This is a genomic window from Pseudoxanthomonas sp. PXM04 (genome assembly GCF_014851695.1).
GTDB classification, from domain to species: Bacteria; Pseudomonadota; Gammaproteobacteria; order Xanthomonadales; family Xanthomonadaceae; genus Pseudoxanthomonas_A; species Pseudoxanthomonas_A beigongshangi.
Genome location: NZ_JACVAG010000004.1, coordinates 1 through 110,766 on the forward strand (window position 1 = coordinate 1; position 110,766 = coordinate 110,766).

Annotated in this window: 120 protein-coding genes and 1 riboswitch (1 of these 121 only partly in view); of the genes, 53 read left to right on the forward strand and 67 right to left on the reverse strand. The window is 65.5% G+C overall.

All coding sequences use genetic code 11. The features are described 5' to 3' along the window. From IB228_RS10785 to IB228_RS10860, 16 genes are all read left to right on the forward strand, one after another. Nucleotides 1-126, forward strand: a complete 126-nt coding sequence (locus IB228_RS10785; protein WP_225562230.1) for a putative porin — start codon at nt 1-3, stop codon at nt 124-126. A gap of 110 nt (nt 127-236) precedes the next feature. Beyond that, nucleotides 237-527, forward strand: a complete 291-nt coding sequence (locus IB228_RS10790) for a hypothetical protein (RefSeq protein ID WP_183636172.1) — start codon at nt 237-239, stop codon at nt 525-527. 49 nt (nt 528-576) lie between these two features. Next, on the forward strand, nt 577-1,332 hold the full coding sequence (locus tag IB228_RS10795) for a SapC family protein (RefSeq protein WP_183636174.1): 756 nt from the start codon (nt 577-579) through the stop codon (nt 1,330-1,332). Between the two features lie 42 nt (nt 1,333-1,374). Next, complete coding sequence (locus tag IB228_RS10800) at nt 1,375-2,001, forward strand: OmpH family outer membrane protein (protein ID WP_192198413.1); 627 nt, start codon at nt 1,375-1,377, stop codon at nt 1,999-2,001. Between the two features lie 62 nt (nt 2,002-2,063). Continuing rightward, nucleotides 2,064-2,299: riboswitch (cobalamin riboswitch) on the forward strand. A 111-nt stretch (nt 2,300-2,410) separates the two neighbouring features. Further along, on the forward strand, nt 2,411-4,270 hold the full coding sequence (gene btuB / locus IB228_RS10805) for a TonB-dependent vitamin B12 receptor (RefSeq protein ID WP_343227067.1): 1,860 nt from the start codon (nt 2,411-2,413) through the stop codon (nt 4,268-4,270). A 12-nt stretch (nt 4,271-4,282) separates the two neighbouring features. Next, entirely contained in the window at nt 4,283-4,855 is a 573-nt protein-coding gene (locus IB228_RS10810; protein ID WP_192198417.1) for a hypothetical protein, read from the forward strand. Nucleotides 4,856-4,965: 110 nt separating this feature from the next. Further along, nucleotides 4,966-5,490 (forward strand): hypothetical protein, encoded by a 525-nt coding sequence (locus tag IB228_RS10815; protein ID WP_183641002.1) that lies wholly within the window; start codon nt 4,966-4,968, stop codon nt 5,488-5,490. Next, the gene (cobO, locus tag IB228_RS10820; RefSeq protein WP_192198419.1) at nt 5,487-6,113 is read left to right on the forward strand and encodes a cob(I)yrinic acid a,c-diamide adenosyltransferase; all 627 of its coding nucleotides are present in this window, start codon (nt 5,487-5,489) and stop codon (nt 6,111-6,113) included. Before IB228_RS10815 ends, cobO begins: the two co-directional genes overlap by 4 nt. A gap of 3 nt (nt 6,114-6,116) precedes the next feature. Then, the gene (locus tag IB228_RS10825) at nt 6,117-7,415 is read left to right on the forward strand and encodes a cobyrinate a,c-diamide synthase (RefSeq protein WP_192198421.1); all 1,299 of its coding nucleotides are present in this window, start codon (nt 6,117-6,119) and stop codon (nt 7,413-7,415) included. Then, on the forward strand, nt 7,412-8,338 hold the full coding sequence (gene cbiB / locus IB228_RS10830; protein ID WP_192198422.1) for an adenosylcobinamide-phosphate synthase CbiB: 927 nt from the start codon (nt 7,412-7,414) through the stop codon (nt 8,336-8,338). Before IB228_RS10825 ends, cbiB begins: the two co-directional genes overlap by 4 nt. Then, nucleotides 8,331-9,326, forward strand: coding sequence for a threonine-phosphate decarboxylase CobD (cobD, locus tag IB228_RS10835; protein WP_192198424.1), 996 nt, complete (start codon nt 8,331-8,333; stop codon nt 9,324-9,326). Before cbiB ends, cobD begins: the two co-directional genes overlap by 8 nt. Continuing rightward, nucleotides 9,323-10,795, forward strand: coding sequence for a cobyric acid synthase (locus IB228_RS10840; RefSeq protein WP_192198426.1), 1,473 nt, complete (start codon nt 9,323-9,325; stop codon nt 10,793-10,795). The genes cobD and IB228_RS10840 overlap by 4 nt, the downstream gene beginning before the upstream one ends. Continuing rightward, nucleotides 10,792-11,325, forward strand: coding sequence for a bifunctional adenosylcobinamide kinase/adenosylcobinamide-phosphate guanylyltransferase (gene cobU / locus IB228_RS10845; RefSeq protein ID WP_192198428.1), 534 nt, complete (start codon nt 10,792-10,794; stop codon nt 11,323-11,325). The genes IB228_RS10840 and cobU overlap by 4 nt, the downstream gene beginning before the upstream one ends. Nucleotides 11,326-11,357: 32 nt before the next feature. Next, complete coding sequence (locus IB228_RS10850; protein ID WP_192198770.1) at nt 11,358-11,891, forward strand: histidine phosphatase family protein; 534 nt, start codon at nt 11,358-11,360, stop codon at nt 11,889-11,891. Between the two features lie 302 nt (nt 11,892-12,193). Continuing rightward, nucleotides 12,194-15,280 (forward strand): TonB-dependent receptor, encoded by a 3,087-nt coding sequence (locus tag IB228_RS10855; protein WP_192198430.1) that lies wholly within the window; start codon nt 12,194-12,196, stop codon nt 15,278-15,280. 85 nt (nt 15,281-15,365) lie between these two features. Further along, complete coding sequence (locus IB228_RS10860; protein WP_192198431.1) at nt 15,366-16,886, forward strand: tryptophan halogenase family protein; 1,521 nt, start codon at nt 15,366-15,368, stop codon at nt 16,884-16,886. A 21-nt stretch (nt 16,887-16,907) separates the two neighbouring features. On the opposite strand, the gene IB228_RS10865 is transcribed toward IB228_RS10860, so the two are convergent. Continuing rightward, nucleotides 16,908-17,792 (reverse strand): LysR substrate-binding domain-containing protein, encoded by an 885-nt coding sequence (locus tag IB228_RS10865; RefSeq protein WP_192198433.1) that lies wholly within the window; start codon nt 17,790-17,792, stop codon nt 16,908-16,910. 168 nt (nt 17,793-17,960) lie between these two features. Here IB228_RS10865 and IB228_RS10870 point away from each other — a divergent pair, with 168 nt between their 5' ends. Further along, nucleotides 17,961-18,578 (forward strand): ankyrin repeat domain-containing protein, encoded by a 618-nt coding sequence (locus tag IB228_RS10870; protein WP_343227077.1) that lies wholly within the window; start codon nt 17,961-17,963, stop codon nt 18,576-18,578. Nucleotides 18,579-18,715: 137 nt separating this feature from the next. Further along, nucleotides 18,716-20,164: an amidohydrolase family protein gene (locus IB228_RS10875; protein WP_192198437.1), complete on the forward strand. Its 1,449-nt coding sequence runs from the start codon at nt 18,716-18,718 to the stop codon at nt 20,162-20,164. Nucleotides 20,165-20,206: 42 nt separating this feature from the next. Here the strand turns inward: IB228_RS10875 and IB228_RS10880 are convergent, their stop codons facing one another. The 7 genes from IB228_RS10880 to IB228_RS10910 all read right to left on the reverse strand — a co-directional run bounded on the left by IB228_RS10880 (nt 20,207) and on the right by IB228_RS10910 (nt 24,533). After that, complete coding sequence (locus IB228_RS10880) at nt 20,207-20,908, reverse strand: gamma-glutamyl-gamma-aminobutyrate hydrolase family protein (protein ID WP_192198439.1); 702 nt, start codon at nt 20,906-20,908, stop codon at nt 20,207-20,209. Next, nucleotides 20,905-21,474 carry a redoxin domain-containing protein gene (locus IB228_RS10885; RefSeq protein ID WP_192198441.1) on the reverse strand — a complete coding sequence of 190 codons (570 nt, stop codon included), beginning with the start codon at nt 21,472-21,474 and terminating at the stop codon, nt 20,905-20,907. Before IB228_RS10885 ends, IB228_RS10880 begins: the two co-directional genes overlap by 4 nt. Nucleotides 21,475-21,548: 74 nt before the next feature. After that, nucleotides 21,549-21,785 carry a thioredoxin family protein gene (locus tag IB228_RS10890; protein ID WP_183636212.1) on the reverse strand — a complete coding sequence of 79 codons (237 nt, stop codon included), beginning with the start codon at nt 21,783-21,785 and terminating at the stop codon, nt 21,549-21,551. 24 nt (nt 21,786-21,809) lie between these two features. Then, on the reverse strand, nt 21,810-22,520 hold the full coding sequence (locus IB228_RS10895) for a MarR family transcriptional regulator (RefSeq protein ID WP_192198443.1): 711 nt from the start codon (nt 22,518-22,520) through the stop codon (nt 21,810-21,812). 54 nt (nt 22,521-22,574) lie between these two features. Beyond that, nucleotides 22,575-22,808: a cytoplasmic protein gene (locus tag IB228_RS10900; RefSeq protein ID WP_192198445.1), complete on the reverse strand. Its 234-nt coding sequence runs from the start codon at nt 22,806-22,808 to the stop codon at nt 22,575-22,577. 7 nt (nt 22,809-22,815) lie between these two features. After that, on the reverse strand, nt 22,816-23,718 hold the full coding sequence (pdxK, locus tag IB228_RS10905) for a pyridoxine/pyridoxal/pyridoxamine kinase (RefSeq protein WP_192198448.1): 903 nt from the start codon (nt 23,716-23,718) through the stop codon (nt 22,816-22,818). After that, a complete protein-coding gene (locus IB228_RS10910) occupies nt 23,715-24,533 on the reverse strand; it encodes a YggS family pyridoxal phosphate-dependent enzyme (protein ID WP_192198449.1) in 819 nt (272 codons plus the stop codon). Before IB228_RS10910 ends, pdxK begins: the two co-directional genes overlap by 4 nt. Before the next feature lie 83 nt (nt 24,534-24,616). Between IB228_RS10910 and ptsJ the strand changes: the two genes are divergently transcribed. Continuing rightward, nucleotides 24,617-25,915 carry a transcriptional regulator PtsJ gene (gene ptsJ, locus IB228_RS10915; RefSeq protein ID WP_192198451.1) on the forward strand — a complete coding sequence of 433 codons (1,299 nt, stop codon included), beginning with the start codon at nt 24,617-24,619 and terminating at the stop codon, nt 25,913-25,915. 15 nt (nt 25,916-25,930) lie between these two features. Here ptsJ and IB228_RS10920 read toward each other — a convergent pair whose 3' ends face one another. From IB228_RS10920 to IB228_RS10945, 6 genes are all read right to left on the reverse strand, one after another. Next, a complete protein-coding gene (locus IB228_RS10920; RefSeq protein ID WP_343227078.1) occupies nt 25,931-27,568 on the reverse strand; it encodes an alkaline phosphatase D family protein in 1,638 nt (545 codons plus the stop codon). Between the two features lie 2 nt (nt 27,569-27,570). Then, nucleotides 27,571-28,692 (reverse strand): hypothetical protein, encoded by a 1,122-nt coding sequence (locus tag IB228_RS10925; RefSeq protein WP_343227068.1) that lies wholly within the window; start codon nt 28,690-28,692, stop codon nt 27,571-27,573. Between the two features lie 215 nt (nt 28,693-28,907). Further along, a complete protein-coding gene (locus IB228_RS10930) occupies nt 28,908-32,177 on the reverse strand; it encodes an outer membrane beta-barrel protein (protein WP_192198455.1) in 3,270 nt (1,089 codons plus the stop codon). Nucleotides 32,178-32,268: 91 nt separating this feature from the next. Next, nucleotides 32,269-33,261 (reverse strand): FecR domain-containing protein, encoded by a 993-nt coding sequence (locus IB228_RS10935; protein WP_343227069.1) that lies wholly within the window; start codon nt 33,259-33,261, stop codon nt 32,269-32,271. After that, the gene (locus IB228_RS10940) at nt 33,224-33,784 is read right to left on the reverse strand and encodes a sigma-70 family RNA polymerase sigma factor (RefSeq protein ID WP_203323023.1); all 561 of its coding nucleotides are present in this window, start codon (nt 33,782-33,784) and stop codon (nt 33,224-33,226) included. Before IB228_RS10940 ends, IB228_RS10935 begins: the two co-directional genes overlap by 38 nt. Nucleotides 33,785-34,018: 234 nt before the next feature. Further along, nucleotides 34,019-34,855, reverse strand: a complete 837-nt coding sequence (locus tag IB228_RS10945) for a hypothetical protein (protein WP_192198457.1) — start codon at nt 34,853-34,855, stop codon at nt 34,019-34,021. Between the two features lie 411 nt (nt 34,856-35,266). Between IB228_RS10945 and IB228_RS10950 the strand changes: the two genes are divergently transcribed. Next, the gene (locus tag IB228_RS10950) at nt 35,267-38,536 is read left to right on the forward strand and encodes an autotransporter outer membrane beta-barrel domain-containing protein (protein ID WP_192198459.1); all 3,270 of its coding nucleotides are present in this window, start codon (nt 35,267-35,269) and stop codon (nt 38,534-38,536) included. Nucleotides 38,537-38,620: 84 nt separating this feature from the next. Here IB228_RS10950 and IB228_RS10955 read toward each other — a convergent pair whose 3' ends face one another. After that, on the reverse strand, nt 38,621-38,881 hold the full coding sequence (locus IB228_RS10955; protein ID WP_183636234.1) for a heavy-metal-associated domain-containing protein: 261 nt from the start codon (nt 38,879-38,881) through the stop codon (nt 38,621-38,623). Nucleotides 38,882-39,037: 156 nt separating this feature from the next. Between IB228_RS10955 and IB228_RS10960 the strand changes: the two genes are divergently transcribed. Both IB228_RS10960 and cueR read left to right on the forward strand, forming a co-directional pair. Next, nucleotides 39,038-41,458 carry a heavy metal translocating P-type ATPase gene (locus IB228_RS10960; RefSeq protein WP_183636237.1) on the forward strand — a complete coding sequence of 807 codons (2,421 nt, stop codon included), beginning with the start codon at nt 39,038-39,040 and terminating at the stop codon, nt 41,456-41,458. Between the two features lie 12 nt (nt 41,459-41,470). Then, complete coding sequence (cueR, locus tag IB228_RS10965; protein ID WP_141452908.1) at nt 41,471-41,926, forward strand: Cu(I)-responsive transcriptional regulator; 456 nt, start codon at nt 41,471-41,473, stop codon at nt 41,924-41,926. 125 nt (nt 41,927-42,051) lie between these two features. On the opposite strand, the gene IB228_RS10970 is transcribed toward cueR, so the two are convergent. The 4 genes from IB228_RS10970 to IB228_RS10985 all read right to left on the reverse strand — a co-directional run bounded on the left by IB228_RS10970 (nt 42,052) and on the right by IB228_RS10985 (nt 51,885). Then, complete coding sequence (locus IB228_RS10970; RefSeq protein ID WP_225562398.1) at nt 42,052-43,980, reverse strand: CocE/NonD family hydrolase; 1,929 nt, start codon at nt 43,978-43,980, stop codon at nt 42,052-42,054. Between the two features lie 146 nt (nt 43,981-44,126). Further along, nucleotides 44,127-46,469 carry a GH92 family glycosyl hydrolase gene (locus IB228_RS10975; protein ID WP_183636239.1) on the reverse strand — a complete coding sequence of 781 codons (2,343 nt, stop codon included), beginning with the start codon at nt 46,467-46,469 and terminating at the stop codon, nt 44,127-44,129. Between the two features lie 52 nt (nt 46,470-46,521). Continuing rightward, entirely contained in the window at nt 46,522-49,116 is a 2,595-nt protein-coding gene (locus IB228_RS10980; RefSeq protein ID WP_225562423.1) for a glycoside hydrolase family 3 protein, read from the reverse strand. A 222-nt stretch (nt 49,117-49,338) separates the two neighbouring features. Then, nucleotides 49,339-51,885 (reverse strand): TonB-dependent receptor, encoded by a 2,547-nt coding sequence (locus tag IB228_RS10985; RefSeq protein WP_183636243.1) that lies wholly within the window; start codon nt 51,883-51,885, stop codon nt 49,339-49,341. 1,116 nt (nt 51,886-53,001) lie between these two features. Here IB228_RS10985 and IB228_RS10990 point away from each other — a divergent pair. The 3 genes from IB228_RS10990 to IB228_RS11000 all read left to right on the forward strand — a co-directional run bounded on the left by IB228_RS10990 (nt 53,002) and on the right by IB228_RS11000 (nt 55,276). After that, entirely contained in the window at nt 53,002-53,964 is a 963-nt protein-coding gene (locus IB228_RS10990) for an alpha/beta hydrolase (RefSeq protein ID WP_192198463.1), read from the forward strand. A 69-nt stretch (nt 53,965-54,033) separates the two neighbouring features. Next, complete coding sequence (locus IB228_RS10995) at nt 54,034-54,570, forward strand: DUF6151 family protein (RefSeq protein WP_192198465.1); 537 nt, start codon at nt 54,034-54,036, stop codon at nt 54,568-54,570. A gap of 274 nt (nt 54,571-54,844) precedes the next feature. Continuing rightward, the gene (locus IB228_RS11000) at nt 54,845-55,276 is read left to right on the forward strand and encodes a CBS domain-containing protein (protein WP_192198467.1); all 432 of its coding nucleotides are present in this window, start codon (nt 54,845-54,847) and stop codon (nt 55,274-55,276) included. An 88-nt stretch (nt 55,277-55,364) separates the two neighbouring features. Here the strand turns inward: IB228_RS11000 and IB228_RS11005 are convergent, their stop codons facing one another. From IB228_RS11005 to IB228_RS11020, 4 genes are all read right to left on the reverse strand, one after another. After that, a complete protein-coding gene (locus IB228_RS11005; RefSeq protein ID WP_192198469.1) occupies nt 55,365-58,034 on the reverse strand; it encodes a TonB-dependent receptor in 2,670 nt (889 codons plus the stop codon). 67 nt (nt 58,035-58,101) lie between these two features. Further along, nucleotides 58,102-59,319, reverse strand: coding sequence for an MFS transporter (locus tag IB228_RS11010; protein WP_183636252.1), 1,218 nt, complete (start codon nt 59,317-59,319; stop codon nt 58,102-58,104). Nucleotides 59,320-59,335: 16 nt separating this feature from the next. Further along, on the reverse strand, nt 59,336-60,283 hold the full coding sequence (locus tag IB228_RS11015) for a carbohydrate kinase family protein (protein ID WP_183636254.1): 948 nt from the start codon (nt 60,281-60,283) through the stop codon (nt 59,336-59,338). Nucleotides 60,284-60,344: 61 nt separating this feature from the next. Beyond that, on the reverse strand, nt 60,345-61,595 hold the full coding sequence (locus IB228_RS11020; RefSeq protein ID WP_183636256.1) for an ROK family transcriptional regulator: 1,251 nt from the start codon (nt 61,593-61,595) through the stop codon (nt 60,345-60,347). Nucleotides 61,596-61,728: 133 nt separating this feature from the next. Between IB228_RS11020 and IB228_RS11025 the strand changes: the two genes are divergently transcribed. Beyond that, a complete protein-coding gene (locus IB228_RS11025) occupies nt 61,729-63,654 on the forward strand; it encodes a glycoside hydrolase family 9 protein (RefSeq protein WP_183636258.1) in 1,926 nt (641 codons plus the stop codon). A 110-nt stretch (nt 63,655-63,764) separates the two neighbouring features. Here IB228_RS11025 and IB228_RS11030 read toward each other — a convergent pair whose 3' ends face one another. The 4 genes from IB228_RS11030 to ompR are packed head-to-tail and all read right to left on the reverse strand — an operon-like array spanning nt 63,765 to nt 67,980. Then, nucleotides 63,765-65,030 carry a PQQ-binding-like beta-propeller repeat protein gene (locus IB228_RS11030; RefSeq protein WP_225562424.1) on the reverse strand — a complete coding sequence of 422 codons (1,266 nt, stop codon included), beginning with the start codon at nt 65,028-65,030 and terminating at the stop codon, nt 63,765-63,767. A 60-nt stretch (nt 65,031-65,090) separates the two neighbouring features. Then, nucleotides 65,091-65,954: an alpha/beta hydrolase gene (locus tag IB228_RS11035; protein ID WP_183636262.1), complete on the reverse strand. Its 864-nt coding sequence runs from the start codon at nt 65,952-65,954 to the stop codon at nt 65,091-65,093. A gap of 2 nt (nt 65,955-65,956) precedes the next feature. Then, nucleotides 65,957-67,261: an ATP-binding protein gene (locus IB228_RS11040; protein ID WP_183636264.1), complete on the reverse strand. Its 1,305-nt coding sequence runs from the start codon at nt 67,259-67,261 to the stop codon at nt 65,957-65,959. Further along, a complete protein-coding gene (ompR, locus tag IB228_RS11045) occupies nt 67,258-67,980 on the reverse strand; it encodes a two-component system response regulator OmpR (protein ID WP_183636272.1) in 723 nt (240 codons plus the stop codon). The genes IB228_RS11040 and ompR overlap by 4 nt, the downstream gene beginning before the upstream one ends. Before the next feature lie 183 nt (nt 67,981-68,163). Between ompR and IB228_RS11050 the strand changes: the two genes are divergently transcribed. Further along, a complete protein-coding gene (locus tag IB228_RS11050) occupies nt 68,164-68,682 on the forward strand; it encodes a hypothetical protein (RefSeq protein ID WP_192198471.1) in 519 nt (172 codons plus the stop codon). Between the two features lie 46 nt (nt 68,683-68,728). Beyond that, complete coding sequence (locus IB228_RS11055) at nt 68,729-69,016, forward strand: EF-hand domain-containing protein (RefSeq protein ID WP_192198773.1); 288 nt, start codon at nt 68,729-68,731, stop codon at nt 69,014-69,016. A gap of 76 nt (nt 69,017-69,092) precedes the next feature. On the opposite strand, the gene IB228_RS11060 is transcribed toward IB228_RS11055, so the two are convergent. From IB228_RS11060 to IB228_RS11070, 3 genes are read right to left on the reverse strand one after another with little or no spacing between them, the layout of a single operon-like run. Beyond that, nucleotides 69,093-69,815: a glutathione S-transferase N-terminal domain-containing protein gene (locus IB228_RS11060; protein WP_192198473.1), complete on the reverse strand. Its 723-nt coding sequence runs from the start codon at nt 69,813-69,815 to the stop codon at nt 69,093-69,095. A 27-nt stretch (nt 69,816-69,842) separates the two neighbouring features. After that, entirely contained in the window at nt 69,843-70,721 is an 879-nt protein-coding gene (locus IB228_RS11065; RefSeq protein WP_192198475.1) for an alpha/beta hydrolase, read from the reverse strand. A gap of 48 nt (nt 70,722-70,769) precedes the next feature. Then, entirely contained in the window at nt 70,770-71,210 is a 441-nt protein-coding gene (locus IB228_RS11070; protein WP_343227070.1) for a MarR family transcriptional regulator, read from the reverse strand. Between the two features lie 93 nt (nt 71,211-71,303). Between IB228_RS11070 and IB228_RS11075 the strand changes: the two genes are divergently transcribed. From IB228_RS11075 to IB228_RS11085, 3 genes are all read left to right on the forward strand, one after another. Beyond that, complete coding sequence (locus tag IB228_RS11075) at nt 71,304-72,233, forward strand: S41 family peptidase (RefSeq protein ID WP_192198479.1); 930 nt, start codon at nt 71,304-71,306, stop codon at nt 72,231-72,233. 25 nt (nt 72,234-72,258) lie between these two features. Next, nucleotides 72,259-72,792 carry a Gar/GrdA family gentamicin resistance ATP-binding protein gene (locus IB228_RS11080; RefSeq protein ID WP_192198481.1) on the forward strand — a complete coding sequence of 178 codons (534 nt, stop codon included), beginning with the start codon at nt 72,259-72,261 and terminating at the stop codon, nt 72,790-72,792. Nucleotides 72,793-72,885: 93 nt separating this feature from the next. Further along, nucleotides 72,886-73,425, forward strand: coding sequence for a hypothetical protein (locus tag IB228_RS11085; protein ID WP_192198483.1), 540 nt, complete (start codon nt 72,886-72,888; stop codon nt 73,423-73,425). A gap of 334 nt (nt 73,426-73,759) precedes the next feature. Here IB228_RS11085 and IB228_RS11090 read toward each other — a convergent pair whose 3' ends face one another. Beyond that, a complete protein-coding gene (locus IB228_RS11090; protein WP_192198485.1) occupies nt 73,760-74,143 on the reverse strand; it encodes a nuclear transport factor 2 family protein in 384 nt (127 codons plus the stop codon). Between the two features lie 1,012 nt (nt 74,144-75,155). Next, a complete protein-coding gene (locus IB228_RS11095; RefSeq protein WP_192198486.1) occupies nt 75,156-75,608 on the reverse strand; it encodes a fasciclin domain-containing protein in 453 nt (150 codons plus the stop codon). A gap of 318 nt (nt 75,609-75,926) precedes the next feature. Between IB228_RS11095 and IB228_RS11100 the strand changes: the two genes are divergently transcribed. The 5 genes from IB228_RS11100 to IB228_RS11120 all read left to right on the forward strand — a co-directional run bounded on the left by IB228_RS11100 (nt 75,927) and on the right by IB228_RS11120 (nt 78,301). After that, on the forward strand, nt 75,927-76,181 hold the full coding sequence (locus tag IB228_RS11100; RefSeq protein ID WP_192198488.1) for a hypothetical protein: 255 nt from the start codon (nt 75,927-75,929) through the stop codon (nt 76,179-76,181). A gap of 18 nt (nt 76,182-76,199) precedes the next feature. Beyond that, complete coding sequence (locus tag IB228_RS11105; RefSeq protein WP_192198490.1) at nt 76,200-76,550, forward strand: hypothetical protein; 351 nt, start codon at nt 76,200-76,202, stop codon at nt 76,548-76,550. A gap of 542 nt (nt 76,551-77,092) precedes the next feature. Next, nucleotides 77,093-77,248 (forward strand): hypothetical protein, encoded by a 156-nt coding sequence (locus IB228_RS11110; protein ID WP_183636291.1) that lies wholly within the window; start codon nt 77,093-77,095, stop codon nt 77,246-77,248. Nucleotides 77,249-77,458: 210 nt separating this feature from the next. Then, nucleotides 77,459-77,620: a hypothetical protein gene (locus IB228_RS11115; RefSeq protein WP_183636293.1), complete on the forward strand. Its 162-nt coding sequence runs from the start codon at nt 77,459-77,461 to the stop codon at nt 77,618-77,620. 375 nt (nt 77,621-77,995) lie between these two features. After that, nucleotides 77,996-78,301 carry a hypothetical protein gene (locus tag IB228_RS11120; protein ID WP_141452850.1) on the forward strand — a complete coding sequence of 102 codons (306 nt, stop codon included), beginning with the start codon at nt 77,996-77,998 and terminating at the stop codon, nt 78,299-78,301. Between the two features lie 957 nt (nt 78,302-79,258). Here IB228_RS11120 and IB228_RS11125 read toward each other — a convergent pair. Together IB228_RS11125 and IB228_RS11130 are read right to left on the reverse strand one after the other, a co-directional pair. Further along, entirely contained in the window at nt 79,259-80,011 is a 753-nt protein-coding gene (locus IB228_RS11125; protein ID WP_192198492.1) for a hypothetical protein, read from the reverse strand. After that, entirely contained in the window at nt 79,998-80,609 is a 612-nt protein-coding gene (locus IB228_RS11130; RefSeq protein WP_192198494.1) for a hypothetical protein, read from the reverse strand. The genes IB228_RS11125 and IB228_RS11130 overlap by 14 nt, the downstream gene beginning before the upstream one ends. 457 nt (nt 80,610-81,066) lie before the next feature. On the opposite strand from IB228_RS11130, the gene IB228_RS19940 reads away from it, so the two are divergent. Next, nucleotides 81,067-81,195: a hypothetical protein gene (locus IB228_RS19940; RefSeq protein WP_255431431.1), complete on the forward strand. Its 129-nt coding sequence runs from the start codon at nt 81,067-81,069 to the stop codon at nt 81,193-81,195. A gap of 171 nt (nt 81,196-81,366) precedes the next feature. On the opposite strand, the gene IB228_RS11140 is transcribed toward IB228_RS19940, so the two are convergent. Further along, nucleotides 81,367-81,810, reverse strand: a complete 444-nt coding sequence (locus IB228_RS11140) for a hypothetical protein (protein ID WP_192198496.1) — start codon at nt 81,808-81,810, stop codon at nt 81,367-81,369. Between the two features lie 103 nt (nt 81,811-81,913). Between IB228_RS11140 and IB228_RS11145 the strand changes: the two genes are divergently transcribed. The 10 genes from IB228_RS11145 (at nt 81,914) to IB228_RS11190 (ending at nt 88,277) form a co-directional block, all read left to right on the forward strand. Continuing rightward, nucleotides 81,914-82,333 carry a hypothetical protein gene (locus tag IB228_RS11145; RefSeq protein WP_192198498.1) on the forward strand — a complete coding sequence of 140 codons (420 nt, stop codon included), beginning with the start codon at nt 81,914-81,916 and terminating at the stop codon, nt 82,331-82,333. A gap of 288 nt (nt 82,334-82,621) precedes the next feature. Further along, nucleotides 82,622-83,464: an adhesin gene (locus IB228_RS11150; protein ID WP_343227071.1), complete on the forward strand. Its 843-nt coding sequence runs from the start codon at nt 82,622-82,624 to the stop codon at nt 83,462-83,464. A gap of 5 nt (nt 83,465-83,469) precedes the next feature. Further along, nucleotides 83,470-83,760 carry a single-stranded DNA-binding protein gene (locus IB228_RS11155; protein ID WP_192198502.1) on the forward strand — a complete coding sequence of 97 codons (291 nt, stop codon included), beginning with the start codon at nt 83,470-83,472 and terminating at the stop codon, nt 83,758-83,760. 14 nt (nt 83,761-83,774) lie between these two features. Beyond that, nucleotides 83,775-83,996 (forward strand): hypothetical protein, encoded by a 222-nt coding sequence (locus tag IB228_RS11160; RefSeq protein WP_192198503.1) that lies wholly within the window; start codon nt 83,775-83,777, stop codon nt 83,994-83,996. A 12-nt stretch (nt 83,997-84,008) separates the two neighbouring features. Continuing rightward, the gene (locus IB228_RS11165; protein ID WP_192198505.1) at nt 84,009-84,272 is read left to right on the forward strand and encodes a hypothetical protein; all 264 of its coding nucleotides are present in this window, start codon (nt 84,009-84,011) and stop codon (nt 84,270-84,272) included. A gap of 162 nt (nt 84,273-84,434) precedes the next feature. After that, nucleotides 84,435-85,859 (forward strand): hypothetical protein, encoded by a 1,425-nt coding sequence (locus IB228_RS11170; RefSeq protein ID WP_192198794.1) that lies wholly within the window; start codon nt 84,435-84,437, stop codon nt 85,857-85,859. 14 nt (nt 85,860-85,873) lie between these two features. Next, on the forward strand, nt 85,874-86,140 hold the full coding sequence (locus tag IB228_RS11175) for a DUF2523 family protein (RefSeq protein ID WP_225562399.1): 267 nt from the start codon (nt 85,874-85,876) through the stop codon (nt 86,138-86,140). A 20-nt stretch (nt 86,141-86,160) separates the two neighbouring features. Continuing rightward, nucleotides 86,161-87,366, forward strand: a complete 1,206-nt coding sequence (locus IB228_RS11180) for a zonular occludens toxin domain-containing protein (RefSeq protein WP_192198509.1) — start codon at nt 86,161-86,163, stop codon at nt 87,364-87,366. Beyond that, complete coding sequence (locus IB228_RS11185) at nt 87,351-87,602, forward strand: DUF3653 domain-containing protein (RefSeq protein ID WP_192198511.1); 252 nt, start codon at nt 87,351-87,353, stop codon at nt 87,600-87,602. Before IB228_RS11180 ends, IB228_RS11185 begins: the two co-directional genes overlap by 16 nt. A 288-nt stretch (nt 87,603-87,890) precedes the next feature. Beyond that, the gene (locus IB228_RS11190) at nt 87,891-88,277 is read left to right on the forward strand and encodes a hypothetical protein (RefSeq protein ID WP_192198513.1); all 387 of its coding nucleotides are present in this window, start codon (nt 87,891-87,893) and stop codon (nt 88,275-88,277) included. Nucleotides 88,278-88,280: 3 nt separating this feature from the next. Here IB228_RS11190 and IB228_RS11195 read toward each other — a convergent pair whose 3' ends face one another. The 10 genes from IB228_RS11195 to IB228_RS11240 form a co-directional block, all read right to left on the reverse strand. Next, on the reverse strand, nt 88,281-89,579 hold the full coding sequence (locus IB228_RS11195; RefSeq protein ID WP_192198515.1) for a zonular occludens toxin domain-containing protein: 1,299 nt from the start codon (nt 89,577-89,579) through the stop codon (nt 88,281-88,283). Beyond that, nucleotides 89,580-89,888 (reverse strand): phage coat protein, encoded by a 309-nt coding sequence (locus IB228_RS11200; protein ID WP_192198517.1) that lies wholly within the window; start codon nt 89,886-89,888, stop codon nt 89,580-89,582. Between the two features lies 1 nt (nt 89,889). Beyond that, nucleotides 89,890-91,146: a hypothetical protein gene (locus IB228_RS19790; RefSeq protein ID WP_225562400.1), complete on the reverse strand. Its 1,257-nt coding sequence runs from the start codon at nt 91,144-91,146 to the stop codon at nt 89,890-89,892. 80 nt (nt 91,147-91,226) lie between these two features. Beyond that, entirely contained in the window at nt 91,227-91,364 is a 138-nt protein-coding gene (locus IB228_RS11210) for a hypothetical protein (protein ID WP_192198519.1), read from the reverse strand. Between the two features lie 53 nt (nt 91,365-91,417). Further along, nucleotides 91,418-91,555 carry a capsid protein gene (locus tag IB228_RS11215; protein WP_192198521.1) on the reverse strand — a complete coding sequence of 46 codons (138 nt, stop codon included), beginning with the start codon at nt 91,553-91,555 and terminating at the stop codon, nt 91,418-91,420. Nucleotides 91,556-91,596: 41 nt separating this feature from the next. Further along, a complete protein-coding gene (locus IB228_RS11220) occupies nt 91,597-91,848 on the reverse strand; it encodes a hypothetical protein (RefSeq protein ID WP_192198523.1) in 252 nt (83 codons plus the stop codon). Then, the gene (locus IB228_RS11225) at nt 91,848-92,126 is read right to left on the reverse strand and encodes a hypothetical protein (RefSeq protein ID WP_192198525.1); all 279 of its coding nucleotides are present in this window, start codon (nt 92,124-92,126) and stop codon (nt 91,848-91,850) included. Before IB228_RS11225 ends, IB228_RS11220 begins: the two co-directional genes overlap by 1 nt. A 2-nt stretch (nt 92,127-92,128) precedes the next feature. Beyond that, the gene (locus tag IB228_RS11230; RefSeq protein WP_192198527.1) at nt 92,129-93,145 is read right to left on the reverse strand and encodes a replication initiation factor domain-containing protein; all 1,017 of its coding nucleotides are present in this window, start codon (nt 93,143-93,145) and stop codon (nt 92,129-92,131) included. Then, nucleotides 93,138-93,326: a hypothetical protein gene (locus IB228_RS11235; protein ID WP_192198529.1), complete on the reverse strand. Its 189-nt coding sequence runs from the start codon at nt 93,324-93,326 to the stop codon at nt 93,138-93,140. The genes IB228_RS11230 and IB228_RS11235 overlap by 8 nt, the downstream gene beginning before the upstream one ends. 88 nt (nt 93,327-93,414) lie before the next feature. Then, nucleotides 93,415-93,588 carry a hypothetical protein gene (locus IB228_RS11240; protein WP_192198531.1) on the reverse strand — a complete coding sequence of 58 codons (174 nt, stop codon included), beginning with the start codon at nt 93,586-93,588 and terminating at the stop codon, nt 93,415-93,417. Nucleotides 93,589-93,725: 137 nt separating this feature from the next. Here IB228_RS11240 and IB228_RS11245 point away from each other — a divergent pair, with 137 nt between their 5' ends. The 3 genes from IB228_RS11245 (at nt 93,726) to IB228_RS11255 (ending at nt 95,158) form a co-directional block, all read left to right on the forward strand. Further along, entirely contained in the window at nt 93,726-94,247 is a 522-nt protein-coding gene (locus IB228_RS11245; RefSeq protein ID WP_192198533.1) for a hypothetical protein, read from the forward strand. Continuing rightward, nucleotides 94,232-94,483 (forward strand): DUF3653 domain-containing protein, encoded by a 252-nt coding sequence (locus IB228_RS11250; RefSeq protein WP_192198511.1) that lies wholly within the window; start codon nt 94,232-94,234, stop codon nt 94,481-94,483. The genes IB228_RS11245 and IB228_RS11250 overlap by 16 nt, the downstream gene beginning before the upstream one ends. A gap of 288 nt (nt 94,484-94,771) precedes the next feature. Continuing rightward, on the forward strand, nt 94,772-95,158 hold the full coding sequence (locus IB228_RS11255) for a hypothetical protein (RefSeq protein WP_192198513.1): 387 nt from the start codon (nt 94,772-94,774) through the stop codon (nt 95,156-95,158). A 3-nt stretch (nt 95,159-95,161) separates the two neighbouring features. Here IB228_RS11255 and IB228_RS11260 read toward each other — a convergent pair whose 3' ends face one another. From IB228_RS11260 to IB228_RS11305, 10 genes are all read right to left on the reverse strand, one after another. Beyond that, entirely contained in the window at nt 95,162-96,460 is a 1,299-nt protein-coding gene (locus IB228_RS11260; protein ID WP_192198515.1) for a zonular occludens toxin domain-containing protein, read from the reverse strand. Next, the gene (locus IB228_RS11265; RefSeq protein ID WP_192198517.1) at nt 96,461-96,769 is read right to left on the reverse strand and encodes a phage coat protein; all 309 of its coding nucleotides are present in this window, start codon (nt 96,767-96,769) and stop codon (nt 96,461-96,463) included. A 1-nt stretch (nt 96,770) separates the two neighbouring features. Further along, the gene (locus IB228_RS19795; RefSeq protein ID WP_225562400.1) at nt 96,771-98,027 is read right to left on the reverse strand and encodes a hypothetical protein; all 1,257 of its coding nucleotides are present in this window, start codon (nt 98,025-98,027) and stop codon (nt 96,771-96,773) included. 80 nt (nt 98,028-98,107) lie between these two features. After that, nucleotides 98,108-98,245: a hypothetical protein gene (locus IB228_RS11275; protein ID WP_192198519.1), complete on the reverse strand. Its 138-nt coding sequence runs from the start codon at nt 98,243-98,245 to the stop codon at nt 98,108-98,110. A 53-nt stretch (nt 98,246-98,298) separates the two neighbouring features. Then, entirely contained in the window at nt 98,299-98,436 is a 138-nt protein-coding gene (locus IB228_RS11280; protein WP_192198521.1) for a capsid protein, read from the reverse strand. Between the two features lie 41 nt (nt 98,437-98,477). Continuing rightward, entirely contained in the window at nt 98,478-98,729 is a 252-nt protein-coding gene (locus tag IB228_RS11285) for a hypothetical protein (protein WP_192198523.1), read from the reverse strand. After that, complete coding sequence (locus IB228_RS11290) at nt 98,729-99,007, reverse strand: hypothetical protein (protein WP_192198525.1); 279 nt, start codon at nt 99,005-99,007, stop codon at nt 98,729-98,731. Before IB228_RS11290 ends, IB228_RS11285 begins: the two co-directional genes overlap by 1 nt. Nucleotides 99,008-99,009: 2 nt before the next feature. Continuing rightward, entirely contained in the window at nt 99,010-100,026 is a 1,017-nt protein-coding gene (locus IB228_RS11295; protein ID WP_192198527.1) for a replication initiation factor domain-containing protein, read from the reverse strand. Further along, nucleotides 100,019-100,207 carry a hypothetical protein gene (locus IB228_RS11300; RefSeq protein WP_192198535.1) on the reverse strand — a complete coding sequence of 63 codons (189 nt, stop codon included), beginning with the start codon at nt 100,205-100,207 and terminating at the stop codon, nt 100,019-100,021. Before IB228_RS11300 ends, IB228_RS11295 begins: the two co-directional genes overlap by 8 nt. An 88-nt stretch (nt 100,208-100,295) precedes the next feature. Next, a complete protein-coding gene (locus IB228_RS11305) occupies nt 100,296-100,469 on the reverse strand; it encodes a hypothetical protein (protein WP_192198531.1) in 174 nt (57 codons plus the stop codon). A 137-nt stretch (nt 100,470-100,606) separates the two neighbouring features. On the opposite strand from IB228_RS11305, the gene IB228_RS11310 reads away from it, so the two are divergent. Next, complete coding sequence (locus IB228_RS11310) at nt 100,607-100,993, forward strand: DUF3693 domain-containing protein (RefSeq protein WP_192198537.1); 387 nt, start codon at nt 100,607-100,609, stop codon at nt 100,991-100,993. 126 nt (nt 100,994-101,119) lie between these two features. Here the strand turns inward: IB228_RS11310 and IB228_RS11315 are convergent, their stop codons facing one another. The 3 genes from IB228_RS11315 to IB228_RS11325 all read right to left on the reverse strand — a co-directional run bounded on the left by IB228_RS11315 (nt 101,120) and on the right by IB228_RS11325 (nt 102,063). Then, nucleotides 101,120-101,260 carry a hypothetical protein gene (locus IB228_RS11315; protein WP_192198539.1) on the reverse strand — a complete coding sequence of 47 codons (141 nt, stop codon included), beginning with the start codon at nt 101,258-101,260 and terminating at the stop codon, nt 101,120-101,122. A 105-nt stretch (nt 101,261-101,365) separates the two neighbouring features. Continuing rightward, nucleotides 101,366-101,782 carry a hypothetical protein gene (locus tag IB228_RS11320; protein WP_192198541.1) on the reverse strand — a complete coding sequence of 139 codons (417 nt, stop codon included), beginning with the start codon at nt 101,780-101,782 and terminating at the stop codon, nt 101,366-101,368. Between the two features lie 80 nt (nt 101,783-101,862). Next, entirely contained in the window at nt 101,863-102,063 is a 201-nt protein-coding gene (locus IB228_RS11325; RefSeq protein WP_183636316.1) for a hypothetical protein, read from the reverse strand. A gap of 262 nt (nt 102,064-102,325) precedes the next feature. Between IB228_RS11325 and IB228_RS11330 the strand changes: the two genes are divergently transcribed. Next, complete coding sequence (locus tag IB228_RS11330) at nt 102,326-102,997, forward strand: DUF2306 domain-containing protein (RefSeq protein WP_225562401.1); 672 nt, start codon at nt 102,326-102,328, stop codon at nt 102,995-102,997. A gap of 24 nt (nt 102,998-103,021) precedes the next feature. Here IB228_RS11330 and arsN2 read toward each other — a convergent pair whose 3' ends face one another. The 4 genes from arsN2 to IB228_RS11350 are packed head-to-tail and all read right to left on the reverse strand — an operon-like array spanning nt 103,022 to nt 105,379. Beyond that, complete coding sequence (gene arsN2 / locus IB228_RS11335) at nt 103,022-103,459, reverse strand: arsenic resistance N-acetyltransferase ArsN2 (RefSeq protein ID WP_192198543.1); 438 nt, start codon at nt 103,457-103,459, stop codon at nt 103,022-103,024. Nucleotide 103,460: 1 nt separating this feature from the next. Further along, entirely contained in the window at nt 103,461-104,528 is a 1,068-nt protein-coding gene (gene arsB / locus IB228_RS11340) for an ACR3 family arsenite efflux transporter (RefSeq protein ID WP_225562402.1), read from the reverse strand. Beyond that, the gene (locus IB228_RS11345) at nt 104,521-105,039 is read right to left on the reverse strand and encodes an arsenate reductase ArsC (RefSeq protein ID WP_192198545.1); all 519 of its coding nucleotides are present in this window, start codon (nt 105,037-105,039) and stop codon (nt 104,521-104,523) included. The genes arsB and IB228_RS11345 overlap by 8 nt, the downstream gene beginning before the upstream one ends. Nucleotides 105,040-105,052: 13 nt before the next feature. Beyond that, nucleotides 105,053-105,379: a metalloregulator ArsR/SmtB family transcription factor gene (locus IB228_RS11350; protein ID WP_141452838.1), complete on the reverse strand. Its 327-nt coding sequence runs from the start codon at nt 105,377-105,379 to the stop codon at nt 105,053-105,055. A 23-nt stretch (nt 105,380-105,402) separates the two neighbouring features. Here IB228_RS11350 and arsH point away from each other — a divergent pair, with 23 nt between their 5' ends. Further along, a complete protein-coding gene (arsH, locus tag IB228_RS11355) occupies nt 105,403-106,119 on the forward strand; it encodes an arsenical resistance protein ArsH (RefSeq protein WP_192198547.1) in 717 nt (238 codons plus the stop codon). Between the two features lie 15 nt (nt 106,120-106,134). Here arsH and IB228_RS11360 read toward each other — a convergent pair whose 3' ends face one another. The 5 genes from IB228_RS11360 to adh form a co-directional block, all read right to left on the reverse strand. Then, the gene (locus tag IB228_RS11360; protein WP_225562403.1) at nt 106,135-107,442 is read right to left on the reverse strand and encodes a hypothetical protein; all 1,308 of its coding nucleotides are present in this window, start codon (nt 107,440-107,442) and stop codon (nt 106,135-106,137) included. Between the two features lie 160 nt (nt 107,443-107,602). Next, on the reverse strand, nt 107,603-107,884 hold the full coding sequence (locus tag IB228_RS11365; protein ID WP_225562404.1) for a hypothetical protein: 282 nt from the start codon (nt 107,882-107,884) through the stop codon (nt 107,603-107,605). A 140-nt stretch (nt 107,885-108,024) separates the two neighbouring features. Beyond that, nucleotides 108,025-108,378 (reverse strand): DUF779 domain-containing protein, encoded by a 354-nt coding sequence (locus IB228_RS11370; protein WP_192198779.1) that lies wholly within the window; start codon nt 108,376-108,378, stop codon nt 108,025-108,027. Nucleotides 108,379-108,447: 69 nt separating this feature from the next. Then, complete coding sequence (gene adhP, locus IB228_RS11375) at nt 108,448-109,476, reverse strand: alcohol dehydrogenase AdhP (RefSeq protein WP_192198549.1); 1,029 nt, start codon at nt 109,474-109,476, stop codon at nt 108,448-108,450. Nucleotides 109,477-109,597: 121 nt separating this feature from the next. Further along, a protein-coding gene (adh, locus tag IB228_RS11380; protein WP_183636326.1) for an aldehyde dehydrogenase crosses the window boundary here: on the reverse strand, nt 109,598-110,766 show its 3' portion. The gene runs 361 nt beyond the window's last position; only the last 1,169 of its 1,530 coding nucleotides appear in the window; its start codon lies off the right edge, out of view; the stop codon is at nt 109,598-109,600.

Here is a 110,766-nt window from a genome sequence, read left to right on the forward strand (position 1 = left end):
CTGGGCGCCTCCTACGCCTTCGACCGCAAGGTCTGGCTGACCGGCCGCTGGATGGCCGCCAAGGAAGTCAGCGGCGCCCCGCTGTCCATCGACGTCTTCCAGCTGGAGGTCAATGCCGGGTTCTGACGCCGCCCGCCGGGGCCGCTTCCGCAGCACGGAAGCGGCCGGCATCCGCACAGGCATCCGCCTTGATGGGGAGGGCATGGATCGTCTCCCCCGAACCAAGAAGTGAAAAAGTGAAAGAAGGCTTCATCTCGCTGAGAAAATTCACCGAAAAGTTCGCCGAGGTCGTACTGGTGGCGGACGGTCCCGTCCTGCTCACCCGCGGCAAGGTGCCGCTGGGTTTTTACCTGCCGATCAAGGTCTGGGGGGCGCAGCACGATTCGGACATCTGCCGGCATATGGTTGAAATGGTTTTGCGGCAATCTGGGCAGACACCGGAGGACATCGGCGAATGCATCGAGTCCTTCGTCGAGGGCAAGCAGATCCTGTACGCCATGCGCGGCCGGTTCGAGCCGCCCGGCTGAAGCAGGCATCCACCTCCGAACCCGATCACAGAAACGAATGGAAGATCCCATGACCACGCAGAACCCCGAATCCGCCACCGTCGCATCCAACGGCGCCGCCGAAGCCAATGCCTGGCCGCTGTTCTATCGCGAGCCGCGCGTACTGTCCTCGGTCGAACACGCCCAGTGGCGGGTGCGCCCGACCGGCGTCGGCTTCGCCGCCGCCAGCAATTCCGTACCGGTGGTGATCGGCGAGTTCGCCGCCGCCGCGCGCAACTATCCGCTGGTGTTCGCCGGCCCGGACAACACCCCGCTGGCGGTGCTGGGCGTGGAAGCCGGACGCAACCGCTTCGTCAACGGCGACACCTGGAGCGACGGCGCGTACGTGCCGGCCTACGTGCGCCGCTATCCGTTCGTGTTCGTGCAGACCCGGGATCCGGAAGGCTACGTGCTGGCCATCGATGCCGGCTCCGACGCGGTGATCCCGTCGGGCGAGGAGGGCAATCCGCTGTTCGAGAACGGCGAGCCGAGCGAGCTGACCAGGCAGGCGCTGCAGTTCTGCGACACCTTCACCCGCGAGGACCAGGCCACACGTACCTTCGCCGCCGCGCTGGCCGAGCAGGGGCTGCTGATCGAACGCAGCGCCAACATCGCCTTCGCGGATGGGCGCCGCAGCAGCGTCGATGGCTTCCAGGTGGTCGATGGCGAAAAATTCGCCGCGCTGCCGGACGCGGTGATCGTCGACTGGCATCGCAAGGGCTGGCTGGCGCTGGTGCACTTCCACCTGGCGTCGCTGGGCCGCTTCAACGACCTGCTGGCCCCCTGATTGAAACCCCACTTCCGTCAACCGGACGACGATAACATTCCCATGTGCAAGAATTCCTCCAACACACTCCGTTTCCTCACTCTCGCCGTGACGCTCACTGCGGCCAATGGCGTCTGCGCGCAGGCGGCTGGCGGCGCGACCGGCTCGCTCGAAGGCCCGGTCGTCGCCGGTGTCTGCTACCTCAGCCGCGAAGCGGTGTTCTCCAACGCGGCCGCCGGCAAGGACGCGGGCGTGCAGTTGCAGAAACTGGTGACCGACGCCCAGGCCGAGATCGAACGCGACAAGAGCCGCGCTGAGGCGGAACTGATCCGCGTGGGCGTGCGCGGCAACATTTCCGCTGACAAGTTCACCCCCGAGCAGAGCAAGGCGGTGCAGGAAGCGCAGGCCGTGCAGCAGCGCGCCAGCCAGCGCTCGCGCGAGATCGAGGCGACCCGCGCGTCGGTGCTGGAACGGATCTCCACCGCCGCCCAGCCGCTCATCGCCGAGGCCTACCAGCGCCACGGCTGCGGCGTGCTGCTGGATCGCGGCATGGTGCTGGCCGGCAACATGAGCCACGATCTGACCGCCGACGTGGTCAAGGCGCTGGATGCGCGGGTCAAGTCGATCCCGGTCACGCTGCAACGCGAGTCCGCCACGCCCGCCGCGACGCCCGCACCGGGCAAGCGCTGAGCCGCGACGCGCGGCCGCTCCGGCGCACGCCACGGCGCCGGGGCCACACTGCCATCAACTGCTATACTCGCGCCGCCTGAGGTGACCGCCGGCCTGGCCGGTGGTTGAAACGGGAATCCGGTGCGCCGGATCGTGTTCGCACGATCGGCAATTCCGGAGCTGCCCCCGCAACGGTAGGCGAGACAAGGTACCGCAACAGCCACTGTGCTTGATGCATGGGAAGGCGCGGACCGGAAGCACGGATCTTTCCCGGCTTCACTCGCGAGCCCGGAGACCGGCCTTTGAGCGGCGTGACATGCGGTGGGCGATGTCATGGAGGCCAGCTCGTTTCCGGTCGCCATAGCACTCTCTTTCCGCCTGTCCTTTTCCATCGCTTCCGCGCGGGCAGGCGCGGTCAAGGAGTGTGTCAGTGCATCCGCAGTCGTCGTTCCACCGCCAGATCCTGGCGGTTTCGTTGTTGCCTTCCCTTTGCTTCACCACCCCGGCCTTCGCCGGAGCGCCGGCCACCGATCTGGATGGCGTGATCGTCACCGCGACGCGCACCGCGCGGACCCAGGACCAGACCCTGGCCGCGGTCACCGTGATCGATCGCGAGGAGATCGAGCGCCTGCAGCCGGCCTCGCTGCCGGATCTGCTGACTGGCCGCGCGGGCCTGTCGCTGGCCAACAACGGCGGTCCGGGCAAGTCCACGTCGCTGTTCCTGCGCGGCACCGAATCCGATCACGTGCTGGTGTTGGTCGACGGCATCAAGCTGGGGTCGGCCACCAGTGGCGGCGCATCGCTGCAGGACATTCCCGTCGAGCAGATCGAGCGCATCGAAATCGTGCGCGGGCCATTCTCCAGCCTGTACGGATCCGAGGCGCTGGGCGGCGTGATCCAGATCTTCACCCGCCGGCCGCAGGGGCCGTTCCAGCCCAACTTCAGCGCCAGCATCGGCAGCGAAAGGACCCGACGCGCCTCCGCCGGCATCGGCGGGCGCAGCGGCGATGCCGAGCGGGGCGGCTGGTATGCAATCCAGGCCGCGCACCAGGACACCGACGGCATCAACGCCTATCGCGGCCGGCGCAACTTCGATCCGGATCGCGATGGCTACCGCAACGCCTCGCTGACCGTGCAGGGCGGCTATCGCTTCGACGAGCATTGGGACGCGGAACTGCGGTTGTTCCGCGCCGAAGGCCGCAACGAATACGACGGCAGCCTCAACAACGAGGCCGATACGGTCCAGCAGGTGGTTGGCGGGCGCGTGCGCTACGCGGCCAATGATCGGCTGCGCATCACTGCCAGCGCCGGCGCCAGCGCGGATCTGAGCGAGAACTTCCTCGATGGCGTGTATTCCTCCCACTTCGACACCCGCCGCAAGCTGGGTTCGCTGCAGGCCGACCTGGGGGTCGGCGCGGGCTTGTTGACCCTGGGCTACGACTGGTCCGGCGACGAGGTGGACAGCAATACCCGCTACGCGCGCGATCGCCGGATCAATCGCGGCGTGTTCGGCCAATGGCAGCAGGAATTCGGCCGGCAGTCGCTGCAGGCCAGTGCGCGCCGCGACGACGACAGCCAGTTCGGCGGCGAGACCACGGGCAGCCTGCAATGGGGTTGGGACTTCACCGAACAGCTGCGCCTGGGTGCCAGCTACGGAACCGGCTTCAAGGCGCCCACCTTCAACGAACTCTACTTCCCGGGCTACGGCAATCCGGAACTGGGTCCGGAAACCTCGCGCAGCGTCGAGCTGAGCCTGCGAGGCGATCACGGGCGTGCGCGTTGGGCGCTGCATGCCTACGAGACGCGCATCGACGACATGATCGCGTTCGATGCCTCGCTGGGAGACTCCGGCGGCCCCAACAACATTGATCGCGCGCGCATCCGCGGCATCGAGGCCGAAGGCGCGGTACGGCTGGCGGACTGGGATCTGCGCGCCAGCCTGACCCGGCTGGATCCGCGCAACGATGGCGACAATCCCAACCGCGACAACCTGCTGCCGCGACGAGCGCGAAGCAGCGCCCGCATCGATGCCGATCGCCGCTTCGGCGCGTTCAGCGTAGGCGCCAGCGCGATCGGCGTGGGCGAACGCTACGACAACCTCGCCAACACCACCCGCCTGGGCGGGTACGGGCTGGTCGACCTGCGCATGGGCTACACGCTGACGCCGGCGTGGCAATTGCAACTGGCGGCCTCCAACGTGTTCGACAAGCGCTACGAAACCGCCGCGCTCTACAACCAGCCGGGACGGACCTGGTTGTTGACTGTCCGCTACCAGCCCGTCACCCACTGACCGGAGCACAAGATGAAACCACTGTCACGGCCTTTCCATCTCGGTCTGCTCGCCACCTTCGCGGTGCTGATGATCGCCACCCGTTACCATCACTTCGGCGATGTCCTGCATCTGCCGGACGCGTCGATGGCGATCTTCTTCCTGGGCGGCCTGTACCTGCGCGGACACCTGCCGTTCCTGGGCTTGCTGGGGCTGGCGGTGGGCATCGACTGGGCGGCGGTGGAACTGGCCGGCGTCAGTGATTTCTGCGTGACACCTGCCTACGCCCTCCTGCTGCCGGCCTACGCGGTGCTCTGGTACGGCGGCCGCGCCTACGCGCCGAGGATGGCGCAAGACTGGCGCGGGCTGTGCGGCGCGCTGCTGGTGGCGCTGGCCTGCGCCTCGCTGTCGTTCCTGATTTCCAACGGCGCGTTCTACTGGCTGGGCGGGCGCTACCCGAATCCGGAATGGTCGCAGTACCTGGCGCGGATCTGGCAGTGGGGACCGCTGTTCGTGCGGACCACGCTGACCTACGTGGCCAGCGCATTGCTGGTGCATGGCCTGTTGCTGGCTACCCGTCGTCGTCCCGCCTCCCTCGGCACCTGATCAGGAGAACCGCGATGTCCGCAAAGCACCTGTCCGTCACATCCGAACCCGCGCTGCCGCTGACGTCCACGCGTGCGCAGCTCCTCACCGGCATCGCCCTGGCGCTGCTGATGATCGCCACCCGCGGCCAGCACTTCGCCAGCGTGGATGCGCTGCCCAGCGCATCGTGGGCGGTGTTCTTCCTGGCCGGCGCGCTGCTGCGGCCGATGTGGACGCTGCCGGCCTTCTTCGTGCTGTCGTCGCTGCTGGACTTCGGCAGCCTCGCCAACGGCACCATCACCGACTGGTGCCTGTCGCCGGCCTACTGGGCATTGGCGTTCGCCTACGCGGCGCTATGGCTGGGCGGCCATGCCTATCGCGGGCTGCACCGGGACCACGCGGGCACGGTACCCCGCCTGGCATTGACGCTGGCGGTGACGGCGAGCGTGGCCTACCTGTTGTCCAAGGGCGGTTTCTATTTCTTCTCCGGGCGCTATCCGGAGCCGACCCTGGACGGCTTTCTCGCTCGCATTCCGCACTACTATCCGCGCGCCCTGGGCACGCTGGCCGGTTACGTGGGCGTCGCTTTCCTGGTTCGCGCATGCCTGCGCGGGCTGGCCGCACGCGCCGCCTCCCGCCAGGGCAGCCCGGCATGAGCCGCGGTTCGGAACGCCGCGGGCTCAGCGAGGAGGAGCACTATCGCGAACGCGCCCAGCGCAAGAAGGAACTGGTCGATCGCCGGGTCGCCCGCGCCACCATCGACCGCGGCGTGCTGGTGGTGAACACCGGCAATGGCAAGGGCAAGAGTTCCTCCGGTTTCGGCATGCTGGCGCGCAGCCTGGGACACGGCTTCCATTGCGGGGTCGTGCAATTCATCAAAGGCAGCTTTTCCACCGGAGAGGAGGCGTTCTTCCGTCGCTTCGACGAGGACGTCGATTATCGTGTGATGGGCGAGGGCTTCACCTGGGAAACCCAGGATCGCGAGCGCGACATCGCCGCGGCCGGCGTGGCCTGGCAAGAGGCCGCGCGGATGCTGTCGGATCCGGCCTATGATTTTGTCCTGCTCGACGAACTCAACATCGCCCTGAACAAGGATTACGTCCCGCTGGACCAGGTGCTCGCCGCGCTGGCCGCGCGACCGCCGCGCCAGCACGTGGTCGTCACCGGACGCGGCGCGCCGCAGGCACTGATTGACGCGGCCGACACGGTCACCGAGATGCGCCTGATCAAGCATGCGTTCAAGGCGGGTATCAAGGCCCAGCACGGTATTGAACTGTAGACCATGGATTCCGAAACCTTCCGCTGTCCGGCATTGCTGGTCTCCGCGCCCGCTTCGGGGCAGGGCAAGACCAGCGTGACCGCCGCGCTGGCCCGCTGGCACCGTCGCCAGGGCCGTCGCGTGCGGGTGTTCAAGACCGGTCCGGACTTCCTGGATCCGATGGTGCTGGAACGCGCCAGCGGCGCGCCGGCCTACCAACTGGATCTATGGATGACCGGCGAGGCCGACGTGCGTGCGCGCCTGCATGCGGCGGCGGGCGAATCCGACCTGATCCTGATCGAAGGCGTCATGGGCCTGTTCGACGGATCGCCCTCCAGCGCGGATCTGGCGCAGGCGCTGGGCGTGCCGGTGCTGGCGGTCATCGACGGATCGGCGATGGCGCAGACCTTCGGCGCGTTGGCGACGGGGTTGGCGCGCTATCGCGAAGGTCTGGCCGTGCATGGCGTGGCCGCCAATCGCATCGGCAGCGCCCATCACGCCGATCTGCTGCGCGGCAGCCTGCCGGCGGATCTGCACTGGCTGGGCGCGTTGCCGCGCGATGCGCAACTGGCGTTGCCGGAGCGTCACCTCGGTCTGGTGTCGGCCGGTGAACTCGGCGACATCGACGCGCGGCTGGATGCGCTGGCCGATGCCTGGGGTGTTCATGCGGCCACGACCTTGCCGCCGCCGGTGGCGTTCGCGCCGATGGACGTCGAACCCGTGCCGCCGTTGCTGCGTGGCCTGCGCATCGCGATCGCCCGCGACGCGGCGTTCTGCTTCCTGTATCCGGCCAATCTGGATCTGCTGCGCGCGGCGGGCGCGGACCTGCGTTTCTTCTCGCCGCTGGCGGGCGAGTCCTTGCCCGAGTGCGACGCGGTCTGGCTGCCCGGTGGTTATCCGGAGCTGCATCTGGCGGTGCTTTCGCAACAGCATGAATTGCACGCAGCGCTGCGTGCGCATCGCGATGACGGCAAGCCGATGCTGGCCGAATGCGGCGGCATGCTGTTCGTCCTGGAGGCACTGACCGGCAAGGACGGCGAGCGTGCCGCGATGGCCGGACTCATGGCGGGCGAAGCGGCCATGCAGCCGCGACTGGCCGCGCTGGGCCTGCAATCGGTCGAACTGCCCGAAGGCGTGCTGCGCGGACACACGTTCCACTATGCCCGCGCGGAGTTGGCCTCCGTTCCGCTCGCCGTCGCCAGCAACCCGAATGGTGGTCCCAGCCGGGAAACCGTCCATCGGGATCGCCGCCTCACCGCCAGTTTCGTCCACTTCTATTTCCCGTCGAATCCGCAGGCCGCGCTGCGGTTGTTCCTGCCATGACGCCGGTGCTGGCGATGCTGGCCGGCGTCGGCCTGGACACTTTGCTGGGCGAACCCCGCCGTTGGCATCCGCTGGTGGGATTCGGCCGCTGGGCGGACTGGCTCGAACGTCGCCTGCATCGTGATGCGCGCGGCGCGGGAGCGCTCGCGTGGAGTGTGGCGGTGCTTCCGCCGGTGGCCGTGGTCGCAGGCGTGGACGTCTGGCTGCGACAGGAATTCCCGTGGCTCGCGACCGCGTTTGCGGCGGTCATGCTGTACCTGGCCATCGGCCGGCGCAGTCTGGGCGAGCACGCGCGTGCGGTGGAGGATGCATTGGCGGCCGCCGAGCTGGACGCCGCGCGCCAGGCGGTCGGACGCATGGTCAGCCGTGACACCGGCGGACTCGATGCCTCGCAGGTGGCCGCGGCGGCCACCGAATCGGTGCTGGAGAACGGCAGCGACGCGGTGTTCGGTGCGTTGTTCTGGTTTGCCGTGCTCGGCGCGCCCGGCGTAGTGCTGTATCGGCTGGCGAACACGCTCGACGCGATGTGGGGTTATCGAACCCCGCGCCATTTGCGCTTCGGCTGGGCCGCCGCGCGGCTGGACGACCTGCTGAATCTGCTGCCCGCGCGGCTGACCGCGTTGAGCTATGCCTTGCTGGGCCGGACCACCGGCGCGCTGCGTTGCTGGCGTGCGCAGGCGGGGCAATGGAAGAGTCCCAACGCCGGGCCGGTGATGGCGGCGGGTGCGGGCGCGCTGGGAGTCCGGTTGGGCGGACCGGCGCCATATCACGGTGTCTGGCAGCAACGTCCGCCGCTGGGCGAGGGTAGGGCGGCGGACCGGGCCGGCATCGCGGCGGCGCGACGATTGGTGAACCGCGGCGTGGTGCTGTGGTTGGCGATCGCGCTGATCATCGGACTCGGACGGGAGATGCTGCATGCTTGAACATGGCGGACGCCTGCTGCGCGCCGCGCGGCAATACGGAATCCCGGCGTCGGACTGGCTGGACCTGTCCACCGGCGTCAGCCCGTTTCCGTGGCCGGTGCCGGAATTGCCGGCATCGGTCTGGCACCGACTGCCGGAGGACGACGATGGCCTGATCGAAACCGCGCGTGCCTACTACGGTGCGCCGGATCTGCTGCCGGTCGCCGGGTCGCAGGCGGCGATCCAGGCCTTGCCGCAGTTGCGGGTTCCCTCGCGGGTGGGCGTCATCGCCCCCGGTTACGCCGAACACGCGCATGCATGGCGGCGCGCCTGGCACGAGGTGGCGACCCTGCCTGCCGGGGAACTGCTGGCGCAGGCGCATCGCTTCGACGTGGTGGTACTGATTCATCCCAACAATCCCGGCGGCGAGCGCTTCGGTTCCGCGCAGTTGCTCGAACTGCACGCGCGCCTGGCCGCGCGTGGCGGCTGGCTGGTGGTCGACGAAGCCTTCATCGATGTCGAGCCGGACGCCAGCCTGTGCGCCGAGACCGCGCGGGAAGGCCTGATCGTGCTGCGCTCGGTCGGCAAGTTCTTCGGCATGGCCGGCGCGCGGGCGGGATTCGTCTGCGCATCGCCCCTGCTGCTGGACGCATTGCGCGAACGGCTGGGACCCTGGACGTTGAGCGGTCCCAGCCGCCATGCGCTGCGGCTGGCGCTGGCCGACAAGGCCTGGCAGGCGTCGGCGCGTCCACGCTTGCGGGCCGCCGGCGAGCGGCTTTCCGGAATCCTGCGTGCGGCCGGGCTCGAACCGGCCGGCGGTTGCGCGCTGTTCCAGTGGTGCCGTCACGCCGATGCGCGCGCATTGCACAAGGCGCTGGCGCGGCGCGGCATCCTGACCCGGTTGTTCGACACGCCGGCCAGCCTGCGCTTCGGCCTGCCGGCGGATGAGGCGGGATTCCTGCGCCTGCGCGACGCACTCGCCGGCATCCACGCGGAAGCCATCGCATGAACGCGCGCGTGCTGATGGTGCAGGGCTGCACGTCCGATGCCGGCAAGAGCACGCTGGTCACCGCGCTGTGCCGCTGGCTGCAACGCCAGGGCGTGCGGGTGGCGCCGTTCAAGCCGCAGAACATGGCACTCAACTCGGCGGTCACGGCGGACGGTGGCGAAATCGGGCGCGCGCAGGCGGTACAGGCGCAGGCGTGCGGGCTGGCGCCGCATACGGATTTCAACCCCGTGCTGCTCAAGCCCGACAGCGACACCGGTGCGCAAGTCATCGTCCACGGACGCGCGGTCGCGCGCCTGGGAGCCAGCGCATATCACGACTACAAACGGGTGGCGCTGGAAGCGGTGCTCGCTTCGCACGCGCGGCTGTGCGCCGGCTATGACGCGGTGGTGGTGGAGGGCGCCGGCAGCCCGGCGGAAATCAACCTGCGCGCCAACGACATCGCCAACATGGGGTATGCGGAAGCCGTCGATTGCCCGGTGATCCTGGTGGCCGACATCGATCGCGGCGGCGTGTTCGCGCATCTGGTCGGCACCCTTGCATTGCTTTCGGAAAGCGAACGGCGGCGGGTGAAGGGTTTCGTCATCAACCGTTTCCGCGGCGACATTTCCCTGCTCGAACCGGGATTGGCCTGGCTGGAGCGCGAAACCGGCAAGCCGGTGCTCGGCGTGCTGCCTTACCTGCAGGGCCTGCATCTGGAAGCGGAGGATGCGCTGCCCGTCGCCGTCGCCGACAAGCCCGAAGCCCGCCTGCGGGTGGCGGTACCGGCATTGCCGCGCATCAGCAACCACACCGATCTGGACGCGCTGCGTGCGCATCCGCAGGTGGATTGCCGGTTCGTCGGCCCGGGGCAATCGCCGCCGCACTGCGACCTGATCGTCCTGCCGGGCAGCAAGTCCACCCGCGCCGATCTTGCCTGGCTGCGCGAACAGGGATGGGAGGTGGCACTGGCCCGGCACCTGCGCTACGGCGGCAAGGTGATCGGCATCTGCGGCGGCTTCCAGATGCTGGGCCGGCGCATCCACGATCCCGAGGGCATCGAGGGCGCGCCCGGTTCCAGCGCGGGGCTGGGCTGGCTGGATATCGAGACGACCCTGGAAGCCGGCAAGCAACTGCGGAACGTGCGCGGCATGCTCGCCCTGGCGGACGACGCGGCGCCTGTCAGTGGATACGAGATCCATTGCGGCGTCAGTCGCGGTGTCGCCCTGGCGTCCGCGCCGATCACGCTGGAGCAGGGACGCGCCGATGGCGCGCGTTCGGACGACGACCAGATCCTCGGCACTTACCTGCATGGCCTGTTCGATTCGCCACCGGCGCTGGCCGCGCTGTTGCGATGGGCGGGTCTGGAGCGGGCCGCCCCCGTGGACATGCAGGCACTGCGCGAGCGCGCCATCGATCGTCTGGCCGACGCGGTGGAAGCGCACCTGGACACCGCCGCGTTGCACCGGCTGCTGGGACAGGAGAATGCATGAACCCTCCACGACACACCCTGATTCTGGGGGGCGCGCGATCCGGCAAGAGCGCGCTGGCCGAACGCTGGGCGCGGGCCTCCGGGCATGCGGTCACCTACATCGCCACCGCGCGCAGCGGCGATGATGAAATGGCCGCGCGCATCGCCCACCATCGCGCCCGGCGTCCGACCGACTGGGCCTGCGTGGAAACGCCCATCGAACTCGCCGCGACCCTGGCCCGGCATGCGGCAGCGGATCGCTGCCTGCTGGTGGACTGCCTCACCCTGTGGTTGAGCAACCTGCTGATCGACGCGGAAGGCACGGGTTTCGAACGCGAGCGGAAAGCGCTGCTGGACACGCTGCCCGGCTTGCCGGGCGAGATCCTGATGGTCAGCAATGAAGTCGGATCCGGCGTGGTGCCGATGGGCGAACTGAGCCGCCGGTTCGTGGACGAGGCCGGGCGATTGCACCAGGCGCTGGCGGAGCGTTGCGGACGGGTGGTGTTCGTCGCCGCGGGTCTGCCGCTGGCGCTCAAGGGAAGCCTGCCGTGAGCCCTGGCGCGGACGCGCCCGGTGTCGAGTTGATGCGGCATGGCGACACCGGTCGCATCAGTTATCGCGGACAGCTCGATGACGCGCTTTCGCCGATGGGCTGGGCGCAACTGCGCGCGGCGGTCGCCGGCCGGGACTGGGATGTGATCGTGGCTTCCACGCTGCGGCGCTGCGCGGCGTTCGCGACCGAGTTGGCGGCCCGGCGCGGGTTGCCGCTGCGGCTGGATGCGCGACTGGCCGAGTACCACTTCGGCGAATGGCAGGGTGTGCCGATCGAAACACTGCAAACGACCTCTCCCGACGCGCTGCACGCGTATTGGTCGGATCCGGTGCGTTTCCCCCCGCCGGGCGCGGAGCCCTTCGCAGCGTTCCGTGAACGCCTGTCCGCCGCGCTGGACGAAATTGCCGCCGAATCACACGGACGGCGCGTCCTTGTCCTGACCCACGGTGCGGCGATTCGCCTGTTGCGGTGTCTGGTGGAGGGCCGCGATTTCGGCGAGATGGCGGGCATCCCCGTGGATCACGCCTCGCTGCATCCGTTGGCCTGGCCGCCAGCCGGGCGATGAAACGCCATCGTCCGGCTGGCGGCGATGGCAGGCAGGGCGGGGAGCGGGCCCAGGCTTGCTGCAAGGCAGCATGCGCCAGGCAAAACCCTGTGGTACTAATCTCGCGCCTACCCGCTTGAATCGATCCAAATAAGGAAGCGGTCACTGTTGGGGAACAACGGCGGGTAATCGAAGTGCATATGGCATTCCGGCGACGGAGTGAGTGCGCGCATTTGCAACGAGGTAAATCGCTACAGAAATTTAGATCGATATAAAAATTCCGCGTCAGCAACCGTTATTCAATCCAGGAGAGGGTGATTGAAATGAACAAGGTTCCACGCAAGCGCATCAGGAATTCACTATCCACGGCGATCGCCATCGCCCTGACCGCAACCGCGGCGCTGCCGGGCAGTGCATTCGCCCAGCAGGCGCCAGCCCAGGAGCAGGCCGACGCGCCCGCCAGCGCCACCGACCTCGACAAGGTGACCGTCACCGGTTTCCGCTACTCGATCGAGCAGAGCCTGGAACAGAAGCGCAACGCGAACGCGGTCGTCGAAGTCATCACCGCCGAAGACGTCAGCAAATTCCCCGACAAGAACGTGGCCGACGCGCTGCAGCGCGTGCCCGGCGTGATCATCACCCGCGACGGCGGCGAGGGAAAAACCGTCAGCGTGCGCGGCCTGTCCTCGGACCTCACCCTGACCCAGTTGAACGGCAACTACGTCGCCTCGTCGGAAACCAACGACGAAGCGTCGCGCTCGTTCAACTACACGCTGCTGCCGGCCAACATGCTGTCCAGCGCGGAACTGTTCAAGACCCCGGAGGCGCGCATCGACGAAGGCGGCATCGGCGGCACGGTGATCCTGCATACCCGGCGCCCGCTGGATCTGGAGAGCAATTCGGGCTTCGCCACCGTCGAAGGAACCTATTCGGACACCAGCAAGACCACCGACCCGCAGCTGTCGGCCATGTATTCCTGGCACAGCGACGATGACCGGTTCGGCGTGCTGGTGGGCGTGACCAAGCAGAAGCGCACAAACCGCAGCATGGAGGTCAGCACCGAGGACTACCAGTGGTACGGAGATGACTACGAAGGTTCGCCCGCGACCGATGTCAACGGGAGGCCATTCACCCAGGACGGCATTGGATACTGGTGGGGACAGTCGGGTTTTTACAACCAGACGGGCGACTACTACTCCAACTTCTTCCTGCCGACCTCGGTCAACTTCGCCGTGCGCGAGGAAGAGCGCGAGCGCGAGGGCGCGCAGCTGACCTTCCAGTTCAAGCCAACCGACAACCTGACCCTGACCGCCAACTATTTCCGCTTCGAACTCCAGGGCGATTACACCCTGAACATGCTGAAGATCCCGGAATGGAACCTGGCCCGCTATTCGGGCGACGGCAACTGGCCCGGCGGCCGCCTGCTCAATGGGCTGACCTTCGATCGCAGCGGCACCATCGTGACCGGCGCCGAGTACGAAAAGCTGCCAGGCAAGGTCTATTACTGCAGCGAGGACGAAGCAGTGGCAGCCGGCCTGGAACGCGGCGGTTGGGGACCGGATGACTGCACCATCCCGACTCCGCAGCTGACCGGCGGCTACAGCCGCGAAAAGGCGCTGTCGCAGACCGCGGATCTGGCGATCGAATGGGATATCGGCCCGCTGTGGAAGGCATCGTTCAAGGGCGGCCGGACCTGGTCCGAAGGCGGCCCGTCGATGAACTTCCGCATGTCGGCCAAACCGCGTCGCCAGGTCGACGGCGTGTGGCAGGCCGGCAATACCTACAGCGCCTGGGATCTGAGCGGGACGCCGACGGCGACCTTCTCGCCGAATCTGCAGGAGATGCTGATGGCGGGCGTGGCGGAAATCGACACCGGCTCGACCGATTCGTCCTGGATGGAAACCGAACTCGAGCAGAACTACTTCCAGGCCGACTTCACCAAGCTGTTCGAGGACGGCTGGCTGGATTCGATCCAGTTCGGCGCGAAGTACCGGGACGGCAAGGTGCACCGCAACACCGGCAATACCTACTGGGTCTGCCAGGGCGCCTCGCCCGACGACTATGACGCCCGCTACCAGAGCAGCGGCTGCGCCGATCCGGAAAAGGGCATCGCCCAGCCAGGCTTCTTCTACTCCAAACCCATCGGCAACATCGCCGGCGGCTTCAACGCCAATGTCTTCCCCGGCATCAACTTCCCGGCCTACATCAACTATCTCAACAGCCGCTATGGCGGCATGCAGAACCGTCGCGAACCCGACTTCGTCTACAACGTCGGCGAGAAGATCTATTCGGGCTACTTCCAGGCCAATTTCCGCACCGAGCGCCTGCGCGGCAACATCGGCGTGCGCGTGGTGCGCACCAAGCAGAGCGCCGAATCCACGGACTCGGTGGAACGGTTCATGGACTACTTCGTGGATGGCCCGGATGGCAACCCGCTGGCGTGTCCCGCCGGCGAACCGCCCGCGGGAACCGTCTGCGAGTCGGGCTTCGTGCGCCGCGACGTGCGCGAGAAGACCTACGAACTGGCCTCGCTGGACAAGACCTACACCGACGTGCTGCCGAGCTTCAACATCGCCTATGACCTGACCGACAACCTGGTGCTGCGCGCCGCGGCCTCCAAGGTCATTTCCCGTGCGGGCTACACCAGCATTGCCTATCCGGGCGGGCTGCAGTTCTACAGCGAGGAATACAGCAACGACCGGCGTGTCGCCGGCGGCACCACCAACCCCGGCTGGTACGGCTCGGGCAGCAACAAGGATCTGCAGCCGTTCGAGGCCACCCAGTTCGATGTCGGGCTGGAGTGGTACTACAAGCCGGGTTCGGTGCTGGGCGCAGGACTGTTCCGGAAGAACGTCAAGAACTTCACCGTCGAGGTCGTCCGCGACCAGCAACTCGTGGTGGGTGGGGAGACGGTGACCATCCAGGGATACAGCACCGATGCCAACGGCCGCGACGCGGTGTCGCAGGGCGTGGAGCTGTATGCCCAGCACACCTTCGATTCGGGATTCGGCTTCCAGGCCAACTACACGTACAACGACACCAACCTGGCTTCCATTGTTCTCGACGGCGAGAACATCGGCGAATCGCCGCTGGCGGGCAGCGCCAAGAACCAGGCGAACCTGACGGTGTTCTACGAGAACGACCGGTTCCTGGCCCGTGCTTCCTACAATCGTCGCGGCGAGGTGATCGGCAACCTGGACAATGGTCTCACGGTCTACAGCGAGCCTTACGATCAGCTGGATCTGAACGCCGCGTACAACATCACCGACTACCTGACCCTCACCGGTTCGGTGCTGAATGCGACCAAGTCTGAGCAACGGCAGTATCTGGGCAACGACACCGAAGCCCGCACGTACTCCAACAACTACTCCGGGCGCATCCTGTACCTGGGCCTGACCTACAAGTTCTGAGTCGAGTTGTCCGCCCCCTCACCCTCGGGTGAGGGGGATTTTCCATGTTGGCGACAGGCGCGTTCCCGGGGAGGGGAGTGCAGGAATGAACACAGACAACCGCATCCGGCGCGTGGTCGTGGTCGGCGGTGGCAGTTCCGGCTGGATGGCGGCGGCGACCCTGGCCACGTTCATCGGCAAGGGCGCGGACATCCGCCTGATCGAGTCCGAGGAGATCGGCATCATCGGAGTGGGCGAGGCCAGTGTCCCGCACATGCGCATCTTCAACGCGCATGTGCTTGGCATCAAGGAGGCCGATTTCGTCACCCATACCCAGGGCACCTTCAAGCTGGGGATCCAGTTCAACGACTGGGCACGCATCGGCGACAGCTATGTGCACGGGTTCGGCACGCTGGGGCGTGCGCTGGGACCGCTGCCATTCCACCAGTTCTGGCTCAAACTGTTCCTGGCCGGCCGCGCGCCGGCGATCGGCGCCTATTCGTTGCCGACCGTGGCCGCACCCCTGTGCCGGTTCACCAACAGTCCGGAAGGCGCTCCGGCCGGTTCTCCACTGGAGGACATCGCCTACGGCTATCACTTCGACGCCGGGCTGTATGCACGTTACCTGCGCAACCTGTCCGAGCGCAGGGGCGTGACACGCATCGAGGGCAAGGTGCTGGACGCGGTCCAGCGCGCCGAGGATGGCTTCATCGAGGCGGTCGTGATGGAAAGCGGCGAACGCATCGAAGGCGATTTGTTCATCGATTGCTCCGGGTTTCGCGGCCTGCTGATCGAACAGGTGTTGAAGACCGGCTACGAGGACTGGTCGCACTGGCTTCCCTGCAACCGGGCGATGGCGGTGACCTGCGAAGGCAGCGCGCCGCTGACGCCGTACACGCGGGCCACCGCGCGGGCGGCGGGTTGGCAGTGGCGCATCCCCTTGCAGCATCGCGTCGGCAACGGCTATGTCTATTCAAGCGAGCACCTGGGCGACGACGAGGCCGCCGCGACCCTGCTGGCGAATCTCGATGGCCGCCCGTTGATCGAACCGCGGCCACTACGCTTCACCACCGGCCGGCGCAGGCGGTTCTGGAACCGCAACGTGGTCGCGCTGGGTCTGGCCGGCGGCTTCATGGAGCCGCTTGAATCCACCAGCATCCACCTGGTCCAGTCGGGCCTGCAGCGCTTGCTGGGGCTGTTCCCGGATCGCACGTTCGATCCCTTGCTGATCGAACGCTTCAACCGGGACTCGATTTTCGAGTACGAGCGGATCCGCGATTTCCTGATCCTCCACTACAACGCCACCGAGCGCGACGACAGCCCGTTCTGGGATTACTGCCGGACGATGCCGATCCCGGACAGCCTGCGCGAAACGGTCGATCTGTTCCGCCTGGACGGGCGCTACTTCCGCAACGGCGAGGATTTCTTCGCGTTGCCGAGCTGGGTGCAGGTGATGCTGGGCCAGCGTGTCGTGCCGCGCGGCTACCACCCGATCGTGGACGAGATGCCCGAGGAGGAACTGGCGGGATTCGTCGAACGGGTGCGCCGGACACTGGCGACGTGCGTGGACACGATGCCGTCCCACCAGGACTACATCGACCGTTACTGCAAGGCGCAGATGAACTGAGCCGGCGGGCCGGACCGCTGCCTAGCCGCGTGGCCGCGCTTCCACCAGCCGCCCCAGTTCGGTCGCCAGCACCTGTACCAGTGCGTCCGCGCTGGGCCGGTGGAACAGGGCGACTTCGTAGCTTTCCACCGGCGGCAGGCCGTGGCGCCGATCGAGTACACGATGCTGGCGGGTGATGGCGCGACGCGGCAGCAGGCTGATGCCCATGCCGTCGGCGACCGCGTCCTGGATGCTGGCCAGCGATGAACTGGAAAAGGCGATGCGCCAGCGCCGGCCGCCGGCTTCGATGGCGCCGATCATCTCTTCCCGGTACAGGCCACGCATGGGGAAGGTCACCAGCGGCACCGGATCCTGTCGAAGGCAGGGACGCTGCGGACTGTCGATCCAGTGCAAGGGCTCGGGCCAGCACCGGACCGCCTCGCGGGTATTGCGGCGTTGCTTGACCAGGGCCAGATCGAGCTCGCCCCGGTCATAGGCCTGGGTGAGATCGCGGCTCAGTCCGGTGGTGACTTCCAGCTTCACCTGCGGATGGCGGCGGTTGAACGCGGCCAGCATGCGGGTGGCGCGGGTGCCGGCGAAATCGTCCGGCACCCCCAGCCGGATGGTCACCGCCACGGTGGCGCCGGCGAGACTGTCGAACAACTGGTCGTTGACGTTGAGCATGTGCCGGGCGTGGCCGAGCAGCACGTGTCCGGCCTCGGTGGGCTGGACGTCGCGGGTGCCGCGGGTCAGCAGGCGGTGGCCGGTCAGCTCCTCCAGCCGGCGCACTTTCTGGCTGATGGTCGACTGGGTGGAATGCAGGTGGGTGGCGGCGGTGGTGAAGCTGCCGCAGTCGGCCACCATCAGCAGCGCCCGCAGCAGATCCAGCTCGATCAGCGGCCTATTCGTTTTCTGGATTCCGGCCATTCGAATATTTAATTTCCCGATGGAGCATGCGCGTTCTAGCATCGGTCGCAGGTCCGGGCAAGCGTGCCCGGCAAGCCATGCCGCGGATTTCGCCGGGAGTTGCCGATGCCATCGTTGTTCCGCCTGGGTGCGGTCGTCCTGACCGCCACGTTGCTGCTGTTGGCGGCGATGGCCAGCGTGAAGGGAGGAGAGTTGGAAAACCGTTTGTGGAAGGCCGCCAGTGCCGGCGATGCGCGCGGTGTCGATACCCTGATCCGGCAAGGCGCCGCGGTGGATGCCCGCGATGGCGAGGGACGCACCGCGTTGTTGCTTGCCACCCACGCGAACCAGATCGAAGCCGCGCGGGTGCTGATCCAGGCCGGCGCCGACGTCAATGCCAAGGACGCCATCCAGGACAGCCCCTACCTCTATGCCGGCGCACGCGGCCATCTGGAAATCCTGCGGTTGACCCTGGCCCACGGCGCGGATCTGCTCAGCACCAACCGCTACGGTGGAACTGCGCTGATTCCGGCCGCCGAACGCGGTCACGTGGAGACGGTGAAGACCTTGATCGAGGCCGGCGTGGATGTTGACCACGTCAACCGGCTCGGCTGGACCGCGCTGCTGGAGGCGATCATCCTCGGCCAGGGCGGCCCGCGGCACGTGCGCATCGTGGAGGCGTTGATCGCGGCGGATGCCGACGTGAATCTTGCCGACGGTGAAGGCGTCACACCGCTGCAGCACGCGCGTCGTCGCCAGCAGCACGGCATCGTCGATCTTCTCGTGCGGGCCGGCGCGCGCGGATAGCAGGCCGGCCGGGTGGTCCGGCCTGTCGTTTTCCTCCCGGCATCGGTTGGCTGCGCGCATCTCCTGGTGCGCAGCCAATCCTTTCGATTCACGCGCGCCCGGCAACGGCGCGCAGTCACCGCGAACCTGGACACCCCATGCTCAAGTCACTGCTTTCCGCACTCCTGCTGGCGCTGGCATTCTCGACGCCGGCCATCGCCGCCGAGCGCGCCGACGTCATCATCCGCCACGCCGCCGTCATCGACGTTGCCGGTGCGCGCGTGCTGCCCGGGCAGGCGGTGGTGCTGCGCGGGGAGGACATCGTCGCGGTAGGACCGGACGCGGAGATCGCTGCCCGTTGGCAGGCCGGACGCAGCATCGAAGGCCGCGGGCGGTTCCTGATTCCGGGCCTGTGGGACATGCATGTGCATTTCGGCGGCGGTCCGGCACTGATCGAGGAGAACAAGGCGCTGCTGCCGCTGTACGTCGCCCACGGCATCACCAGCATCCGCGATGCTTCCGGGGATCTGCCGGTGCAGGTGCTGGAATGGCGCGAGGCGATCCGCAGCGGGAAACTGGCGGGGCCGCAGCTGTTCACCTCCGGGGCCAAGATCGAGGGCATCCGGCCGGTCTGGAAGGGCACCCTGGAAGTCGGCGACGAGGCCGGCGTGGATGCGGCGCTGGAACGGCTGCGGCGCGATCGGGTCGATTTCGTCAAGATCACCGACAGCACCCTGACGCCGCCGCTGTTCCTGTACGCGCTCTCCCGCGCACGCGAAGCCGGCTTGCGCACGTCCGGCCACATTCCGATGGCATTGACCGTCGCGCAGGCGGTGGATGCGGGCATCCGTTCGCTGGAGCACATCGACTATGCGTACAAGGCAGGAGTGAAGGGCGAGGCCGCGATTGCGGCCGATTTCGCCGCTGGCCGCATCGATCGCGCCGAGGCCAACCGGCGCCTGCGGGAGGGATTCGATCGCCAGACGGCGTTGGCCGCCTACCGCAATCTGGCCGCCAAGGACGTATTCGTCACGCCCACCCTCAACGGCGGCCGGATCATCGATTTCCTGGATGTCGACGATCACCTGGATGACGACTACCTGGCCTACATCGGCCCGGGCCTGCGGGCGACCTACGCGTGGCGGGTGGAACGCGCGGCCAAGGCGACGCCGGAGCAGATCGCCGAGCGTCACGCGCACTACCGCCAACTGGCGGCGGTGCTGCCGCTGCTGCAGGAAGCCGGCGTCACGATCATGGCCGGTACCGACGCGGGATTCCTCAATTCGTACAACTACCCCGGCATCGGCCTGCACGACGAACTGTCGCTGTACGTCAAGGAAGGGCTGACGCCGGCACAGGCGCTTGCGTCCGCCACCCGTGCCGGCCCGGCCTGGTTCGGCCGGCTGGACCGCTACGGTGCGATCGAAGCAGGCAAGGCGGCCGATCTGGTGCTGCTCGACGTCAACCCGCTGGAAGACATCCGTGCGACGCGCGCGATCCACGCGGTGGTGCTGCGTGGTGCCGTCCACGAACGCGCCGATTTGGATCGCATGCTGGACCAAGCCAGGCGTCAGGTAGCCGCCTGGAACGCGCAGCGCGCACCCTGAACCTCAGGGCGGGCGGGCACTGCCCGCGCCCGGCCACCCCGCTCACGCGGGCAGGCCGTCCAGCCATTCGCCGAACACCTGCCGGCTCTGCACGCGCATGGTTTCGTCGTGCTGGCCGGCGAGCTCGAGCATCGCGGCCGCATCCACGCCGCTGTCGCGCACTTCGCCGGCATGGCCTTCGGTCCATTCGCGCAGGCGATGCAGTTCCGCTTCCGGATGGAACTGCAGGCCGAGGATACGGGTTCCGATCCGGAATGCCTGGACCGCGCAGGCGTCGGTTTCCGCCAGCCGCTCGGCCTGTGGCGGCAGGGTGATGGCTTCGCCGTGCCAGTGGAGTACCGGTTGCCCGGCCGGCAGGTGGCGCAGCGGCGACCGCAGGCCCGCCGGGGTAAGCCTGATCGGCGCCAGACCGATCTCGCGTGCCGGCATCGGTGCGACCGCGCCGCCCAGCGCCAGCGCGATGATCTGCGCACCCAGGCAGATGCCGAGGAGGGGAATACCGCGCTCGGCGATGAGCGATGCCAGTCGCAATTCGTCGGCGATGGCCGGGTCATGACGATGATCGTTGGCGCTCATCGGTCCGCCCAGGATGATCAGCAGGTCCACGTGCAGCGGATCGATCGACCACACTTCGTCGCCCGGTGGCCGGTAGGTGGTGACGCGGTAACCGCGTTCTCGCAGCAGCGGCGCCAGGTGCCCGGCGTCCTCGAATTCCACGTGCTGGATGACGATCGCGTTCTTCATTCGGCTTTCCGCGCGTTGTCATCGATGGCGCAGCCTTCGTCGGTACAGCCGGCGCTGGCGGGAGCCTCCGCATCGTCCATCGGGATGGTCCTGGGCTCGCCCAGCAGGCCGCCGATCTGCGCGCCCAGCACCAGGTCGCTGACCTGGCCGAAATGCTGCATGCGGACCCGGCCGAGGCGATCGATCAGGGTGAGGGTCGGCGTGCCCTGCATGGCGTAGGCACGCATGGTCTGCGGAATCGGACCGCGCGGGGCGGGCCGGTCCACGCCGACCGGGAAGGGAATGCGGTACTCGTGCAGGAACGCCTGCAATGCCTCGTGGGTCATCACCTCGCGATGCTCGAACACCGTGTGCAGTCCGATCACGGCGACCTGATCGCGTGGAAAGCCGGTGTGGACGCGCAGCGCCTGCGGCAGGCCGTGCGAAACGCAGCCGGGGCAGAGCATCTGGAAGGCTTCGAGCACGATCACCTTGCCGCGCAGGGATTCCAGGCTCGGCGGCGAGGGTGTGTTGAACCAGCGGTCCACCTGCCAGGCGGGCGCGGGGGGATGGTAGGTGTTGTCCATATGGCTTGGGGCGCCCGCACCGTTGCGATGCGGGCGCCGCTCTCCTGTCGGTGGGGGCGAACGGTTTTTCCGGCTCAGCGCAGATCGGCCAGCGCGGCGCCGAAGTTGACGTGCAGTGGCAGGCCGCCCAGCACCAGCGCGGGCACGGATTTCACCCCGGCCGCTTCGGCTTCGCCGAGACGGGACTTCTGTTCGCCCAGATGGACGATTTCGACATCGAACCGCGATGGATCCAGCGCGGTGGCGAGCTGCTGCTCGGCATCGACGCAGACCGGGCAACCGGCGTGATAGAAAATGGCTTTCTGGCGCATACTTGCATCTCCTCTTGCTGCTCTTCACAGGGTCGTTGGGGGAACCGGGCGGCGATCGATGGCAGTCGATCGCCGCCCACTCGTTTCCGCCTGGGGCGGATGGGGAAGCCGGAACCGTTCGCGGTTCGCGGCCAGAAGTTCGTCTTCGGCGGGCGATTGCTCGCCGCAATCGATCCGCAGTTCGGCGTCGCCGAACGGCGCGCCGATGAAGGCGCAGAAATGCGGTTTGGCCGCATCGTCGCTGGCGAAGGGACGGAAGAACCGGCAGCCCAGGCAGGTCCGCAGGCCGGTGGCCAGTCCCTGCTGCTGTGCCTGTGCGATCAGCAACTGGCTCACCCGCAGCAGCGCGCCCACGTCGTCGGATTCCAGGCCCTGCAACAGGGCGGCCAGGCCATGGGCGGGATGCTTCAACCGGTTCGCCTGCGTGCGTCCGGCCGCGCTCAGGCGGACGATGCTGGCGCGGCGGTCCTCCGTGTCGGCGCGGCGGCGGATCCAGCCCTTGGCTTCCATCGCCTTGAGCGAATCACTGAGGCTGGCCGGCGATATGCTCAGGCGCTCGGCGATCTGGCGCGCGCGCAGCCCGTCGGGCGCAGCGGCCAGCATCCGCAATACCTGCGCCTGGGTCGGCGGCAGGGCGGCGCCCGCATCACTGCGCCAGGCCTGCGCGCGCACCAGCGAGGCGAGTTGCTCGAGGCCCGCGGCTGCCTGTTCGCGCTGGTGGGAAGGATCGGACATGGCAGTATGGTAGGAGTCCTAACTATATCGTTCAATGACCGTTCGTCGGCGCGCTCACAGCGAGGCCGGGTGGAACAGCGGCTCCCGGCTCAATACCCGCAGCCCTTCGGGCCCGCATTCCAGCAGGCGGCGCTCGTCATGCGCCACCAGCAACTCCAACTGGAAACCGTCTTCGGGGCGCAGCAGCGCGGCGATGCGGTGAATCGCCTGCAGCGCTTCGGCGCCCTCGGCATCGAAATGACCCAGGTGGCGGTCCTGCTGCTGGACGAGAAGGCGATAGCTGGACATGGTGATCTCAGGGAGAAAGGGAGGAGGCGGGCAGCAGCAGCTCGCCGCTGCGATGGAGCAGGGTGTGGCGAAGCGCCGCGACGACGCGTTCGCATGCCTGCGCGACCGCGTCGTCCAACGGAATTCCCGCCAGCAGGCGCGCGGCGAGTTCCGCACTGAACAGATCGCCGGTGCCCTTGGTGTCGGCGGACAGGCGCGGATGCCGGATCACGCGGGTGGTGTCGCGGGTGACGACCGCCACCCACATGCATCCGGCTTCCCATGCCTCCGGCGCCGCGCTGGTGACGACCACCCAGCGGGTGCGGCCGGTCAACAGGCGGCGCGCGGCGGCGAACACGCTTTGGGGGGCGCGGCCATGATCCGGCACCAGTTGCGCGAGTTCGAATCCGTTCGGGGTGATGCCATCGGCGAGGGGCAGCAGATGGCGCCGGTAGGCGTCGATCATGCCGGGGTCGACATAGATGCCGCTGTCGTGATCACCGATCACCGGGTCGACAAACAGTTGCAGCTCCGGCAGTTCCACGCGAAGCCGGGCGATCCAAACCGCCAGCGCCGCGGCCTGCGCGGGCTCGCCGAGGTAGCCGACCACCACCGCGCGTAGTTGCCGCAGCGCGCCGCGCGCGCGCAGGTCCGACAGATAGCCTTCGAACCACGGCAGCGGGATGACGCCGCCATGCAGGCTGGGATAGTGCGGCGTGTTGCTCAGCAGCACCGTGGGCACCGCAGCCACGCTCAATCCGTGCGCCTCCAAGGCCGGTACGGCGACGGCGTTGCCGACCCGGCCATAGACGACCTGTGACTGCACGGACACCACGTCCAGCCGCAATGGCAACGACGTGGCGTCCACCTGGTGGGTCACCGTCGCCAGCCGCTCCGCCAGTCCAGCGCCGCCGTCGTCGCGCAGGCTCATGCCGCGCTGCCTTCGCCGGGCCAGAAGTGGCTGTCGGGCAGGGCGCGGGCGCCGAAGATGGCCTGGCCGACCCGCACGACGGTGGCGCCTTCCTCGATCGCGATCTCGTAATCGCCGGACATGCCCATCGACAATTCATGCAGTTCGATGCCGGCCGGCGCCTGATCGCGCAGGCGATCACGCAGTTCCCGCAGCTGCACGAAACAGCGGCGCACCCGCTCGGCATCCTCGGAGAACACCGCCAGGGTCATCAGGCCGCGTACCCGCAGGGCGGAGAAGGCGGGCAGTTCGCGCAAGAAGGCGGCGACCTCCTCCTCCGGCAGGCCGTACTTGCTGGCCTCGCCCGAGGTGTTGACCTGAACGAACACGTCCAGCCCGCGTCCTTCCAGTTGCAGGCGCCGATCCAGTGCCTCGGCCACGCGCAGGCTGTCCAGCGCCTGGAACTCGGCGGCGAACCGCGCCACCAGCTTGGCCTTGTTGGTCTGCAGGTGGCCGATGACCGACCAGCGCAGATCCGTGAGATCGGCCATCGCCTCCCACTTGCGATGCGCTTCCTGCACCTTGTTTTCCCCCAGCAGGCGGCAGCCGGCGGCGTGGGCGAGACGGATGTGCGGCTCGTCGATGGTCTTGCTGACCGGCAGCAGGCGGACACTGGCGGGATCGCGACCGATCCGCGCGCAGGCCGCCCGCATGCGTGCATCGACTGCGGCGAGGTTGTGGCGGAAGTCCTCGACGCTCTCGGCGCGCGGATAGCGACCGTGCCGCGAATGCGAGGTGGAAGTGGACGGAACGGGAGCGGGGGAGGAGGTGTTCACCAGGATGGTTTCCTTTGCGTGAAGCGCGCGTTTGGCACGGGCGCCGTTGACACAGGCCAGATTCTATATTGTCATAGGACAATATGAAAATCACTGGAAACACCGCCGCCGAGATCTTCGAGCGCATCCGCCTGCTGGTGCGGAGCGGGCAATTGCGACCGGGCGATTCACTGCCGCCGGTGCGGGAACTGGCGCTCAACCTGGACGTCAACCGCAACACCGTCGCCGCCGCCTACAAGCGCCTGGTCGCGGCGGGTATCGCCGCCACCCAGGGCAGGCTGGGCACGGTGATCCGCGGCGACGAGGTGCTGGGCGAGCAGGAGGGCACACCGCATGCCACGCCATTGATCGATCTGGCCGGCGGCAATCCGAATCCGGACTGGCTGCCCGATCCCGCCGCCGCGCTGGCCTCGCAACGGCGACCGCCGCGGCTTTATGGCGCACCGTTGATGAATCCCGAGCTGGAGGCCTATGGCCGCGCATGGTTGTCGCCCGATTGCCCGGCCGGTCCAGCCATCGATCTGACCCACGGCGCGGTCGACGCGGTCGAGCGCCTGCTCGCCGCCTATCTCGCGCCGGGCGATCGGGTGGCGGTGGAGGATCCGTGCTTCCTCAGCAGCATCAACACCCTGCGCACCGCCGGCTTCGAAGCCATCGGCGTGCCCATCGATGGCCAGGGCATGCGCGCGGACGCGCTCGAAGCCGCGCTGGAGCAGGGCGCACAGGCGGTGATCATCACGCCGCGCGCGCACAACCCCACCGGTTGCAGCCTGGGCGCCAGTCGCGCGAAGGCGCTGCGCGCGGTGCTTGCGCGTCATCCGCATGTGCTGGTGATCGTGGATGACCATTTCGCGCTGCTGGCGCAGGCGCCGTACCACGACGTGATTCCGAAGAACGCGCAGCGCTGGGCGCTGGTGCGTTCGCTGTCCAAAGCGCTGGGGCCGGATCTGCGGCTGGCGTTCGTGGCATCCGATGCGCGGACCTCGAATCGCCTGCGCCTGCGCCTGGCGGGCGGTACCAGTTGGGTCAGCCACATCCTGCAGGACATCGCGCAGGCCTGCCTGCTGGATTCGCGCAACCGGCAGATCAAGGGGGCGCGGGAGGACTATGCGCGCCGCAGGCAACAGCTGGCCGAAGCGCTGCGCGGCGAGAACATCGCGACCCCGGCGGCGGACGGCCTCAATCTCTGGTTGCCGCTGGCCACGGACGGTGCGCGGATCGCCGGCGATCTCGCCCGCCACGGCTGGCTGGTGCGGGCGGGTGAAGCCTTCGGCGTCGGCGCTCCGGCGCGCGGCCTGCGCGTCACGATATCGACGCTGACGCCGGAGCAGGCCCGGCGCTTCGCCGCCGATCTGCGTGGTGCGCTTACGCGCGCCGGCTGATCGCCGGCGCCAGGGTCATGCCTTGAAGCCGCGCCGGCCGCGTTCCACCGACAGCCGATGGGTGCCGGCCAGCGCCAGGCTGCGTTCCTTCACGGTGCGTAGGAACCGCCATTCGCCGGTGACCTGCTGCGGAGTGATGTCCAGGCGCATGTAGCCGCGTTGGCTGGTGTCGGCCCAGGCCAGTTCCGGATTGGTGGCGACGAAGGCGGCGGCGACCTGTTTCGGATCCACGGCCATGTTTCCCTCCATGCCGTGCGAGCTCACGCTGTGGCCGGCGAACTCGGTGCCGGCGGGGCGGCCGTCCTCGACCAGCGAGTACGCCCAGGCGTTGTGGCTGTCGCCGGACAGCATCACCAGATCCGCGTCCGCCTGCTGGGCTGCGCGCAGCAGGCGCGAGCGCGCAGCCGGATAGCCGTCCCAGCGGTCCATCCACATCGGCACGCCCTGGCGCGACGCGCGCACGTCGCGGCGGAACTTGTCGGCCACGCGCTCGCCGGCCTCGGGCCGGAGCCAGCCCGGCATCTGCTCCGGCATCAGGGTGCGGCCGAGGATCGTGCCCATGCCCACCATCTGCCAGGTGGAACTGGCGGCGTTGCGGGCGAATTCGCGCGACAGCCAGTGTTCCTGATCCGAACCGAGCATGGTCGCCGCCGGATCCTGCCAGGCACCGTCACGAAAACGCCGCAACGCCGCGTCCGGATCCGCTGACTGGTGCGCCTCGGCCAGTTCCGCCGCCGGTGGCCGCGTGCGCGCCAGCACCCGTGATTCGGTGCGGTACAGGGTCGCGAGGGAGCCGATCGGATAGGCCTTCCACGGTTCTTCCGATATCGGCATCCACTCGCGATAGGCCTGCATCGCCGCCATGCGCCGGGTGTTCCAGTCGCCCTCGGCAGCCGGCTGGTGATTCTGTGCGCCGCCTTCCCAACTGTCGTTGGTGATTTCATGGTCGTCCCACAGCGCCAGCATTGGCGCCATGCGGTGCAGTTGCCGCAAATCCGGATCCGCCCGGTAGCAGGCGAAGCGCAGCCGGTAGTCGGCCAGGCTGATCATCTCGTGGTCGTGCGCGGGCAGGACCTCGCGCCCGGCGATGCGGTCCTTTTCCTTGTAGGAACCGATACCGTACTCGTAGATGTAATCGCCCACGTGCAGCCACAGGTCGAGATCGTCGCTCGCCGCCGCGTGCGCATAGGCGTTGAACCAGCCCATCGGCAGGTTGGAGCAGGAGAACAGGCCCAGTCCGAACCGTTCGACCTCGCCTTCCGGCAGGGTGCGGGTGCGGCCGACCGGCGATTGGGTGCCGTCCGGCGCGATGAAGCGATACCAGTACGTCGTGCCGGGCCGCAGTCCGTCCACGGTCTGCTTGACAGTCCAGTCGCGATGGGCGCCGGTGCTGGACTGGCCGCCCGAGACCACCCGGGTGAATTCGCGATCCAGTGCCACTTCCGCGACCAACCGCGCTTCGTCCGCGCCGCCGGCCGGCACGTAGCGGGTCCACAGCAGCATGCTGTCCGGTCCGGGTTCGCCGCTGGCGACGCTGTGGGTGAATCCCCGCGCGCCCAGCAGTTCCATCGCCAGGCCGCGGCCGCCCGGCAGCGCCAGCATGCCCAGGCCCAGGGTGCCGCCGACGATCAGGCGACGACGTTCGATGTTCACGCTCAAGGTTGTTTCTCCATGTCGACCCGGGTGAAGGGCGCGTCCACGTTCCCCGTCCACCGTGTCAGGTTGATTTCAGCGGTCTGCGCGCCCTTGGCGCCTGAATTGATCGCCAGATAGAACAGGCCCCGGCCGACCGGCTGGAAGCCGACGTCGGCTTTCTGATGCCAGCCGCGCACGCCGCTGGCCTCGTCCTTCAATCCCTCATCGGCCAGTGCAAGCAGACGGCCCCGTTCCCAGCCATCCCCGTCGCGAGCGGGAACACCCACCAGATCGTCCAGGCGTGGCGCGGCGCGCGCGTCGATCGCGAACAATCCGTAGTTGGGGAAGGAAGGCTTCTTGCCGGGATACACGCCCATGAACCAGCGTTGCGATGCGCCGTCGTAGGCCAGGGTTTGCACGCCATAGGTGGTGTTGCCCGTACGGACGAAGTATTTGCCGTGCGGTGCACGCGGACCGCTGTGGTGTGGCGCGGCTTCATCCAGTGGGCGGGCAAGCGCGTCCCATCCCTGGATGTCGTATTGCAGCAGCACCTGGTGATCGTTGTCTTCGCGGGCGGTGTTGCCGTAGATGCCGTAGGCGACCGTGAGCAGGCGCGATCCGTCCACCCGGCCGAAGGCCGGACCAAAGCCGACGCCGTCGATGCCGGAACAGCCGTAGCGGTGATCGGGCGTGGCCGTGACATTGCCGTCGAAGCGGCCATTGCCGTCCAGGTCGGCGGTGTAGTCCGCGGCCACCTCCGGCAGGTAGACGGTACGCAGGATATCCGTGCCGTCGGCTGAGACGCCGACGCGGTCGATGCGGTCCACATCGATGACGGCGATATAGAACGCCTGGTCAGCCTTGTACTCGAGCGAACCGTAGAGCTTGCCGTCGTCCGGATAGAAGTCGAGATCGCCCAGATGGCCGCTCCAGCCCACCAGCGTGCCAATCAGCCTGCCGCTGAAGTCGTACTTCGCCAGCAGATCGGTGAACGAGTAATAGACATGGCCACGTTCTAGGTCCACCGCGATGCCCTGGACATGTCCGGAAGCCCACGTGCCGCCGTTCTGCGTTGACGGCAGCCGCGGCGCGGGCACGGGATTCGCGGTGCCGGCCCACGCCGGGATGGACACGCCGGACACGATGGATATCAGGCAGAGGCCGGCGAACCATCGGATCCGGTGCGGGAGTCGATGGCCATCACGGCGCATGCAGGTAGGCAAGGAACGGGGAGGGTGCATGAACACGTCCGTCGAGGCGGAATCCGCGCCGAGCCACCGGTGCGGAGAGGGCCCGCGACGCCGGACCGGATCCGTGCACGTCGCGGGAAGGGAGCGGTCGCCGGCCTCGCGCGGCCTCAGAACCTGGCCTTGATGCCGAAATTCCACATCGAGCCGTAGACGGTGTACTGCTGGACCCGGCCGGGCACGTTGGAATAGATGATGTCGGGCTCGTTGAAGATGTTGCGTCCGGCCAACTGCAACTCGATGTTCTCGGTGAGCTTGTAGCTGGCGCTGATGTTCCAGAGCTCGCGCGGGGTGTGGTAGAGGATGCCGTTGTTGGCGGTGGTCGGCGTGTTGCTCAGCGCGCTGACCCGGTACGTGCCCTGGCGGTTGCCGTTGATCTGGAGATCGAAGCGGCCGTAGTTGTAGCGGATACCCCAGTTGGCCGCCTGTTCCGGCATGTTCTGGCGCTCGCCGTCCGGATTGACCTTGGTGTAGGAGCCGTACAGGCTCAGCCCGCGAAACGCGCCGGGCAGGAAGGTGAGCTGCTGGCTGTACTCCAGGGTAAGGCCTTCGTTGGTGCTGGTGCCGGGCAGGTTCTGCGCGCTGCGGAAGGTGTAGCCGGAATACTCGTCCGGATCGAAGCCGACATCCTCCGGATTGACGGTGATGCCGGTGACCTGCATGTCCTTCATGTCCAGTTTGTAGTAGGACAGGCCAACAATGCCGGACGGTTCCAGGTAGTACTGCAGGCTGGCGAAGTACTTGGTGGAGTGTTCGGGCTTGAGCAGCGGATTGGGCACGTTGACGACCATCGTGTCCTCGTTGACCGACACCACGCCGCCCAGGTTGCCGTAGTCCGGGCGCAGGATGGATTCGCTGAAGGCCAGTTGGCCGACCAGCCTGTCGGTGAAGTCGTACTTGATGCCGCCGCTGAGGAACCAGTCCTCGTACTGGCCGCGGCGCATGGAGTAGGCGCCGTTGTTGTACTGGTACAGCAGCCCTTCGACGGTATTGACCGACAACCCGGCCTCGGTCACTTCGCTGGCCGGGCGAACATTCGCCACGCGCGCGGCGGTGCGCGTCTTCTCGTAGCGCAGGCCCAAATCGAAACGGGCCTTGCCAATCCGGGTCTGGGCCTCGATGTAGGCGGCGTCGACCTGTTCCTGGATACGCTTGTTGTTGTCCAGCCGGCGCTTCAGGTTGCCCACCGTGTCGGCGACGAAATACTCGGGATGTTCCCGGTAGATGTCGTACACCGCGTAGTTGTTGTCGGCGCGCCAGTTCTGCTCGTTCATGTTGCCGGCGTCGAAGCCGAGGATGCCGAACTGGTAGTGCTGGGTCCACGGGATCACGGCGGCGGGATCGCGCTGGCTCAGATCGCCGTTGGGACCAACGTACTGGTACTGCTGGTAGGACCCCTCGTTGGTGCGCCAGTCGTTGCTGCGGCTGCCGAAGCCGCCCATCAGGGTGATCGGCAGGTCGCGGATGGTCAGGTGCTTCTTCAGATCCAGGTAGGCGCCGTACTGATCGTTCACCGCGTCGGACTGGGCCGTGCGCACGTTGTTGCCGATGTCGGCATCGCGGTTGTAGCTGGTCGGATCCCCCCAGGGACGGCCGGCGGTCTGGGCCAGCGTCCACGCGTTGGAGCCCTCGGTCGGCCGGTCCATGGTGAAGCCGATGCCGGTCAGCCAGCTGTCGGTGCGCTGGAAGAAACCCTCGTCGTTGTCGCGGAAGTTGAATTCTGAGCGCGAGTAACTGCTGCGCAGGGTGGCTTCGAAGGTATCGTTCTTGAACTCCAGCTTCGGCGCGATCGTGTAGGTGGGCGTGCCGGCATAGCGGTGGGAGTACTCGGTACGCAGGCGGGTGTTGTTGCCGTTGGGATTGACCACGATATGGGTGGGCGTGGAATCCGGCGTGGCATAGGAGGCCGTGGGCGTGCCGAAATACAGGAACGTGTACTGGTTGAAGTACTCGACGTCATAGAACGAGTAGGTGCTGCGCAGGGACAGGACCAGTTCGTCGGTGAGCTGGTAGTCGGTGCTCAGGTTGGCCGCGGTGCGGCTGGTCATCTTCGGACCCGGTCGCCACATCACCCGGTAGGGCATGACCCGGCCGTCCGCCAGGTAGGACCAGTCGGTCTGGATGCGATCCTGCTGGACGTAGTTGGCGTTGTAGCTGGTATTGAACTCCACGCCCAGGCGACCTTCCATGAATACGTCGCCGAAACCGAACTGGGCCGAGGGATAGAGGGTCGAGTGCTTGCGATCGTCGGGAAAGTACTTGCGCGAAAGCGTGGAGTCGGAGGTGCCGACGCCGCCCAGCTGGGCCACGATCTGGCGGCCGGTGCGGTTGAACGCGTACTTGCTGCGCAGGTTGATCTGGCCGCCCGGGGAGTCGGCGTCCATGCTGGCGGTCAGCGTGTTGTTCAGTTCGATGGACTCGATGCCGGTGATGGACATCTGTTCGAACGAGTTCTGCCGGCCGGTGTTGTTGTTGGAGGTCGCGGTCGCCATGCGGGCGCCGTCGATGGTGAAGGTCGAGTATTTCGGATCCAGGCCGCCGATGCGCACGGCGGTGGCATCCACCTCCGTGTAGTCGAGCGAGATGCCGGGCATGGACTTCATGAACTCGCCGACGTCGCCCATGGTCAGGGCGCCATAGTTGTCGGCGGCGACTACGTTCTTCGCGTTCATCGCCGCGCGGCGCTCCATGATCGCGCTGGCCTGGCCCTCGCGCTTGGCGGTGACCATGATCATGTCCATCTCGACCGCCTCGCCGCCGCCACTGGCGCCGGCACCGGCGTAGGAAGGCACCTTGAGTTCGAAATCCAGCGTGGACACCTGGCCGGCGGCAACGCTGGCCACCGCTTTCGATTCCTGCAGGCCGGTGTACCTGACGGTGACGGTGACATCGCCCGCCGGCAGTCCTGACAGGCGGAAATTGCCGCCATCCTCGGAGTAGGTGACAAGGGTGGTGCCTTCGACCCGGATCTCGGCGTTGCGCACATATTCGCCGGTGGCAGTGTTGAGCACGCGGCCGCGCAGGCTGCCGGTGCCGATCTGCGGCCCGGAACGCGGACGTTCGGGCGCGGCGTCGTCGGCCTTCTGCAACAGGATGATGTTGCCCTCGTCGGATTTCACTTCCAGTCCGGTCCCTTCCAGCAACAGGCGAAGGGCTTCGCGCACATCCATCTCGCCCACGATGGCCGGCGCCTGGATGCCTTCCAGCGAACCGGCCGGCGCGATGATCTGCAGTTGCGCCTGCCGTGCCAGCTCCGGGATGGCCGTCACCGCGGGCTGCGCGGGTATTTCGAACTTGCGCTGCTGCGCCATGGCCGGGGACGTGCAGGCCAATGCGGCGAGGATGGCGCTGGTCAACAGGACTTTCTCGTAGCGATTCATGATCCGTGTGTTCTCAGGAAATCTGCGTGGGTGGCGGTACTGAGAACTGAGAGACTCGACGGATGCGCTTTCCGCTACCTGTCAAAAAAATTTAATGCGCGCGGGCCACCACGATGCGTCCGCGTTCCTGGCGAACCTCCGCATCGAACACTTCGGCGATGGCGCGGCTGAATCCCAGCGGATTGTTGGTCGCGAACAGGCCGGTGACCTGCATGCGGGCCAGCGCCGGATCCGCGATGACGATGGGCGTGTCGCTGTAGCGCGCGTAGATCGCGACCGCTTCGCCGAGGGTTTCGCCTTGCAGGGCAATCTTCCCTTCGCGCCAGGCCAGCTCGCGATCCATCTGGCCGGTGCGCAGGGAACTCAGCCGCCAGGCCTGCGGCGTGCCCTGCCGGAATGCATAGCGGGTGTTCGCGGCCAGCGAAGCGTGCTCGGCGGGCGTGCCGCCGGCCACGTCTACCCGGCCGTCCTGGACCAGGATCTGGGTGGCGTCGCCATCGAGCTTGCGCACGACGAAGGTCGCCTGCGTGGCATCCAGTTTTCGGCCATCGACTTCGACTCGGGTTGGCGATGTCGCCGTGGTGCCCTCGATCAGCACCTCGCCGCGCAGGACGCGGATGGTGCGCCGGCCATCGTCCTGATAAATCCGGATGCGCGTATCGGTATTGAGGGTGACGGTGGCGCCATCGCCCAGCGGCACGCGGCGCATCTCGCCCTTGGCGGTGGCGTAGGCGGTGGGCATCTGCAGGGTTGCGGCCAGCGTCACGACCAGCAGCAGGGAGGCAGCCATGGCACCGCCCCAGCGCATCCAGCGGCGCGAAGGCGGGGCGGGGCGGGACGCCGCGACGGCGGCGGGCTGGAAGTCGTCCGGGTCGTAGTGCGGCCCGAGCGCGCGCGCGGCTTCGCTGCGCATCCATACGGCGCGCGCACGAATGAAGGCGCCCCGACGGCGCGGATCGCCGGCGAGCCAGTCCTTCAGTTCGTGGCTTTCCACCGCCGACAGGGGGGCACGGTCCATCCGCGCCACCCATTCCGAGGCGGTCTGGTCAATGTTCTGGCTGGTTTCGCGCTCTTCCACTGGCACGCCTTCTTTCCCGCTCCAATTGACTAGAGGTTTTGGCGGGTGGGTTTCCGCCACTGGCGAACCAGTCTTCCAGCCAGCGGAGTCCCCGGGCGATGTGTTTCTCGACCGTGTTCTCCGAAAGTCCCATCCGGGAGGCAATCTCCCGCTGGGGGATTTCGCGGATGCGGCGCATCACGAACGCCTCGCGCGTCTGCCCCGGCATGCTCGCGATCACCCGCGCCAGCTGGCGCAGGTCGTCGTGCGCGATGGCGCTCTGCTCCGGGGTGGCGGCCTCGTCGGCAAAATCCAGCATGCCCAGATCCTCGACCGCGTGGATCGGTACGATCCGGGCCCGCCGGATGTTGCGCACCACCAGCGAGTGCGCCACCTGGAACAGATAGGCGCGGGGATTGAGGATGTCGTCCACCCGCTCGCGCTCGGCCAGCACCGCGTAGCTTTCCTGCACGATGTCCTCGACATCGTAGGTGCTGCGGCGGGACAGCCAGTTCCTCAGCGCCGCCTCGTGCGGCAGGATGTGGTGCATGAACCAGCGCGTCCGTTCGACATCGTCCAGGGTGCCCTCCGTGCTCCCCGCCGCTTCAGTTCGCTCAGACACCCGGTTCCCCGCCATCCGTCCTTCCGGCAAATGAGGAGCGATGCTAGGCGTCGCGCATGACAGTCATGTTGCGGTGGGCGCGGAGTTCGGCGTCGTCTGCCCGCGTGGCGGCACCCAATCGAGCCAGGGCACTTCGCCGGCGTCGCCGCGCGCCAGGACGCGCTAGCCCAGGAACAAGTGCAGACCGCTGGCGTCGTCGCGGCGCTTGAGCGACGCGTCGCCGGTGCGGGTGCTGGCTTCGTGTTCGCGCAGGGTGGCCAGCAGCGTCGGCAATCCTTGTTCGGCGACCAGCGCCAGCGCCTGTTCCCGACTCATCAGATTGTAGGTATCCCACACCCGCGACAGCCCGTCGCTGCCCAGCACGACGTGCACGGGCGCGGTCAGTACCTGTTCCTCGATCACCGCGTTGTGCGCGCTGATCGGATTCAGGGTCAATGCCGTGCCTCCGGTATTGGCCTGTTGCTGGCGCCTGCGCTCCCACATGCGCTCCAGGGCCGGCAAGCCGAAGCCGGAATGGGGTTTCCACTCGTCGTGGCTCTGCGCGGGCAGGACCGCCGGCACCATCGACCGCGGCGATGCGTGCGCGGAATGGATTTCCAGGAAGCAGTCCTCGTAGCGATGGACCCGCATCCGCAGGACAGGGCCGGACGGGCTGATTTCGGCCACGACCGCGGCGGCGACCGGCCAGGCGTGGATCGGCTGCGCCTCGCCACCGGCGCGGAGGTACTCGTCGCGCAGGACTCGCAGTCCTTCTTCCAGCAATGAAGGACTGAACGCTTCCAGCGCACCGCGCTCGGCCAGCCATCGCCCCATGCCGCGCGCGAACCAGGCCGCATCGGTCAGGTCGGGGAAGGTGGTGAAGGGATGTTCCGTCAGCGTGGTCGCGCCGTCGATGGCCCAGGCCAGCACGGCGTCACCACGCCGTACGCAGCCGACCACGTCCTCGCCGGGAATGTGTTCGTAGATGCCCTGGCAGACCTGATCGATGTTCACCTGCATGTGGCTGTACCTGTCGAGTGGTGGGGAAGGGACGGCGACGCATCCGGCGTGAAGGCCGTCTTCACGCATGCATCCGGCACCATCGCGATGCTCCGGTGCCGAACCGCGCCGCGAACGACGCAGATGCGCATGTGCATGGCGAGGTTCGCGTGTCGATCATGCATTGCCATCGCGTCGATGGCGTTACGGGGAAGAACCGCGCCACCCGCGAATAGATGTTTCGATTTGCGTATCTCGTCACAGGCTACCGTGTTCCGGGCGCCGACGGGCCTGCGCTACATTCGCCAGCCGGGCTCGCACAATCTCTCGCGGGCTCACGCTGCGGTGGCCGATGCGATCCCGCGCATACAAATTCCCCCGAACTTGCCGAGCGCGCATGCGGGGGGCGACTCACGGAACGGAGCACCCTGTATGGCCCAGATCGAACGCAAGCGGTTGTCGATGGACATTGCCCGGCTGCTGCATGCCAGCCGGTTGCTCGGGGGCTTGGCGCTGCTCGCGCCGGCGCTGGCCGCCGCCGAATGCGTCACCACCGGCACCACCACGGTCTGCACCACCGCCGCGCCCAATCCATGGGTTGCCACCGTGGGCGAGGGCAATGTGCCCGCGGCCGACAACCGTACCGTCGACGTGCAGGCCGGTGCCCGGATCGCGGTGGGCGACGCCAACGCGGTTTCGTTGCGCGACAATGCCAGCATCCACGTGGGCACGGATGCCGTGGTCAGTTCCACGGCGGTCAGCGCTCCGGGCTTGTTCAATGCCGGCGCCAACACTGTCGAGATGCGCACTGGCGGCACCCTGACCATCGATGCGGGCGGTCAGGTGCTGGCGCTGGGCACGCAGGGCAGTGCCGAGGCGGTCAACTTCCTGGGTACGGGCAACGTCATCCGGAACAGCGGCACCATCCGAGCGACCAGTGCGATAGCCATCTGGTCACAGAACATGACCGGGTTGAACACGATCACCAATACCGGGACCGGCGTCATCGAGGCGACGGGCACCGTGATTGGCGGGTCCGGCAGCAGCGCGGTGCATTTCATCAACCACGGCACGATAAACGGCAATCTGGTTCTCGCTGGCGGTGACGACCTGATCGAAATGCTGGGCGGCACCATCAACGGAACCACCAGCCAGGGCGAAGGCAACGATACCCTGATCTTGAACGACGGCCAGATCGGCCCGGTCGACCAGGGAGCCGGCCAGGATCGCATGGAGGTCAACGGAGGCAGCGTCGCCGGCACGGTCCAGCAGGGCGGCGGCATCGACGACTTCGTGATGACAGGCGGCGAGATCGGCGCGCTCTTCCAGGGCGATGGCCTGGACACCTTCCGAATGACCGGCGGACGCATCATCGGCGCGTTCGAGGATGGCGACTACGCCGAGATGACCGGCGGACGCATCGGCCGGGTCAACATGAAGCTCGACGACAATACCTTCGACATGTCCGGCGGCACCATCGACGGCAACCTGGTGACCGGGTTCGGCCGCGACACCATCCGCCTGTCCGACGGCTACATTGGCGGCAACATCAGCGTCAGCGGCGGCGACGACCGCATCACCGTTACCGGCGGCACCGTGCGTGGCGAAGTCCGCGTGAGCCTGGGCAACGACGTGTTCGAATGGAATGGCGGTGGCGTGATCCATGGCGCCATCGATCTGGGCGACGGCGATGATGTCGCCAACCTGACCAGCCTGAACCAGGCGCACCTGGGCGCCACGCCGCTGCTGGACGGCGGCGCCGGCAACGATGCGCTCAATTGGTCGAACGTGACCACCGGCGGCATTTCGCGCTTCCAGAACTGGGAACGGGTGGATGCGCTCAACGACACGGAACTGGGTTTCGACAGCGACCTGGTGCTCGGCGACGCCGGCAGCGGTACCGGCACTTTCAACATCGATGCGACCAGCACGGTCTATGCCGGCGATGGCACCCATGCCGCGGTGCGCGCGTTCGACGCGGCGCAACTGGCCAATGTCGTCAACGCAGGCCGCATCGACCTGACCAACGGCAATACCGGTGACGCCAGCGATACCTTCACCATCGTCGGCAACTATGTCGGCAACAATGGCGTGGTCCACCTGCAGACGGTGCTGGGGGACGACAGTTCCGCCTCCGATCGACTGATCCTCTCGGGAGGGCAGGCCAGCGGCAGCACCGGCCTGGACATCATCAATTTTGGCGGTCCGGGTTCCCAGACGGCGCTGGACGGCATCATGGTGGTGCAGTCGATCGAGGGCGCGACGTCAACGAGCAGCGCCTTCGCGCTGACCGGCCCCGTGGCAGCCGGCGCATTCGAGTACTACCTGTTCAAGGGCGGCGCCAGCGACGGCAGCAGCGAGAACTGGTATCTGCGTTCCACCCTGCTTAGTGACATCGACTCCACCCCGGCACCCGCGCCGGATCCGACCGAACCCGCGCCGCCGGAGCCGCCACCGCCTCCGCCTCCGGAGCCGCCGGCGCAACCCCCGCCGGAATTGCCGCCGCCACCGCCACCGCCGCCGCCGCAACTGCCGGGGGATCCGGACATCCCCGATCCCGATCCGGAAGCACCCACGCCGGAGCCCCCGGTGCCGCCGCCGGAACCACCGCCGGTCCAGCCGCCTTCACCTCCGCCACCGGAACCTCCGGTGCCGCGGAATCCGGCGCCGCTGCCCGGCGGAGACCGCACACCGCCTACGCCCGGGGCCACCGAGGCCGAAGGCGAAGTGATCCCGCTGTATCGCGTGGAAACGCCTACCTACGCGGTGGTGCCGCCACTGTTGCGCCAGGTCTCGCTGGCCAGCCTGGGGACCTTCCACGAGCGCCAAGGCGAACAGGCGTTGCTGGGCAACGACGGCACCTTCCGCGCCGCCTGGGGCAGGGTGATCGGACAGAACACCGAGCAGAGCTGGCGCGGAACCGTCTCGCCCACTTTCGACGGTTCCATCACCGGCGTGCAGGCGGGCGTGGACATCCATGCCTGGGAGAACACCGAGGCCAGGCGCCGCGACCATCTGGGCCTGTTCCTCGGTCGGACCCGCGCCGACGGCGACGTGCGCGGTTTCGCCATCGGCTGGAACAACCTCACCGTGGGCAAGAACAAGCTCGACGAGGACCACCTGGGCCTGTACTGGACGCGCATCGGCGAACGCGGCGGCTATCTGGACGCGGTGCTGATGGCCAGCCGCTATGACGGCGATGCACGTTCGACCCGGGGCCAGGGCATCGAACTGGACGGTGACGGCCTGACCGCTTCGCTGGAGATCGGCGCGCCTGTGCGCTGGCGCGAAGGCTCGCGCTGGTCGCTGGAACCCCAGGCCCAAATCATCTGGCAACGCACGGATCTGGACGATCAGCGCGACCGCTTCGCCCGAGTGGCGTTCGACATGGACAGTGCGCTGACCGGACGCGTCGGCCTGCGCCTGGCCGCGGATTTCCCGACCGCGCACGGCCTGTGGCAGCCCTACCTGAAGCTCAACTACTGGCACAGCTTCGAAGGCCGCGACGTGATGCGGATGGATACCGATGCCGTCGTTACCCGACAGATGGCCAATGCGGTGGAATTCGGCGGCGGGGTAGTGGCCAAGTTCAGCGATCGCTTCAGCCTGTACTTCACCGCAGACTACACCAGCGATACCGGCGACGAAGGTCTGGATCGCGAAACGGTGGAAGGCAATCTGGGCATGCGCTTCAACTGGTGACCGCAGGAAGGCGCGGGGCATCCCTATGACCCGCGCCTTTCACGCCACGTCGCCGCGATCGCGGGTGTGGTCCGGACGGATCGGTCAGGCGGCCTTGCAACTGCCGCAGCACTGGCTGCCGGATTCGGCCGGCGCCGCGGCGACCGCTTCGTCCGTCGCGATGACGTCATAACCTTGCGCGGCCAATGCCTGGGTCGCTTCCGCCGCGCGGATGTCGCCCCGGACCAGGACGGTCTTGCCCGGAAGATCCACGGAAACGGACGCATTGGCGTCCAGCGCCTGCAGCGCGTAAGTGACCGTGCGTACGCAGTGGCCACAGGTCATGCCTTCGACAATGAGTTTCATGATGCCTCGGAGAGGATGACCGGCCCATCGCCGGCACGCACACGTTCGGGCTTGCCCCTGTGGGAAGGTCAATCCCGGGGCGGGAAATGGTGGTGGTTTGACCTTCCCATCGTGGGAAGCCGCATCGTGCCGGCAACCCCACCGATGGATGCCGTCATGAACTCCTCCCTGTCCCACGCCGCCGCCGCCATCCAGGACCGGTTCCGTTTCGGCGTATCCGGCATGACCTGCGCGTCCTGTGTCGGCCGCGTCGAACGCAGCCTGCGCAAGGTCCCGGGCGTGGCCGACGTGGCGGTGAATCTTGCCACCGAAACCGTCGAAGTCCACGCCGCGCGACCGCTGCCGTTGCAGGCGCTGGACGCGGCCGTGCGCGACGCCGGCTATCAAATGGCCACCCGCGAGATCGAACTGGCGCTGCAGGGCATGACCTGCGCGTCCTGTGTCTCACGCATCGAACGCGCCCTGGTCGCCGTGCCGGGCGTGGTCGAAGCCAGCGTCAATCTCGCCACCGAACAGGCACGCGTGCGGGTCACTTCCCAGGCGGGCGAAGCCGATCTGGTAGCGGCGGTGGCGGCGGCCGGCTACGCCGCCACGCCGCATGCCGCGGCACGGTCCGGCACGGATGCCGCGCAGGTCGCGGCTTCCCGCGAAGCCCGGCACCTGTGGTTCGCCGCGCTGCTGTCGCTTCCGCTGGTGCTGCCGATGCTGGGCCTGTTGTGGGGTGAACACTGGATGCTGCCGGGCTGGGTGCAGTTCGCATTGGCGACGCCGGTGCAGTTCTGGCTGGGCGCGCGCTTCTACAAGGCTGGCTGGAAAGCGCTCAAGGCGCGCACCGGCAACATGGATCTGCTGGTCGCGCTGGGAACCAGTGCCGGCTACGGCCTGAGCGTGTACCACCTGCTGGCGGGCACCTCGTCGCATGCCGCGCAACCGCTGTACTTCGAGGCATCTGCCGTCATCATCACCCTGATCCTGATGGGCAAGTGGCTGGAAGCACGCGCCAAGCGCCAGACCACCGAAGCCATCCGCGCGTTGCAGGCATTGCGTCCGGCCACCGCGCGGGTGCGCCAGGCCCACGGCGACGTGGAACTGCCCATCGATCAGGTTCGCGTGGGCGACGTGGTGCTCGTGCGTCCGGGCGAACAGATTCCGGTGGACGGAGAACTGCTCGAAGGCCGCACCCATGCCGATGAGTCGATGATCACCGGCGAGTCGCTGCCGGTGGCCAAGAACCCGGGCGATCGCGTGACCGGCGGCGCGGTGAACGGGGAAGGCAACATCGCGATCACCACCGTGGCGGTGGGCGCGGAAAGCGCGCTGGCCCGCATCATCCGCCTGGTCGAGGACGCGCAGGCCCGCAAGGCGCCCATCCAGCGGATCGTGGATCGGGTAAGCGCGGTGTTCGTTCCGGTGGTGATCGGCATCGCCCTGCTGACCCTGGTGGCCTGGGGTGTATTCACCGGCGACTGGAACCAGGCCATCCTCAACGCGGTTGCCGTCCTGGTCATCGCCTGTCCCTGTGCGCTGGGCCTGGCCACGCCCACCGCGATCATGGCCGGCACCGGCGTGGCGGCGCGCGCGGGCATCCTGTTCAAGGACGCCGAGGCGCTGGAGACGGCCCGCAAGGTCACCATCGTCGCGTTCGACAAGACCGGTACGCTGACGCAGGGGCGGCCGCTGCTGGCCGAAGTACTGCCCACCGAGGGCAGCGCTTCGGATCTGCTCGCGCTGGCCGCCGCGCTGCAGGCCGGCAGCGAACACCCGCTCGCCAAGGCGGTACTGGCCGCCGCGGCCTCCGGCCCGGCGCCGCAGCTGGCGATCGATGTGCAGGCGCTGCCGGGGCGTGGTCTTTCCGGTGAGGTGCAGGGACGCCGGCTGTGGCTGGGCAGTGCGCAACTGATGCGTGAACTGGAGGTCGATGTTTCCACGCAGGCCGTGCAGGCCGATTCACTGGGCAATTCAGGGCATACGGTGTCCTGGCTGGCGGAAGCGCGGGACGCAACGATCCGGTTGCGTGGCCTGTTGGCATTCCGCGACGAGCCCCGGGAAAGCGCGGCCGACGCGATCACGCGGCTGCATGCGATGGGGCTGCGCACGGTGATGATCTCCGGTGACAACGCCGGCGCCGCCGGGGCGGTGGCGGCGACCCTGGGCATCGACGAAGTGCGCGCGAACGTGCTGCCCGACGGCAAGGCCGAGGTGATCCAGCAATTGCAGCAGGCCGGCACCGTGGCCATGGTCGGCGACGGCATCAACGATGCGCCCGCGCTCGCGGCGGCATCGGTGGGACTGGCGATGGGCTCGGGCACCGACGTGGCGATGCACGCCGCGGGCGTGACCCTGATGCGTCCGGATCCGCGGCTGGTCGCCGCGGCCATGGATGTTTCACGCCGCACCACCCGCAAGATCCACCAGAACCTGTTCTGGGCATTCGCCTACAACGTCGTCGGCATTCCGCTGGCGGCCCTGGGCCTGCTCAATCCGGTGCTGGCCGGCGCGGCCATGGCGCTGTCCTCGGTGAGCGTGCTCGCCAATACCTTGCTTTTGCGCCGTTGGCGACCCACCTTGGACGCCTAGGAGATTTCCGCAATGTCCAGACGAACCCAGGCACCACGCCCCGAACTGGCCGACGCCCGCCGGCAGGGCCTGCACAACATCGGCGAGGCGGCTGCCATCAGCGGCGTGAGCGCCAAGATGATCCGGCACTATGAAAGCATCGGCCTGCTGTCGCCGGCCGAACGCACCTTCGCCGGCTATCGCATCTACTCGGACAACGACCTCCATCGCCTGCGCTTCATCAAACGCGCCCGCGTGCTCGGTTTTCCGATCAAGCAGATCGAGGTGCTGCTGGGATTGTGGGACAACCGCGAGCGCGCCAGTTCGGAGGTCAAGGAACTGGCACGCGCACACGCGGACGAACTGGGCAGGAAGATCCGGGAAATGCAGGCCATGCAGCAGACCCTGCTGGATCTGGCCCGGCGTTGCCACGGCGACGATCGGCCGGACTGTCCGATCCTGGAAGATCTGGCGACGCTCGAACGCTAGGTCTCAGGCGCGTCCGGAGCCTCATCCCATCCTTTTGCCTGCGCGTCGCCCGGTCGGTAGACCCGGCGCGCGTCGATGATGGACGCCGCGGCGGCGCGAGCGCACCGCCGCGCGTTCGCCCGCACTCAATAGACCGGCAACTCGATCGAGCTCGCCGCTTCCGGCGTGTGCCAGATGCGCTGCGTCGCCTTGCGGTAGTCCTCCGGCTTGGCGAAGTAGATGTTCGGGACGAAGGTCTGCGGATTCCGGTCGTACAGCGGGAACAGGGTCGACTGCACCTGCACCATCACCCGATGTCCGGGCAGGAACACGTGGTTGGCCTCCGGCAGCGCGAAGCGATAGGGCAGGGTCTGGTCGGAGGGAATTGCCTTGGCGTGTTCGAAGCTCTCGCGATAGCGTCCGCGGAAGATCGCCAGCGAGACCGGCAACTGGTAGCCGCCCATCTCGGTCGCCGAGGCGACCTGCTCGGGATACACGTCGATCAGCTTGACCACCCAGTCGCTGTCGCTGCCACTGGTGGATGCCTGCAGGTTCACCCACGGCGTGCCGGCGATGCGCAGCGGCTCGGTCAGCGGTTCGGTGATGAAGGTCAGCACGTCCGGCCGGCCATCGACGAAACGCTGGTCCTTGACCAGCCACGTCGTCCACATGTCGCGATCGCCGAAACGCACCGGGCGCGGCGCGAACGGCACCGGCTTGGCGGGATCGGAAACGTATTCCTCGAATCCGCTCTCGCCGGCCGCCGGCGGCTGGAACGAGAGCTGGCCGCCCGCGCGCAGGTACAACGGCCGGGCGGGGGAGCCACATCCCTGGGCGCAGCTGCGCGGCCAGTTCGGCAGGCGGTCCCAGCGGTCCTCGCCGGTGTTGTAGACCAGCACCGGCGGCGTATCCGCCTTCGGCGCGCCTTCGACCAGGTACTGATCGAAGAACGGCTTGAGCACGTCGCGGCGGAACTGCAACGCGGTATCGCCGTCGAACTTCAGCGCGCCCAGGTTGCGTGCCTCGTAGTTGACCTGGCTGTGCCGCCACGGTCCCATCACCAGGTAATTCAGGTTGTTGCCGGTATCTCGTCCTTCCATCGCCTGGTAGCTGTGGTTCGCGCCCCACATGTCTTCCTGGTCCCACAGGCCCTGCAGCCACATGGTCGGGACCTTCAGTGGTGTGCTGGCCATCTTCCGATCCAGTGCCTGCTCCTGCCAGAACGCGTCATAGGCGGGATGCTCGGTCATCTTGTGCCACCACGGAATCTGTTCCAGTCCATGGGTCCGGGCATAGTCGCCGGCCGAACCGGCACGCAGGAAGGTGGTGTAGTCGTCCAGCCCCTCGCTGGGTACCGAAGTTCCCTTGCCGCGCTTGGTCAGCTGGCCGGTGAAGTAGCCGAAATTGACTTGCCGGAACGCACCGTAGTTGAGCCAGTCGTCGCCCATCCAGCCATCGATCATCGGGCTCTGCGGCGCCGCCACCTTGAGCGCCGGATGCGGATCGGTCAGCGCCATCACCACGGTGAAGCCTTCATAGGAAGAGCCGAGCATGCCGACGCGTCCGTTGGACTCGGGCACGTGCTTGACCAGCCAGTCGATGGTGTCCCAGGCATCGGTGGCGTGATCGACCTTGGTCGGATTCAGCGGCCCGCGCAGCGGACGGGTCATCACGTAGTCGCCCTGTGAACCGTACTTGCCGCGCACATCCTGGAACACCCGGATGTAGCCGGCGCGCACGAACACCTCATCGCCCTGCGGCAGGATGTCGATCATGCGCGGCGATTCCATGCGCTGGGCGCGGCCCGCCGCGTCGTAGGGCGTACGGGTCAACAGCATGGGGGCGTTCTTCGCCCCCTTGGGCACGACGATGACGGTGTAGAGCTTCACCCCGTCGCGCATCGGCACCATCACCACGCGCTTGTCGTAGTCGAAATCCTGCTTCGGCACGACGAATTCCCTGCCGGTGATGTCCGGTGTGATCGCCGGTGTCTGGGCCTGGGCGAAAACCGCGGGAAGGAACAACGCCAATGCCGCCAGCCTGCGGCAGCCGAGGGCCTTGCAAGTCATCTTCATAGAGCGTCTCGATTCCGGAGTCGTAACCTGCCGATTAAACCGCGCTGCGAGGCCCGCAGCCAGTGCTGAATGCGCCGTAGAGCGGAGCTCGCTCTGCTTGCCTTTGCGAACGCCCCGTCAACCCCGTGCCGGCAAGCCCAGCCGGATCAACCGAATCCGGGCGGCAAATCCTCCGGACCGGTACCAAACGAAAGATTGGGTCGCGGCCCCATTTCGAACTCCAGCGTCCCGCCCGCGGCCAGGTCGGCGTGGCTTATCCAGTTGCGCGCATACGGCTCGCCATTCCAGCGCACCCGTTGCACGAAGACATTCCGCGCATTGTTGCGACGAGCGAGGACGTGCAGCCGGCGTCCGTTGCCAACGTGCAGCTCGGCTCGGCGGAACAAGGGACTACCGAACACATAGTTACCGCTGACCGGATCGACCGGATAGAAGCCCAGCGCGCTGAGCGCGAACCAGGCGCTCATCTGTCCGCAGTCCTCGTTGCCGGACAGGCCGTCGCGGGCATCGCGATATTGCTCGCGCATCAGGCGGCGGACCATGGCCTGGGTCTTCCACGGCTGGCCGGCATAGGCATACAGGTAGGCCACGTGATGGCTGGGCTCGTTGCCATGCGCGTACTGGCCGACCATGCCGTCGATGTCCGGCGGCGCACCGGCCGGCAGCTCGGAACTGGTGCCGAACAATTCGTCCAGCTTGCGCACGAACCCGTCACGCCCGCCAAAGCCCTCCATGTAGCCGTACAGGTCGTGCTGGTTGAGGAAGGTGGCCTGCCAGGCGTTGGATTCGGTGAAATCGTGCCAGCGCTCCGAGTGGCCCAGCGCGCGCGGGTCGAACGGCTCGGCCCAGCGGCCGTCCTCCAGCCGGGGCTGGATGAAACCGCTGTCCGGGTTGAACAGATGACGATAGTTGCGCGAGCGCGCGAGCAGCGCCTGATGATCGTCCAAGGCGCCGGCTGCGCGTGCCAGATGCGCGCAGGCCCAGTCGTCGTAGGCGTATTCCAGGGTCCGGCTGGCCGCCTCGCTGACCTTGTCGCTGGGAATGTAGCCCAGCCGGCGATACCAGCCCAGGCCGTTGAAGTCGTCGTCCATTGCGCGCTTGCGGAACAGCGGCCAGGCCGCGGCGTAGTCGATGCCGTCGAAACCCTTGGCGTGCGCCTCGGCCAGCACCACCGCCGAGTGGTAGCCGATCATCGTGCCGGTTTCCACGCCCTGCAGCGGCCAGATGCCGACGCCGTCCGGGCATTCGGCCGCGCCGCGCACCAGTCCCTGGGCCAGATCCGGTACGCGCTCGGGCTGCACCAGGGTCAGCAGCGGATGCAGCGCGCGATAGGTGTCCCACAGCGAATAGGTACTGTAGTTGTGGTAACCCTCGGGCAGGGTGTGCACCTTCAGATCCATGCCGCGATAGCGACCGTCCGTATCGCTGAACAGCGTCGGCGCCAGCAGGCTGTGGTACAGCCCGGTGTAGAAGATGCGCCGCTGCCCGCCGTCACCGGTATCGATGCGCACCCGCGCCAGCTCCCGCTCCCAGGCATCGACCGCCTCGGCATGCACGCGGGCGAAGTCGAAGTCCGGCAACTCGGCATCGAGATTGGCCTGCGCGTTTTCGGCGCTGACCGCCGAGATGCCGACCTTGACCAGCAGCGGCGCGGCGCCGGCATCCGGGTAGTGCAGGGCGGCCTTCAGCCTGGTGCCATCGATGCTTCGCGCGTCCTCGGCCAGCGGCTGGTCATCGGCGTACAGCTGCGCACGCGCGAATGGACGCGACAGTCGCATCGCGAAGAACAGGTAGCGCCCCCTGGCCCACTGATGGACGCGACGGCCACCGACCAGCGTGCGCTCGTCGACGACGCGCAGTTGCGCCTCGCTGGTCCGGGTGGGCGTGTCGGCGTTGTCCTGGTAGCCGTGGCACAGATCCAGCAGCAGGTGGCCTGGCTTGCCTGCGGGAAAACGATAGCGATGCAGGCCGGTACGCGCGGTGGCGGTCAGTTCCGCGAGGATATCCGTGTCCTTCAGCCTTACCCGGTAATAGCCTGGCGAGGCGGCTTCGTCCTCGCGGTCGAAGCGCGAGCGGTAGCCGGTTTCCGGCGCATCCGGCGGCCCCGGATGCAGCCGGACCCCGCCGGTGCGCGGCACGACCAGGAAGTCGAGCATGTCGCCGATGCCGGTGCCGGACAGATGGGTATGCGAAAAACCCATGATCGAGTCCTGCGACTCGTGGTAACCGCTGCATCCGTCCCAGGTCGTGTTGTAGGTGTCCGGGCCGAGTTGCACCATGCCGAAGGGCAGGGTCGCACCGGGAAACGTGTGGCCGTGGCCGCCGGTGCCGATGAATACATCGACGTGCCGGCTCAAATCCATTCGCGCGCGACTGTCGGCGGGCAGGGCGGATCTGCCGATGCGCGCCGAAGTGGCGATCGCGGGGCCACCGACGCCGGACAGGCCCAGCGCGGCGGCGCCCTTCAGGAATCCACGTCGTGTCGTCATCGTCCGTTTCCTCGTTCCCTTGTTTCTTTTTGTGCCTGTCCGAGCCGGCGGATCAGCGCGGCAATGGCGCGCGGCCAAGGATGGAGAAGCCGGCCGCACCGCCGGGCGCACCGGTACCGGGCTGGCCGCCGCCGACGAAGACCTGGTAGTCACCGGCCTCGACCGCTCGCTGGCCGGCGCGGTCGACCTCGCTGAGCCTGCGCGCGTCCAGCTCGAACGTCACCTCGCGCGATTCGCCCGGCGCCAGCGCCACGCGCGCGAATCCGACCAGGCTGCGGATCGGCGACTGCGGCCCTTGCGGAGGCTGCAGATAGACCTGCACCACTTCCTCGCCATGGCGTCCGCCGCTGTTTCGCACCCGCGCGCTTACCCGCAGCGTCTCGCCGGCCGTCAAGGTCCGCGTCGACAGGCGGGGGGCGTCATAGGCGAAGGTGGTGTAGCTCAGGCCGTGGCCGAACGGATACAGCGGCTGGCCACCGAAGTAGCGGTAGGTGCGTCCCTTCATGTCGTAGCTGACGTAGGGAGGGAGATCCCGGGTCGACTGGTAGAACGTCACCGGCAGGCGTCCGCCCGGGCTGAAGTCGCCGGCCAGCGCCTGCGCGATCGCGGTACCGCCGGATTGGCCGGGATACCACGCGGCAAGGATGGCGTCGGCATGTTGCTGCGCCCAGTTCAGCGCCACCGCGCTGCCGCTCATCAGCACCACGATCAACGGCTTGCCCGCCGCCTTGGCGCGCTCGAGCAACACTTGCTGCGCCGGCGGCAGGCCAATGGCGTTGCGATCGCCGCCATCGAAGCCCAGCACGTCGACCTTCAGTTCCTCGCCTTCCACGTCCGGCGACAGGCCGACGAAAGCGACCACCGCGTCGGCCCTTTCCGCCACGCGCGCGGCCTCGGCCAGTTGCGCGTCGGCCGGAGCCAGCCATTCCAGCCGCAGGCCCTGATCCTGGCCGTGATGCTCGATCTCCAGGCGAATGCGGCGGGGCCGTGTATCGGTGAAATGCAGGCGCGTTTCGACATTGCGGCCATCGGCGTTGTGCACGCCGGCGGCGACGCGCTTGTCTTGCGCGTTGCCTGCAATCACCAGTTCGTCGTCGATGTACAACCGCACCGGATCGTGCCCGCTGCAATCGAAGCAGCGCGCCACGCGCACCGCGAGGGTGTATTCGCCGGGTCCGGGCGGCAGCAGTTCACCGGTCCAGCGTACCGAATAGCGATTCCGATCGACTCCGGCGGCGGGCGCCACCTGATCCCAGTTGAAGCTGACCACGCGATCCCGGCGCACCACGCGTGGGGCGCCGGCCAGATCCGGATTGTCGAAGTACTCGCCCTTGAGTCCGGCCTGGCCATCGCTGCGCAGGGCGGTCTCGGGAATCATCACCGGCACCCCCGCCGCCAGCGGCGCACCCTGCGCATAGCTCACCCGGGCCTGGCCGAAGCGTTCCCGCAGGCCACGCAGCGGCGTCACCGGGTCGGTGGACGTGCCCTGATAGTTGGCTTCCAGCGCGGCCAGCGCATCGGCATTCGGACCGATGATCGCCAGCCGGGCATCCGGTTTCAGCGGCAGGGTCGCGTGATCGTTCTTCAACAGGACCAGCGATTGCCGCGCGGCTTCGAGGGCCAGTTCGCGGCTGGCGGGGGCATCGATGTCAACCGCGCCGAGTTGAGCGTAGGGGTCATGCCGCGGGCGTTCCAGTTCGCCCAGGCGATAGCGCGCGGCGAACAGGCGCACCAGCGACCGGTCCAGCGACGCCTCGTCGGTCTCGCCGCGATCCAGCGCCTGGCCCAGGGCGCGATAGGTGTTGCCGCAATTGAGGTCATGCCCGGCGTTCAGGGCGGCGGCGCTGGCGCCGGCTTCGTCGGAACGGAAGTAGTGGAAGTGCAGCATGTCGTAGAGCGAATCGCAGTCGGACACCACGAACCCGCGGAATCCCCAGTCCTTGCGCAGGCGGCCATCGAGCAGCCAGTCCGCGGCGCAGGCTGGCGTGCCGTGCAGCGAGTTGTAGGCGCACATCACCGCGCCGGCGCCGCCGTCGACCAGTGCGGCGCGGAATGCCGGCAGGTAGGTGGCTTCCAGATCGCGCGGAGAGACATCGACGTCGAAGCCGTGGCGCCCCGGTTCCGGGCCGCTGTGCACGGCCAGATGCTTGGGCGTGGCGATGGTGCGCGGATGCCGGGGATCGTCGCCCTGCAGGCCGCGGATGAAGCCGACCGCCAACTGCCCGGTGAGGTAGGGGTCCTCGCCGTAGGTTTCCATGCCGCGTCCCCAGCGGGGGTCGCGGAAAATGTTGATGTTCGGCGACCAGATGGTCAGCCCTTCATAACGCCGATGGTCGCTGCCCGGCCCGCCGGCCAGGTTGAACTTGGCGCGGGCCTCGGTCGAGGTCACCGTGCCGACCAGTTCCAGCAGATCGACATTCCAGGTCGCCGCCAGCCCGATGGCCTGCGGAAACACGGTCGCGTGGCCACTGCGGGCGATGCCGTGCAGTCCTTCATTCCACCACTCGTAGGCCGGTACGCCCAGGCGTGGAATCGCCGGAGCGGCATTCATCGTCTGCGCGATTTTCTCCTCGCGCGTCATCTTCGCCACCAGCGCCGCCGCCCGCTGCTCGGCCTCGTCCGCGTGTGCCGGGGCTGCCAGCGACATTGTCGCCAGCGTCCATCCCGCGGCAATCAGGAACGGCAGGGCCTGGCGGCGAAGGAACACGGGCATGGGCAAGGGTTCTCCGGAGCGTGGCTCAATGTACAACGGGTATGGGACGGTGCCTGTCTGGAACGAGGCGCTGAAAAAAGCGCGTGGCCGTAGGGGCGGCCACGCGCACGGAACGGCACGCCATCGAGGGAGGACCGATGGCGTGCCTTGGCCGCCTCAGAACTTGAAGGTGAAGGCCACCTGGTAGTTGCGCCCGCTCTTGTAGAGGCCCAGCGGGGTGCGCTTCTGGGTGTCGTACCAGTAGTAGGTGTCATCCAGCAGGTTGGAGGCACTGAAGGTAACGCCGAGCATCTCGTTGAACTGATAGCCGGCAATCAGATCCAGCTGCTTGTACGCGTCGGCGAACACGCTCGCGTTCTGGCGTCCCACCTGGTTGTAGTACTCCGAGCGGTAGCTGTAGTTGACGCGCACGCTGAACGGGCCTTTCTCGAAGTACGGCGTCACCGTATAGGCGTTCTTCGAGACGTACGGCAGGAACAGGTTCGTGCTGGTGTCGGTGTCCGTATAGGTGTAGTTGGCGTTGATGCCGAACCCGTTGTCGAACGCCTGCTGGTAGATCAGCGACACGCCGGTGGCGGAGGCGTCGGCGACGTTGATCGGGCGGCTGATGGAATAGACGCCGGACACGCCGGAGATCGGGTTGGTCAGCTGCTGCTCGATGGTATTGGTCACGACGTAGTTGCTGATGTCGCGGCGGAACACCTCGGCCGCCAGCATGCTGCTGGGGGCGAAGTACCACTCGAAGGCCAGGTCGTAGTTGGTGGCCTCGTAGGGTTCGAGATCGACGTTGCCGCCGCCGCCGGTGAAGTCCTGGTCGTTGAGATCCAGCGTGCCGGCCAACTGGCCATAGCGGGGGCGGGCCATCACTTTGGCGGCGGAGAAGCGGGCCACCATGTCGTCGGTCAGCTCGTAGGCCAGATTGAAGCTCGGCAGCGGCTTGTAGAAGCTGCGGTTCGCGAGGGCCCGGTCATAGCCGCCAGAGCCGTTGCTGACCCAGTACAGCGACTTGTCGGAGGTATCCACGTAGCGCACGCCCAGATTGCCGCGCCACTTGCCGGACTCGAAGTTCGCCTGCGCGTACAGGGCGGTGGTGATCTCCTTGACGTTGAACGAGGGACCGTAGTTGTAGGTGTACGGGCCGCGCGGCGCCAGCGAGTTGAAGTAGGCGATGGCCTTGCCCAGATCGGCCACCGGCCAGGAGGCCAGGTCGCCGCCGGCGCCCAGGCCGTCATACAGCCCGCTCGGCGACATGCCGCCCAGGATCTCGGTCAGGTTGAGCGCCGACACCACGTCCACCGCGTTGCCGCGCGAGGACACGCCGTTGTCGTGGTTGGTGTACTTGTAGCCGACCTGGATCTGGTTGATCGGACCCCAGGCCACGTCATGGGTCGCGTCGAACTGGAAGTAGCGCTCCTTGTCGCGGCTGGTTTCGTAGTACTGGCCGCCGTACTGCTGGCCCGGCGCCAGGCCCCAGTTGGACGCGGCGTCGTTGTCGTAGTTCACCACGGTGTGCCGCGCGTCGTACTCGAAATCGAAGCCGCCGCTGAGCAGCAGGGTCTTCATCAGGTATTCCGGATCCTTGCCGCCCTTGGCGCTGGTCACGCCGGCCTGGGTGGTGAATACCCAGCTCTCGCCGGACCAGTCGTGGCGCAGGTTGATGCTGCGCGTTTCGACCTCGCTCTTGCGCAGGTTGAAATCGTGCTGCGCGTACGCGTCGCCGCCGACTTCGGCCGCGACCACGTAGCCATTGTCGATGGTCGCGCTGGTGATCTGGCCCAGGCTGCAGGCCGGGCAGATGTAGCGCGCCTGGCTGAAGTTGTCGTACTTGCCCTTGACGTAGATACCGGTCAGGTTGATTTCGTTGTTTTCGTTGGGCTTCCACTGCAACGCCGCCTGCAGGCCGTCACGCTCGCGATCCTGCTGGAAGTAGGAACTGCTGATGCCGACCGGCAGCTTGGCGGCGGCGGGGTCGCCTTCGCCACTGATGACGGCGGTGTCGGGCAGGCCGGTCGTGTAGCCCCAGTATTCGAGGCCGGCGCGGGAAATGCTCTGCTTGTCGTGGGTGGCCGAGATCAGGAAGCCAAGGTCCTCGGCGGCATTCTTCCAGCTCCACAGCAGCGAGGCGCGCGGATTGCCGTCTTCCGAACGGTCGTTGTAGTTGTAGCCGACCGTGCCGCGCAGCGTGTTCCTGGGCAGGTCCAGCGGCCTGCGGGTATGCACGATCACGGTGCCACCGATGCTGCCCTCGTCGATGCGCGCTTCCGGTGTCTTGTAGACCTCCATCAGGCCGATGATTTCCGGAGAGAGCAGGGTGTAGTTGAAGGTGCGCCCGCTGGTGTCGGTGGGATTGCCGCCCCAGTCGCCCGAGGCGATGGTCTGGCCGTTGACCAGCACCCGGTTGAGGGCCGGATCGGTGCCGTTGATGCTGACTTTCTCGCCTTCGCCGAACTGGCGATCAACGGTGATGCCGGGCAGGTGCGACAGCGATTCGGCGGCATTGGTGTCCGGGAACTTGCCGATGTCCTCGGCGCTGATCGCATCGACGATCGAATTGGCCGAGCGCTTGACCGCCTGGCTCTTTTCCAGCGAAACGCGATAGCCGGTGACGGTGACGGTGTCCAGATCCGAGGCTTCCTGTGCCTGGGCGTTGAAGGCAATGCAGGCAATGACGGCTGCCGACAGTGCGGACTTGCGGTATTTCATGACCTTTCCTCATCAAATGGGTGGTTGCTGCGATGGTTGCCTGCTGCCGATTTGCGGTGGTTCCGTGCCCATCCCCGGCGTGGGACGCGCCCCTCCGTTTTCTTCAAGGTCCTGTTCGTTTTCGTGCGCCGCCGGTCGGACGGTGGATGCGAGTGGCGTTGCTTTGCCCGATGCCCGGACCTGCATCCGTGGCTCGCCCCGGGCGACTTGCCCGGGTTTCGTTCTCGTCAGGTAGCGCTACCAAATGGCGGCCAAATAAAAAGGTGGGTGACTCGAATTCGATTTCGCGAACCGGGCGGTCGCGCGCCGCGCCGAGGGTCGAGCCGAACGATGCCGCAGCCTGGAGAAAAGAAGGGGAGGGACCGTGGTCGCGTCGGGGTGGCCGAGGCGAGCGCGGGGTGTTCGAAGCCTGCGCGGGTGGCGAACCGGCTTCGGCATGACAGAGGTCCACTGTGAGAAGTGGCACATCGCTGATCGGTACGTCCGTTCGAGATGCAACAGCCATTGCAAGGTGCCCCCACCCGTGATGCGCCGGCACGGGCGCCAACGCGAGCCGAGTTTGAATCGATATAAATTCAGATGTCAACGACCTGTCATCGGATGCTGCTAGGAAGGGGCGATAGCACTCATTTAGCCCTGTTCATTTAAGAAAATTGGAACTTTGATCGCGAATTTGAATGCAATCAGGCCATTTGGATCGTTTCATATGAGTTCTTTTTCGGGCCGTCGGCGCCAGGGGACAGCCATCCGAAGGTGAAAAATCCGGCCGGGAAGGAGGCTTCAACAGACCGCTGAAAGACGGTGCGGACGAGGACGGGAATCCGCCCATTTCACCCATTCCCCCTGCCTCCCATGTCATGGGGGACACCCTTCGGCTGTCGCGAGAACGGGCGCTCCGGCACCGCCCCTCCCGCGATCAACAGGCGTTCGACCATCAACCTGCCTTGGTCTGCCGGCACGCATTCGCGTGGTCGCGCCAGCGGGCGCCGGTGATGATGAGGCAGCCAACCCACGGATTCCACGGCATGCATCGGGGCGACTATCCGCAGGGATCACCGCGCGGGCGACGCCACGATTTCCTTCGACCGACAACGCCATTGACGATAGGGGACCACGATGAAACGACGGAGCTTTCTGCAGGCATGCGCGGCGATTGCGGGTACCGCCGCCCTCGGCGCGTACCGGATGGCGCCGGGCAGGGAAGGGACGACGCTGGACGCGGCGGCGTTCACCGCGCTGCGCCGTTTCGCCGACACGCGGTTCGGACGCATCGCCCACGTGGAAGTCGGAAGCGGCCCGGCGGCCCTGTTTCTCCACGGCCTTCCGTTGAACGGCCTCCATTGGCGCGGTTCGCTCGAACGCCTCGCGCCGCATCGACGATGCATCGCGCCGGACTTCATGGGACTGGGCTATACGGAGGTCTCCGGGAAACAGGATCTTTCCCCGCAGGCGCAGGCGGACATGCTGGTGGCCTTCCTTGACCATCTCGACGTTTCGTCCGTCGACCTCGTCGCCAACGACAGCGGCGGAACGATCGCGCAACTCTTCGCCGTGCAACATCCGGAACGGGTCCGGACGATGCTGCTGACCAACTGCGACGTCCACGAGAACTGCCCGCCGGAACAGATGCGCAATTCGATCAACGCGGCCAAGGCCGGCAACTATGACCCGAAGATGCAGCGCCACCTGGACGATCGCGTCTACGCTCGTTCGGACAAGGGCATCATCGGGTCGGCCTACATGACGCCCGCGAACGTCACCGACGAAACGATCGAGTACTACTTCAAGCCGCTCGTGTCGTCGCCGCTGCGCAAGTCGCAACTCAACCGCTATCTCGCCGATCTCGACCCCAATCCCTTGCTGGCGATCGAACCGGACCTCCGGCGCCTGGACACGCCGACGCGCATGGTCTGGGGCACGGCGGACCCGCTGTTCCCGGTCCGCTGGGCGAACTGGCTCGACCAGGCCCTGCCTGGCAGCCGCGGCGTCCGGCGGGTCGAGGGCGGCAGGCTGTTCTGGCCGGAAGAGATGCCGGAGGTGGTCGCCGGGGAGGCGCGGGCGCTCTGGGGTGTTTCGTAACGCGATCACCGTGTCGAAATCGGATCAGCCCGTTCGTCGAAGAATGGAATCCACGACGGAAGGAAAGACATGTCGCCGACCACGAGCCTCGCTTGCGCCTGCGGACAGTTCAAGCTGACCCTCCGGGGAGAGCCCATCACCAGCGTCGCATGCCATTGCGACAGTTGCCGTGCCGCCGGCGTGCGACTGCAACGGTTGGCCTGCGCGCGGCCCCTGCTTGACCCGCTGGGCGGGACGCGGTTCGTTCTCTACCGGAAAGACCGCATCCGCTTTGTCGCCGGCATGGATCGCCTGAAGGCCTTTCGGCTGTCGTCCGACGCCAGCACCCGGCGCGTTCTCGCGTCCTGCTGCAACACGCCCGTGTTCCTCGAATTCAAGGGCGGGCATTGGTTGAGCCTTTATGGGGCCCTGTGGCCCGACGCCACGCTGCCGCCACTGGAGATGCGCACGATGACCGGCGATCTGGCGGACGCGTCGTTCCTGCCCGCCGACGTTCCCAACTTCAAGCGCCAGTCGTTCTCGTTCTTCGCCCGGTTGTTGAACGCATGGATCGCCATGGGGTTCCGCAGTCCCCGCATCGAGGTCGGCGGCGAGATCCATGCCTGAGAGCAGGCGGGAGACGCGGGAAGGAGCATCGATGCGGAAAACTGAACCGACGCCTGCCGCAAAGGCAGGGCCGTCTGGATTGCGGTGGCGCCGCCGGCGCAGGATGGCGTTCCGGACCACTCGCCGCGTGTAGGGATTCGCGCATTGCCCACATCCGTGGAAGGGTGAATTCCCTTCGGGCCGTCTAGTGAGGCGGATGGGCAGGTCATAGAGTCCGGATACACAACACGGGTAACGCGCCGGATGGGTGCAGCCCGAACAGCCAGAGACCCCCATGAAAATTCGTGAACTTCTGAAGTCCAAGCCCGGCGATGTGGTCACCATCGATATCGGGGATACCATCGGCGCCGCCGCCAGGAAGATGACCGCCCACAAGATCGCGGCACTGGTCGTGACCCGCCTGGCGCAGCCGGTTGGCGTCGTGTCCGAACAGGACGTCGTGGCCGCGCTGGCGGAACACGGCGCGCAGGCCGGCGAGCGGCCGCTGAGCCGGCTGGTGGATGCCGCCATCGAAAGCATCACGCCCGACAGCACGCTGAAACAGGCGATGTCGATGATGACCCATGCGCGCCGGCGTCATCTGCCGGTGATCAGCGACGATGAGCTGGTGGGCATCGTCAGCCTGGGCGACATCGTCAAGAACCGGCTGGACGAACTCTCGCTCGAACGGGACGTGTTGCGCGACATCTACATCGCTGCGCATTGACTGGCGCGGCACGAGACTAAAAAACCGCCCTTTCGGGCGGTTTCTTGGAGCAACCCGTGACGATGCCGGAGCATCGGCACCGACGGTCTCAGTAGTCGAAACGGACGCGCAGGCCGACGGTGCGCGGATCATTCCAGTAGGCACGGATGAAGCCGCCGGCATCGTCGGCCCAGTTCTTGGTCATCTTGTCGGTGGCGTTGAGCACGTACAGCTCGGCGCGCCAGAAGGAGGGTGACTGCAGGCTCAGGCTGGCATCGACCGTGGCGTAGGCTTCCTGCGCATCGGAGACGTGCGCGTTGTCCAGGTTGCGTAGGGTGAAGTACATCTTGTCCTGCCACTTGACGTTGATCCAGGGCACCAGCTCATAGCCGTTGCCGAACCGGAAGGTGTGCGCCACGTTGACGCCGGCGGTGAACTTCGGGGTCAGCGGCAGGTGGTTGCCGGTGATGTCGTAGATCTGCCGGCCCGCCAGCTCGGGATTGGGACCGTTGTAGGGGGGCGGGCAGGGCACCGCGCCGAACTCCTCGCGCACGCCGCAGTTCCACTCGTCGCTGAAGGTGGGATAGTCCTTCATCTTGCTGTTGATGTACGAGAAGAAACCGCCAATGCGGGTGTTGGCCGTGGGCAGGTAGTCGAACTCCACCTCCACGCCCGGGATGTTCACGGTGCCGACGTTGACGGTCTGCCATTTCTTGACCACGTCGCAGGTCGGATCCCATTCCGGACAGGGCTCGTTGACAATCACCTTGGCGGCGAAGAAGTCGCCGGTCACCTGCATGTCCTTGTAGCGGCTGTAGAAGGCGGTGACCGACAGGCTCAGGCGCTTGTCCAGCAGCAGGCCCTTGTAGCCGACTTCCAGGTTGGTGACGGTTTCCGGCCGGTAGGGGAAGAAGGTGTAGTGCGGGCCGGCGGGGCCGTCCACGCAGACCTTGCCGTCACAGGCGTCGTCCTTGTCGCCGAAACCGCCCGCCTTGTAGCCGGTGGACAGCGAGGTGAACAGGATTTCGTTGTCCGACAGATCCTTGGTCAGGCCCAGGCGGTAGGTGAACTTGCGCCACGAATCGGAATGGGCGTTCTCCGCCGGCGGTCCCCACAGCCGGTAGGCGCCGATGCCGGCGAACGGTCCCATCCCTTCGGTCAGGTCACGGCCGTTGTGCGGGCGGAAACCGGGTTCGCCCGGCGTGCCCGGGTCGTACAGCCCGTTGTAGTAGGCCGTCGATTCGCTGTCCCAGCCGCCATACACCTGGCCACCGCGATCGGTCTTGGAATCGCGGCTGAAACGCGCGCCGAAGGTCGCCGTCCAGGTGGGCGCGAAGCGCCAGTCGGCCTGCGAGAAGATCGCCTTGGCGTCGATCTGGCGGTTGGGCTGGTGATAGAACTGGCTGATCGGATAACCGAACGGGGCGTTGACCAGCATTTCCTGGGCGTAGTCGATCGAATTCTTCTCGTGCATCCAGAACAGGCCGGACACCAGCTTCAGACGCTCGCCCTGGTGCTTGAACTGCAGTTCGTGGACGAACGACTTGTACTCCGAATCCAGGGTGATGGAGGTGTTGTCGCGCACCGGCCAGACGCCCCAGTCGCCTTCGGCCGGCACCGGCAGGGTCGCGGTGACCTGCGAGGGAATCTCGTGGTAGCCGCCATCGTCATCGGAGATCTGGAAGCGCTTCTGCCTGGCGAACGCCACGCTGTACTCGATGCTGTTGGTGTCGCTGAGATACCAGTTGAGGTTCGAGCGCACCGTGTCGATGGACATGTCCGTCCGGCCGGGCACGTTGATCTTCACGTCCCACTTGCCGCCGGTGCAGGCGAAGCGGGTGCCAGCGGCCTGCTTGCAGTCCTTCAGCCCCACCTGGCCGGCGCCGGAGTTCTGGAACTTTTCATAGGCCAGCAGCCACTCGACATCGTCGGTGATGGCGAAACGGGCGGCGATGCGGGCCGCCCATTCGTCGCGGTTGTAGTAGTACTTGCTGCGCGGAACCCGGACGTTGCGACGCTGGTCCACGTCCGGGATGCCGTCGGCGATGAAACCCCGTTCCGGAATGTTGACGTCGGTGAAGTCCTGCTGCTGGTCGATCCAGCCATCGCGCTCGATCTTGGTGGCGGCCACGCGCAGGGCGAAGCGATCGTTTACCGCGAGGTTCTGGATCAGGTTGATCTGGCGAAGGTTGTAGCTGCCCAGTTCTATCTCGGTGCTGCCGAAGCTGGAATCGAAACGCGGCTTGGCCGGAATGATGTTGATGCTGCCGCCAGTCGAATTGCGGCCGAACAGGGTGCCCTGCGGCCCGCGCAGCACTTCGACCTGGTCCACGTCGAACATCAGCGCCAGCGCGCCCTGCGGGCGCGGGGAATACAGGCCTGCCACATGCAGGCCCACGGCCGGGTCGCCGATCTCGGTGAAGTTGTTGGCGCCGATCCCGCGGATGGTGACCTGCACGCCGGAATCCGGACCGGCGGCGATCTGCAGGTTGGGCATCTTGCCCGACAGGCCGCGCACGTCGCGGATGCCTTCGCGGGTCAGCGTTTCCTGGGTGACCGCAGTGACGGTCACCGGAGTCTTCAGCAGATCCGATTCCAGGCGCGTGGCCGACACCCGCACGGTCTGCAGGGTGGTCGTGGGTTCGCCCTGGCTGGCCTGCTTGTCCTTGCCATCCGTGCTGGACTGGGCCAGGACCGGGGCGGTGGCACAGCCGAGCAATACCGCCGCCACCGCGGCGGCGATGCCGGTCGGTCGAACAGCGCTGGGATGCTTTTTCATCGTTGGCTCCTGGTTGTACGGCGACTCGGGGCGATCGGGCCCGCGCAGTGGCTGGTGTGGTTGCCCATCAGGGCGAGGCGGGGGTGTTTTTCGCGGAATACAGCGTCTGGTTGCGCACCAGCGGCCTGGCCCAGGCACTGACGCTGAGGATGTAGAGCAGGGGGATGAAGACCAGCGACAGGCCCACGCGCAGGCCCCAGTGATCGGCGACGACGCCGATCAGCAGCGGCACGATGGCGCCACCGAGGATGCCGCTGCACAGGATTCCCGAGAACGCGCCGTGGTGCTGGCGCACCGAGTTCAGTCCCAGCGAGAAGATCACCGAGAACATCACCGACAAGAAAAAGCCCGCAGCGGGAAACGCCAGTGGAGAGACGGCTGCGGAACCGAAAAGGGCGAGCGCGAGGCAGGCGATGGCCAGGAGTGAGAAAACCGCCAGCACCAGCTTCGAATCCAGCAGTTTCAGCAGCCCCAGTCCGGCCAGGCAGCCCAGCGACATCAGCCCCCAGAAGCGGCTGACGGCGACGGCGCCGTGTTCGGTGGCCGACAGGCCGTGATAACTGTGCAGGAACTGCGACATCCAGTTGGCGATGGATTGCTCGGTGCCGACATAGGCGACGATGGCCAGGAAGAACAGGCGCACGTCGCGACGTCGCAGCAGGCTGCGGTAGGCTTCGCGGCTGCCGGCGCGTTCGTCTTCCTTCAGTTCCACCGCCGGCAACGGCAGCTTGTAGTTGAGCAGGGCGAGCAGCACGAAGGCGGCGCTGAAGTACCAGTAGAACGTCAGCCAGGCCAGCGGCTGACCCTCCACGCCGGGACGCTGCATGTACAGCCTGAAGACCAATGGGCTGAGGAAGGACGCCAGGCCGAATACCAGCTGCGCCATGACCGAGAAGAACGCGAAGTGCTCCTCGCCGCCGGCGGTGCGCATCAGCGGATTGATCACCACCTGCAGCAGGGCCATGCCGAGGCCGATGACGAACAACCCGGCGACCACCGAGACATAGCCGGGAAGCAGGGCGATGGCCAGCGCGCCAAGGAAATTCAGCGTGAAGGCGGCGAACAGGGTGTAGCGGGTGCCACGGGTCTCGATCAGCATGCCGCCCGGAATCGAGACCAGGCCGTAGGCGAGGAAAAAGGAGAACGGCATGAAGCCGGCCATGGTCAGGCTCAGCTTGAAATCCTGGATGGCGATGGGCATCAACGGCCCGATCAGGTTGGTGATGAAGGAGATCGCGAACCAGATCAGGAGGATGTAGCTGATGATCAGCGGCCGGTGCTTCATGGTCGTGGCTCCGGGATCAGGGAGACGGGTGCAGACAATGCGAGAGTTCACCCGCGGCGATGGTCTTGCGCGGGAAGCGCGGCAGGATCGCCGCGGCGGTCCGGCAGCCGGCACCGAGCGCATCGTGCAGACCGGCCTGGTTCAACCGCGCCGCCAGGTAGCCGGTGTTGAAACTGTCGCCGGCCCCCACCGTGTCGAAAATCCCGTGGGCCACTTCGATCGCGTAGTGGGTGCTCTGTCCGTCGACATGCCCGAGCGCGCCGGCCGCACCCAGCTTGATGATCAGATGGGCGCCGGGCTTGAGCAGGCGGGCGACGCGCTGCACCGCGATCGTCAGGTCCTGGGTGCCGGCGATGCTCATCGCCTCCAGTTCGTTGATCAGCAGATGGTCGCAATGGACCAGCCAGCCTTCGACTTCCTCGTGCACCCGGGGCGTCCAGCCTTCCGGTGGCCAGCCCGGATCCAGCGCCACCTGGTAGCCCCTGGCCGATGCCTGCGCCAGCAATTGGCTGTAGTCGTCACGCAGGCCCGGCAGCAGGAAAGGGGCGGTGAACAGGGCGATGCTGCCGGCCGGCGCCGGCGGCAGGTGTTCGAGTACGAAGGCCGGGGTCAGGTGCTGCAGGTGCCCGCAACTGGTGAAGAAAGTGCGTTCGCCATCGGCGTGCATCAATCCGACCGACATGGTGGTGTCGCTGGCGCAGGTTTGCAGTTCGACCGGAATGCCGGCCAATTGCAGCAGCAGCCACTGGGCCAGGTCATCGTTACCGATGGCGCCGATCAGGCGGGGACTCAGGCCAAGGTGGCGCGCCGCCAGGGCGGAGTTGGCCGCCGAGCCACCGGCACGCAGCTCGCTGCGCGGCAGCAACTGTTCGGTGCCAATCTTGGGCCAGCTGTTCAGCGTGCCCAAGACCAGGTCCACGCTGACATCGCCGATGATGCTGAATTGGGGCTGATCGTGCTTCATGGGGCCGACTATAGGCAGCCCGATTCTTCCCTGTCAATAAAAATATCCAGTGGAAGTTTAATTAAATTCGGCGCCCCCCATTGGCTGGGCGGTGGCCCAGCAGTTCCGCGGCCTGCGTGTCGCCCGGATCGTCCTTCTGCACGCCCTGCAGGCGCGGCGAGAGCAGCTCATGGATGGGCAGCACGGCGGCGCCCAGCAGCGAGCAGTCTTCCTCGCGCTGGGAAATCATCACCCGCGGCAGTTGCGGCGCGGGGCGGCCGCGCACCGAACGGTGCAGCGGCTGGGCCAGTTCGACCAGGCGCCGGACCAGCTTTTGCGGCGCGGAGCCGCCGATGACGATGGTCTGCGGGTCGAGCAGGTTCTCGATCATGCAGATGGCGTCGCGCAGGCGCTGGGCGGCCTGCTGGCACCACTGCTGCAAGGGCTGGTCATTGGCGTCGTCCAGCCGATCCAGCAGGTCCGATGTGCGGATCTGGCCGTCGTCCATGCCCAGCGCTTCGGCCAGCGAGTGCAGCGACAGGTAGCGCTCCAGACAACCCTGGTTGCCGCAGTAACAGGGTGTCCCGCCGGGCACGACCGGCACGTGGCCGATCTCGGTGGCATTGCCGTCGGCGCCGCGGTAGTGGTTGCGGCCAACGATCAGCGAGCCGCCCAGGCCCATGCTCAGGTGCAGGTAGAAGAAGTTGTCCAGGTGCCGGGCGACGCCGTACAGGGTCTCGCCGAGCGCGCCGGCCACGCTGTCGACGCTGTGGAACAGCGGCAGGCCGGTGGCTTCCTGCAACTGGTCGAGGATGGACAGATCCTTCCAGCCCTCCAGCGCGGTGGGGCCGACGAAACTCAGTTCGGTATCGCCGAGCGGGCCGGGCAGGGCCACGCCGATGCCCCAGACCCGGGCATTGGCCTGCCGGCGCAGGTTGGCCACCAGTTCCAGCAGCCCGGCCAGCAGCTGCGGGCGGTCGCAGCCCTGCAACTGCACTTCGAAACGGGCGTCGATCCGGCCGACCAGATTGACCAGCGCACCCGAGGCACGGCCCGGTTCCAGGCTGATGCCGATGGACTGGCCGGCGTCGGGATTGATTTCGAAGGCGATCGGCGGCTGCCCGCGGGTTTTGAGGTCCTTCTGCCGGCGCGAGACGATCAGGCCGATGGACTCCAGCTCATTGGTGATGTTGGCCACCGTCTGCGGGCTGAGCGAGACCTTTTCCTGGATGTCCTTGCGCGAGGCCGCGCCATGCTGGCGGATGAAATCCAGCACGAGGCGGCGGTTGTAGGGGGCGCTGGACTGCTGGGTGGCGCCGCGGCCAATGTTCATAGGCGTTGAAACCGGTTGAGCGTAGGGGAGGGGAGGTGCATACCCTTATATTTATACATCCATGTGAAATATTTATTGACGGCGGCCGAATCCGTGGCTAAGTTGCGACGCTAGTCTATCCGGAACCGTGCCAATGACCCGATTGCCGCCTTCCTGCAAGACCGGTGTTCTCCTGGTGGCCGCGCTGGCGACGGCGCTGTCCACCCAGGCCTACGCAGCGCCCGCCTCGGAGCAGAAGCCGGCGACCACGGTGTCGGTGAGCCTTCCCAGCGAACCGCTGCTGGTGCAGATCAACCAGGTGGCGCTGGAGCGGCGAGGGCCGAAGCAGGCCATCGTCGAATACACGGGCGAGGCCACGAAGGGCAGCTACACGGTGCTGGTCGATGGCAAGCCGGTGCGGAACGGCGACCTGCGCCCGCTGCAACCCTTCACAGAATGGGGCTCGGGCAAGCGCTATTTCAGCGTCGATTTTTCGGATGCCGAGCAAAGCGGCCGGTACCAGGTGGACGTGCGCATCGGCGGGCAGCATGCGCTGTCGGCGCCGGTGGCGGTACGCGACAACGCCGTCTTCGCCACCACGGGCGCGCAATTGCTGGGCTACTTCCAGCGCAGCCGGCATACCGACGACGCGGATCGGGATCTGCCCATCTTCCAGACCTCGCGCCGGGTGAACGTGTGGGGCGGCTGGCAGGATGCCGGCGGCGACAAGGGCAAGTACCTGTCCCATCTCGGCTATGCCAATCACTTCAATCCGCAGCAGGCGTCGATGGCGGTCTGGGTGCTGGCCTATGGCGCGGATACACGCAAGGCACTGTTCGCCGCCCACGGCCTGCAGAAGCAGGTCGAGGACGAGGCGTTCTGGGGCGCCGATTACCTGCACCGCATACTGGACGCGGAGGGCTACTTCTACACCACGGTGTTCGACCAGTGGGGCACACCCGGCGCAAAGCGCATGGTCACCGGCTACGAGGGCGCCGCGGGAACCTATACCACCCTGTATCGCTCGGCGTTCCGCGCCGGCGGCGGCATGGCGATCGCGGCGCTCGCGCGCGCCTCGATGCTGGCCAAACAGGCCGGACGTCACGGCGAATTCGACGGCGCGACCTATCTGGCCGACGCGGAGCGCGCCTATGCGCATCTGCGCGAGTTCAACCCGCAGTACTGCGCCGACGGCAAGGAAAACATCATCGACGACTACACCGCGCTGATGGCGCTGGTGGAACTGCACAACGCCACCAGCCAGCCGCGCTATCTCGACGATGCGCGCGAGCGCGCCGCCCGCCTGATGGCGCGCCAGCAGGCCGATGGTGGTTTCATCAGCGATGGCGGCAGCCGTCCTTACTACCATGCGGCCGAAGCCGGCCTGCCGGTGATCAGTCTGTCCGCCTATGCCGATATCGAACCGGAACAGGCGCGCCGCCAGCGCGCACTGGACGCCATCGCTTCAGCGCTGAAACACGAACTGGCCATTACCCAGGCGGTGTCCAATCCGTACGGCTATGCCCGCCAGCGCTTCCAGCTCACGCAGGACGGCAAGGCCGCGGGCGAGGTGCTGGAAGGATTCTTCATTCCGCACCGCAATGAAACCGGCTACTGGTGGCAGGGCGAAAGCGCCCGCCTGGCATCGCTCAGCGCGGCCATGGTCATCGGCGGACGCAAGCTGGCCGCCGATGGCAAGGCCGGATACGGCCTGTCTGGCGAGCAGGCCGGCTATGCGCAGGCGCAGCTCGACTGGACGCTGGGCCGCAATCCGTACGGCATGTCCATGCTGTATGGCTTTGGCCAGAAGAACCCGCCCACGGTCCTTGAGAGCGCCGGCGAAATGTTCGTGGGCGGCATCTCCAACGGCATCACCGGGGCGGTGGGCAGCGACACCGGCGCCGGCATCACCTTCGCACCGGGTCCGGACTCGGAACAATGGCGCTGGGTGGAGCAATGGATTCCGCATACCACCTGGATGCTGTTCGCGGTGATGGCGATGAGCGAGGATTCCCGTCCGGCAATCCCGGCGTCTGCCATGGACAGCCCGGCATCCGATACCAGGAGTACCGCGCATTGATTGGCGCGGCAGGGAGTTCGTCCAGGCAGGCTTGATCGCTTTCCGCGTCCGGGTGCAGTCCGCATGCCGAGCCTGGCGCTTGTCTATCGCGTCATCGCGGTAGACGGCCGCTACCGGACAGGCACATAGGCGTGAAGCCCACCACGTATGGTCGGGACATAAACAGTGCCATCCGAATCCACGGTTGTTCCGACGGTGAACATCGGTCTTCCAGGCAAATGTTCCCGGTCATGAACCTTGCCGGTCTGGACGTCGACGACCACCAGATCCAGGGTGCCATCTCCATTGGCCACCGTTGCATAGGCGAGGTGACCTGCGGTCTGGGTCGCGATGCCCCGGTTTTGCAGGTCGTCCCTGCGCCATAGAAGACGCGGCTGGTTTCCTTGGTCGCGAATGGCCATGAGGGGAGCATCGCCACCACCGGCGGGCAGGATGATGCCGTCGGGCGAGACCGAGGGACTGCCGCCCGCGGAGTAGCCGATGTCGATGCTCCACACGCGCTCGCCGGTACGCGCATCGAGTGCCAGCAAGCGCTGGTTGTTGTCGGTCAGGTAGACCCGGCTGCCATCCGCCGACAGACTCGGACTGGCCGCACTCCCGCCCGGGAGCGTGTCATGGGTCCAGTCGGCGGTGATGCCCTTGGCGTCCGCGCCGGCCAGGATCTTCATCGAACGGATACCGGCCGCGGGTGACTCCGGAGCCCAGAACGTGAAGATGAACCTGCCAGCGTGCCGATCCAGCGCGGGCGTGTTGGCGCTCGGACATGCCCGGGTGCCACGCATGCAGGCAAGCGCATCCCTGGAGGGGTCGAAGACGGGATCCGGGATCAGTTCAATGGGATCGATGACGGTTTTCCCGGTCCTGCGGTCCAGGCGGTAAATGACACCCACATGGGTGATGAAAACCAGATCGCCATCGGCAGCGAACTGCGCCGACAACGGGAATCCGAGGAGGGGTGTTTCCCAGCGCTTGCCGCCGTCGTGCCGGAACGAATGCATCGACGCGCCATCGGCAAGGTACAGATTGCGATCCGCGTCCAGCAGCGGCGAGGAAGCCACCGCGAGGCGGTCCAGCGCATCGGAGCACCAGAGCGTCCGGCCGGTCGCCCGATCCAGCGCGTGCAGCCGGCAGCCCGGTCCGCTGGTGGTGACATACAGTTGCCCGTGACCATCACTGGTCGGTCCCAGGTTGATCATGCCCTCGAAGGAACGGGACCACGCGTGGACGATGCGCGCGGATCCCGGCACCGGGCTGTAGTCGCTGTTCGATGCATCGGCATGGGTGGCCGACCAGCCAGGCGCATACACCGGATTCCGTTCCGGAACGACAATGGGTGCGGCCAGGACAAATCCCAGCGCAAGGGCCGACAGCTCCATCACGTCAAACTCCTCGAAAGAAATGGCTCGGACGTGTGCTGCGCGGTTTGTACGGGCCGTTCATCTGTCGACGCGTTCAATGAAGGCATCCACCTGCTCCGTAAAGGCGCCCGGCAGGCCGAGTTCCCGATTGATCGCCATGTGGGACAGATCCTGTTCCATCACCTCCACGCGGACGCCCAGCGATGTCGCCTTGCGCGAGAACCGCCAGGAAGGCGGACATGCGCCTCGGCGACGCGAAGAGCACACCAGCAGCATCGGCGGCGCTCCAGGGTCCAGGAGATGATGCGGCGATACCGCCTGCCAGTACGACAGAGAGTCACCGAATGCCGCGTCGTACAGGGCGGGATGCGGAACGGTCCGCATGATTCCGACGACATCCACCGCGCCGCTGTCCAGTGAAATGACACCCCGTGGCGGGCGTGCCCCGTGCTTCGCCAGTCGTGCGGGATCCGCCGCCAGCAACAGTGCCAGGTGCGCACCCGCCGAATGGCCCATCAGGATGAAACGAGCCGGATCTCCACCCCAGGCCGGTGCCAGTTCCTGTGCCTTCGCGATGGCGCGGGCGACATCCTCGGCCTGGCCCCGTGGATCCGCCTCGGGGAGCAGGCGATAGTCGGTCGAGACGATCACGTAGCCCTTGGGAATCCAGTAAGCGGCCTTGTTCGCAATCAGGCCGCGATGGTCCTTCCAGCCATTGCGCCACGCACCGCCATGGACGATGAAGAGCACCGGCGCGTTCCTGGTTTCCGCGGGAAGGTAGACATCGAACCTTTGCCTGGCGTCGTTCCCGTAGGCGACGTCGGCAAGCACGCGCGTACCCGCGGGGAGATCGGTTTCGGCCGCGTCGCTCGCGGGTGGCAGGAAGGCGATGAAGGCGAGGAGGGCCGCCAGCAGGCATGGACGCAATGTCGAAAGGCGCATGGTCACTCCAGGTTGGATTTCAGCCGCAGCGTGGCCCGCAGCCCGTGCGGCAGGTGGGAACCGAGTTGGAGATCGCCCGCGTGCTGGGCCGCGATCCGCTCGACGATGGCCAGGCCCAGGCCGCTGCCACCGCGCGTGGCGTCATGGACGAAAGGCTTGCGGGCCTCGCGCGAATGACCGGGCGGCATGCCCGAACCGTGGTCGATGACGTCGACGCACCACGCATCGCCCTCCCGCCGGAGCCGCAGTTCATAGGGCGGGGCACCGTGCCGAAGCGCGTTGGTCACCAGGTTCTCCAGCGCCCGGAGCAGGGCCATCGGTCGCCCGCGCAGCCACGCCTGGTCGGGAACCTGCAGTTGCCAATCCACGCCGGAGACGGCGACGACCTGCCGGCAGATGGCCGCCAGATCGAGGGTGCGATTGTTTTCATCCCTGCCATCGCGGGCATAGGCGATGAACTGTCCGAGGATGTCGTCCATCTCCTCGATATCCCGATGCATGCCCGCGCGCAGTTCCGGATCGGTTCCCGGCAGCAACTCCACCGCGTACTGCAACCGCATCATCGGCGTGCGCAGATCGTGCGATATGCCGGCGAGCATCAGGTTGCGATCGTCCATCATCGCGCGAAGGTCATCGCCCGCCCGGCCAAGCGCCTGCGCCAGTTCCGCCACCTCCCGCGAAGCCTGGGGCAACGGCAGGCGCGGCCATTCGCCGCGCACCACGTCCGGTGCGTGCTGCGCCAGGCTGCGCAGGGGGATGACCAGCCTGCGGGCGAAACATCCCGCCGCCACCAGCACCGCGAGCGCGCACGCCAGCAGGATCAGCAGCGGCAGCCAGCGCACCTCGCCCTGCACCCGTTCGCGCGCGAATGAAATCCACAATGAAGGCTCCGTCCGCAGCCTGAGCCAGAGGACCGGTCGCCCGCCGGGGCCGTCCGCAATCCGGACCTCGCGCGGCGCCACATCCCCGGCCCCCGAAAGCGACGCCAGTTCACGCAGGTAGGGCGCGATCCGGGGCCGCGTGTCCACGGGCGGAGCGGTCTGGAAACGCAGGCCGGCGGCCTGCAGGCGGCTCACCGTGGTGTCGATCGGTTCCTTGCGGGCAAGCGTCTCCACGGTCCTGGCAAAGCCATCCATCACGCGATAGGACTGTTCCGCCGCCGGACGCACCCACAGTTCCCTGACCAGCAGGAAGGTCAGCACGAACGCGCCCAGCAGGCACAGCGAGATGACCGCCACCAGTTGTCCGAATACCGTCGATGGCCGGTTGATGCGCGGGGTCATGCGCGAAATCATGCGCGGAATCATGCTTCCTCCGCCGGCGGGACGAACACATAGCCGGCACCCCATACCGTCTGGATCAGGCGTGGCCGGCGCGGGTCTTCCTCGACCAGCTTGCGCAGGCGGACGATGGTGATGTCGATGCTCCTGCCCATTACCTCCAGGCCGCGGCCGCGCGCCAGACTCATCAGGCGGTCGCGGCTCAGGGTGGTATGGGGATGGCGCGCGAGCACCGAGAGCACGGCGAATTCGCCTCCGGTCATCCGCAGGGGGCGTCCATGGCGATGCAGCGTCCTGGCCGCCATGTCCAGGGTGAACGCGCCGAATCGCAGGCATCCGGCCTCGGGCGAAGGGGCGCCGGGAACGCGGTGGGAACGTCGCAATACGCTGCGTATCCGCGCCACCAGTTCGCGCGGATTGACCGGCTTGGGAATGTAGTCGTCGGCGCCCATCTCCAGCCCGACGATGCGGTCCACGTCATCGCCCTTGGCGGTGAGCATGACCACGGCAACGGCGTCGTCCTGCGAGCGCAGCCGGCGGCACAGGGCCAGCCCGTCCTCGCCCGGCAGCATGAGGTCGAGCACGACGAGGTCGTAGTGATCACGGCCCAGGGCGACATCCATGTCCCTGCCGTCGGCCACGCCTTTGGCATGCAGGCCCGATTCGCGCAGATAACGGCACAGCAGCTCGCGAAGGCGGGCGTCGTCATCGACGATCAGGATGCGGGACGGCGTGGATTCGTTCATGGCGGTCACTATGTCGGCAATGCCGGTCGCCGGCAGCGGGGAACCGGTGCCGATTTGTAAGCGGATGTTTCTGGAACGCCCGGGAGAAACGGCGGTTTACATCTGCGTGCGATGGAGGGAGCGGAGCGCGATTAGCGTGGATGCGTCGGAATTCCCGGCCAACCCCTACCCGAAGGAACCACCATGAACACAGTCCCTGTTTGGACCCGAATGTTTGTTTTCGCGATAGCACTGGCCAGTTGCCAGTGGGCTGTCGGACGCGAGCGTTTCCGCCATGTGGAACGGAGCCCGCATGCCGGCGAGGTTGAAGCGGCCCGTTCGAATGCCCGTTTCGAGTCCCGGCGGAGCCGCCATTGGCAGGCGGACGGGCATGGAAACGCCTCGCTCAATCGGCAGGGCTCGGCACAGGGTCATCGGGGCGGGACCGCCGGCTATCAAACTTCCAGCCAGCGCGATCACGCCGGGAATGCGAGTCGTCAGCGCGATATCTCGCTCCATGGTCCCGGCGGTGCGGGCGTCGACCGTTCCGGCAGCATCAGCCGGAGCGCGGACGGCAGCGTGTCCGGCACCCGTGCCACCACGCTCACCACGCGCGATGGCGGCCACTACGACGGCTCGCTCGCATTCTCCGACGGAAAGGTCAGCTACTCCGGGAGTTGCCACGATGCCAATGGCGATCCCGCGCCCTGCCGCCAGCGCTGATTGCGACAACCCGGAACGTTGAATTCCCATCGACAGGATCCCATCCATGAAAAGCATTCATTTCACCCTGCTGGCGAGCTTGTTGCTGGTTTCGTTCGCCGCGGATGCGCAGCAAGGTCGCGGCGCGCGCAAGCAGGCGCTCCAGGAACGCCTGCAATCCGCCGATACGGATCAGGACGGCTACATCAGTCGTGCCGAGGCCGACGCTTCCTTGCCTAAGCTGGCCGAGCATTTCGATCGCATCGATGCGGATCGCGACGACAGGATTTCACGCGAGGAACTCCGCGCGGCGGCCAGCGAACTGGTCGGAAGACGACGCGGCGGTCAACGCTAGCCCGTACCCGTGGGGGGAACGGGCGTTCCCCTCACGGGCCACCCGCAGGGAAGCGGGTGGCGGTACGCATCGGCATTCAGCCGACAGGCGGGGAAGCGCGATACGGGCGCAGTTGCTCCCGCCAGACAAGCAAATCGGCGAACTCATCGGCCAGTTGGTCGTCCTGCCAGCAGCGCCGCTGCGCTTCGCCGGGAAACACGGCATCGGTTTCGGGGACCACCGCGTCCAGCAGGGCGCACAGGGTGATGTCGGCGTAGCTGAAAGTGTCCAGCACGAATCCCGTTCCGGATTCGCGCAAACCGCGGCGCAATGCAAACAGCGCGTTCCGGTGGTTGCCGGCCCCGTATAAGTGCGCGTACTTCCGGTCCAGTGCGTTCACCACGCGGCGGGTGATGGGGCGGAGCAGGGGCCTGAGTCGCGAAGGCAGGTGGGGAAGGGATTCGTCGAGCGCGTCCGGATGCTCCGCGATGGTCCTGACCACACGGGTCCTGGCGGCAGCCAGGCCCAGCTCGCTGATGTCATCCCAGAACCGGATCCGGTCGAAATCGCCCAGCCGATCATCACCCGATGCCAGCGCGGCGTACCGGGCGATTTCGAACGAGCCACGTACCGGTCCCGTGTCCGTCAACAGCACGGGAACCGACACCTTGCCATGCCATTGCCGCAACCTGAGCCTGAGCCCGGGTTCGCTGAGGAACGGGACGTACTCCTGGTAGCGATAGGCCACGTCGCAGTAGTCCAGCGCCCATCGCGCCTTGCGCGTCCAGGGCGAGAACACCTCGCCGATCAGCAGTGCCATGCCAACCTCACGCTATGCCGGCTCGGTTCAATCCATCAATGCCGCATCCAGCGCCTCGGCAAACTCGCGCGGCTGGTCGAGCATCAGGTAATGACGGGCATCGGTGACTTCCACCAACGTGGCCCGGCTGCTCGCATACTGCTCCCGGTAGCGGCGGGCCATGTATCCGGCGGGCGCGCCAAGTGGCGACTGGTCGGCGAAGATGACGGTCAACGGCGGACGCAGGCCGGCGACTTCGGCTCTCAGGTCCGTGGTCGAGAGACTTTCGTACAACGCGGCGTAGGTGTCTCGATGGCTGCGTGCACCGCCTTGCGCGATTCGGGCGGCGGTGTCCGGATTGCCCACCGAGGACGAAGCCTGCGCCCGCATCCGCTTTTCGAAGGCCGCCGCGTCTTCCGCGCGCATGTCCCGGACCTCCGCGCCGACCTTGCCGCGCAGTTCCTCGTCCACGCTTGTGCTGCCGCGATTGGCGGACATGAAGGGCAGCGCGTCCACGATGATGACGCGCGCCACCAGATCGGGCTTCTGGAGCGTGGCCATCAGCGCCGCCACGCCGCCGGCCGAATGCCCGACAAGCATGACGGGACGGGACGAATTCCGCTGGATATAGCTCGTCAGCGCTTCGGCGACCGCGCCGATACTGCTTGGTGCGGGAGCATCGCCAACAGGCCCTTCGAGTCCGGCTATCCGGAGCCTGTGCACGCGATACCGGTCCGACAATCGCACCGCGGTTTCCTGCCAGGAAACATCGCCACCGGACAGGCCGGGAACAAGCACCAGATCCGTCGTACCGGTGCCCGTTATCTCGGCGGTGATGGGAAGGGAAGTGGGGGAGGGGAGCGTCGCGGCGCAGGCCAGCCACGGCAGCAGCGACAGGGTGAACGCGAAAAGACGAAGACCACGCATCTGGACTCTCCGGTGGGTGCGATGTGGCGGGAAGGATGGACGCCCGGGTCAGGCGGAACGGACTTTACCCGCTTTCCGGATGCGCTCCCCGAACGACTGGTCCTGCAACGCCTTCAGCGCGTTGCGAAGCACGTCTTCAAGCGAAATTCCCAGGTCCTCGTTGAGGCTGGCCGCCGCCTTCGCGGTGGTCGCCCAGTGCTTTTCGAGGAGGGGCAGGCGGGCCTTCGCGTAAGGGGTCAGGTGCACGATGCGCTCGCGACTGTCCTCGCCGGGCAGGAGCTTGACCCACTTGGCGCGTACCAGCGCGCTCAGGGTCTGGCTGACCGCAGAATGGCTCACGCCCATCCCGTCGGCGATGTCCTTGATCCGCGAGGGGCCGTGTTGGGAGAGCGCGCGGATGATCGGCGTGAAGCGCGGTTTGTAGTCGAGTCCGGATTCGGCGTACGCATCCGCGACCGCCGAATCCAACTGATCGATGAGCGTACGCAACAGCGTGCCCAAAGTCGCATGTGGTGTTGTCATGCCCCGGAATATATGTTAGCACTTATATATTGTCAATAACCGCATGGGAGGAGAGGGGTCATGAGCCAGGCACTATGGTTGGCGGCGATGCTGGCGGGCGGTTGTTCGCAGCAGGAAGCCGTGCTCGAACAGATGGCGAAAGCCATCGAGAAGGACTACGTGATTGCGCAGGAAGCCCGGCAGATTGCCGAAAGCGTCCGCGACTGGTCGGACAAGGGACGCTACGCCGATGCATGTGGCGACTGGCTTTCCTTCTCCAAGCGACTCAACCGGGATCTGGATGCCTACGACGGACACTTCCTGATCGAGCGGGTGATCGAAGAGAAGGCGGGCGCCGATGACGATTGGCTGATGGCCTGGCGGGCGGCCGGCAAGCCCGCCAACATGGGCGTGCGGGAAGTGAAGGTGCTGGAAGGCAACATCGGTTACCTGCGCCTGGCGTCCTTCTATCCCTGGGACATGGCGGGCCCCAAGCTCCGCAATGCAATGGAACTGCTCAAGGACACGCAGGGACTGGTGCTGGACCTCAGGCAGAACGGCGGCGGCGACGCGGATACCGCGGGCCAGCTGGTGCGTGCATTCCTGGGCGACGAGGTGTCTTCGGTTCAGGACATCCAGGCGCGCTCGGCGCGCCGGACGGAGCCGCTGCCCAAGCGTGAACTGCCGGAATACCATGGCGGGCTGGTGGTCCTGCTGGACCGCCGTTCCGCGTCCGCATCGGAGTACGTCGCCTATTCCCTGCAGGCCGCCAGCAGGGCGGCGGTGATCGGTTCGCGCAGCGCGGGTGCGGCCAACCTGCTGGGTGACCCCAAGCCATTGCCGCATGGCTTCCAGATTTTCATTCCGGATGCCCGGCCGCTCAACGTCCGGACCGGCGGCAACTGGGACCGCGAAGGCGTGGCGCCGGATGTGAACGGTGGAGATGATCCGCTCCATGTCGCGCGCCGCGTCCTGGGCGGCGATCTGGAAGTCGGCGAAGCAACCCGATGACCGTGCGCCGGAGGCGCGGACTTTCATGATCATCGTGATCAACGGCCCGCTGGGCATAGGCAAATCGACGCTCTCCGAAGTTCTTTCGGAGAAAATCGATCGTTGCGCCATGCTGGACGGCGACAGTCTGGTCGCGGTCAATCCGCTGCCTGCGGATCCGGTCGAGCACCTTCACCGGGGTATCCTGTTGCTGCTGCGCCACCATCGACGATTCGGCTACCGCCATTTCGTGATCAACCATCTCTGGGAAACCGCAGCCGAACTGGAGGACCTCCGCCGCCGGCTGGCCCGGTTGGATGACCGGATCCTCTGCTTCCGCATGACGCTGGACCCCGAATCGAATCTGGCCCGGATAGACCGGCGGGCAAGCGTCAGGGCGAGCGACGAACTCGACTACGAGAAGGAAACATTCCACCGCGAGCATGCCGTGCTGAGCGGCGCGGCCGGCCGCGAGCTTGGCGAGCCATGGGACGCGACCGCGCCACCCGAGCAGCTTGCCGATGCCTTGTTGCGTGAAATCCGGCATCGTTACCCGTCGGGTGGTGTCCAGGTCGGGTAAGTATCAAACCAGGCGAGGGACGAACCGTATGGTGAAATGTCTTGGAAGCGGCTCCGGAATGCGTACCCGGGCCGGAAAGGCGGGCCGTGGAAAATGAATACCTTGCAGACCATTCTCGATTCAGTGATCCACAGCAATGCAGGAGAGCCGAACCATGCCGGATTCGGCTGGACGGGCATTGGAACAATGCCGGAGGTCGGGCCGGCTGCCTTTCGACACGTCGTGTTCGCCCCCTTGTCCGAGGACGAGGTGGAGCGTCGCCAGCGAAGGTCGCCGACCACGTTTCCCCCGCGCGCAATGGCGTACCTGGCGTCCTTCAACGGCGCGCATTTCTATCAGGGAGGCCTTTCGATCTTCGGCCTTCGCGCCGAAGTCAGCCGCGATCCGGAGCGTCGCCAGCCATTCGACCTGATCGATCATAATGGTCTGCTCCGCCCGGCAAACTCGAATCCCGAAGACTTCTACATTGGCGGTCTCGATGAGGACGGGTCCGTGCTTTACTTCCGCGCTTGGGGCGCGCGCGTCTACCGTCGTCTGGAGACTTCGACGGAGCCACTGGAGCAGTGGGAGAATTTCGAGTCGATGCTGGAGTGCGTGCTGAACAGGCTTGCTGACGAGTTCAAGGGCGATTAACCGGTCCAAGAGGGCTATCCCGTCACCGGCAATGGCTCGAACACCCCTGGGGCGCCCTCTTGGTGTCGGACTAACTCTGAACGGAATAGGCACGCAGTTCACATCGATACGTAATGGCAACCCTTTCCGGGCGCCACGGTAACGGGAGGGTGCTACGGTCCGGGTATGAAGCTCAGGACACAACGAAGGATCGCCCTCGGCGCCCTCATTGCGGTGGCGCTGGTCGCCATCGCATACGGCGTTTACTGGTGCATGGAGCCTGGCAGCGACAGGACAGCGACTGACATTCCTCCTATTGCCGGCGCGCGCTAACCGTATGTGGTGGGAAGTCCGGCTAGGAGTTGGTCTGGCGGAAGGTTTCGGTGTGGGCTGAGGCCACCCAGGCCCCATCCTTGCGGACCCATGTCGTGGTGTCGTAAACCACCATGTCCTGGCTCTTCCCGCTGACGGTAATGGACTGGTCCGCTTTGTAGGTCGCAATGGCGACATCAGGCGCGGGGAAAATTACCCGTTCCTCGGAGAACTTGAAGGCCGTGACCCGCGCATCGCCGGACGAAGCCATTTTCCTGTATTCGGAGGGGCTGAAGTGATGGATTCCCCATCCGGAGACGGAAACCGATTCTCCATCAAGCAGCGAGATTGCAGTATCGACGTCCGTATCGACTATCGCCTGCCAGAACTGCCGTTCCAGCTCCATGATGTCCTTCTGGGTAGTCATGTCGGGTCTCGGTATTGAAGGAAACCTGGATTTTTCACACACGACGTGTACGCAACGTCATCGTGTTGTGAGGGCGGGATGACGCGGTCAGGCCAGGAGCGCTAGACAACTTTGGGTGTCTTTATGCGCCAGGGGAGGCCAGGTCATCTGCAGCCATCATTCCCCTTTCACTGTTCAGCGCGCAACCTCGATACCCTGCGGAGGGCGCGGTAGTGAAGTTGACATCTGGCGAGATCTGGATTGCGGTGGCTGTCGCCGTCTCAGTGGCGATAATCCTTGTCGTTCTTTGGTTTCTGGTAGGCCCGGTACTGCAATTGGATGGGGAACGATGGATGCCTTGAGAGAGCAAAGGCATGATGCTGATGTTTCATTGCAAACTGCGGGGCCGTCAGTTTCCGGGGATGGTCGCGAAAGGCGGTTCGGCCGTTCTATCTGGTTCTCGCCTCGTCCATCTTCTGCGCATATGAAATGACCGTTCGCTCGTCCTGAGCGGCCTGCTTCACTGAGTTAAGCCAGCGTACGGCGGCACCTCTGTTCTTGATCAGACCACCCAGGTCATCGTCCAAACACGCGGCGCAGACTTGTCCTCCGGGACTCGGGCTGCTGCAACGAAGGCATGGAGCCATCGTCGTGGTGGCAGGCGGCCTAAGCTGATAGACAATCTTGACCATCAATGCGGTGGCTTGGTCGGAGATACTCATCGTTTATCCTCGCGGGTAGTGATTTTCAATGGGGGCGAGGTCGTCGGACGCTCTTCTTCCGCCTGATTGGAAGGGCGGGTTGTTTGAGTGAGAAGGGCGGGCGTGGCTTGGCCAGGTTTTTGTTGGTGCGTTCTTTGAGGTAAGTCATCTGTAGCCCCTTGTGTACGGTTCAGGCTTGACGTCAATTCGCTCCTGGACCCGGTGTGCGAAGGCGCATGACAGGCGACATCCGCAGGAGGGCTTTGATCAGGGGCAACAAGAAAACGGCAGGAATTCCTTCCTGCCGTTCGCAATCCATTGCATGTCACCCGTTAGTGCTTGGTCGCTGCCGGGATGTTGACTTTGTCGATGCCATGGAGAACGCCATTGGTCGAGGCGATATCCGCCTGGGTAACCTCGGCGCCATCGATGCTGAGCCTGTCGCCTGCCAGTTGAATGGGGGCCGGCTGGCCGTTCACTGTCCGCGCAGCCTCCCACTTGCCGATGTCCGCCTTGCTGCGGCGACCATTGACGAGGTGATAGTTCAGCACCGAAGTGAGCTCCGCCTTGTTCTCGGGCTTGAACCATTCTTCCAGCTTGCCCGGAGGCAGTTTGGCGAACGCTTCATCGGTAGGAGCGAAGACCGTGAAGGGGCCTGGTCCAGCCAGGGTGTCTTTCAAGCCTGATTGGTTGACGGCGCGGGCGAAGGTCTTGAAGGAACCGTTGGCAGCGGCGGTATCCAGGAGGTTCTTCTCCTGGGACTTGTTTTCTTGGGTCGTGTTCATGGGTGAGCCTTGGTGTGATTTGCGGATTGCAAATCGAAGATGGCCGAAGCCAAAGCCCCGATTGCCGGGGCGAGAACTCAATGCGGAGAGTGGGTGGAAGTGCGGCGCGGCTTGAGGAGCCGTTGCGGCATTGCGCGGCAACCCAATGACCATAGCCCCATGGTTGTTACTGTGCCGTGAGCGTTGCCGTCGGTCTGAGCGGGGGACAGGCATCGGCGCTCGCGTCGCAGAAGTGCTATGGTGAGCCGCTGCTGGAATGCGAACTCCGCCTATCTCCAACGTCCGTCTCGTGCCGGCCTGCACGAAAGCGAGGACGTCATGAACAGATACAAGGGGCACCGCGTCGTGAGTGCCAAATTCGGTGAAGGCATTGCTGCCATGCAGATATCAGGCGCTGTGGAACGGGCCGAGAACGAAGGCTGGCCGATACCGCCCTCCGCCGTGGAATCACGGCCATCCATTGCCAAGGCGAGCGCTGTGCGCCACGTGGCCAAACACATTGCATGCCATTTTCGCAGCGAATTCAGATTCTGGACGGGATTTCCCGAGCGCAGGCAAAAGGCGTGCCTCTAGGGCAACGCGTCCAAGGCGATGCGTGATGCAACCATGTCCGGGGACTGCCGGGGTTGGCCTGTGGACCTGTCAAATATCGCGGAGAGGACGGTCATCAACATTGAGGCCGAACTGGAATTTTGGGAGCAGATAATCTCGGCAAATGGGTTTCCCGGCCTGGAGCAAAGCTTCCATCAATTACGTCCTACACTGAAGTTCTCCTACGATGCTTACCTGGCCTGGAAAGGGGAGGCGCTGGTCGAGCTGGAGAGCGTTTTGAAGTGCTCCTATGACAGGCAAATCGATCCGAGAAAGAGGCTCGATTGGCTCTATGCCGAGCGAGTGGTCAAAGTTGTCTGGTTCCGTCTCGGCATATCTGATGTTGTTTGAGGCTCCAAACTAGGGAGATGGTTGTGCGGCATAAGCACGAACTTACATTCACACTTCACGTCGGAAATCGCCAGTCGATTGGCCCTGCCGAACTCCAGTCCATGTGGCAGGAGGCGGCGCAATCGTCCGATGTAAGCGTCAGCCGGCGGACTTCAGCCTACGATCAGGCAAAGCAGCCCTATTACGAGCTGTGGGCTTGGCGCCTTCATGACAAGGACGCTGTTGAAAGGCGACTGAGGAGTTTGTTGGAGTCAAAGGGATACTTGTTCGGACTCGCCGACATGACCCTCTAGACCGTATCTTCGCCCGAAGGAGCTTTGGGGGGCGGATATGGGCCACTTTGCATCCGCGGTAGCCGGGCAAGTTATGCGGTGGCAACGGGGGTGTGCCTGATCATGGTCTCCGTGCCGTGTAGTGGCTACTTGTTGAGCCTGCCATGTTAGTGGACATTCTCCAGGCTTGCAGTGGCCGTGTTGGTCTGCATCGAAAGCCAAATCGCGTTAGCCTGTATCCTGCTGAATATCAGTTGGGACTAATAGGACATGAACCCTGCAACTTCGTACAAGGGGCTGCTGCTCGGCATGGTCTTTGGCTTGGCGCTGGGGGCATTCATCGACCGAATCGCCATCGGTATCGCCATTGGCGCAGCACTAGGCTATTTGTATGACGCCGGCTATTTCAAATCCAAGAAGCCCTAAGCCTTCTTGTCGAAGTTTGACTTGGGAGAAGGCTCGGCAGCCTCCTGGCATCTGCTGAAGCGAGTGGCGGACGGAGCTTCAAGTCGATTCTGGCAATAGGCAAGCCAGTTTTTTGTTCTTGCGAACCTTGCTGGAATCACCTGATGACATTAATCCGCCTGGAGATGGTCATCCTGCATCACAAGCAAAGAGTTCTCCGACAACTTCAGCATGGCTGACTCCATCCTGCTTACGGGGCAGGTCGCCTTGCTGAAAGGGAAGGGCGGCTCATGGGTGACCCTTGTTGGAATTTTTGGGCCGCTGGGAAGCCTCGACTACACCGACGACATCTTCCGGCCCATCGCAAAACTCAATGTTCAGCTTGTTCGGTAGCAACAACCATGTGCCGGGACTTGTCCGAACGTCGGTAGTTGAGGATGACAGGGTAGGTCGCTTCGAACTATCGCCAGGTTATCTGCCTAACATTGAACGCCAAAGCATTGAACACGTTCGATGGCGAAGGCAGACTCGTCGCCGGAGTCCAAAAACTCCTACATTGAGCAGAGCCACCGTTGCAGTTCTCGGTGGCTCTTCTGTACCAGCAGCATCGGTACTCCGACGTGGTGGAAGTCACGTCGGGAGGGCGGCTAATACAAGACCTCGCAAGAGGGAATACGCCCGCCGACTCAATGCGGTTTTTTGGCCTCCCGACATCCCCGTCTGCCATCCGGCAACGGGGATCTTTCCCCACGGACCGGAGTACCGCCAATGAGTTCAGATTCCCCTACGCCCGCCATGCCGCGCACCGGCTATTTCTTTTCCGAAGCGGCCATCTACGAACTGAAACAACTGCGCAACCAACTCAACCTGATGGGCTGCCTCAGCGCCGCCTGCGGTGGCGACGAACACAACGAACCCACCATGGCCATCCATCGCTGGTATGCCAGCTTCGAGAACATGGAGCGCCAGGTCGACCGCATCATGAACCAGTCCGAATGGATATCGGTCACCCCGGCCCAACCCGGCGACGGCCCCAAGCGAAAGCTGCTGAAACGCAAGCGCGCGATGCGCTGACGCGGCATACGCATCATGTCGGGGCGGTGTCTTCCTCCCCGGCATGCAGCGCCCGAATGCCAGATTGGGGCGCCGCAACGCTCGCGTGATGTTCTCCGTCGATTGATCGGGTCCGGCCCAGCAGGGACGCGAGAAGTGGACACAGTCATGCGCCGCCATATCGTGAAGAAGAGGGGCGCGTTACTGGCTGCGACATGAAAACAAAAAAGCCCCGCGAATGCGGGGCCTTTCGTTCGCTCGTATCTTGTATTACTTGCGGTTGACATTCGCTTTCAACATGGAATAAGCGGTGCCCTCAGGGGACCGATTTGCGGCTCGTCGAGGGCGTTTGAAGATTGCTTCCTGGCTAGGGGTGAGTACCAGGCAAGACGGAGCTCAGTGCCATTCCTTCAGCAAGCCAGATCTTCAATGAGAGCGCGTTCTGCACCTTCGTTCCTATTGACGAAGCAATCCAGCTTGGTGATCTAACCTACAAAGACTATTTAAGGAGCTTGCGCGGCAAGATCGGCCTATATCATTTGTGGGTTGACTATGAAAATTGTGATGACCATGACACGCAAACAATGCTTTGCGTGTACGTCGGCAAAGGCTTGGCGGAAGCAAGGATTACCAGCCACATCAAGACTAAGTGGCCAAATCAGCAACGGCGCACTGAGCATTTGTTCGCTGTATGGGATCACGAACGCTATCTCTTAGGCACAGAAGCGTATGCAATCTGCAATCTCATGAGCTCATATGAGAGTTAACGGGTTCACGGCTAACAATTCATTGAAGCCGAAGACGCTTCGCGGCTCAGCTTTGTTCAGGCATTGATGTCCACTTCTGGCCGGACGCGGATATCATCGAGGCAGGGGATTAGGGAGATTTATCGGGGGGTACGTTGTAGAGGTAGTCACCTCCTCACGTGAACAGATATATGTGGCTGTTGGTACCCGCAGATGCGTCTGAGACGTCGTTCTAGATGTTTGTGTTAAGGAGGATGTTCTCAACAAGATCCGAGATGAACTCCTCGGCAGAAACAACGACGAAGACCTTTCCAGAGGGATGGGCTGCTGAGTTTCGCTTGCCCAGCTTCTCTTCAAGAAGTTTTAGGGTCTCACCGCTAATCAATTTCGCTGTCCGAGCAATTTTAATGACATCGGATTCCTTCAGATCGGCGAAGTCAGTTCGATTGACGATAGGACGCTTAAAGTTGTGAGTTCCCACTTGGGTATTGAACTGGGCTAGACCTTTCGCGTAGATGCGGTCCACGACGTCACTGTAGGCTAGGTTCCACGCCATGATCACGGCGCCGCGGTACGCCTTGTGTCCGAAACAGATCAGTGCTTCCTCCAAGTACGCGCGATTGTTCCTGTCCGTAATGCGCGGAAGGAGGTCGTTTAGCAGCTTCGTAGTCATCGCACTTGATTGGCGAATTGGGTAGCTCATTTGCAGGCTTTGTCGAGCCGATGCGGAAAGCCTGTAACCCAACTTGTCCTTAATGATTCTTGCGGGCTTCTTAGCTGCCAGCTTCGTGAGAGTAGAGGCAATATTCACCGGTCTTGGGAGATGCGTCTTATCGAAGCAGCTCCCAATGTCGCCCGTTGAGAAGCGTTCCTTACCCTCGGCTTCGTGCAGGTACCACGCAAACACTTCCGTTTGCGTGGGAATGCCCTTCTTGGCGAAATCGCTTATCGAGGCCGTCCAGTGACTGATATCACTCGGTGCCATTCAGCATCTCGAGAACAATGTTTTCGCCAATGTGATTGATGGTGCTGGTGCCAGGCGTAGACCCGGCCCCCATCTGCGTACGGCGCTTGTGGCGCAGGTCCCTGATCGGCCCCGAGGGATCTTTGGGTACAGTCCACTGCAGATGCCGGAATGCTGTAAAGAAATGATCTTGGGCAAGGTCAGAGATGCCGCGCGTGTGCTTGTACCAGTAAGCAACTACCAAGTATTTCTGAAGAACTTGCTTCGGAGTTGTCTGTGCGACGAATTCTTTTAACGTGGGTGAGACGTCGGTGAAATTTATCTCCAAGATATTCGGAGTCGGCGCCTTTCTTGGTGTCCTTGGAACACGGGTGCTCGTGCTCTCGATGACACCTTCTTCTTCGCCTTCTTCCAACTCTTCATCGAACTCTTCCTCGCTCTGATTGCCAGACCCGATGTACATGGGCCTAGCCGCAGACGGCGAAGCGCCGCGATTCAATGCTGCCGCGATGCTCTTCAAACTTTCCTGGATGCTTTGGTCACTGCCTTCGACCTCGAACTCAACGAGGCGAATTTTCACCCTGCCCACCTTTTCGGGGGCCTTCGTTTGCTTTGCCATCTAATGCTCCTTGCGAATCCGGCCTACGTACCAGTCTCTCCGTCCCCATAAAGCGCTTTGCCTCTTTGCGAGGCCTAGTCTAGAGCAGTTCATGGATTGCTTGGCAAATGTCCGATTCGGAACGGTGCAGCGCTCGCAGGTGAGGGCGCATCCCGTCGCCGCGTCGGCGAGGCTTGCCGTGGAAGTGGGGGGCACATGTTTTTGAGCTATCTAACTAAGCGCATCCCTGAAATCCCCCCGCCCAGGCTCGGCGGTAGCTGGCACATCGGGCCGCAGCTCGACTGCCCAAACGGGAAGGGCCGGAATGAAAAGCTAACCCGTTGTTTTTCCTTGTTCCGGGGCAGGGGAGGGCTCGAACCCGTCGCCAGGTTGTCGGCGGATTTTAGCCGGCTGTACGGGGAGTACGAATGGCTGGCTGCTCGCAGGGATTGGTCGCCTGTTGCCTTGGGGCCGCAACGTGCTGCTAACCAGACTCGAAGATCCAGCTGAGCGCCTGCGCTACGCCGAGCAGGCCATCGCCGGCGGCTGGTCGCAGAGCACCCTTGAAGCCAACATCCGTGACAAGCTGTTGGAGTGCGGCAGGTAAGGATCTCTAGACTCGGCGCTATCAAGGCTCCCGGGACTCGAAACCGCATTCGACTTGTCAGTGGTTGTTTGTTCGTCCGGGCGTTTTCTCGGTGGACTACGAAACGCGGGCGATTGTTGGTCGACAACTAGGTGGTTGTTGGGCGACGACGGGGCGTTTCCTTGGAGGCAATCAAGTAGCGCCAGGCGCGAGCCGCCCGAAGCCATGTCCGCCGGACCCGCCTCTTATTTCGCATAATGGGGCGTTCTGATTCTTCAACTGCCCTGATAGCGGGTCCAGCTGAGACAGCTGCCGTGCAGACCCCGCCTGTGGCAAGCCCACCGAGAGCCCCAACAGAAGCGCCATGAAGGCCGCGCGGCCGTGGCGCTGCCACACCCTACGGTCTTCTCCCTCGTGCGCTCTGTCGGCCTCGATGGCGGCGAGGACCGCTAGTTCTTCAAGGCCCAAATCACGGGCCATCCGGGCTGCGAGTGCTGCTTTCGCATGGCTGCGACCTGCTCGCCAGTTCGATGGCGTGCCGTGTGTGACGCCCAGTTCTTTGGCTGCGGCGTAGTCGGATTCGATGGCGTGTTTCGCTTTCCACGCATCTAGCAGACGAACGGTTGTGGATTCCATGCTAAGCCCCTTGACATATGTCAACACCCTTAGTGTAATCGCCGCCGTGCGCTAACCCTCTTAGCGCATCTGGCCGGAAGGGGTCCGGCTCCGGGGGTGTCCCATGGGGTTCTTTGAGACCGTGCGGGTCGTGCTGTTCTTGCAGCATCCGTACACGCTGCTGTTCCTCGGCGGGCTGTTCGCCGTCGTGTTGTTCTTCGCCGCCATCGTCGTCGGACGGGTCGTGGCATATGTCCGGTGGAGGAGGGATGCGCCAGGTCGAGAGGCGCTCCTCCTTGCATCAGTCTCGGGACTGTCGGCGGATGGCCGGCAGGGGAGGGGTGGACCCTCCCTAGGCGGCTACGTCGATGGGTTACCCCTGCCCAGCCGGCCACCGGCCGACGTGCCGCCTATCCCACCTTATTCCCCGTTTGAGGCGTATCGCGATGCTGACGGCTATCTCCGCGTGGAGGACATGGCCCCATGCGATGAAGCGCGGTTCTACGGCTATGACGACGAACCATCATCGAGGTCCGGGACATGAGTGCGGATGCTGTGTTCCGCGCTCGTGGCACGGGCCCAGCGCCCGCGCAGGGGAGTCTTCCTCTCAGTGATGTGTCGCGGGTGCTTCCTCGCGAGGTGTGGCGCTGTGCGTGGCGTAGAGCGCGTCTGTGCTGGCAGTACGCATTGCCGGGTGACCTCGGCGCGTGGCTGCTGACTGAGGTCGATTTAACGGCGTTCTCCTGCCGGGGTGTGCGCGCCGCGGCCGAAGGCCGCGGCGTGGGCTTGTCTCTTTACTCAACAAGTGACAAGAGTAGTGGGGAGGTGGCCCGTGCTTGAGGTCACCAACGGCCAAATGAAACAGAAGCGCCTTTTTTCTTTGGCGCGTGGTGTGAAGGCTGCCGCCTGGGCGATTGATGAAAAGTTCGCTTCGGAGTATGGCCGTCCGGAACTGACCGAAGCCGGGAAATTCAGCCGGTTTAGTCCTTATCGCACCGCTCTGGTCACGCTCACGTATCGGGCAGATGGGCAGTGGCAGGAAGGCCAGCTCTCCGCACTGGTGAAGCATTACCGCGAGTGGTTCAAGCGCAACGGCAAAGGCTGCGCGTTTCACTACGTCTGGGTGATGGAGCTAACCGAGATTGGCCGGCCTCACTACCACATGGTGATTTGGCTCCCGCGCGGTGTGCGTCCGCCGTTGCCGGATAGGCAGGGCTGGTGGCCGCACGGCATGACGCAAGCGGTGTATGCGCGTTCGCCGGTCGGCTATATCACCAAGTACGCCAGTAAGCAGGAAACCAAGTCGGGGCGTCACCTGCCGAAGGGTGCGCGCCTGTGGGGCTACGGCGGCTTGAAGATGGTCGAGCGCGCTGATGTTGCGTTCGCGCAGGCTCCGCGCTGGCTGAAAGGTCTCATCCACCACGAAAGCCACCCGGTCAAGCGCGTCTACACCTGCGTGGTGAAGACCGTGCGCTACGGAAACGGCTTCGTGCACGAACAGATCATCCGTAAAGCGGGCTGGGTTCTTAAATCCGGTCTCGCGGCGGGCTGGTGGTTCTTTTCGCCATACGACTATGCCGGATTCACCGGCGACGGCATCGCCCTAAGTCACCGGGGGCATATCGAGGTGCTGACTCCTGAAGGTGACACCCATTTCATTTCACATAGGGGCTAACGCTCATGCATCTGCGCATCGAAATCGCTGATACCACCATCAACACCCGTTCGGGCAAGAGCAAAGCCGGGCAGGAATACACGATTCATCGCCAAGAGGGCTACCTGCACAACGGCCACAAGTATCCGGAGCGCTTTGAGTTCGCGCCGCCGATGGACGGTGACAAGCCTGTCGCGTATCCGGTCGGTTTCTACGACCTGGACCCGGCGTCCATCCGCGTCGGTGAATACAAAGACCTCGAAATCAACCGGTTCGATTTCAAGTTGGTGCCGGAAGCCAAGCCGGCAGCGAAGTAAGGGGAGGGCAGGCCATGACCGTTCCGGTTCCTGTGGTTGAAAAGTACATGGCCTGCACCGCCTTTGACGAAGGCAGCGGACAGTGCGCCGCCGTTGTCTGGGTCGATAAGCCCTCGTCCATCCCGAAGCTCTCGGCGGAACACGGACTGATGTTGTCCGGGGCCATCGTGGTGATTTGGTTTGCGGCGGCGGTGTTCGGCCCGGTGTTGAGAAAGAGCGCGTCCACTCGTTACTGAAAGAGGTGTTTTATGAATCGCAACAACAAGGAAACCCGTGCGCTGTCGCTGCGTGACCGTGCCAAGTCGCTCGCCAAGAAGGTGTTCGTCGCGTCGTCCCTGTCGCTGGTGGCCGTGGGTTCGGCCATGGCCCAGACGGCGGCGGATTACCCGGCCGACATGGCGGCGGCCGAAGGCTGGTTGCAGGGCAAGGCGGCTCCCATCATCGGCTTCGTCCTGCTCATGTCGATGATCATCGTCGGTATCAAGGTCGCCAAGATGCCGCGTCGCGCCTAACGGTGCCGTTCCACGCCCCCCGGCGGTTGCTGGGGGGCTTCTTGTTGGTGAGGTGGGGTATGGGCGAGTTCGGGGACTACTTCGGTTACGTGGTGATGCTGGCGCTGTTGGGCGCGGCGTGGATTGGCTTGCCGCATGGGGGCGACGATGACTGAGCGCGAAATGCAAGTACTGGACGCGGTGGGTGGCTATGCGGCGCAGTCGTGGGCGGTCGCGCTGGCGGCCATCAGCTGCGTCGTGCTGTGCTACTTCCTGCCGCCCACCTCGATTGCGCGTCGTCCGTCGATGGCAGCGGGCGTGCTGACGGTGTTGATGCTGCTCATGTGGGCATCGACGGTGAAGGCGCAGTCAGTCACCTATGAAGACCAGGGCGCAGCGTATGCGGGCTGCTATGGCAATGCCGGTGCTGTGCTGCCGTTTCAGGTCAACGCGAATCTAGAGCGCATCGGGTGTCGCGAGTCCAAGCTCGCGCAGGATACGTGCAAGCAATCCGGTGCCACCACGTACGTGATATTCGGTGTCAACCGAGACAAGAACAACAACGACCAGTCGGGTAGCTGTTTCGACTTGCGGACGTACGTGCCCAACGTGCTGACGCACTCGTGGCCCGCAGGCAAGACGTGTGCGGGGCGTCCGGACGAGTTCACGTGGACCGCACCTCCGGCCGGTGGCAACAGCACGGTCTGCCATCAAGGCTGCACGTATGACTGGGTGATTTCGGCCGGCGGTTCGTATTACGAAGCCAGCGGCAACCTGTGCAGTGAAGGCACACCGCCGGAGGTCGACACCGATGGTGACGGCGTACCCGACGATGAAGATGCGTTCCCCAATGACCCGAACGAGTGGAAAGACACGGACGGCGATGGCATCGGCGATAACGCGGATACGGCGCCGGAGGATCCGACCAATGGCGAGGATGAAGGGCAGGGCGATGAAACGGACAACACGGCCGGCGGTGGCGGTGACTGCAAAGCACCGCCAACCTGTAAGGGCGATGGCATCGCCTGCAATACGAATTTCCAGATGTGGAAGACCCGGTGTGCCGTGGAGAACATGGGCGGCGAGGTCACCGGTAGTCCAGGTGACTGCAATGCGGGCTACAACTGCAAGGGCAACGCCGTAGCCTGCGCGCAGCTGTTCGTCCAACGTCAAGCCCTGTGTGCGGGCGGCAACGGACAGGACCCCGGCGAAGAGCCGGGGTCTGTCGCGGGCGGGGGTACCTGTCAACAGCCTTACGTGTGCACGGGTTCTGACGTGGTCACCTGCGCTGTACTGCGCGAACAGCACCGCTTGCGCTGCGCGATGGAAGATGCGGAGGGCGCTGATGACATGGGCGAGTCGTTGCAGCCTGATGACTACGTGGGCATCAGCGAGCGGCCGTTTGACATGGCCGACCTCGATGCGTCGGGGTGGCTGGGCGGTGGTTCCTGCCCCCTGCTGACCTCGGAATTCTTCGCCTCGCTGCCCGGCGGGGCGTCGCCGGGCACGTGCGGCGTTCTGGCGGCTATTGGCTTGTTGGTGATGTTTTATGGCTACTGGAAAGCGTCCCGGATACTGGGTGCGGCCATCGCCGGGGGAGGTGAGTGATGTGGGCAGGGTTGATGGCCGCGCTGTCGCGGTTGGTGGGGACGCGGGTCGGACAGTGGGTCTTGGCTGGGCTGGCGTTCCTTGGGTTGAACCTCGTCACGCAAGAGTTTGTGGTCGGGCCGATGCTCAACTATGTGCAGACCTCGCTGGCCGGTGCGCCGGGTGACCTTGTGGCGCTCATGGGCTACTTGCGCATCGACCAGTACGTCACGATTGTTATGTCGGCCTATGCTACGGCGGCGTCAGGCAAGGCGCTGAAGCTGCGCAAGAAAGCCGCGTAACGTTCTCTCAGGGGTAAGCCATGCTCAGACTCATCACCGGCGCTAACGGCGCGGGCAAGTCCGTTCGCGCGATTGAGCGCATGTACCAGTACCATGCTGACGGCGTGCAGGTGTTCGCCTGCGGGTTCACCAATCTGCGCGTCCCGTTTGCTCAGCAGTTCCCGGACCCGCGTCGGTGGCGCGAGTTACCACCGAATTCGGTCTTGTTCGTGGATGAGGCGCAACAGGTCTGGCGGGCACGTTCGGCGGGACAGAAGATTCCGCGCGAGGTCGAGGACTTGGAAACGCATCGGCATCAAGGCGTGGACCTCGTGCTGATTACGCAATCACCCAGCTACATTGACTCGCACCTGCGCTCGCTGATTTCCGAACATGAGCATCTGGTGGCGTGGGGCAACAACGCGGCGCGCATCTTCAAGTTCGCCGAGTGCTTTGATGACGTGAAGTCGCTGGGGACGCGCTCGCGTGGGCAGTACATTGAATGGAAATACCCGGAGGCCCACTTCGGTGATTTTGATTCGGCGTTCGTGCACCTGAAAAAGCCGAAGAAGCCATGGCAGCACTACCTGTCGAAGGTGTTGTTCGTCGGTGCCGGCATTGTCGGGGTGTGGTCGCTGTGGTCGGTGTCCAAGTGGTGGTGGGACGATGAAGCGCCGGCGCCTGCCGTCGAAGCCGCAGCAAAGAACCCGTCCGCCGGCAAGGCGCCCAAGAGTGGGTTTAGCCTGTTCGGCGCCGGCAGCGCCACGCCCGTGCGCAGCTTCGCCAACGCCCAGGAATACCTGCGGTTTGAGAAGGCACGGATCCCGGAAAAGCCATGGTCAGCCCCGGCCTATGACGCCCGCGAAGTGAAGGCCGAGCCGGAGCTGTACTGCATGGCCAGCGGCGAAGGCGGTGACCGTAGCTGCAACTGCAAGACCGAACAGGGCACGCGCTACCTGCTGCCCATGGCGCAGTGCGAGTTGATGGCGCGGTGGGGTCCGGCCTATAACCCGTACAAAGGCCCTAAGCAGCCTGCATCCACGGCCCAACAGGGCGGCCCCGGCGGCGGCGACGCCTCCAACGCTCAATTTCGCATAATGCATATTATGTTCAAGGCGAGGTGGGTCACCCTGGCCCGGGTCTGGCGGTACTACTGGACCCTGCTCAGGCTCCTGCTGGACCGCCTCCTGCATGGCGATAGCTCCCCCGATGAAAACAGGAGCTTGGCAGCATGCAAGTCGATTTGACCGGCGAATGGTACGGCTGGAAACAGCGCGGCCGGTATCTGGTGTCGCCCGAGGGCGACCGGCTCACCTTGGAGCGCATGAAAGGCATCGCGTGGCGGCTGGACATGGAGGCCCGGCTGTCCGCCGCCCGCAATCGGAACGCGTCACGAAAAGCGGTTTCGCAGGGGTTGGTGAAAGTCGTTGTTGTGGACCTCGCCGACTGGCACGCCCAGCGCTTCGGATCCCGGGCCGGCTAAAGGCGTCACCGTAGGGGCGCTGCCCCTACACCCCAAATCTAGAACGATGTCGGCCTATCGCAGCTGCGATTGTTCTATCGGCGGAATGTCCGTGGTCGGCTCAGGCACCTTGCCCGGCTCCATGCACCAGTAGACGCCATACGCCAACAACACCACCGCAATAGCCAGCAGCGCCCAGAGGTACAGCCGTCGGATGGTCTTGTACCGCATAGCGCGAGCGTGGCACAGACCGTGCCGGAAAACTGTTAATTGGTACCATGCCCCCGGGGAAAGTGTCTGGGGAACTTCATGGAACGAGAGCTACCGCCTTATCGCGCTGCCGTGACCAAGCCGGCGCGCCCATCGATCTGGCCGACCCTGATTGTCGGCGCCGTGCTGGCCACCGTCATCGGCGGCGGCGTTTACCTGCTCGGGCAGACGCGCGCCAAGTGGGAAGCCAACCGTGCCGGCAAAGCCGAACGCGCGGCCGCGTTTGAGCGTCAGTGGCAGCAACAGCAAGACGCCGAGGTGGTGCAACGTGTCCAGGCAGATGCGAAGCTGGAAGAACTCCGGCGTGCCGCTATCCGAAATCGCGACCAGCCGGAGACCTTGCCGGAGCCGCTACGTTGCATCAACGGACAACTGTTCCGACGCATACCCGGCGGCTGGGAAAACCTGCCGGACACCGACTGCTAGTCACTACTTGGCGCGATTCTCATCGCTCAGCGCCGTGCCATAAACCACTGAAGCGGAGACGTAGGGCGTGTTAGGCCGGGCACCCTCGCCCTCACTCCCTCCGGTCGCAAGGGCGACGGTGCCGGGCCCTGCGCCAGCGGTGGAGGTGTTGTAGAGCTGGGCCTCGGGCTGTCGAACCGGCATCACGCGCGGCCACGGCGTGGCGATGATGGTGTGGCTACCGGCGACCAGCTCAAAACCGAACGCTTTCCCGGTGACCGTCATGCCCAGCTCGCGCAGCTGGGTCAGGTCCAGCGATTCGACGGTGTTACCCGACGAATCGACCCATTCGACCACCGCCAGCTCACGGTCATTGATCGTCGCCCTGGCCGCTAAGCGGACACGCCCTTTGTCAGCCAGCTCGGCCACGTAGCGCTGCCCCGGTTCCAGCCCCTTGTACGGGTCGATGACCTTCGCCGCGGCGCCGCCCTGCCCCGGCTTTGCGACCTCACCCTCGGTGCGAACGTAGTTGCCGGCCACGTCGTAGACCTCGGTCGGCGCTTCCGCCACCGGCTTGGGTTTCTCCACCAAACCATCACCCATGAAGAACCGCAGGAACACGAAGCCGCCGCCCAGCAGCGCCACCGCCGCAATGCCGCCCTTGACCGCGAGCGCCTTCCAGATGTTGGTGCCGCCTTCCTTGTAGACCTCGACGTTGTCCGCGCCCGGCGCGTAGCCGTCATACAGCGGAAAAATCGCCTTCTCGTAGCTCTTGGTCGCGCTGCCGATTTTCTCGAACTTACCGGCGGCCACCGTCTGGTAGTACGTGACCACGTACTTGCCTTCCATACCCACGGCCGACAGCTTCTGGAAGCTGTTTTTCTTCTCTACGCGCGCCTTCACCGCGCTGTGCACGCGGTTGAACCACTGGGTCAGGATGACGCCGTCACCCCCGTTCTGGCCGAACAGCGCGAAGAAGCTTTCCACCTCCGGCGCCAGTGGCTTGCGCTCCTGCACGTAGAATTCATGCACCTCGTCGATGACAATCAGCGAGTCCTTGAACTGCTCCGGCATCCGCCACTCGCCGGTGGCTTCATCGCGGTAACACTGGAACGTGGCGACCACGTCCTTGCTGTCCACGACCTGTAGCAGCTCGCGCACCTGCTCGCGGGATAGCTTCAGGTAATCGGCGATGGCGTCGTGCTTCAGGCCATTGAGCCGGGCGAACACGCGGCGGCCGCGCTTGAGCGCCGGCAGAATGTGGCTCTTGACCGCGTCATAGCTCTTGCCGGCGCGCGGCACGCCTTCGTTGAAAACCCACATTTACCAGATACCCAGCGTGAGGAGACGGCGCACGATGTAGAACACCATCGCGCCGCTGATGACGGTGGCCGAGGGGCCGATTTGGAAGATGCCAATCGCCCAGGACACGGACGGTCCGGCGTTGCCGAGCAGGCTCCCCAGCGATTGCTGGTTCAATACCTCCGGCGCCGGGATGTGGCTGAATACCCAGACAATCATGTTGAGCTGCTGTTCCAGCCAGATGAGGAACAGGTCCGACAGGAACTGGGTGAAAGCTTCCCAGATGGCGAGCAGCTGCTCGCGCAGCCAGTTGGTCAGTTTTTCCAGCATGTCAGGTCACCGCGATGCGAACGGCCACGTAGCAGGCGATGGCGAACACAATCCAGCCCATCGCTTGCAGCACGGCCAGCCAGTTTCCGGAGCAATGCGCGTCGAACGTCATCGTCTCCCAGTACGTGGTGGCGCCCACCGTAAACACCGGGCACGCACCACCGCCGTTCCCCACGCCCATGAAGCGCGTCACGCTCTGCGCCAGCGGCACGGCGTTGATTTGCGCCCAGAAGTTGCCCATCAGGCCGCCGATGGTCTTGTCCGTGCCGTCGTACAGGTCGCCGACGCCGGCCCCCGGCTCACCCCAGCCGTCACCATCGCCCTCGCCTTCCTCGCCGCTGCCGTCGCCGGATCCGCCGTTACCCTCGCCGTCCGCACCGCCACCATTGGCGCCGCTACCCTGATTGCCGTAGCTGCTGTTCCAGTTGGTGGTGTTGTAGTTGTTCGTGACGCCGCCCGTGGTGACGGACACGGTGCCCGTGCCGCCCTGCTGCCAGTCACCGCCGTTGTTCGGCGCCTTGGGCGGCGGTTTGATGGACGTGCCTTCCGGCGCCTTGGTGGCCGCTTCGTTGCCTGAGGCTTTGATGCCCGATTCGGTCGGCTCCCAGCAGAACTTTTTCCCGCTCGACGCCACCGCGCAGGTGCGTCCATCAGCGGTCAGACACTGGGTCAGATTGCCCTGCTGCTGGCACTGCTCGTCGGTCTGCGGCTGCACCGAGACCATGCCATCACCCAGCGTGCAGGTGCCGCCCGTGGGCGTCATGCGGCCCACACGGGTGACGGAGCCGCCGCCGTTGCCGACCTTGATGATTCTGTTCGTGATGCCGGCACCAATGTCCACCGCGTACGAGCAACCGTCGGCACAGCTGCCGCCCTCGCCGCGATAGTAGACATTGAGCATCGGCGGGCGCGTGGAACAGGTCTTGCCCGCCTGAAACCGATGGCGATTGATGCCCGGAACCTGCGTCGTGAGTTCAAAGCAGGATCCGGATTCGTCACCGTTGTTCTTGTCGCGGTTGACGCCGCGAATGTAGAAGGAGCTGCCGACCAGTACGCACGTCGGCTGTTTCATTTTGGACGCGGAGCAGGCGATACGCTCCAAGTTGCTGTTCACCTGAAACGGGAGCGCGCTGGCCGCATTGGACAGGCAGCCGGCATAGGCCGAGCCTTCATCGGGATAGTCCACGGTGGTCTGACCGAATGCACCTGGGCTGACGCAGGACAGCGCCAGCAGGAACCACGCGTGCCAGCGCTTCATGCGTCCAGCCCCTTCACGGCGGCAATGCCGCACAGTGCGCCGAGGAAGCCGCAGAACAGGCAGAGAATCATCGCCTGCCCTCACCGCTGGAAGAACATGGCGACTTGCCGAACCACGACAATCGTCCACAGGACCATCGCGATCACCACGCCGCCGGCCAAGATGGCGGCCGCCACGTCAGCCCAGCTCAGGTTCGCCAGTATTTGACTGAAATCCATCGCTCACCCCCAGAAAGAGAAAGGGAGCGCCGCGTCGCTCCCATCGTGGTGCATCAGCGGCTGAAGAAGCCCGCCACCTTCTTGGTCGCCCAGACGACGAAGCCCACGCCGGCGATGATGGCGCCCGCCGCGATGATGGCGGTCTGGGCGGTGGAAGCGCTGAGACCTTCGAGGATTCCGGAGAAATCCATGGTGTATTACCCCTTTGATGTTGATGGATGGAATGTGTCGGCTAGTGCTTGGTGAAAACGCTCGCGACGCTGCCGACAATGCGCGCCACGACGAACCAGACCATCACCGCGCCGCAGCTGCCGACGAACCAACCGGCGGCCTGCTCAGGCGTGGGGACAGCGAAGGCTTGGTGCACGAGCGCATAGAACGAATGCTCGGCACCGGAAACGAGGACGTAGCCCGTGCAGGCTTCCACCGCTTGACCGGTGGGAACCAGCGTGCCGTCCGCCTGCAGGGCTACGCAGATGGCCATCAGGACGCCTTGGCGACGACCTTGGGCGTTTCGACGCGGTGCAGCTTGGGCTTGCGCGCCAGCTTCAGGTCACCGAAGTCGCCGACGCTGACGTTCTCTTCCAGGTCGAGGCGGTACTCGCCTGGCTCATAGGCCGGTTCCTTGCCCAAGTCCAGGCGGATGCGGTTGCGGAACAGCGCCGTTTCGGCCACGGCTTCCTGCGTGCGGATGACGCCGGAACGGTCACCCTTGGACCATTGCTTTTCATCGACGTGCGCGCTGGTGATGGTGATTTTCATGGTTATGCTGCCTCTGATAGGGATTGTTCGATTTGTGCCCGGATGAGGGCGGATAGATCGCCGGTAATGTGCTTCCACCGCCCGGGGCGATCTGTCCGGAGGATGGATTTGCGGATGAACTCCACGCCCTGCTCTTCCCCGAGCGCGTCGAGCAACGCATTCAACGTGGTGCCGGCCTGCGTGCGCAGGAATTTCACGGCGGCCTTCACCGACGCGTTGATGATTTGTTCCTTGATGCCGAGGCGTTCGACCTCGCCCACTACGAAGGCTTCGAGCATTGGATACGCCGCGCCGAAGTAGCGCCCCGGGTTGCGCAGCACGTCGTTCGGCAGGTCAATGCGCTTGGCGTAAAGCCGCAGCTCGCAGCGTGTATGCCTGGACTCCGGGTCGCCCAGCTGCTTGCCCTTCTCGTAGATGTTCAGCTGCTTGTGGCCACGCTGGCCGACGTAGAAGGAACAGCCTTTGTTGGAACCGCAGTCGCTGACGTGCTGGGCCAGCGGAGGACGCCCGTTCATGGTGAACTCGCCTTCTTCGTAGAGATTGATAAAGGTCTGGATATCGAAGGTTTCGCCGGTCAGGTCATCGATGGCGATATCGACGTGCGACACCCGTGCATCAAGCGCGTCGAGGATGTCGGCAACCCGGGAGAAATCCGGGACGTGTTGGCAGCCTTGACCGGACAGGCTGATTTGAATGGCTCCGTCATCACGCAGGCCGATTTTTCCGCACACGCTGCCCGTGGCATCGACCATCGTCGCGGAGCGCTGGTAGAAGTTGAACACCCGGTCCTGTAGCGGGCCGACGTGGATCGCATCCCCGGTCCCGAACACGAAGTCCAGCACCACTTTCAGGGGCATCTTCCGGAAGGTCTCTTTGGCCTTGTCGCTGTCGAGCACCGCGACACAGAAGTCGATGATGGGTGCGGTCAGGGAGGACTTTTGGCCCGTGTTACTGCCCGGGCCAAACCCGGCGACCTGTCCGGTTGCGTGGCCGGACTGGTGAAAAGTGGTGTCAGGCACGGGCGTCCCCCTGTGCCTGCCGCAGCAGGGCGCACTCAGCGAGCGTGACGGCCGATTCGTCGGCGATGGTCGACCAGAACGCCCTGCCCTGCCCCTCGGCCGGGAACAGGTCTTGGAGGCGCTCTATGGCGACGTCGTAGGCGAGGCGTGCGCCGCGCTCGGTGTCGGTCGGGCGGCTCATCCGCGCGCTCTCCGTGCGTTGTAGCCCAGCCACGCCGCGGCGCTGATGCCGGCCAACCAGAAAAGGGCAAAGACCAGGTGGGCGCCGCTCATGCCTCGCCTTCCCGGTTTTCGGCCACCCACTGGCGGCCGGCGGCGACGATGCGTTCGTGATGCAACTGGTCGCAGAAGGCTTCGAGGTCTTGGATGCGGAGGTGTTGGAGCCAGACCCAGCCGAGCAGGCCAGCGCCGCCCAGCAGCATGAGAATCAGAAGTCCTTCCATCGAGATGTCCCCTTGCGATTCGCGATTGGGTTCCCCTGCCCCGGGGGAATCGCGGCCCCCGGGGAGGGGCGTCCCGTGCATGCGGGACAGTGCGCATGTAACCTGACTACGGGACAACTGTCAACCGGACACGGGACATGAGCATCGTAGGAACCCTCATCGACAAGGCTCGCGCACGCGCTGGCATCGCTTCGGATAGCGCCCTAGCGGCTACCTTCGGGGTCCACCGGCAAGCGGTCTCCAAGTGGCGAACGGGGGACGCGTACCCCGATGAGGAACACATCGCCGAAATGGCGGTGCTGGCTGGAGATGACCCAGCTCAATGGTTGGTGGCAATCAAGGCCGTGCGCACAGAAGGCAAAGCTGGGAAGGTCTGGGCGGCTCTCGCCAAGCGTCTCGGGGCGGCTGCGGCCGTCGTGTTATGCGCAATTGGTTTCGCGCTGCCTGTCGTCGGCAAAGCTCACCAAATCGACGTTTCGCCCTACTCGTCCGGCGGCGAAAGCGGGTCAATGCATATTATGTTCAAGGCGAGGTGGGTCACCCTGGCCCGGGTCTGGCGGTACTACTGGACCCTGCTCAGGCTCCTGCTGGACCGCCTCCTGCATGGCGATAGCTCCCCCGATGAAAACAGGAGCTTGGCAGCATGCAAGTCGATTTGACCGGCGAATGGTACGGCTGGAAACAGCGCGGCCGGTATCTGGTGTCGCCCGAGGGCGACCGGCTCACCTTGGAGCGCATGAAAGGCATCGCGTGGCGGCTGGACATGGAGGCCCGGCTGTCCGCCGCCCGCAATCGGAACGCGTCACGAAAAGCGGTTTCGCAGGGGTTGGTGAAAGTCGTTGTTGTGGACCTCGCCGACTGGCACGCCCAGCGCTTCGGATCCCGGGCCGGCTAAAGGCGTCACCGTAGGGGCGCTGCCCCTACACCCCAAATCTAGAACGATGTCGGCCTATCGCAGCTGCGATTGTTCTATCGGCGGAATGTCCGTGGTCGGCTCAGGCACCTTGCCCGGCTCCATGCACCAGTAGACGCCATACGCCAACAACACCACCGCAATAGCCAGCAGCGCCCAGAGGTACAGCCGTCGGATGGTCTTGTACCGCATAGCGCGAGCGTGGCACAGACCGTGCCGGAAAACTGTTAATTGGTACCATGCCCCCGGGGAAAGTGTCTGGGGAACTTCATGGAACGAGAGCTACCGCCTTATCGCGCTGCCGTGACCAAGCCGGCGCGCCCATCGATCTGGCCGACCCTGATTGTCGGCGCCGTGCTGGCCACCGTCATCGGCGGCGGCGTTTACCTGCTCGGGCAGACGCGCGCCAAGTGGGAAGCCAACCGTGCCGGCAAAGCCGAACGCGCGGCCGCGTTTGAGCGTCAGTGGCAGCAACAGCAAGACGCCGAGGTGGTGCAACGTGTCCAGGCAGATGCGAAGCTGGAAGAACTCCGGCGTGCCGCTATCCGAAATCGCGACCAGCCGGAGACCTTGCCGGAGCCGCTACGTTGCATCAACGGACAACTGTTCCGACGCATACCCGGCGGCTGGGAAAACCTGCCGGACACCGACTGCTAGTCACTACTTGGCGCGATTCTCATCGCTCAGCGCCGTGCCATAAACCACTGAAGCGGAGACGTAGGGCGTGTTAGGCCGGGCACCCTCGCCCTCACTCCCTCCGGTCGCAAGGGCGACGGTGCCGGGCCCTGCGCCAGCGGTGGAGGTGTTGTAGAGCTGGGCCTCGGGCTGTCGAACCGGCATCACGCGCGGCCACGGCGTGGCGATGATGGTGTGGCTACCGGCGACCAGCTCAAAACCGAACGCTTTCCCGGTGACCGTCATGCCCAGCTCGCGCAGCTGGGTCAGGTCCAGCGATTCGACGGTGTTACCCGACGAATCGACCCATTCGACCACCGCCAGCTCACGGTCATTGATCGTCGCCCTGGCCGCTAAGCGGACACGCCCTTTGTCAGCCAGCTCGGCCACGTAGCGCTGCCCCGGTTCCAGCCCCTTGTACGGGTCGATGACCTTCGCCGCGGCGCCGCCCTGCCCCGGCTTTGCGACCTCACCCTCGGTGCGAACGTAGTTGCCGGCCACGTCGTAGACCTCGGTCGGCGCTTCCGCCACCGGCTTGGGTTTCTCCACCAAACCATCACCCATGAAGAACCGCAGGAACACGAAGCCGCCGCCCAGCAGCGCCACCGCCGCAATGCCGCCCTTGACCGCGAGCGCCTTCCAGATGTTGGTGCCGCCTTCCTTGTAGACCTCGACGTTGTCCGCGCCCGGCGCGTAGCCGTCATACAGCGGAAAAATCGCCTTCTCGTAGCTCTTGGTCGCGCTGCCGATTTTCTCGAACTTACCGGCGGCCACCGTCTGGTAGTACGTGACCACGTACTTGCCTTCCATACCCACGGCCGACAGCTTCTGGAAGCTGTTTTTCTTCTCTACGCGCGCCTTCACCGCGCTGTGCACGCGGTTGAACCACTGGGTCAGGATGACGCCGTCACCCCCGTTCTGGCCGAACAGCGCGAAGAAGCTTTCCACCTCCGGCGCCAGTGGCTTGCGCTCCTGCACGTAGAATTCATGCACCTCGTCGATGACAATCAGCGAGTCCTTGAACTGCTCCGGCATCCGCCACTCGCCGGTGGCTTCATCGCGGTAACACTGGAACGTGGCGACCACGTCCTTGCTGTCCACGACCTGTAGCAGCTCGCGCACCTGCTCGCGGGATAGCTTCAGGTAATCGGCGATGGCGTCGTGCTTCAGGCCATTGAGCCGGGCGAACACGCGGCGGCCGCGCTTGAGCGCCGGCAGAATGTGGCTCTTGACCGCGTCATAGCTCTTGCCGGCGCGCGGCACGCCTTCGTTGAAAACCCACATTTACCAGATACCCAGCGTGAGGAGACGGCGCACGATGTAGAACACCATCGCGCCGCTGATGACGGTGGCCGAGGGGCCGATTTGGAAGATGCCAATCGCCCAGGACACGGACGGTCCGGCGTTGCCGAGCAGGCTCCCCAGCGATTGCTGGTTCAATACCTCCGGCGCCGGGATGTGGCTGAATACCCAGACAATCATGTTGAGCTGCTGTTCCAGCCAGATGAGGAACAGGTCCGACAGGAACTGGGTGAAAGCTTCCCAGATGGCGAGCAGCTGCTCGCGCAGCCAGTTGGTCAGTTTTTCCAGCATGTCAGGTCACCGCGATGCGAACGGCCACGTAGCAGGCGATGGCGAACACAATCCAGCCCATCGCTTGCAGCACGGCCAGCCAGTTTCCGGAGCAATGCGCGTCGAACGTCATCGTCTCCCAGTACGTGGTGGCGCCCACCGTAAACACCGGGCACGCACCACCGCCGTTCCCCACGCCCATGAAGCGCGTCACGCTCTGCGCCAGCGGCACGGCGTTGATTTGCGCCCAGAAGTTGCCCATCAGGCCGCCGATGGTCTTGTCCGTGCCGTCGTACAGGTCGCCGACGCCGGCCCCCGGCTCACCCCAGCCGTCACCATCGCCCTCGCCTTCCTCGCCGCTGCCGTCGCCGGATCCGCCGTTACCCTCGCCGTCCGCACCGCCACCATTGGCGCCGCTACCCTGATTGCCGTAGCTGCTGTTCCAGTTGGTGGTGTTGTAGTTGTTCGTGACGCCGCCCGTGGTGACGGACACGGTGCCCGTGCCGCCCTGCTGCCAGTCACCGCCGTTGTTCGGCGCCTTGGGCGGCGGTTTGATGGACGTGCCTTCCGGCGCCTTGGTGGCCGCTTCGTTGCCTGAGGCTTTGATGCCCGATTCGGTCGGCTCCCAGCAGAACTTTTTCCCGCTCGACGCCACCGCGCAGGTGCGTCCATCAGCGGTCAGACACTGGGTCAGATTGCCCTGCTGCTGGCACTGCTCGTCGGTCTGCGGCTGCACCGAGACCATGCCATCACCCAGCGTGCAGGTGCCGCCCGTGGGCGTCATGCGGCCCACACGGGTGACGGAGCCGCCGCCGTTGCCGACCTTGATGATTCTGTTCGTGATGCCGGCACCAATGTCCACCGCGTACGAGCAACCGTCGGCACAGCTGCCGCCCTCGCCGCGATAGTAGACATTGAGCATCGGCGGGCGCGTGGAACAGGTCTTGCCCGCCTGAAACCGATGGCGATTGATGCCCGGAACCTGCGTCGTGAGTTCAAAGCAGGATCCGGATTCGTCACCGTTGTTCTTGTCGCGGTTGACGCCGCGAATGTAGAAGGAGCTGCCGACCAGTACGCACGTCGGCTGTTTCATTTTGGACGCGGAGCAGGCGATACGCTCCAAGTTGCTGTTCACCTGAAACGGGAGCGCGCTGGCCGCATTGGACAGGCAGCCGGCATAGGCCGAGCCTTCATCGGGATAGTCCACGGTGGTCTGACCGAATGCACCTGGGCTGACGCAGGACAGCGCCAGCAGGAACCACGCGTGCCAGCGCTTCATGCGTCCAGCCCCTTCACGGCGGCAATGCCGCACAGTGCGCCGAGGAAGCCGCAGAACAGGCAGAGAATCATCGCCTGCCCTCACCGCTGGAAGAACATGGCGACTTGCCGAACCACGACAATCGTCCACAGGACCATCGCGATCACCACGCCGCCGGCCAAGATGGCGGCCGCCACGTCAGCCCAGCTCAGGTTCGCCAGTATTTGACTGAAATCCATCGCTCACCCCCAGAAAGAGAAAGGGAGCGCCGCGTCGCTCCCATCGTGGTGCATCAGCGGCTGAAGAAGCCCGCCACCTTCTTGGTCGCCCAGACGACGAAGCCCACGCCGGCGATGATGGCGCCCGCCGCGATGATGGCGGTCTGGGCGGTGGAAGCGCTGAGACCTTCGAGGATTCCGGAGAAATCCATGGTGTATTACCCCTTTGATGTTGATGGATGGAATGTGTCGGCTAGTGCTTGGTGAAAACGCTCGCGACGCTGCCGACAATGCGCGCCACGACGAACCAGACCATCACCGCGCCGCAGCTGCCGACGAACCAACCGGCGGCCTGCTCAGGCGTGGGGACAGCGAAGGCTTGGTGCACGAGCGCATAGAACGAATGCTCGGCACCGGAAACGAGGACGTAGCCCGTGCAGGCTTCCACCGCTTGACCGGTGGGAACCAGCGTGCCGTCCGCCTGCAGGGCTACGCAGATGGCCATCAGGACGCCTTGGCGACGACCTTGGGCGTTTCGACGCGGTGCAGCTTGGGCTTGCGCGCCAGCTTCAGGTCACCGAAGTCGCCGACGCTGACGTTCTCTTCCAGGTCGAGGCGGTACTCGCCTGGCTCATAGGCCGGTTCCTTGCCCAAGTCCAGGCGGATGCGGTTGCGGAACAGCGCCGTTTCGGCCACGGCTTCCTGCGTGCGGATGACGCCGGAACGGTCACCCTTGGACCATTGCTTTTCATCGACGTGCGCGCTGGTGATGGTGATTTTCATGGTTATGCTGCCTCTGATAGGGATTGTTCGATTTGTGCCCGGATGAGGGCGGATAGATCGCCGGTAATGTGCTTCCACCGCCCGGGGCGATCTGTCCGGAGGATGGATTTGCGGATGAACTCCACGCCCTGCTCTTCCCCGAGCGCGTCGAGCAACGCATTCAACGTGGTGCCGGCCTGCGTGCGCAGGAATTTCACGGCGGCCTTCACCGACGCGTTGATGATTTGTTCCTTGATGCCGAGGCGTTCGACCTCGCCCACTACGAAGGCTTCGAGCATTGGATACGCCGCGCCGAAGTAGCGCCCCGGGTTGCGCAGCACGTCGTTCGGCAGGTCAATGCGCTTGGCGTAAAGCCGCAGCTCGCAGCGTGTATGCCTGGACTCCGGGTCGCCCAGCTGCTTGCCCTTCTCGTAGATGTTCAGCTGCTTGTGGCCACGCTGGCCGACGTAGAAGGAACAGCCTTTGTTGGAACCGCAGTCGCTGACGTGCTGGGCCAGCGGAGGACGCCCGTTCATGGTGAACTCGCCTTCTTCGTAGAGATTGATAAAGGTCTGGATATCGAAGGTTTCGCCGGTCAGGTCATCGATGGCGATATCGACGTGCGACACCCGTGCATCAAGCGCGTCGAGGATGTCGGCAACCCGGGAGAAATCCGGGACGTGTTGGCAGCCTTGACCGGACAGGCTGATTTGAATGGCTCCGTCATCACGCAGGCCGATTTTTCCGCACACGCTGCCCGTGGCATCGACCATCGTCGCGGAGCGCTGGTAGAAGTTGAACACCCGGTCCTGTAGCGGGCCGACGTGGATCGCATCCCCGGTCCCGAACACGAAGTCCAGCACCACTTTCAGGGGCATCTTCCGGAAGGTCTCTTTGGCCTTGTCGCTGTCGAGCACCGCGACACAGAAGTCGATGATGGGTGCGGTCAGGGAGGACTTTTGGCCCGTGTTACTGCCCGGGCCAAACCCGGCGACCTGTCCGGTTGCGTGGCCGGACTGGTGAAAAGTGGTGTCAGGCACGGGCGTCCCCCTGTGCCTGCCGCAGCAGGGCGCACTCAGCGAGCGTGACGGCCGATTCGTCGGCGATGGTCGACCAGAACGCCCTGCCCTGCCCCTCGGCCGGGAACAGGTCTTGGAGGCGCTCTATGGCGATGTCGTAGGCGAGGCGTGCGCCGCGCTCGGTGTCGGTCGGGCGGCTCATCCGCGCGCTCTCCGTGCGTTGTAGCCCAGCCACGCCGCGGCGCTGATGCCGGCCAACCAGAAAAGGGCAAAGACCAGGTGGGCGCCGCTCATGCCTCGCCTTCCCGGTTTTCGGCCACCCACTGGCGGCCGGCGGCGACGATGCGTTCGTGATGCAACTGGTCGCAGAAGGCTTCGAGGTCTTGGATGCGGAGGTGTTGGAGCCAGACCCAGCCGAGCAGGCCAGCGCCGCCCAGCAGCATGAGAATCAGAAGTCCTTCCATCGAGATGTCCCCTTGCGATTCGCGATTGGGTTCCCCTGCCCCGGGGGAATCGCGGCCCCCGGGGAGGGGCGTCCCGTGCATGCGGGACAGTGCGCATGTAACCTGACTACGGGACAACTGTCAACCGGACACGGGACATGAGCATCGTAGGAACCCTCATCGACAAGGCTCGCGCACGCGCTGGCATCGCTTCGGATAGCGCCCTAGCGGCTACCTTCGGGGTCCACCGGCAAGCGGTCTCCAAGTGGCGAACGGGGGACGCGTACCCCGATGAGGAACACATCGCCGAAATGGCGGTGCTGGCTGGAGATGACCCAGCTCAATGGTTGGTGGCAATCAAGGCCGTGCGCACAGAAGGCAAAGCTGGGAAGGTCTGGGCGGCTCTCGCCAAGCGTCTCGGGGCGGCTGCGGCCGTCGTGTTATGCGCAATTGGTTTCGCGCTGCCTGTCGTCGGCAAAGCTCACCAAATCGACGTTTCGCCCTACTCGTCCGGCGGCGAAAGCGGGTCAATGCATATTATGTAAAAGCCTGGATGGGCAACTGGCCCAGTCCCGATGCCGGCAACAGCTGTAAACGCCCTTGCCCTGGCCGGCCGAATCGCCCGCGGCTGCCTTGGCCGCCGGGCTCCGCCACTATGTCCCCCAGCAGGATCACACCAGCCCGAACGCCAAGGACGCGACGACTACGAGAGTGATCGTCTGCAACGTGCCGGCGATCATGTTGTTGCCGAAGACGTAGTGCGTCCATTTGAAGGCGGGCTCAAATGTCTTGTTGCGTTGGTCAGGTTCCATGGCGTCACCGCATCTCAAGTCGCGGCATCCTAGCCGACGCGCTTGTCTTGCGGGTTGCTGCAGTTTGTGAGCAACGTTCTTCGGGGCGAGGAAAAGGAGGTTTCTTCAGCCGCCGCGACACCGTTGCCAGCCGCCGGCCTTTGCATGGACCTGTTCCCATCCGTTTGCCAGGCGTTTGAAGGCCTGTCCGCCGATACAGGCGTAGCCAAGCTGTTTGGCTTCCGCGGAGCCAAGCGCGGGAAGCTCGACAATGCTCTCGGAGGGTCCTGGCCTGCCGGCCTGGCGCGCCTCATTGGCAAGAATCGTGTTCTCCATGCTCTGGCAGAAGCCATGCATGCCCGGATGCGGGTGGTTGCGGTACTGGTCGCATTTGAACGGCGTCGTGCCGTTGGCCATCGAGTTGTGGGCCGCCTTCGGGGTCGACGTCACCCGAGGTGTTCCCTTGCCCCGCGCGCTTTGGACCTCTCCAAGCGCGGCGACCGAATAGACAGCCAGCATGACCGCCAGGAATGTCCTTTTCATGCAGTCTCCCCTTTACGGGATGCAGGGTACCTGAGCCTGAGCCGGTCTGCGCGATCCTCGCAAGTGGACGTGTTTCGGCGCTAGTACCGCCAGCCCGGCTTCGCCTGCTGGTTGTAGGCATCATGCACGGCCAGGTCGTGGCACAGGGTCCAGCCGAGCGAGGTCAGCCAGCATGTGCTGGAGGCGGTGTCAGCCTGCATTTCCACGAGTCCCCGCTGTGCCAGTTCCGATGCGGCTTCGCGCCAGGCGTCGGCTACGGTGATGCCTTCGGCTATCGTCATGACCCGGTTGTCCGACGATGCGCCGCAGAGTTCAACCAGCAATCGCCGCTGCTGGCGGCTGAGGCCACCATAGCCCGTCACTTGCCTTCGCCTGGTGTGGGTTCCACCGCACCATGGACTCGCCGAGGTAGGGTTTTGTTAACGTCCGGATGCCAGTTCGGCCGGACAGGCCCCGTCGCCAGGGAGCCACCTGCCCCACACGAACGCTGACTAACGGCACCCCGACAAACGGCACTGCTTTGGACGGTCCGGACAAAGGAGCATGGACGTCGAAGCCCGTTCCGGGCGGCAAAGGGAATGCTCGGAAATGGCGCGGATCTTGGGATGGATCGTCATGACGTTTCTGGCGCTCGCGGTCGCCTGCTATGCAGTGGCGCTGCTGGCGTTGCCTGAATTTCGCCCTTCGCTGGTCCGGACGTTGATCGCCGAGCGCCCGGTCGCCGCCATCGCGCATTTCGCCGGGAGCGCATTGGCGCTCGCCATCGGCACGTTCCAGCTCAACAGTTGGCTTCGCAGCCGCTTTGGCGGCGGACATCGCTGGTTGGGTCGGCTCTACGTGGCGGGCGTGCTGGCCGGCGGCATTTCCGGTTTCGTGCTTGCGGTCCAGTCGTCGAGCGGGACCATCACCCAGGCCGGCTTCGCACTGCTGGCGGTGTGCTGGCTTGGCTGCACGTTCATGGCCTATCGCCATATCCGGGCCGGCAACATCGCGGAACACCGGCGCTGGATGATCCGCAGCTTCGCGCTGACGTTCGCGGCAGTCACGCTGCGCATCTACCTGCCCGTCAGCCAGATCGCGGGCATTGCGTTCCCCGTGGCTTATTCGGCCATCGCGTGGCTTTGCTGGATGCCCAACTTGCTGGTCGCCGAGGTCTACCTGCGGTTCGCCGGCGCCGGCGATTGGCGCGCGCAACGGGTCGGCAGCCGCGCCTAGTCGATGCCCTGCCCCGCTCGCGCGTCATTCGTTGGCGAGCGGCTTGAACATCAGGAGGGAAGACGCCGGGCACAGCGCCGAGAACTGGGAGGTGGCGCGGACGGCGGCGGGCGCCTGTTCGCGGTCGACCGGCTGGTAGCCCCGCGCAGCGAAGAAGCTCGACGCGTCCGTGGTCAACAGATAGATCGCACGGTATCCGCGTTGCCGGGCGAAATCCTCGGCGTGCTCGACCAGCATTGCGCCGAGGCCGGAACCACGAGATTGGGGGGAGACCGCCAGCGATCTCAGCAGTGCAAGTTCGCCGCAGCGTTCCAGCGCCACGCATCCTTCGAGCACGTCGTTCCGGCGCGCTCCGAGGAATTCGACACGCGCGCCGTTTGCGAGATCCGCGGTGGGGAGACCGCTGTCGGACAGCAGGTGGGTGACTGCCGCGTCGAGATCGATGGCTTGGATGGACGGCATGTCACCTGGCTCCGATGGCGCGCTGGACACCCACGCAATACCAGCCCTGCGTGCGGTTGACGATGGCGACGACCGACAGCATCACCGGCACCTCGATCAGTACGCCGACCACGGTCGCCAGGGCCGCGCCGGAATGGACGCCGAACAGGCTGACCGCGGTGGCCACCGCCAGTTCGAAGAAGTTGCTGGCGCCAATCAGCGCCGAAGGGCCGGCCACGCTGTGGGCCACGCCCAGGCGCCGGTTCAACAGATAGGCCAGACCGGAATTGAAGTAGACCTGGATCAGGATGGGAACGGCCAGGATGGCGATCACCATCGGCTGTTCGATGATCTGGCGGCCCTGGAAGCCGAACAGCAGCACCAGCGTCAGCAGCAGCGCGGCCAGCGAGTATGGCCCCAACCTGTGCAACACCTTTTCCAGCCCCCGCTCCCCTGCCCGTCTCATCAGCCAGCGGCGCATCACGACCGCGATGGCGACCGGCACGATGATGTAGAGGCCGACCGAGATGAGCAGCGTGTCCCACGGCACGGTGATGGCGGACAGGCCCAATAGCAGCGCCACCAGTGGTGCGAACGCCACCACCATGATGGCGTCGTTGAGCGCCACCTGGCTCAGGGTGAAATTGGCGTCGCCCCGGCAGAGATTGCTCCATACGAAGACCATCGCCGTGCAAGGCGCGGCGGCCAGCAGGATGAGTCCGGCCATGTACGAGTCAATCTGGTCGGCCGGCAGCGAATCCGCGAACACATGTCGCAGGAAGAACCAGCCCAGCAGCGCCATCGAGAACGGCTTGACCGCCCAGTTGATGAACAGCGTGACGCCGATGCCGCGCCAATGCCGCCCGACTTCCTTCATCGCGCCGAAATCGACCTTCAGCAGCATCGGGATGATCATCAGCCAGATCAGCACCGCGACCGGCAGATTGACCCTGGCGACTTCCATCCCGCCCAGGCGGACGAAGGCTGAGGGAAACAGGTGGCCGAGGCCGGTTCCGACCAGGATGCACAGGCCGACCCAGATGGTCAGGTAGCGCTCGAAAAAACCGATGCGGGGCGTGGCCTCAGCCATGGGAAAGCGCCTCGTCCTCCGGCTCCACGAAACCGATCCGATCCAGTTGTGTCTTGAGCGCCTGCCGATCGTTCCAGGCCTCGGCCGGCAGCGCCAGGAAGGCCAGCAGCCGCGCCTTGATGACGCGATGCGCCTGGCGGAAGGCTGCGGCCTTCTCGTCGTCGGTGCCGGAGACCGCCGCCGGATCCGGCAGGCCCCAATGCACGCGCAGGAAGTCGCCGAACACCACCGGGCAGGTTTCCGAGGCCGCCGAATCGCAGACCGTCACCACCAGGTCCATCGGCGCGGCATCCGCGGTCGCGAATTCGTCCCACGACTTGCTTCGCAGGCCGGCGGTCGAAATACCTTCGGCCGCCAGCTGGGCGAGTGCATGTGGATTGACCTGCCCGGCCGGCTTGCTGCCGGCGCTGAATACTTCGAACCGGTTGCCGGCCCATGCCCGGAGTGTGGCTTCGGCCAGCACGCTGCGGGCGGAATTGCCGGTGCACAGGAACAGGACGCGACGCTTCATGGGATCTCTCGGCTCAGCATTCACAGGAAGAGGCGGGCGCGCACGACTCGACGGGCGAGCCGGCGCAGCAGTTGTGGGTGAGATAGGCCACCAGGCCGTTCATGGCCTCGAAGTTGGCCCGATAGCAGACGTTGCGACCGCGGTTCTCGCTTTCCGCCAAGCCGGCCTGGACCAGTTCCTTCAGATGGAAGGAAAGCGTGGCGTTGGGAATGGCGAGCGCTTCGGCGATCTCGCCCGCCATGCGTCCGGCGGGGCCGGCCTCGACCAGCAGGCGATAGGCGGCCAGGCGGGTGGCGTGGCCCAGGGCGGTCAATGCGGCGATGGCTTGTTTCGTTTCCATATTTCCAGAATAATCGAAAGAATATGACAAAACAATCCTCGACCGCGGACATTCCCCACGTCAGCACGGAGCTGCTGCCCCTGCCCCACCACGAATCGCTGGGAGCGGCGGGAAGCCACGCCCCGCGCATCCTGCTGCTCTACGGTTCGCTGCGTCCGCAATCCTTCAGCCGCAAGCTGGCGCTGGAAGCCGAGCGCATCCTGCACCACCTGGGCGCGGAGACACGGGTATTCGATCCGCACGACCTGCCCCTGCTCGACAGCGTGCCCCGGGAGCATCCGAAGGTCCGGCAGTTGCGGGAGTGGTCGCAGTGGTCGGAAGGACAGGTGTGGGTGTCGCCCGAACGCCACGGCACGATCACCGGCGTGTTCAAGAACCAGATCGACTGGTTGCCGCTGGAGGATGGCAGCGTGCGCCCCACCCAGGGCAAGACGCTGGCGGTCATGCAGGTCTGCGGAGGATCGCAGTCCTTCAACGTGGTCAACACGCTTCGCATCCTGGGGCGCTGGATGCGCATGGTGACCATCCCCAACCAGTCGTCGGTCGCCAAGGCATGGCAGGAATTCGACGACGACGGCCGGATGAAACCGTCGCCGTTCCATGACCGCGTGGTGGACGTCATGGAGGAACTCATGAAGTTCACGCTGGTGGTCCGGGATCGCAGTGACTATCTGACCAACCGCTACAGCGAGCGCAAGGGTGCGGTAGCCAAGGTGCAGGAAATCAACCGGAGGATGTAGCCGGTTTCGCCGCGATCAGGACTCGGGGCCCTTCAGCACGTAGTCCCCTGGTCGGGTGCCGGGCACCAGCGTCCAGCCGGGTTTCAGCGCCAGCTTCCAGCCGGGGCCTCGCGGCGCGTCGCCGCTCGCATCGGGGGCGGCGAGGATCACCGCCTTCCAGTCGCTTCTCATCACCGCGCCCTCCTCCACTTCCAGCGTGCCCCAGTCGTCGGTGACGCGCATGGTGGGATAGACGGTACCTACGCCGTCGAGCGGTTGCAGGTTGCTCGGATTGAACTGGACGCTCATGTGCTTCAGGGCCAGGGTCAGCACCGGTCCCCGCACGAAGCGCGCGCGGTTGCGTTCGAGTTGCGCCAGGCGTTCCCGCTCGCGCGCGGTTTCCGTTTCGCGCAGCGCTGTGCCGCCATGGCGCGCGGCCGCCGCGGCCAGCGCCGCATCGCCTGTCGCCACTTCGAAGCCGCCCGCCTCGCGCAGGCGGGTGCCGAGATCCATGGCGGTGTCTCCCAGACGCTTGCGCCAGCCCGGCGCGAATTGGTCGAGCAGCAGGCCGTAGGCCGGACCGGTCGCGTACGCGAAGGAGCGCACGAAGCTGGGATCGGCGACATGCGACTGGAGGTCGTGGAGCGCCGCCTGAAGGCGAGCCTGTGGCGTCGCGTTTCCGAGCATCACGCCGGTGTACTCGGCCAGGCCTTCGTTGAGTTCCAGCGCCGTCTCGTCCGCGCGGGCCTCCGGGAAGCGCCGATGCCGGTCGGCGCGGAATGCCAGCGCATCGGCGACCGCGGCACGCCGGGCGGCGTCGCCATCGGCCTGCAGTGCGCTGGCCAGCGCCCGCCATTCCAGTTGCAGGCTGTAGCGGCCCTCCAGCGTATCCAGATGCGGGTTCTCGCCGCCCCTGGCATCGGCAATCGGCAGGTCCGGTTGCAGGCGATGGAACATCTCGTGCGCGATCAGGGTGCCGCGCTTGCCCTGGTCGTCCGGCAAGGGCCACAGCATCTGCGTCCAGCGCGTGCCGGACCATTCGACCGCGGTGTTGGCGGCATTGGTCTCCGGCGGCAGCTCGCCGACGAACACGCCGTCCTGTTCGCGCAGCGCGCCCTTCGCATCGGCCTGCGACGCGACGATGCGGCGGGTCCGCGGATCGACCAGCATGATTGGCCCGCACAGCGATGCGCCCCACAGGCGACCGCCATCGGCTTCGCACTGCGTGCGGGCCTGGCTGAAGACGGCGCGCGCGTCTGCGAGGGGAATCGCGGCGTCCTGGGCCAGCGCCGGCATCGCCGCGCACAGCAGGAACGTCCCCATCCAGCGAATCCGGTGTCTCATGGCGCTCCCTCCCGAGCGGTTTCCGTCATTGGATATCACGGAACCGGCCGGCTCGCAGTGCCATTGGTTGGCCGAACCGGTGTGCTCCGTGCGACGCGAGACCCCTCCCCTATCGGAGAGGCGGGAGCGAGGTGCCTTGTTCTGTCGCGCTGCGGACGGGTCAGTCGGCCGCGGCCGGATAGCGGGAAGCCAGTTCCGCCACCAGCCGGCCTATCGCCGTTGGCGAGCGGCCGCTGCTGATCGCGTCACGGATCTTGTCCAGCAACGTGGTGTCGCTCTGCACATGCAGGAGGCGGCTGCCGGTCTGGCGGCGATGCTTGCGATTGGCCCGGTAGTTGCGCGCCCGCTCGGCGGCGGTCATCGCCACGCCATGCTGCGGCGGACGGCCGCGACGCCGGGGAAACACCATTTCCAGGGTGCCGGGATCGTTTGCGTCACGCATCACGTGGCTCCATTGCTTGGGTGATGGTTATTTTATGTGACGCGTCACGTAAGGCAAATGATCTTTGGTTATCTGGGATGGCTGCATCGAAAAGAAGAAAGGCGGCCGTCCGGGCTCGAGCGGGCAGACGCGTCACGAAATCAGACCCGCCCTGCCCGCTCCAGCGCGAGGTACTCCTCGTCGGTGAACAGGCGGGAACGGACGAGGAAGCGCACGCCCTCTCCGTTCTCCAGCGAGAACATGCCACCGCGACCGGGCACGACATCGATGATCAACTGGGTGTGCTTCCAGTACTTGAACTGGGAAGGGCTGATGTAGAACGGCGCGCCGCCGATCTCGCCCAGTTGCACGTCGCGGTCGCCGACGATGAAGTCGCCGACCGGGAAACACATCGGCGAGGAACCGTCGCAGCAACCGCCGGACTGATGGAACAGCACCGGCCCGTGCCGGGCGCGCAGCGTCTGGATCAGCTGCAACGCCGGCAGCGTCGCCATCACCTGCAAGGGAGGGGGATTTGCGGTGGACGAGGCTTCGGTCACGGGCGGTGCCTTTGAACGGCAAACTCAGGCGGCCAGATCCAGCACCACCCGGCCCTCGATCTGGCCCTGGTGCATGCGCTGGAACACCTGGTTGATGTTCTCCAGCCGATCGGTGGAGACCGTCGCCTTGACCTTGCCGAGCGCAGCGAAGTCCAGCGACTCCTGCAGATCCAGGCGGGTGCCGACGATGGAGCCGCGCACGGTCACCCCGTTGAGCACCATGCCGAAGATATCGAGCGGGAACTGGCCCGGCGGCAATCCGTTGAGCGACACCGTGCCGCCGCGCCGGACCATGCCGATCGCCTGCTCGAACGCCTTGGGCGAGACCGCGGTGACCAGCGCGCCGTGCGCGCCACCGATTTCCTTTTTCAGGTAGGCCACCGGATCGGTGGTCCTGGCGTTGACGGCGACGGTGGCGCCGAGGCGCCTGGCGAGCTCGAGTTTGGCGTCGTCCACGTCCACGGCGGCGACGTTCAAGCCCATTGCCCGCGCGTACTGCACCGCCATGTGCCCCAAACCGCCGATGCCGGAGATCACTACCCAATTGCCGGGACGGGTATCAGTCACCTTGAGTCCCTTGTAGACGGTCACGCCCGCGCACAGCACCGGCGCGATCTCGACGAAACCGATCCCCTTCGGCACATGCCCCACATAATCGGCGTTGGCCAGCGCGTATTCGGCGAATCCGCCGTTGACCGAATAGCCGGTGTTCTGTTGCTGCTCGCACAGGGTTTCCCAGCCGCCCAGGCAGTGTTCGCAATGCCCGCAGGCCGAATACAGCCAGGGAATGCCGACCCGATCGCCCTCCTTCACATGGGTGACACCGGCACCCACGGCTACCACGTGGCCAACGCCTTCGTGGCCCGGAATGAATGGTGGGTTCGGCTTGACCGGCCAGTCGCCTTCGGCCGCGTGCAGATCGGTATGGCAGACGCCGCAAGCTTCGATCTTCACCAGCACGTCGCCGGCGGCGGGACGCGGCACGGTCACCTCTTCGATGACCAGTGGCTTGCCGAACTCGCGAACCACGGCGGCTTTCATTGTCTTGTCCACGCATTTCTCCTGTTGGTTGCGCCAGGACCACCGTAGCGCGGTGGCCTCCCCGGCTCGTTGATCCCAATCAATCGGGAAACACGCGCGGGCGCCGTCGGTCGGAAGGCGCCCGCGCGACGGCTCAGAAGAAACCCAGTGCCTTGGGCGAATAGCTGACCAGCAGGTTCTTGGTTTGCTGGTAGTGGTCCAGCATCATCCGGTGGTTCTCGCGGCCGATGCCGGATTGCTTGTAGCCGCCGAAGGCCGCGTGCGCGGGATAGGCGTGGTAGCAGTTGGTCCACACCCGTCCGGCCTGGATGCCACGGCCCATCCGGTACAACCGCGCCGCGTCGCGGCTCCAGACGCCGGCGCCCAGCCCGTACAGGGTGTCGTTGGCGATCGCCAGCGCTTCGGCCTCGTCCTTGAAGGTGGTGACCGAGACCACCGGGCCGAAGATCTCTTCCTGGAAGATGCGCATCCGGTTATGGCCCTTGAACACCGTCGGCTGCACGTAATAGCCGCCGGCCAGATCACCGCCCTGCTCGTTGCGGGCACCGCCGATCAACACTTCGGCGCCTTCCTGCCGGCCGATGTCGATGTACGACAGGATCTTCTCCAATTGTTCGCTGGACGCCTGCGCGCCGACCATCGTGTTGGGATCCAGCGGATTGCCCTGCTTGATCGCGGCGACGCGCTTGAGCGCGCGCTCCATGAACTTTTCGTAGATCGATTCCTGGATCAGCGCCCGCGACGGACAGGTACAGACCTCGCCCTGGTTGAAGGCGAACAGCACGAAGCCCTCGATCGCCTTGTCCAGGAAATCGTCGTCCTCGGCCATGACGTCGGCGAAGAAAATGTTGGGCGACTTGCCGCCCAGTTCCAGGGTCACCGGGATCAGGTTCTGGCTGGCGTACTGCATGATCAGCCGGCCGGTCGTGGTCTCGCCGGTGAAGGCGATCTTGGCGATGCGCGGGCTGCTGGCCAGCGGCTTGCCGGCTTCCAGGCCGAAGCCATTGATCACGTTGAGCACGCCCGCCGGCAGCAGATCGCCGATGATCTCCATCAGCACCAGGATGCTGGCCGGGGTCTGTTCGGCCGGCTTGAGCACCACGCAGTTGCCGGCGGCCAGCGCGGGCGCGAGCTTCCAGCAGGCCATCAGCAGCGGGAAGTTCCAGGGGATGATCTGCCCCACCACCCCCAGCGGCTCGTGGAAGTGATAGGCGATGGTGTCGTGATCGATTTCGCTGATGCCGCCTTCCTGCGCGCGGATGGCGCCGGCGAAGTAGCGGAAATGATCCGCGCACAGCGGAA

Bases quoted from the DNA above. Each gene is read 5' to 3' on its own strand.
- IB228_RS10795 (WP_183636174.1), top strand. From the start codon at position 577: ATGACCACGCAGAACCCCGAATCCGCCACCGTCGCATCCAACGGCGCC.
- IB228_RS10800 (WP_192198413.1), top strand. From the start codon at position 1,375: ATGTGCAAGAATTCCTCCAACACACTCCGTTTCCTCACTCTCGCCGTG.
- IB228_RS10810 (WP_192198417.1), top strand. From the start codon at position 4,283: ATGAAACCACTGTCACGGCCTTTCCATCTCGGTCTGCTCGCCACCTTC.
- IB228_RS10815 (WP_183641002.1), top strand. From the start codon at position 4,966: ATGATCGCCACCCGCGGCCAGCACTTCGCCAGCGTGGATGCGCTGCCC.
- cobO (WP_192198419.1), top strand. From the start codon at position 5,487: ATGAGCCGCGGTTCGGAACGCCGCGGGCTCAGCGAGGAGGAGCACTAT.
- IB228_RS10825 (WP_192198421.1), top strand. From the start codon at position 6,117: ATGGATTCCGAAACCTTCCGCTGTCCGGCATTGCTGGTCTCCGCGCCC.
- cbiB (WP_192198422.1), top strand. From the start codon at position 7,412: ATGACGCCGGTGCTGGCGATGCTGGCCGGCGTCGGCCTGGACACTTTG.
- cobD (WP_192198424.1), top strand. From the start codon at position 8,331: ATGCTTGAACATGGCGGACGCCTGCTGCGCGCCGCGCGGCAATACGGA.
- IB228_RS10840 (WP_192198426.1), top strand. From the start codon at position 9,323: ATGAACGCGCGCGTGCTGATGGTGCAGGGCTGCACGTCCGATGCCGGC.
- cobU (WP_192198428.1), top strand. From the start codon at position 10,792: ATGAACCCTCCACGACACACCCTGATTCTGGGGGGCGCGCGATCCGGC.
- IB228_RS10850 (WP_192198770.1), top strand. From the start codon at position 11,358: ATGCGGCATGGCGACACCGGTCGCATCAGTTATCGCGGACAGCTCGAT.
- IB228_RS10855 (WP_192198430.1), top strand. From the start codon at position 12,194: ATGAACAAGGTTCCACGCAAGCGCATCAGGAATTCACTATCCACGGCG.
- IB228_RS10860 (WP_192198431.1), top strand. From the start codon at position 15,366: ATGAACACAGACAACCGCATCCGGCGCGTGGTCGTGGTCGGCGGTGGC.
- IB228_RS10865 (WP_192198433.1), bottom strand. From the start codon at position 17,792: ATGGCCGGAATCCAGAAAACGAATAGGCCGCTGATCGAGCTGGATCTG.
- IB228_RS10870 (WP_343227077.1), top strand. From the start codon at position 17,961: ATGGCCAGCGTGAAGGGAGGAGAGTTGGAAAACCGTTTGTGGAAGGCC.
- IB228_RS10875 (WP_192198437.1), top strand. From the start codon at position 18,716: ATGCTCAAGTCACTGCTTTCCGCACTCCTGCTGGCGCTGGCATTCTCG.
- IB228_RS10880 (WP_192198439.1), bottom strand. From the start codon at position 20,908: ATGAAGAACGCGATCGTCATCCAGCACGTGGAATTCGAGGACGCCGGG.
- IB228_RS10885 (WP_192198441.1), bottom strand. From the start codon at position 21,474: ATGGACAACACCTACCATCCCCCCGCGCCCGCCTGGCAGGTGGACCGC.
- IB228_RS10890 (WP_183636212.1), bottom strand. From the start codon at position 21,785: ATGCGCCAGAAAGCCATTTTCTATCACGCCGGTTGCCCGGTCTGCGTC.
- IB228_RS10895 (WP_192198443.1), bottom strand. From the start codon at position 22,520: ATGTCCGATCCTTCCCACCAGCGCGAACAGGCAGCCGCGGGCCTCGAG.
- IB228_RS10900 (WP_192198445.1), bottom strand. From the start codon at position 22,808: ATGTCCAGCTATCGCCTTCTCGTCCAGCAGCAGGACCGCCACCTGGGT.
- pdxK (WP_192198448.1), bottom strand. From the start codon at position 23,718: ATGAGCCTGCGCGACGACGGCGGCGCTGGACTGGCGGAGCGGCTGGCG.
- ptsJ (WP_192198451.1), top strand. From the start codon at position 24,617: ATGAAAATCACTGGAAACACCGCCGCCGAGATCTTCGAGCGCATCCGC.
- IB228_RS10930 (WP_192198455.1), bottom strand. From the start codon at position 32,177: ATGAATCGCTACGAGAAAGTCCTGTTGACCAGCGCCATCCTCGCCGCA.
- IB228_RS10940 (WP_203323023.1), bottom strand. From the start codon at position 33,784: ATGCACCACATCCTGCCGCACGAGGCGGCGCTGAGGAACTGGCTGTCC.
- IB228_RS10945 (WP_192198457.1), bottom strand. From the start codon at position 34,855: ATGCAGGTGAACATCGATCAGGTCTGCCAGGGCATCTACGAACACATT.
- IB228_RS10950 (WP_192198459.1), top strand. From the start codon at position 35,267: ATGGCCCAGATCGAACGCAAGCGGTTGTCGATGGACATTGCCCGGCTG.
- IB228_RS10955 (WP_183636234.1), bottom strand. From the start codon at position 38,881: ATGAAACTCATTGTCGAAGGCATGACCTGTGGCCACTGCGTACGCACG.
- IB228_RS10960 (WP_183636237.1), top strand. From the start codon at position 39,038: ATGAACTCCTCCCTGTCCCACGCCGCCGCCGCCATCCAGGACCGGTTC.
- cueR (WP_141452908.1), top strand. From the start codon at position 41,471: ATGTCCAGACGAACCCAGGCACCACGCCCCGAACTGGCCGACGCCCGC.
- IB228_RS10970 (WP_225562398.1), bottom strand. From the start codon at position 43,980: ATGAAGATGACTTGCAAGGCCCTCGGCTGCCGCAGGCTGGCGGCATTG.
- IB228_RS10975 (WP_183636239.1), bottom strand. From the start codon at position 46,469: ATGACGACACGACGTGGATTCCTGAAGGGCGCCGCCGCGCTGGGCCTG.
- IB228_RS10980 (WP_225562423.1), bottom strand. From the start codon at position 49,116: ATGTCGCTGGCAGCCCCGGCACACGCGGACGAGGCCGAGCAGCGGGCG.
- IB228_RS10985 (WP_183636243.1), bottom strand. From the start codon at position 51,885: ATGAAATACCGCAAGTCCGCACTGTCGGCAGCCGTCATTGCCTGCATT.
- IB228_RS10990 (WP_192198463.1), top strand. From the start codon at position 53,002: ATGAAACGACGGAGCTTTCTGCAGGCATGCGCGGCGATTGCGGGTACC.
- IB228_RS10995 (WP_192198465.1), top strand. From the start codon at position 54,034: ATGTCGCCGACCACGAGCCTCGCTTGCGCCTGCGGACAGTTCAAGCTG.
- IB228_RS11000 (WP_192198467.1), top strand. From the start codon at position 54,845: ATGAAAATTCGTGAACTTCTGAAGTCCAAGCCCGGCGATGTGGTCACC.
- IB228_RS11005 (WP_192198469.1), bottom strand. From the start codon at position 58,034: ATGAAAAAGCATCCCAGCGCTGTTCGACCGACCGGCATCGCCGCCGCG.
- IB228_RS11010 (WP_183636252.1), bottom strand. From the start codon at position 59,319: ATGAAGCACCGGCCGCTGATCATCAGCTACATCCTCCTGATCTGGTTC.
- IB228_RS11015 (WP_183636254.1), bottom strand. From the start codon at position 60,283: ATGAAGCACGATCAGCCCCAATTCAGCATCATCGGCGATGTCAGCGTG.
- IB228_RS11020 (WP_183636256.1), bottom strand. From the start codon at position 61,595: ATGAACATTGGCCGCGGCGCCACCCAGCAGTCCAGCGCCCCCTACAAC.
- IB228_RS11025 (WP_183636258.1), top strand. From the start codon at position 61,729: ATGACCCGATTGCCGCCTTCCTGCAAGACCGGTGTTCTCCTGGTGGCC.
- IB228_RS11030 (WP_225562424.1), bottom strand. From the start codon at position 65,030: ATGGAGCTGTCGGCCCTTGCGCTGGGATTTGTCCTGGCCGCACCCATT.
- IB228_RS11035 (WP_183636262.1), bottom strand. From the start codon at position 65,954: ATGCGCCTTTCGACATTGCGTCCATGCCTGCTGGCGGCCCTCCTCGCC.
- IB228_RS11040 (WP_183636264.1), bottom strand. From the start codon at position 67,261: ATGATTCCGCGCATGATTTCGCGCATGACCCCGCGCATCAACCGGCCA.
- ompR (WP_183636272.1), bottom strand. From the start codon at position 67,980: ATGAACGAATCCACGCCGTCCCGCATCCTGATCGTCGATGACGACGCC.
- IB228_RS11050 (WP_192198471.1), top strand. From the start codon at position 68,164: ATGAACACAGTCCCTGTTTGGACCCGAATGTTTGTTTTCGCGATAGCA.
- IB228_RS11055 (WP_192198773.1), top strand. From the start codon at position 68,729: ATGAAAAGCATTCATTTCACCCTGCTGGCGAGCTTGTTGCTGGTTTCG.
- IB228_RS11060 (WP_192198473.1), bottom strand. From the start codon at position 69,815: ATGGCACTGCTGATCGGCGAGGTGTTCTCGCCCTGGACGCGCAAGGCG.
- IB228_RS11065 (WP_192198475.1), bottom strand. From the start codon at position 70,721: ATGCGTGGTCTTCGTCTTTTCGCGTTCACCCTGTCGCTGCTGCCGTGG.
- IB228_RS11075 (WP_192198479.1), top strand. From the start codon at position 71,304: ATGAGCCAGGCACTATGGTTGGCGGCGATGCTGGCGGGCGGTTGTTCG.
- IB228_RS11080 (WP_192198481.1), top strand. From the start codon at position 72,259: ATGATCATCGTGATCAACGGCCCGCTGGGCATAGGCAAATCGACGCTC.
- IB228_RS11085 (WP_192198483.1), top strand. From the start codon at position 72,886: ATGAATACCTTGCAGACCATTCTCGATTCAGTGATCCACAGCAATGCA.
- IB228_RS11090 (WP_192198485.1), bottom strand. From the start codon at position 74,143: ATGACTACCCAGAAGGACATCATGGAGCTGGAACGGCAGTTCTGGCAG.
- IB228_RS11095 (WP_192198486.1), bottom strand. From the start codon at position 75,608: ATGAACACGACCCAAGAAAACAAGTCCCAGGAGAAGAACCTCCTGGAT.
- IB228_RS11100 (WP_192198488.1), top strand. From the start codon at position 75,927: ATGAACAGATACAAGGGGCACCGCGTCGTGAGTGCCAAATTCGGTGAA.
- IB228_RS11105 (WP_192198490.1), top strand. From the start codon at position 76,200: ATGCGTGATGCAACCATGTCCGGGGACTGCCGGGGTTGGCCTGTGGAC.
- IB228_RS11110 (WP_183636291.1), top strand. From the start codon at position 77,093: ATGAACCCTGCAACTTCGTACAAGGGGCTGCTGCTCGGCATGGTCTTT.
- IB228_RS11115 (WP_183636293.1), top strand. From the start codon at position 77,459: ATGGCTGACTCCATCCTGCTTACGGGGCAGGTCGCCTTGCTGAAAGGG.
- IB228_RS11120 (WP_141452850.1), top strand. From the start codon at position 77,996: ATGAGTTCAGATTCCCCTACGCCCGCCATGCCGCGCACCGGCTATTTC.
- IB228_RS11125 (WP_192198492.1), bottom strand. From the start codon at position 80,011: ATGGCACCGAGTGATATCAGTCACTGGACGGCCTCGATAAGCGATTTC.
- IB228_RS11130 (WP_192198494.1), bottom strand. From the start codon at position 80,609: ATGGCAAAGCAAACGAAGGCCCCCGAAAAGGTGGGCAGGGTGAAAATT.
- IB228_RS11140 (WP_192198496.1), bottom strand. From the start codon at position 81,810: ATGGAATCCACAACCGTTCGTCTGCTAGATGCGTGGAAAGCGAAACAC.
- IB228_RS11145 (WP_192198498.1), top strand. From the start codon at position 81,914: ATGGGGTTCTTTGAGACCGTGCGGGTCGTGCTGTTCTTGCAGCATCCG.
- IB228_RS11155 (WP_192198502.1), top strand. From the start codon at position 83,470: ATGCATCTGCGCATCGAAATCGCTGATACCACCATCAACACCCGTTCG.
- IB228_RS11160 (WP_192198503.1), top strand. From the start codon at position 83,775: ATGACCGTTCCGGTTCCTGTGGTTGAAAAGTACATGGCCTGCACCGCC.
- IB228_RS11165 (WP_192198505.1), top strand. From the start codon at position 84,009: ATGAATCGCAACAACAAGGAAACCCGTGCGCTGTCGCTGCGTGACCGT.
- IB228_RS11170 (WP_192198794.1), top strand. From the start codon at position 84,435: ATGCAAGTACTGGACGCGGTGGGTGGCTATGCGGCGCAGTCGTGGGCG.
- IB228_RS11175 (WP_225562399.1), top strand. From the start codon at position 85,874: ATGGCCGCGCTGTCGCGGTTGGTGGGGACGCGGGTCGGACAGTGGGTC.
- IB228_RS11180 (WP_192198509.1), top strand. From the start codon at position 86,161: ATGCTCAGACTCATCACCGGCGCTAACGGCGCGGGCAAGTCCGTTCGC.
- IB228_RS11185 (WP_192198511.1), top strand. From the start codon at position 87,351: ATGCAAGTCGATTTGACCGGCGAATGGTACGGCTGGAAACAGCGCGGC.
- IB228_RS11190 (WP_192198513.1), top strand. From the start codon at position 87,891: ATGGAACGAGAGCTACCGCCTTATCGCGCTGCCGTGACCAAGCCGGCG.
- IB228_RS11195 (WP_192198515.1), bottom strand. From the start codon at position 89,579: ATGTGGGTTTTCAACGAAGGCGTGCCGCGCGCCGGCAAGAGCTATGAC.
- IB228_RS11200 (WP_192198517.1), bottom strand. From the start codon at position 89,888: ATGCTGGAAAAACTGACCAACTGGCTGCGCGAGCAGCTGCTCGCCATC.
- IB228_RS19790 (WP_225562400.1), bottom strand. From the start codon at position 91,146: ATGAAGCGCTGGCACGCGTGGTTCCTGCTGGCGCTGTCCTGCGTCAGC.
- IB228_RS11210 (WP_192198519.1), bottom strand. From the start codon at position 91,364: ATGGATTTCAGTCAAATACTGGCGAACCTGAGCTGGGCTGACGTGGCG.
- IB228_RS11215 (WP_192198521.1), bottom strand. From the start codon at position 91,555: ATGGATTTCTCCGGAATCCTCGAAGGTCTCAGCGCTTCCACCGCCCAG.
- IB228_RS11220 (WP_192198523.1), bottom strand. From the start codon at position 91,848: ATGGCCATCTGCGTAGCCCTGCAGGCGGACGGCACGCTGGTTCCCACC.
- IB228_RS11225 (WP_192198525.1), bottom strand. From the start codon at position 92,126: ATGAAAATCACCATCACCAGCGCGCACGTCGATGAAAAGCAATGGTCC.
- IB228_RS11235 (WP_192198529.1), bottom strand. From the start codon at position 93,326: ATGAGCCGCCCGACCGACACCGAGCGCGGCGCACGCCTCGCCTACGAC.
- IB228_RS11240 (WP_192198531.1), bottom strand. From the start codon at position 93,588: ATGGAAGGACTTCTGATTCTCATGCTGCTGGGCGGCGCTGGCCTGCTC.
- IB228_RS11245 (WP_192198533.1), top strand. From the start codon at position 93,726: ATGAGCATCGTAGGAACCCTCATCGACAAGGCTCGCGCACGCGCTGGC.
- IB228_RS11250 (WP_192198511.1), top strand. From the start codon at position 94,232: ATGCAAGTCGATTTGACCGGCGAATGGTACGGCTGGAAACAGCGCGGC.
- IB228_RS11255 (WP_192198513.1), top strand. From the start codon at position 94,772: ATGGAACGAGAGCTACCGCCTTATCGCGCTGCCGTGACCAAGCCGGCG.
- IB228_RS11260 (WP_192198515.1), bottom strand. From the start codon at position 96,460: ATGTGGGTTTTCAACGAAGGCGTGCCGCGCGCCGGCAAGAGCTATGAC.
- IB228_RS11265 (WP_192198517.1), bottom strand. From the start codon at position 96,769: ATGCTGGAAAAACTGACCAACTGGCTGCGCGAGCAGCTGCTCGCCATC.
- IB228_RS19795 (WP_225562400.1), bottom strand. From the start codon at position 98,027: ATGAAGCGCTGGCACGCGTGGTTCCTGCTGGCGCTGTCCTGCGTCAGC.
- IB228_RS11275 (WP_192198519.1), bottom strand. From the start codon at position 98,245: ATGGATTTCAGTCAAATACTGGCGAACCTGAGCTGGGCTGACGTGGCG.
- IB228_RS11280 (WP_192198521.1), bottom strand. From the start codon at position 98,436: ATGGATTTCTCCGGAATCCTCGAAGGTCTCAGCGCTTCCACCGCCCAG.
- IB228_RS11285 (WP_192198523.1), bottom strand. From the start codon at position 98,729: ATGGCCATCTGCGTAGCCCTGCAGGCGGACGGCACGCTGGTTCCCACC.
- IB228_RS11290 (WP_192198525.1), bottom strand. From the start codon at position 99,007: ATGAAAATCACCATCACCAGCGCGCACGTCGATGAAAAGCAATGGTCC.
- IB228_RS11300 (WP_192198535.1), bottom strand. From the start codon at position 100,207: ATGAGCCGCCCGACCGACACCGAGCGCGGCGCACGCCTCGCCTACGAC.
- IB228_RS11305 (WP_192198531.1), bottom strand. From the start codon at position 100,469: ATGGAAGGACTTCTGATTCTCATGCTGCTGGGCGGCGCTGGCCTGCTC.
- IB228_RS11310 (WP_192198537.1), top strand. From the start codon at position 100,607: ATGAGCATCGTAGGAACCCTCATCGACAAGGCTCGCGCACGCGCTGGC.
- IB228_RS11315 (WP_192198539.1), bottom strand. From the start codon at position 101,260: ATGGAACCTGACCAACGCAACAAGACATTTGAGCCCGCCTTCAAATGG.
- IB228_RS11320 (WP_192198541.1), bottom strand. From the start codon at position 101,782: ATGAAAAGGACATTCCTGGCGGTCATGCTGGCTGTCTATTCGGTCGCC.
- IB228_RS11325 (WP_183636316.1), bottom strand. From the start codon at position 102,063: ATGACGATAGCCGAAGGCATCACCGTAGCCGACGCCTGGCGCGAAGCC.
- IB228_RS11330 (WP_225562401.1), top strand. From the start codon at position 102,326: ATGGACGTCGAAGCCCGTTCCGGGCGGCAAAGGGAATGCTCGGAAATG.
- arsN2 (WP_192198543.1), bottom strand. From the start codon at position 103,459: ATGCCGTCCATCCAAGCCATCGATCTCGACGCGGCAGTCACCCACCTG.
- arsB (WP_225562402.1), bottom strand. From the start codon at position 104,528: ATGGCTGAGGCCACGCCCCGCATCGGTTTTTTCGAGCGCTACCTGACC.
- IB228_RS11345 (WP_192198545.1), bottom strand. From the start codon at position 105,039: ATGAAGCGTCGCGTCCTGTTCCTGTGCACCGGCAATTCCGCCCGCAGC.
- IB228_RS11350 (WP_141452838.1), bottom strand. From the start codon at position 105,379: ATGGAAACGAAACAAGCCATCGCCGCATTGACCGCCCTGGGCCACGCC.
- arsH (WP_192198547.1), top strand. From the start codon at position 105,403: ATGACAAAACAATCCTCGACCGCGGACATTCCCCACGTCAGCACGGAG.
- IB228_RS11360 (WP_225562403.1), bottom strand. From the start codon at position 107,442: ATGAGACACCGGATTCGCTGGATGGGGACGTTCCTGCTGTGCGCGGCG.
- IB228_RS11365 (WP_225562404.1), bottom strand. From the start codon at position 107,884: ATGCGTGACGCAAACGATCCCGGCACCCTGGAAATGGTGTTTCCCCGG.
- IB228_RS11370 (WP_192198779.1), bottom strand. From the start codon at position 108,378: ATGGCGACGCTGCCGGCGTTGCAGCTGATCCAGACGCTGCGCGCCCGG.